Source organism: Flaviramulus multivorans (assembly GCF_021728415.1).
In the GTDB taxonomy this organism is placed as follows: Bacteria; Bacteroidota; Bacteroidia; order Flavobacteriales; family Flavobacteriaceae; genus Sabulilitoribacter; species Sabulilitoribacter multivorans.
In genome coordinates this window covers 230687-340877 of record NZ_JAKKDV010000003.1, presented here as the reverse complement: position 1 = coordinate 340877, position 110191 = coordinate 230687, and the positions used below count along the sequence as shown (strand labels likewise).

Sequence of the window (110191 nt, the reverse complement as noted above, 5' to 3'; positions counted from 1 at the left end):
CTTCTTGTTCTTTCTTTGTTACTCGTTTTTGATGTTTATCATCTTCGTGAAATAGTTTAAAGTATGCTAATAATTCAAGTATTGCTTGTATCATCTAGTTCGTTTCTCAAATGTGCTACAACGATATGATATGAAGTCGTTTTAATGATTTATATCAGTTGATAAGCGAAGTTAGAATTTCCTTACCTAAAAAGCAATACGTAGTGCTACGTATTTTATGTGGTTTTTTAATTCCAAATAGAAAAGGCTGTCTAAAAATTGACAGCCTTTTCTATAATTTATTTAGTTATTATTTTTTAGTTTCCAGCACTTAACGAATAGCTTCCGTCTCCATTAAATGATGTAAGCGTAATTGTAACAGTCCAATTTCCAGGTTCACCAGAGCTTGTAACACCATCAATAGTGTCAGGTTCAGTTCCGCCGTTCAAAGTTCTATCAAGCACAACTGTTCCATTTGCATCTGCGACAACCATTTTAAAAGTTCCATTTGCTGTCGCTGTGATATCAGCATTATAGTCAGCCGTTGCCAAGTTATTTGTCCAGTTAATAATTCGAGAAGTATTTCCCCCGTTTCCAGTAAAATCACCACCAATATCACCAGAAGGTCCTTCGTTAACAGTGATATTTGCAGTTGGACCATCATCATCGGAACAAGACATAAATGTCCCAATAAATAATGTTAATGCGGTTAAAATTGTAAGTAGTTTAAAATTTGGGGTTTTCATAAAATTTAATATTTAATTAATAATTAATTTTTGTTATCTATTCTTATATAAAACAATTAAGTCGATAAAATTCCTAGGCTGTAAAGATAACAATTATTGTTTATTCACTATAAGTAAAAAATATTCTTACAATAAAAGCAATACGTAGAGCTAAGTATTTTATGCGGTCATAAAGAAAAAGGGTTATTTTTTTCTCTTTTTAGGTTTGCTCGCTTTAGCTAACGGGTTAAAAGCTAAACATAAATCTATCCAATACCCCAAATCTTCATCAGTATCAAAACCTTCAGGGGTTACAAAAATATAGCCTTTCATGGGTCTGCCTGTAAAATCCATAGGCAAACACACCGGTTTTTCAAGTGCTTTTAAATAAGCATCTTCACCAATACGTGCCATTAACAAACTATCGCCATATTTTTTATCGATGTGGATACCACAAAGCATTTTGTTGTCTACTTTAAAGCATAAACCACCCATCATGTTCAAAGTTTCAAAATGCGTATGCTTTTCTTTTAACTGTTGTTTAATGCGGTCTGCCAAAAATTCATCAAAAGCCATAGTCTATCTTTTAAAAGTATCTATAATTTTTCGTGCTATACTATACACAATATGATTGGTTTTGGCGTAATGAAACGATAAAAAGCAAACAACAATCATAAATAGCACAACACCCCAAAGCGCTTCACTAGGCTCTAAGGATTTACTAAAATAACGCTTAAGACCATAACCCGTAAAACTTCCGTAAAGAATGATAAAATGAATCACATAAATAGAAAGCGTTTTTTTACCAATATTAGCTACAATGGATTGTTTTAAAAACCGTTCAAACATATAAAACACACCAAATAAAATAAGCACGTTACCAAGTCTTGTAAACAAGTAATTATAGTTAGCACTCATATGTAATAACTCAATATTGGTTAGGTTACTTAACTTAATTAAAAAGGGCGATGACGAGTATATCAACAAAATTCCTACTATAAAAAATGTAATAATGGTAAACACTTTAAATCGGGTTCTGTGTGCATGTCTAAAAAACACTGTAGATAAAAATGCTCCAAAAGCAGAATACCCAAACCATGGTAAAATGGTAAAAACAGACCCATTGGATTTGGTCATATAATTAGCAATAATTTGTGGAACATTATCTAAAGTTATGGTTCTATAAAGTGGTTCGGTAACAAAACATAAACACCCAATGGTAAATAGCACAATAGAATATATATAACTATGTTTTTTAAAAAGCATATGTAGTAAAACAAGCAATATTAAAGACAAGCCAATGCATTGTAACACATCAACTACAAAAATGTAGGAGCTAAAATAGCCATCAAACCAACTTTTAAGATTGATGCGCAAGCTATACCCAATGCCTAGGAGTAATAAGCCTCTAAAAACACCTTTTTTAATTCTGGCTTTGTCATCGCCTTTGGCATAAGCACGTAATAGTAAGTAAGCAAATACCAACCCTGAAATGGTAAAAAACACAGGAGCGGTTATGCCTCTAAAGTACGTCCAAATATTATAAACGGTGTTAGTTTCATCTCTGTAAATGGGGTTTATTAGGGTGTCAATAAAATGCCCTTGTAGCATCATTAAAATAGCAAATGCTCTAACGGCGTCGATAAAATATAAACGATTAGGTTGCAATAGTAGTTAGTTTAGTAAGCATAAATATACTTTTAAATATTAAAACATAATATGAGTAAAGTGATATATTTATAATATTATTGCTAGTAATTAATGTTACTATGAATGAAATTATAAGGGCTTTTTCTAATTATGCATGGGGATTACCGCTGGTTATTCTGTTAATAGGAGGCGGTTTGTATCTATTAATTTTATCAAGATTTTTGCCGTTTCGATTTTTAGGACACGCCATTCAAGTACTTCGTGGGAAGTATGACAATCCTGATGATGCCGGTGAAATTAGCCATTTTAAGGCCTTAACAACCGCTTTGTCATCTACAATTGGAATGGGTAATATTGCTGGTGTTGCAGTAGCAATTTCTGTGGGCGGACCTGGAGCCATGTTTTGGATGTGGGTTAGCGCCATTGTTGGGATGTCTACAAAATTTTTCACCTGTAGTTTAGCAGTTATGTATCGTGGTAAAGATAGCAATGGCGAATTGCAAGGTGGTCCTATGTATTTTATAATGGAAGGCTTAGGAAAATCATGGAAACCGTTGGCTATTATGTTCAGCCTTTTTGGAATGATAGGCGCTTTACCCGTTGTAAATGTTAATCAGTTAACACAGGCTATAAACGATATTGTTTTAACACCTAATGGCGTAGAAGTTGGATTGAAATCAAATTTAATTTTAGCGTTTGTTTTAGTTACAATAACATCCATAATTATTTTAGGAGGATTAAAACGTATAAGTAATGCAGCGTCAAAGTTGGTGCCTAGTATGGTTATTTTATACTTTGCTTTAGTATTATTTATTTTGATTTCTAATTACGACACACTGCCTAAGTATATATTGATGATTTTTACGGATGCCTTTTCTGCAGATAATTATAAAGGTGATGCCTTTTTTGGAGGGGTTTTAGGAGCATTGATTTTATTAGGAATTCGTCGGGGCGCCTTTTCAAACGAAGCGGGAATTGGTACAGCACCCATGGCGCATGGCGCCGCTAAAACGAATGAACCTATTCGAGAAGGATTAGTTGCTATGTTAGGTCCTGCGATAGATACTTTGGTAGTTTGTACTTTAACTGCTTTGGCTATTTTAGTTACGGGCGTTTGGGAAACCACGAGCGATAACGGTGTGAGTTTAACAGCATCGGCATTCAGTCATACTATGCCAGTTTATGGCGACTATTTGCTTATGGTTTGTGTGTTGATTTTTAGTATTTCTTCATTATTTTCATACTCGTATTATGGTACAAAATGTTTATCTTTTATTATAGGAGCAGATAAAAAGCACTATTATAATTATTTTTATATCATCAGTATAGTATTGGCTGCAACAACGCCTTTTAGTATGATGCTCAATTTAATTGATGGCGTTTTTGCACTTATGGCAATACCAACCATGATAGCTACCCTAATAATGGCGCCTAGAGTAGTAAAAGAATTTAAAGCTTATAGAAAAAGAGTTAACCAATAAAACTAACATATGACAAAACGCAACGCTAAAGCCTACTGGAAAGAAAATATAAGGTATGTACTTATTTTATTGGCTATATGGTTTTTAGTGTCCTATGGAGCAAGTATCTTATTTAAAGACGCGTTAAACAATATAAAGGTTGGAGGCTTTAAACTAGGATTTTGGTTTGCACAACAGGGCTCTATGTATGTGTTTGTAATTCTCATCTTTGTGTATGTAAGACTTATGAATAAACTTGATAAAAAATATGGCTATGACGAGTAGTATATTTTTAGTCGAGGCGTTAGACGTTCAAAATTGGACTTACATTTTAGTAGGATTAACCTTTACTTTGTATATAGGTATTGCCATTTGGTCGAGAGCGTCGTCTACCAAAGAGTTTTATGTGGCTGGAGGCGGTGTTTCGCCATTGGCAAACGGTATGGCAACTGCTGCCGATTGGATGAGTGCCGCTTCGTTTATCTCGATGGCAGGTATAATCTCGTTTGCAGGGTATGATGGTGCCGTATATTTAATGGGATGGACAGGTGGTTATGTACTACTCGCATTACTGTTAGCACCTTATTTACGTAAGTTCGGAAAGTTTACTGTGCCCGATTTTATTGGAGACCGTTATTATTCTAAAACAGCACGTTTGGTTGCTGTATTTTGTGCTTTATTAGTTTCGTTTACATATGTAGCAGGACAAATGCGCGGTGTAGGTATTGTGTTTTCACGCTTTTTAGAAGTCGATATTAATACAGGGGTCATCATAGGCATGATTATCGTTTTATTTTACGCGGTATTGGGTGGTATGAAAGGTATTACCTATACGCAAGTGGCACAATATTGTGTGCTCATTTTTGCGTTTATGGTGCCTGCCATTTTTATTTCCATTCAAATGACTGGTAATCCCATTCCACAATTAGGTTTTGGAAGCACTTTGTCTGATGGCTCAGGAACTTATTTGTTAGATAAATTAGACGGATTAAGCACTGAACTTGGATTTTCAGAATATACAGAAGGCTCTAAATCGATGATAGATGTTTTTGCTATTACTTTAGCATTAATGGTTGGTACCGCAGGATTGCCACATGTTATTGTCCGCTTTTTCACAGTAAAACGTGTAAAAGATGCTCGCAAATCTGCAGGAATAGCGCTGTTGTTAATTGTTATTTTATATACCACAGCACCGGCTGTTGCTGTTTTTGCCAGAACCAATATGATAGAAACGGTTTCAAACCAATCGTATAAAGATGTTCCGGAGTGGTTTAAAAAATGGGAGACAACGGGACTTATTACGTTCACTGACAAGAACAATGATGGATTAATTCAATACGTAGCAGACAAAAACAAGAATGAATTGGTAGTCGATAACGACATTATGGTATTGGCAAACCCAGAGATTGCTAAATTACCTAATTGGGTAATTGCGTTAGTAGCAGCTGGTGGTTTAGCTGCCGCTTTATCAACCGCTGCTGGTTTGTTATTAGTCATTTCATCTTCTGTGTCGCACGATCTGATTAAAAAAATAATCAAACCTTCTATTTCTGAAAAAGGTGAACTTATAGCGGCACGCTTATCGGCAGTTGGAGCGGTTTGCGTTGCAGGATATTTTGGAATCAATCCTCCGGGGTTTGTAGCGGCTGTAGTAGCCCTTGCTTTTGGGTTAGCTGCAGCGTCGTTTTTTCCAGCCATTATTTTAGGAATATTCTATAAACGAATGAATAAAGAAGGTGCTATTGCAGGTATGATCGTAGGTATTACTGCTATGTTATTGTATATGATTAAATATAAATTAGGCTGGTTTGATGAGGCATTACCAGATAAAAGTGAATGGTGGTTTGGAATTTCACCTGAAGGATTTGGTACGGTGGCAATGATTTTAAATTTTATAGTGTCCATATTCATTATGAAATTCACACCTGAACCACCTGAAGACGTTCAAGAAATAGTTGAAAACATTAGAATACCAAGCGGAGCCGTTAGTGCAATAGACCATTAGAAAGAACCAATAATTTTAGTAATTTAGAACACGCTTAAGACAACAAAATTACAATGCAAAGATTTCAAATAAACTCATATCATGAATATGAGAAAACTTATAAATATAGTATAGAGAATCCGGAAGCTTTTTGGGACGAAATTGCTTCATCTTTTCAATGGAAAAAAAAGTGGACCAAAACTCTTGAATGGGATTTTAATATTCCTGAAGTAAAATGGTTTGTAGGTGGAAAATTGAATATCACTGAAAACTGTTTGGATCGACATTTAGCAGAGCGTGGTAATCAAACCGCATTAATTTTTGAACCAAATAGTCCTAATGAGCCTGCTCAATATTTTACTTATAAAGCCTTGCATAGTAAAGTTTGTGAGTTTGCTAATGTTCTAAAAGCAAATAATATATCAAAAGGGGATAGAGTTTGTATTTATATGCCCATGGTACCAGAGTTAACAATTGCAGTTTTGGCGTGTGCGCGAATTGGTGCTATTCATTCAGTGGTATTTGCAGGTTTTTCCGCGTCCGCTTTATCAGCAAGAATAAATGATGCACAGTGCAAAATGTTGCTTACAGCTGATGGCGGATTTAGAGGAGATAAAATCACACCGTTAAAAGCAATAGCAGACGATGCATTAAAATCGTGCCCTTCTGTAGAAAAAACTATAGTTTTAAAACGTGTACTATCGGATGTAAACTTAGTTGAAAATCAGGTTTGGTGGCATGACGAACTTAAAAAAGTAGATGATTATTGTCCAGCTGAAGAAATGGATGCGGAGGACATGCTTTTTATTTTATATACATCGGGTTCTACAGGAAAACCCAAAGGGATGGTGCATACTTGCGGAGGTTATATGGTTTATACAGCCTATACTTTTAGAAATGTGTTTCAATACCGTTGTAATAGAACTGTCGATTTGGGAAGAGAAGATACCAGAGCTAGCGTGCAAGATGTGTTTTGGTGTACTGCTGATATTGGTTGGATTACTGGTCATAGTTATATCGTATATGGACCGTTAGCTAATGGTGCAACAACCGTTATGTTTGAAGGTGTTCCTAGTTATCCTGATTACGGACGTTTCTGGGAAATTTGTGAAAAACACCGTGTGAATCAGTTTTATACGGCACCAACAGCTATAAGAGCTTTGGCAAAAAATGCAGTTAATTTAGCGGATAATTACTATTTAAAACATATAAAAACTTTAGGAACTGTTGGAGAACCCATAAATTTAGAAGCTTGGAACTGGTATAATGATTATGTGGGTAAAGGTAAATGCCCCATCGTTGATACATGGTGGCAAACCGAAACAGGCGGGATAATGATATCTTCTTTAGCGGGTGTTACCAATGATAAACCTACTTTTGCCACTTTGCCATTACCTGGAGTTCAACCCGTTTTATTAGATGAAAAAGGAAACGAAATTCAAGGAAATCCTGCCGAAGGTATATTGGCAATAAAATTCCCATGGCCTTCATTGGCTCGCACTATTTATGGCGACCATCAGCGCTATAAAAATGTATATTTCTCAGCGTATAAAGGCATGTATTTTCCAGGTGATGGTGCATTGCGCGATAAATCTGGTAATTATCGTATTACTGGTAGAGTCGATGATGTAATCATTGTATCTGGGCATAATTTAGGAACAGCCCCTATTGAGGATATTATTGACGAGCACCCTTTAGTTGCTGAAAGTGCTATTGTAGGTTTTCCACACGATATAAAAGGTAATGCTTTGTATGGTTATGTTACCCTAAAGGATTCAGGAAAAAATTCAAATTATGACGATTTGCGTAAAGAAATTAATCAACTTATTTCCAATCATATCGGACCCATCGCAAAGTTGGATAAAATTCAGTTTACACAAGGTTTGCCAAAAACTCGTAGCGGAAAAATCATGCGCCGTATTTTACGTAAAATAGCCGAAAAAAACACAGATAATTTAGGGGATATTAGCACACTTCTGAACCCCGAAGTGGTTCAGGATATTATGGATAATGCGCTTTAAAAAGTTGTTAACTATTTTTTCAATAAATACCCCCAATTTAAGCGTTTACGTTTATCCAAACGAGCCAAAATTTTTAAGAATACCAAAGCCGTAATTAAAGCATCACCAGTGGCGGTATGTCTGTCTACCATGGGAACGTTAAGTTCTTTTGCTAAGTCATCTAGCGAATACATTTTTTCGTTTTGTTTGTAAATAATATGTAGCGAACGCTTGAACAAAACTCCAGTGTCAATAAATTTATTTTTTAGTTTACCTAGACCATGTCTTAAAAGCATTTCGTTAATCATAGTTTTATCAAAATGGGCATGATGTGCTATTAAAACATCGTTTTTTATATAAGATAAAAAGGCTTTTATAGCTTCTAACTCACTTATTTTTTCTTGCGAACCAGTTTTCATTAAACCATGAATTTCAACAGTTTCCGGTTTAAAAACGTCTTGTTCTAAATACAGTTCTAAACTATCGTTTACATTTATAGTTTTACCGGTAAATGCTACGGCTCCAATAGATAAAATTCGATCTTCTATTTTATCAAATCCTGTTGTTTCAGTATCAAAAGCAATAAACCGGGTACTGGCTATTGACGAGGCTTTGAGCTTAGTTTTGCTAAAAGCTTCACAGTAATTAGCCCAAAACTCCGGATAATTTTGTTTTTTATTAAATAACCAATTAAAAATCATTTATAAGGTTTGTTTTAATAAGATTACATAAAGTTTTTTAAATCGAACCTTATTTTTAAAGTTTCTTGAATTTCTTGAATGGGCTTAAAACAGCGTCTTAATTTTAGTTTTTCCTCTTTGGTAAGGGTTTCTAGTTCAATAAACTTACCTGTATTGTTATGCAATAACCCTTGCTTGGTTTTAAATTTAGATAGTGCTTTAAATGCATAAGAACAGGACTGATAAAGTTCTTTATTATTAGGTTCTATTTCAGTCAACTTTTCATAACGTTCGGAAGTGTTATTGATGCCTATTATATTGCTATTTAAAATAAGTAATCTGGCAGCATCAATTAAAGGCATTAAGGCTCTACTTTTAATATTGAAAAGGTCTTTTTGGTCGCCATTCTCTTCAACTAAAAACTGTTTAAAAAAGCCTAGGGGTGGCGGGCTTTTTATAGCATCTCTTCCTAAGAATTTAAAAAATAAAGTTGTTTTACTCAGTGATTCATAAATAGAATTAGATAGCTCATTAATTAAATTTTTGTTGCCATAAATACAGCTAAAATCAAAAAAGATTGACGATAGTAAAATGGCCTTGTCATCTGGATTTAAAATCCAGTTATTAAATTGAGCTTTCCATTTTTCAAGCGATTTACACCATTCACTGTTGCTAGCTATCATATCGGCTTCGCAATATTCAAATCCTATTTTATTAAGTGATTTATTAACGTGTTTTGCCAGTTCTAAAAAGTATAATTGAGTTTTTTCATAGTTTTTTTCAGGTACATTTTCAAAAACAATGGCGTTATCTTGGTCGGTGAAAAGTAACTGCTCTTTTCTACCTTGGCTGCCAATAGACATCCATGAAAAAGTAACAGGTGGCGGAGTAGACATTTTTTGTAAGGCAATTTCAATAGCTCTAACCGTAATAGCATCATTAATTTGCGATATAATTTTTAAGATATGAGATATTGGTATGTTTTGCTCTAAATAGCTTTTTAAAAGTGTGTTAGCTTTTAGTCTAGCTGTTCTTAGTTTTTTAGTTCGGTCGGCGCGCTTTATTTCTTTTAAAATCACCGAAGGGTTATTACCTAAAGTAACTAAAACATCATGGTGTGTTAAAACACCAATAAGCTTTGAATTAACGGTGCCATCTTTTGTAATACATAAATGTCCAATGTTATGTTTTATCATCTGTAGCTGTCCGTCTGCTACCGTTAAATTTTTTTTATTGGTTACAACAGGTGAACTCATAATATTGGTAACGGGTGTTTCAATAGGAAATAAGCCTGTAGCAATTTTATTTTTGATGTCACTATTAGTAATAATACCCAATGGATGTTTATTAGAATCAACTACAATAATACATCCAATTTTATGTTTGCTCATTGCTAGGGCCGCTTCTTTTAAAGAAGCATCCACATTGCAACAAATAGGTTTCTTTGAGTAATTTGCAGTTTGAAGACTTACAACATCTTGAGATGTATTTGGTAAGTAATCAGAAAATATTTTGCCTGTTTCTTCAGCAGTAAACGGGTCGTAGGCATTAGTAGCGAACGCTGTTATTAAAAATTTGTAAACACTGGTATTGTTTTGTGTTACGGACTGAAACGTGTTTATAGGTATGGCGTATACAATAGATTCCTCATTAGCAGTAGCGGTAAGTTTGTAATCTTCTTTTGCAATAAGAGGTCTAACCCCAAATATGTCACCGGCATCACTTATATTTACTACTTCTTGTTTGTTTTCAATATTGGTGTGATACGAAGTTATAGCACCGTTTCTTACAATGTAAAAATACTCGTGGAAAGTATCACCTCTTTTAAAAAGGGTATCACCTTTTTCCATATAAATGATAGAAACTTGTTTTGAAATTTCAAGTAAATCATCCGTTTTTAGAATATTAAAAGGCGGGTAATTTTTTAAAAAATCGAAAACACGTTCTGCAATGGAATTTTTCATTCAGATACTTTTCAGTTTATTTTTAGGTTTTAATTAAACCAATTTAAAATCTAAAAGCAATTCACCTTCAACAAAAGCTTGCAAGTGGTCGCCCTTAACGTTCAGTCCAGCACCATTTGCTGGCGTTCCAGTAAATATCAAATCGCCGGGTTCTAAAGTCATAAATTTCGAAACATAGGCTATAATTTCAGCAAAATTATAAATCATAAAATTGGTATTCCCCACTTGTGTTTCTTTACCATTAATGGTCAAACTAAAATTAATATTATATAAGTCTGGAAAGTTAGCAACCGGCTTAAATCCGCTAATTGGAGATGCACCATCAAACCCTTTTGCTAAAGCCCAAGGCCCTTTATTTGCTCGACTTGCCGCCAATACATCTTTGGCAGTATAATCAATACCAATACCCATCTCACTTATATAAGATACTGCATCACGTTCAGCAATATTTTTACCCGTTTTCACAATTTTCGCAACAAGTTCAACCTCGTAAGCCAATTCATTCGTTATCGCTGGAAACTCAATGTTTTTATTATCTGTTACTAGAGTGCTTTCAGCTTTTAAAAAAATAGTTTGTGCACCATTTTTAAGCGCATTAATTTCACTTTTATCGGCAACGTAGTTTTTCCCAATACCTATTATTTTCATGATAAAAAAATTAAAAAATTATAAGTGTAAATGTAGTAAATTAACATACAATTATTTTTAAAGAAATTTAACTAATAATTATCTTAAAAGCATTTAATATTCAGTAGATTTAAAAATTGTAGCTATAATAATATAAAATAGAAAAATATGATAAAAGTTAATGCTTATGCGGCTCAAGAAGCAGGTGAGAAATTACAGAAATTTCAATATGAATTGCCAGAAATCGGTAAAGAAGAAGTTGATATAAAAGTTCATTATTGCGGTTTGTGTCATTCCGATTTAAGTATGGTGAATAATGATTGGGGCATGACACAATATCCAATTGTTCCAGGACACGAAATTGTGGGTGAAGTAACGAAAATAGGTAGTGAAGTAAAAGAGCTTAAAATTGGTGATAGAGTAGGTATGGGGTGGTATGCACAATCGTGTATGCATTGCAACCAGTGTATGGATGGAAAGCAGCATTTATGTGGAACTATTGAAAGTACTATTGTCGGGCGCCATGGTGGATTTGCGGATGCTGTTAGAGGTCATTGGTCGTGGGTAACGCCATTACCAAAAGGATTGGATATGGCAAAAGCAGGACCATTATTTTGTGGAGGCATTACGGTATTTAATCCAATAGTTTTGTCGGGCGTACAACCTACTGATAAAGTTGGTGTAATTGGTGTTGGAGGTTTAGGGCATATGGCTATTAAATTTTTAAAAGCTTGGGGCTGTGAGGTTACTGCTTTTAGTTCGAACCCAAATAAAAAAGAAGCCATTTTAAAAATGGGAGCACACCAAGTTGTTGATTCAACAAAGCCAGAAGATTTAGAAAGAATAGCAGGAACTTTAAATTTTATTTTAAATACCACAAACGTAAGTCTTGATTGGAATTCATTTTTGACTACGCTATCACCACAGGGTAAATTACATACAGTTGGTGCCGTTTTAGAGCCTATGGCTATTCCAGCATTTAGTTTGATAATGGGTGAAAAATCGGTTGGCGGAAGTCCGTTAGGAAGTATTGCCTTAACTCGTAAAATGCTAGAGTTTTGTGTGAGGCACAACATTTATCCAACGGTTGAAGAATTTAAAATGGAAAATGTAAATGATGCGATTAAACATTTGGAAGATGGTAAAGCAAGATTTAGAATTGTACTTAAAGCTTAAATAAATATAAATTAAACACATGTATTATGGCAAAAACTCAAGACGCAAAGAAGAATGTTAAAAAAGAAGCAGTGTTAACTCCCAAAGAAAAGAAAGCTGCAAAATTGGCTAAAAAAGCAAAACGCACTTAAACTATTAAACTGTATTAATCAATGGACATTTTAGTATAAAATACTTTTCATAGTGTCAGTTCGAGTGATTTTTTGATAAAAAAATTGTATCGAGAACTAATTTATATCCTAAATTCTTATTCTCGATACAAATTTCACTCATTTCAATTATGAAATTTACTCGAATTAACAGAGTTTATCTTGGATATTTACAAATTTAAACCACTTTTTTAAGTGGCTTTTTATTTCACATACATTTGTGCTATCCAAATTATAGAATACCTATTTTTACAGTCATAAGTCATTAGAAAATATTTTATAAATGCAGCATTTAAAAAAGTCCACAAAAGATACTTCCACAGAAAAATCAAAAGTAACCATGTTGCAAGCTTTTAAAACCATTATTTGGCCTAGGCGAAATTTGGTTTTTATTGGATTGTTTTTAATAGTACTTAAAAGTTTATCAGGTCTTATTTTACCATGGCAAAGTAAGGTGTTGCTCGACGATGTAGTACCAAATAAAGATTACAACCAACTTTACAACCTTATTTTTATTGTTTTAGGAGCACTTTTAGTACAGTCGGTCACCTCATTTTTGTTGACTCGGATATTAAGTGTACAGGCGCAATATTTAATTTCCGAATTGAGGGCTCAAGTTCAAAAAAAGGTATTGTCATTGCCCATAAGTTTTTTTGATAATGCAAAATCGGGTGCTTTAGTTTCTAGAATCATGTCCGATGTTGAAGGCGTGCGTAATTTAATTGGCACGGGCTTAGTACAATTAGTTGGTGGTTCGTTCACAGCAATAATATCTTTAATTATTTTGATAAAACTGAACCCTTGGATGACTTTATTCGTATTTGTACCGCTGTCAATTTTTGGATACATAGCACTCAGGGCTTTCAAGTATATTCGGCCTATTTTCAGAACGCGGGGAAAAATTAACGCCGAAGTAACAGGAAGACTCACCGAAACTTTAGCAGGCGTTCGAGTAATAAAAGCTTTTAATGCCGAAGATCAAGAAAATATAGTATTTGAAAAAGGGGTTGAAAAATTATACCAAAATGTAAAAAAGAGTTTAACAGCCACTGCTTTTATGACGAGTTCGTCAACCTTTTTAATTGGCGTTGCTACCACTGGCATCATGGGTATTGGTGGTTATTACATGATTATTGGTGAAATGACAACGGGTGACTTTTTATTCTTCACCCTAATTCTAGGTTTTATGATTGCTCCAATTATACAGATGAGTAATATTGGGAGTCAGTTAACCGAAGCATTAGCTGGTTTGGATAGAACCGAAGAACTTATGAATATGACTGCAGAAGAAGATAATCAAGAGCGCAATATAGAAATCCAAAACCTAAATGGTGATATTGAATTTAACGATGTGTCGTTTGCATACGAGGAAGGAAAAGAAGTTTTACACAACGTAAATTTTAAAGCTCCGGCAGGTTCAGTAACAGCTTTAGTTGGTAGTTCGGGTTCTGGAAAATCAACCATTGCAGGATTATCCGCAACATTCTTAAATCCTAAATCAGGTAAAGTAACTATTGATAATCAAGACTTATCAAAAGTAAAATTAAAGAGCTACAGACAATATTTAGGGGTTGTTTTACAAGACGAATTTTTGTTTGAAGGCACTATTCGTGAAAACATTATGTTTCCCCGGCCTAATGCCACAGAAGAAGAATTACAAAAGGCTGTAAAAGCGGCTTACGTTAATGAATTTACCGATAGGTTTGATGATGGTTTAGAAACCTTAATAGGGGAGCGTGGTGTAAAATTATCGGGCGGACAACGTCAGCGTTTAGCCATTGCACGTGCTATTTTAGCAAATCCAAAAATCATAATTTTAGATGAGGCAACCTCCAACTTAGATACCGAAAGTGAGGCGTTGATTCAAAAAGGTTTATCAGAATTAGTTAAAAACAGAACCACCATTGTCATTGCTCACCGTTTAAGCACCATTAGAAAAGCAGACCAAATTTTAGTCATTGAAGCTGGAAACATTGTAGAACGTGGTACACATGATGAACTTATTGCTAAAGAAGGCAGGTATTACGATTTATATACCTATCAGGCTAAGATTTAAGAGGGTTGTAATTTTGTTAATTATAAACTTGATAATTTAGATTTTCGCTTTAAAATTAAAAAAACGATTACAGAGCTTATTCCAAAAATTGAAAATCCAATAAATAAGGGTAGCACCGAATCAATCACAAAACTACCAATATAATTAGCAATTGGCACAGCAATCACCGTGGATAGAAACCCATTAATAGCGGCTCCAATACCTGCTATATGTCCTAAAGGCTGTAATGCGAGCGCTCTTAAATTTCCAAATAAAAAGCCTACAGCGAAGAACTGCAATCCAAAAAAAGTAAGCAACATATAAATACTCGGGTTTTCTGAATTCCAAAAAAGAATAACATATAAAATTGAAATGGCAGCATAAGCGAAACAAGAAAAATAGGCCATATTAAACATACCAAAACGTACTACAAATCGACTATTAAAATATGTGGCTAACCCAACAGAAATAGCTAAACTCGCAAAGATATAAGGAAACATATCAGCTAAATTATACTGCACTTGAAAAATTTGTTGAGATGTACTTAAATATACCAAAAATGAGCCCGTAATAAAGCCAGAAATTGCGGTAAAAGCAACCGCTTCCTTGTATTTAAAAAATTCCTTAACACCATCAAAAAACATATGGCGTGTAAATTTAATGCGGCGTTCTTTAGGTAAGGTTTCAGGTTGTCGTTTTAAAAACCAAAGCATGATTAAAACTCCAATAATTAAATTGAAATAAAATATAGCCTTCCAATTAAAATAATAGAGTAAAAATTGACCAAGTGTAGGTGCAATTACTGGAACCAGAATAAAGAACATCACTACAATTGAAATTATTTTAGCCATATAATCGCCACTAAACTCATCTCGAATCATAGATAAACTAAGGCTTCTGGGTGATGATAATCCCACGCCTTGTAAAACTCTACCCAAAATCATCATCTCAAAACTTTTAGTAAAAAGGCAAATAAAACTTGCTATGATAAAAATTAAAAAACCAATGTATACAAGGGGTTTTCTTCCAAAACTATCAGATAGTGTTCCAAAAACAAGCTGACCTGAACCTAATCCTAAAAAAATCATGGTAATAAATAACTGGTTATCGTTAGAGGTTTCCACACCAACGGCTGCACCAATATCTGGAAGAGCCGGTAATAAAGCGTCGATAGAAAGGGCAACTAACGACATTAAAGAAGCCATTAAGGCCACAAATTCAAATTTAAAGGTTTGGGCTTTCTGCATAATGCAAAAGTAGATTAATTAATTTCAGGAAAATTCTATTTACTATCTAATAACACAATGTTATTATTGTTAAATTTGATACCTACAAAAAATGCATCAATGAAAATAAAACCTCTTTTAGATTACATTAGAAAATATGTTGATTTAACACAAGAGGAAGAGGCTATCTTAACTTCAAAAGTAATTTTCCGAAAATATTTAAAAGGTCAATATATCTTACAACATGGAGACGTATGTAAATATCAATGTTTTGTGATTTCTGGCTGTACTAAAACATTTTTCTTGGATGATGAGGGACAAGAGCATATTATTTTGTTTTCTGTTGAAGATTGGTGGACTTCAGACATGGGGAGTTTTATAACTCAAACACCTGCAGATTTAAATGTCCAGTGTATAGAAAACACAGAATTAATTATGTTTCCTATTGAAACAACTGAAGAATTATATGATAAAATACCCAAGTTAGAGCGTTTTTTTAGAAAAATAATAGAACGCGGATTGGTGGCGACTCAAAAACGATTGATTAGAAATTTTAGCCTCTCTGCAAAGGATAGATATCTGTACTTCAAAAACCAATATCCTGATATTGAGCAACGTATTCCTCAATACATGTTAGCATCTTACCTAGGCATTACTAAAGAGTTTCTTAGTAAAATTAAAAGTCAGTTACTTTTGGAAGACTGAATGTTAAACTAGATTAACATGTTTTAATAAACTACTTCATTTTTTTATAGAATTAAGTTTGCAATATTTGCATCATAATTTATTTAAAAAAAAAACATACTTAAAAATGAAAAACACAATTAAAAATTTAGCAATCATTGCATTTGTAGCTTTGGTTACTGTTTCTTTTACAACGGTTGATAAAGAGAAAAAAGAGGTAAAAACTGAAAGCAGTAAGGTAGTTTGGAAAGGTTATAAGGTAACAGGTTCGCATGAAGGTACCATCGCAATTAAATCTGGAGCATTAGTTTTTGAAGAAGAAACATTAAAGGGTGGCGAATTTGTAATAGATATGACAACTATTAACAGCACAGATTTACAAGGGGAATATAAAGGAAAGTTAGACGGACACTTAAAATCTGATGATTTTTTTGGTGTTGAAGCACACCCAACAGCTACTTTAGTTTTTAAAGATGTTCAAGCTACAGGTAAAAACTCTTATACTGTAACAGGCGATTTAACTATTAAAGGAAAAACAAACCCTGTTACTTTTTCTATTTCTATATATGGGAGTAAAGCCACTGCTACTTTAAAAGTTGACAGATCAAAATACGATGTACGTTATGGCTCTACAAGTTTTTTTGATGGCTTAAAAGATAAAGCCATTTATGATGAGTTTGATTTGGTAGCAGACTTAGAATTCTAGTTAATAGTTGATTAATAGCAATTTAGGGCACTCAATTTTGAGTGCCTTATTTTTTTATACTATTTTATAACTTTGTTAAACCCTTCATAAAGTTTCAATTTTATAGACTATGATGTTTATTTTTATTGACAATTTTAACTACCACCATTTATGAGTTCTAAAAATATCCTATTAATTGTATTCGCTTTTCTTTTTTCAATAAGTGTATCATCCCAAGACATGTCTTTTGAAGATTACAATCCTAAATCCACCTTAGTTGTTCCTGGAAAAGTTATTAAACGTGCTAAATTTCCATTTATTGATGTACATGGACATCAAAGGCGAATGGCAACACAGGATATGACCCCAGTAATAGAGGCTATGGATACACTTAACATGAAGATTATGGTAAACTTAAGTGGTGGTTCGGGTGAAAATTTGCAAAAGGCTGTACAGAATGTAAAAGATAACTTTCCAAATAGATTTGTGGTGTTTTCTAACGTAGATTTTAATAACGCTGGGGCAGAAGGGTGGATTGATAAAGCAGTAAACCAATTAAAAGAAGATGTAAAAAATGGTGCTAAAGGATTGAAGGTTTATAAAAGTTTAGGGATGTATAATAAAGATGTAGATGGAAATAGATTGGCTATTGACGACCCAAGACTAGACCCTATTTGGAAAACTTGTGGCGATTTAGGGATCCCCGTGCTCATTCATGCAGCAGACCCAAAGTCTTTTTGGGATGACTTTGATGGCGATAACGAACGTTGGTTAGAACTTAAAACACACCCGAGAAGAAAACGAGGTGCTGATAATCCTGCACCATGGGAGCAAATTATCAACGAGCAACATAATATGTTTAAAAACCACCCCAAAACCACTTTTATTAATGCACATATGGGTTGGTATGCCAATAATCTTGGAAAGTTAGGCGAACTTTTAGACGAGATGCCAAATATGAATGTTGGTATAGGTGCTATTATTGCCGAATTAGGAAGACAGCCACGTTTTGCCAAAGCATTTTTTATCAAATATCAAGACCGTATTTTGTTTGGAAAAGATAGTTGGGTCCCTGAAGAGTTTCCAACCTATTTCAGAGTACTTGAAAGCGCCGATGAATACTTTCCCTATCACAAAAAATATCATGCCTTTTGGCCAATGTATGGTTTAGATTTACCAGACGAAGTACTTAAAAAAGTGTATTATAAAAATGCACTTCGTATTGTTCCAGGCTTAGATAAAAGCTTGTTTCCTAACTAGGATAAAAATTATTTTAATCTATATGATATTTTGATTGAAATTGGTTTTACATTTGATATAAAATTGTATATTATATCAACATGAAAAAGTTAGTTTTAATTAGTTTAGTTATTGTAGGATTCATTCTAAAAGGCTTTTCTCAAAAAGTTAGCAATGAAGCTATTACTCAACAAATTATTCAATACAAAAAAGATGTACGAGGTCCTTATAAGGATATACGCTGGTTTTGTACCGATGGCAGTATAAGGCAACCCAAAGACCCATGTCCCGATAACATTGGTCCGGGTGTTCAACATGCACGTTATAAAGATGCTGTGGTGTCGCTTGGAAAGACCAATCATATTTATTTAGGACAAATTTTAGCCTACACCGATAAAAATGAGTTTTGGGATGCTGATAATAACCACTCTAGATTAAAGCAATATCAACTTGATAAGTATTTACGCGCCGTAGATAATGGATGGATTAATGAAAAAGGACAATTTTACAGAGGCGCCATTCAATCTGAAGATGAAGCGAATTGGGGAATTGATTTCTATAAATGGTTATTGGCAAAAGATGAAAACATTGAGAAGCACTACTTTTTAATTCGTCAGTCCTTAAAAGATATTCCTCATAATGGTGACGATAATTTGTCTCAACTAATTAGGAGTCAGTCAAAAGTAATTTCAGATGAGTTTATTCAGTTTATGGATTTGCGTGTTAAAATTCATAGTCAACCTGAAGCATCAGATATTGAAAAAGTCATTGCTTTTAAAAGTAAATACGGTACTCAACTTTCCAGCAATCATAAAAATAAAATTGATGAATTGGTAAATACTATGCAAAAGTTTTACAAACCTATAGATATAAAATCATTAGTCAACAAATCCTCATTATTTAAAAATACACCTATAGGTGAAAAAATATCAAGTTATATAGCTACAAATTCATCTGAAACAAAAGCTTCAACACTAATCCCAGAAACAGCGGAACTTTTAATGGCAATCAGAGAATCTATATTGGATGAAAAACGCCCATTAGCCAGATTACAACTTCTTGATTTGTCGCTAAAACTTGAAGAGATTGTCTTTAAAACATCTCCAGAATGGGAACCTGAAAACCTTCAGCAAATGCTCACTAAAATATGTTATTTAGGAATGGCTACCGCGGGTTCTGGTTATATTGAATTATCAGAATGGGATCAAATTAATTTAAAAACTCCTTCTGAAAACGAAGCTAGTTTAAGCTTAGAAGCATTAACTAATGTTTTAGAAAATGCAAGAAGTTTGGTGGAATGGAGTTCATCAATGGTTAAAGCTAATTATCAAAACACTGTCGATTTATACACAGATTTCGAGCCAAAAGCTTATGGTTTTATTGATGATAAAATTAGAGGCTCTATTGCTTTATATCTTGGTGAGAATGTTGGTAAACTTGGTGATTTTATTGCAAAAGAATCAGCATTAACCAATAAAGTTATGGATATACCCAATCAGAGCTCTTTTAGAGGTTTAAATCCAGGGTACGCTTTTGGAGAATTGGTTGTAGTTGATGGTTCTCCAGACGATATTGAAGTAGATTCGGATAATATATATGTTTTTCAACGCCCTCCAGCCGATTTAAAACCTGTTGCTGGTATTGCTACTGTTTCAGAAGGAAATATGGTGTCACATGTACAATTGTTAGCTAGAAATTTAGGAATACCAAATGCCGCATTATCTGATGAGAATTTAAAGAGTTTAAAAAAATATAATGGTCAAAAAGTGTTTTATGCCGTTTCAAATAAAGGCAATGTTATTTTGAAATCAGAGTCAAACATGACCGAAACCGAACGTTTATTATTTGTTAAAAAGGAACGGAATGAAGAGAAGATTGAAGTACCTATTAAGAGCATTAGACTTACGGAAACCAATATTTTAAACCTACGAGACGTAGATGCAAGCGATTCAGGTAAACTTTGCGGACCTAAAGCTGCAAATCTTGGTCAACTTAAAAAAATGTTTCCCGATAAGGTTGTTGAAGGTTTAGTGATTCCTTTTGGAATTTTTAAAGAACACATGAACCAAAATATGCCAAATAACGATATTTCATATTGGACATTTTTAAATGTCATGTTTGCGAAAGCTGAAAGGTTGAGAAATGAAGGCGTTAGCGAAGCAGAAGTTGAAAGCTATCAGTTACAAGAATTGGAAAAACTTAGAGCAGCTATTAAAGAGATTACCTTAAAACCTGAATTTATTGAACAATTAGAATCAGATTTTAAAAATATTCTTGGAAAAGAATTAGGTGAAGTCCCAGTGTTTTTAAGAAGTGATACCAATATGGAAGACCTAAAAGACTTTACAGGTGCTGGATTAAATTTAACGATTTTCAACGTTGCAGATAAAGACAAAATCCTTGACGGAATTAAGGCTGTTTGGGCATCACCTTACACAGAACGAAGCTTTAAATGGCGTCAAAAATATTTATTGAATCCTGAAAATGTATTCCCATCTATTTTAGTTATTCCTAGTGTAGATGTTGATTATTCTGGGGTCTTAATTACCAAAGGTATTAGCAATGGCAATGAAGATGATTTAACGGTGGCAATAAGTCGTGGTGCTGGTGGTGCTGTGGATGGTCAATCAGCTGAAACGTATTTAATTAAATTGAATGGAGGTATGCAGTTTTTAGCACCTGCTAGAGAATCGTTGTATAATAGTTTACCAGCAACTGGTGGCATACAAAAAAAGCAAGCAACCTTTGAAAAGCCAATTTTAAATCAACAAAACATAAACGAGATACGTGCTTTAGCAAAAACCATTCGAAAAACACTTCCTAAGGAAACACATTCTGATTATGAGGGTGCCTATGATGTAGAACTTGGATTTAAGGATAACAAGTTATGGTTGTTTCAAATTCGACCATTTGTAGAAAACAAAAAGGCTCTAAGTTCAGAATATTTAGAATCTATAACACCAATAATTGATAAAAACAAGGTGATATCTCTTTCGAAAAAAATAAATTAAAAATGAAAAAACTAATTTTTATTGTCAGTGTTCTTTTTTTGTGTTCAGCCTTTACAGCGGTGCATTTTTATCCTATTGATGGTTATGAGCATACGGGAATAAAACGTTTAAAACGCTTGGAGCTTATTAAAAGTGGTGAGCTTAAAGACCCTACAAAAATTCCAGATGGCGCATTAAAATCCTATATGGATATTAAGTTAAACTTACTTCCTAAAAAGAATGATAGTGTGCACTGTTACATGAAAGTTGATGAGAACTTTCAAAAGGAAATCAATAATTTATTTAGGGGTTTAGATAAAAGCTATTCCCTTTCTGTTTTAGATATTTCGGACATTAATCATGTACGTTATGCCCATCGTAATGAAACAGCTGGTTACCAACCAGGAAGTGTTGGAAAAATTGCGGTGTTAGTTGGGTTATTCAACCAGTTAGCTAAAATTTATCCCGATGATTTTGAAAAGCGACTAGAGTTACTTCGAAATAAATCTGTAAAAGCTGGAGTTTGGGGATTAACAGACGAACATACAATTCCTATTTTCAATATTGAAACTCAAAAACTAGTAAAACGTCAAGTCATTGCTAGTGATGTTTTCACTCTTTTTGAATGGGCAGATCATATGCTATCCGTAAGTAACAATGGCGCAGCAAGTATTCTTTGGCGCGAAGTACTTTTAATGCAGGCTTTTGGTGATAAATATCCAGATCTTACTGAGGAAGATGCTTTGGCTTATTTTAAAACGACACCAAGAAAAGAATTAACGGATATTGGAAATGATGTTGTCAATCTCCCATTGCGTGAGTTAGGAATTACACATAATGAATGGCGTTTAGGTAGTTTTTTTACTAGAGGTGCCAATACGTATGTTGGAGATAAAGGTGGAAGTATTGGTACTACTCAGGGCTTAATGAAATTTTTAGTGCAATTGGAGCAAGGCAATGTTGTGGATACTGAATCGAGCTTAGAAATGAAGCGATTGATGTATATGACAGACAGACGTATACGCTATGCCCAATCGCCTGTTTTAAAGGAAGCAGCAGTCTATTTTAAATCTGGAAGTTTGTATAAATGTGATAGGAGTAAAGGGGAAGCTTGTGGAAAGTATATGGGAAATGTTCAAAATTTCATGAACTCGGTGGCGATTGTTGAGCATCCTGATAATTGTAATTATATTGTAGTTTTAATGACCAATGTGCTAAGAAAAAACTCGGCAACCGATCATATGATGCTAGCAGCAAGTATTGATAAGGTGATTAGGAAATAATATGATAGTTTGGATCATATTTATTTCGGTTATTTTAATTTTTCTAGCTTTAGATTTAGGGGTCTTTAATAAAACTCCGCACATTATTTCAACTAAAGAAGCTTCTATTTGGACGTTTGTTTGGATAAGTATTGCTTTAAGTTTTTCATTTTTAATTTATGTGATTTTTAAAAATGGTTGGGTAAATAATCCTACTAATTTAGCACCTGTTGACGCATCATTGAAATATGTAACAGGATATCTTATTGAACTATCATTAAGTGTCGATAATATTTTTGTTATTGCTGTTATATTTTCTTCATTCAGAATTCCACAACAATACCAGCACCGAGTACTGTTTTGGGGCATTATGGGCGCTATTGTTTTTAGAGCCGTTTTGATTTTTTTTGGTGTTACAATTTTCACAGAATTTGAATGGATAACCTATGTTTTTGGTGTTTTTTTAATACTTACGGCAATCAAACTATTGTTTTCAAAATCAGAAAATGAATTTAACCCTAAAAAATCATTTGTTTATAGGACTTTAAGAAAAGTTATGCCAATATCTTCTAATGTAGAAAGCGAGTATTTTTTCGTTAGAAAGAAACATTTACTTGTTGCAACTCCGCTATTTTTAGTCTTAATTTTAATTGAATTTACAGATATACTCTTTGCATTTGATAGTATTCCAGCTATTTTGGCAATTACTACAGACCCATTTATAGTTTTTAGTTCTAACATATTAGCTATACTAGGGTTAAGATCAATGTATTTCTTTTTAAGTAATATGACCAGTAAATTCTACTTTATAAAATATAGCTTAGTTGCTATATTAGGATTTGTTGGAATAAAATTGCTTCTCGCTCACGTATATAAGTTTCCAGAATGGTTCTCACTAGGGTTTATTTTGTTAGCCTTATTAGCGGGTATAGTGGCTTCGTTAAAATCTAAAGCTAGTCATTAATTGAATTAAGAAAATTTTTTACCTTAGTTTTTTTCGTTTTTATCAAGCTCGTTCTGTGTTATCTTATCTAAAAGCGAATTAAACTCAGGGTTTTTTGATTGTTCAATAAGATATATTACAGCCAGTTTAAGTTTTGAATCTTTTCGATTTAATAATTCGTTATAACACTCTATTTCGCTTAATATTTTAACGTTTAATTTCTTAATTTTTTCTTCAGTATTTGTTTCATATAAAATAGATTCTGCAACAGGAATAAGTTCCTTTTTAAGTTGTTTATCTAAAATATTATCTAAAAACTCAATAGCATGAAGTCGTTGTTCTTCTTTCCCATTTAATATTGTATTAAAAATGGGGTCAACATCTTGTGGAGGGTATTTAATGCCCAAAAATTTAAACATACGCTGTAATTGGCGGTCTAATCGTTGTTCCAATAAGTTTATTAAAGCTATCCGCGCTTGGTTTTCTTCCGCTTGCAAATTTTGACTGTTCTTTTTGTATTGAATAACAATTTGTGTGTGAATTACAGAAAGTGTATTTTGATACAAGTGGCACTCATCCAAAATCTTGTCTACTATAAGTCGGTCTTTAATTATTAGGTTAGGATGTTTCCATTTTAATCGTTTCAAGCATTCTATAGCTTCAATTTTAATTAAATGCTCCGTGTTTTCTGTTAGTTTTATTAATCTGCTTACGGCTTTTTGAGATGCAAATTTTTCTATAACGGTAAGAGCTAGTTGAGCATCTTCCTGATCTATTTTATCGTTTTTAATTAATTCATATAATGTATCGATGATAGGTTCGCCAAAAAAATATAAAGCTTCAATAGCTTGTTTCCTTGTCTCTTTTGTTGATAAATAGGAAACTATAGGTGTAATAAACTGTCTATCTAATGTTTTTGAAGCGCTATTAATAGCTGTTCTTAAAATTTCAGGGTTTTTAGAATTTAACTCTACCTTTATAACATTATAGTAGCGTTCCAAACGTGCATGCCCAATGGCCTCAAGTATGGCTTGCATACAGTGCTTTTTTTCATTTTCATCAATTAGTTTGTTAAACTCAATTAAAGCTGCTTCAACGTGTTGTTCTAAACTAAATTTATTTTGAAGTACTATATTGTTTCTCAACTCTTGCGATAGACCTATCAGCGCCGCATTTTTTATAGTTTTGTCATCACTTTCTAAGTAGTGGTTAAATAGCTCTACTGTATTCTTTTTATTATGCTTTAACAAATAACGGAAGGCTGATGTGGTTACTTCTTGATTTTCTTCTTTTACCATTAATCCTATGATGTCGCATAAATTCTCGGTTCGTAAAAAATATAGGTTCTCAATAGCCAAAACCTTAACTTTTGGTGAATTGTGAGATAGAAGTTTTTTAAATGTAGAAAAGAAACGTTCATCTTTCACTTCAAGCGTTTTTTGAAGCATGTGAATAATTTGACTTGCTGTACCAGTATTTAGAACACGCTTAACAGTATCTACAATAGAGGTTACTTTTATATCTTCCTTTATGCTTTTTTCTTTTTTAGTTTGAGATTTTTCATCCAATAAACTTTTAAATGCGGTTATGTATTCTAATCTTAGGTGATAAATAAAATATAGCCAAATAGAGATTAAAGCTATAATTATTAAACTTATGTAAGTAGATGAAATGTTTAAACCATTTATAAAAAATATAAGAATAAACCCTGCTAAGCCTGTAGCTATACTATCTATTACAACGTCGGTGAACGTTTTTGTTTTCTTTTTAATTTCAATAGGAATAGGAATTGAAAGTAGTTCTGTAGCTGCTTTATTAACCGACTGTTTTAAACTGCCATCTACAATTTTAATGAATACTACAACCCATAATTGAGGAATGATGAGCAGTAAAACCGAACCAACTAAAATTCCAGAAGGTAACCATAATAAAGACTTACCAACACCAAAAGTACCTACAATGCGTTTAGTTAAGAATAATTGAATTAATAAGGATATAACGCTAAGCGTTGAAAACCAAAAACCAAAAAATGATGTTAACTCATCTTGATCTGAAATAAGTTTTGACGCATAATCACTGTACTGATAATCAACCAATTTGGCTATTAAAACACTAATACCAATAACTAAAGCTATTAAACTTAATAGTTTTGATTGCTTAATAAGTTTTATTGGAGATTCTCCTTTTGGGTTCGTTCTTAACGATACTTGGTAAGGATTCAATTTAATAACCTCGTGTTTCCAAATATATCGAGTGATTGGTATACACCCTAACAATAGTATAGCAGCTACAAACAATAAATCTTCAGTTTCTAAGAAATTGGTTAGTAAAGAAGTTAGGTAACCCCCAAATATACCACCAGCAATAGCTCCAGCACCAATAAAACCAAATACGCGTTTAGCTTCTCTTACGTTATAAACAAGGTTTGCTAAAATCCAAAATTGTGATGCCGTTAATAATCCAAAAATAGCCACCCATATATAAGGAATATACATAAGTATACCATTAGCTAGATTAAAATTAAAAGCGATGGCAAATAATATGAGTGAAATAACAGAACCAATTATGGTTCTGTCAATAATAATATTTAGCGGGTAACGCTCTAAAGCTTTATCGTAAAAGTGATAGCCAATTATTGCTAATAAGGCTGTTAGCACATAACCAAGAGGTAGAGCATTCGAGGTTAGTTCTGAAAGAAATAATGAATTTACAGTTGGTTTTATAATTAGCAGGGTGGTGATAATTATAAATATATTAAGCTGAAGTAAAAGAGTTTTATTTAGCTCTTCTTCTTTCAGGTCAAAAATCTTAAGAATATATAATTTAAAGGTATTAATAATTGACATGGAGTTGTTCAATTTACTTTTAAGCATTTGTGCCGCAGTTACATGATAAGTAATTACGGCACAAAACTAATATATTGTATTTTGATTTTAACCAAAATCACTAATTAAATAAAGAAAATTTAGAACCAACTATTTTAGTTTAATACTACATTATTCGTTGTCTCAACGCTACTTGCTTTAAGAGCTTTTTCAATAGGTTTTACTAAACTTCTTATAATATGTTCACCATCAGCATCATCAATTAAAGCTACCAAAATATAGCGTCTTTCAGGATCGTTACCCCAAACTAAGATGGAATCTGAATGATAACTTCTCCATGAACCAGATTTTCTAAATAATTTGGCGTTCGGTGCAATCTTTTCAACTGTATTAACGAATTTATGATGTAAATCGGGATCCCCCATAATATCTAACATCTGCTTTGAACGTTTTTCATTTACCAGTTTACCATGAGCTAATAAATAATAGTATCGACAAACTTGACTTACTGTTGCAGCGTGACTTAAATTTTTTAATGGCTCTCTGTTGGTGTTGCCACCACCACCATAACGTTTACCAACCCATAGGCCTCCGCCTTTCCCTTCATCATAAAACTTATATTTAGGATCTGTCATTACACTTTCAATCTTAGCATAACCTAATCGATCAATCATTCTTGTAGATGCGCGATTATCCGATTTGCTAATCATTAAACGCATATCTGTTTTAACAATGGCTGTTTCTTTTAATTCACCTTTGTCTATGGCATCCATAGCAGCTAATAAAATGGCTATTTTAGGCAAACTCGCAGCATACATCATATGGTTGCCGTTTATACTAGCATATTTAATTTGTTCAGGGTCACTTAAATCAACAACCCCAATGGCCATTTTCTTGTTAGCCATTAAGCTTTTCCATTTCGGATTTGCATTTAATTCTTTTGTTAATTTATTCTGCAAGTTTTTATCAGCCAAAGAAGTTAAAGGCTGTATTTTGGAATTAGGCACTTGAATAGGTAGTCCTTTTTGACTATGCATTACGAAGCTAATTCCGATAAACATTAATAGGCAATAGACCTTGTTTTTCATTGAAAGAAAATTATTAATTTAAGTTAGGCAAAAGTATTTAAATAATTGTGCGTTAGTATGTTAAAATTTTAAATAATAGAATAATAACAAAACTGAATAAATACGATATAACTACAGTGTTTAGATTTTTATAAGTGTTAAATTTTCATTAAATGACAACATAATATCGACTAAAGCGGAATGTTTCCATGTTTTCGCTTCGGTTTTTCAACGTGCTTGTCTTCGAGCATAGAAAAGGCTTTAATTAATTTACGCCTTGTTTCTTTAGGTAGAATGACTTCATCTATAAAACCACGTTGTGCTGCTTTATATGGGTTAGCAAATTTTTCAGCATATTCAGCTTCTTTTTCAGCTAATTTTCCTTCTGGGTTTTCGGCAGAGGCTATTTCTTTTTTAAAGATAATCTCACTAGCACCTTTAGCGCCCATAACAGCAATTTCTGCTCCAGGCCATGCGAAATTTATATCTGCGCCAATATGTTTTGAGTTCATTACATCATATGCTCCTCCATACGCTTTTCTAGTAATTACTGTAACTCTCGGGACAGTTGCTTCACTTAAAGCGTACAATAATTTTGCACCATGTACTATAATGCCGTTCCACTCTTGGTCAGTTCCAGGTAAAAACCCAGGAACATCTACCAGTACCAATAAGGGTATATTAAAACAATCACAAAAGCGGGTAAAACGTGCCGCTTTTTTGGAGCTGTTAACATCTAAAACCCCAGCTAAAAACATGGGTTGATTGGCAACAATACCAATACTTCTTCCTCCTAAACGTCCAAAACCAACAATGATGTTTTCAGCATAATCTTTATGAATTTCATAAAAGGATTCATCATCAATAATGCCCTTTATAACATGATGCATGTCGTAGGGTTTATTTGGGTTATCAGGCACGATATCAGCCAAAACATCCCTAATTTCATCATTAAGATTAAACTCTAACTTTTGTGGAGTTTCAGTATTGTTTTGAGGTAGATAACTAATTAACTTTTTTACATCTTCTAAACATTCAACATCATTTGCTGATGTTTTATGTGCAACTCCAGATTTAGAAGCGTGGGTAAAAGCACCACCTAAATCTTCGCTAGAAACTTCTTCATTAGTCACGGTTTTTACAACATTAGGTCCTGTAACAAACATATAACTTGTGTTTTCTACCATAATGGTAAAATCTGTCATAGCAGGCGAATATACAGCTCCTCCAGCACAAGGCCCCATAATAGCAGATATTTGTGGAACAACACCTGATGCTTGAACGTTTCTGTAGAATATATCTGCATAACCACCAAGAGATCGAACGCCTTCCTGAATACGAGCACCACCAGAATCATTTAAGCCAATAATAGGAGCTCCTACTTTTACAGCCAAATCCATGATTTTGCATATTTTTTCCGCATGAGTTTCGGATAATGCGCCTCCAAAAACAGTGAAATCTTGGGCATAAACGTATACTAATCTACCGTTTACAGTACCATAACCTGTAACAACACCATCTCCATAATATAGCTCGTTTTCCATTCCAAAATCACTGGTTCTATGGGTTACAAGCATACCAATCTCTTCAAAAGAGCCTTCATCCATTAAATAATTAACTCGCTCTCTGGCGGTTAATTTCTTTTTTTGATGTTGTTTCTCAATGCGTTTTTTTCCACCACCTAAATGGGCTAATGCAATACGCTCATTCAGTTTATTTATTTTATCTTCTTTTGAATTCATAGCTTAGGGGTTAGGTAGTCTTAAAAGTTTTTGATCTTCTATATATTGTTTTAAAGCTATTAAAGCGGCAATTTTAGCTTCATTTTCAGTTTCTGCTTTTAATTTTTCTGGTGAATAATAGTTTTTTACAAAATGGGTGTCGAAATTACCAGAACGAAAAGCTTCATGTTCACAAACATATTTGCCAAAAGGGAGTGTCGTTTGAACGCCTTCAACATGATAATTGTCGATGGCCTGAATCATGAGTTGAATTGCTTCTTCTCGGGTAGTGCCATAGGTAATTAATTTTGAAAGCATCGGATCGTAATAAATAGGAATGTCCATACCTTCTTCAAACCCGTTATCAACTCTTATGTTTTTTCCAAAGGGAATTTTATAAACATCCAAATGCCCAACGCTAGGTAAAAAATCGTTAGTTGGGTCTTCTGCATATACGCGTAACTCGAGCGCATGTCCGTTAATCTTTAAGTCCTCTTGCTTTATTTGAAGTGATTCACCGCGAGCGACTCTAATTTGTAATTCAACCAAGTCTAGATTGGTAATTAACTCGGTTACAGGATGCTCTACTTGTAGGCGTGTATTCATTTCTAAAAAGTAGAAATTGTGATCTGCATCTAATAAAAACTCTACCGTTCCAGCACCTAAATAATCACATGCCTCGGCAACCTTAATGGCCGCTTCTCCCATTTTTTTGCGTAGTTCAGACGATAAAACCGCTGATGGTGCCTCTTCAACTACTTTTTGATGTCTGCGCTGTATACTACATTCACGTTCAAATAAATGCAAAATATGACCATGACTATCTGCCATCACTTGGATTTCGATATGTCTTGGAGATGTTACATATTTTTCAATAAAAACTGAACCATCACCAAAGGCTGAAGTGGCTTCGCTAATGGCTCGATTCATTTGTGACTCTAAATCGTTTTCTTTTTCTACAATACGCATACCTTTTCCGCCGCCACCTGCTGAAGCCTTTATTAAAATAGGAAATCCAATCTCTTTGGCAATTTGTTTCGCTTTTTTAACATCGGTAATAGCTTCATCTATTCCAGGAACCATAGGAATATGGTACTTTTTAACAGCCTCTTTGGCTGCTAATTTACTTCCCATAATTTTGATGGCATTAGAACGTGGACCGATAAAAACGATATTTTTTGCTTCACATAATTCTGAAAAAGAAGCATTTTCGCTTAAAAAACCATAACCAGGGTGAATAGCATCTACATTTAGTTGTTTGGCTACTTCAATAATCTTTTCACCTCTTAAATAGGATTGATTTGAAGGTGGTTCGCCTATACAGACAGCTTCATCAGCAAACTTTACATGTGGAGCGTTTCTATCAGCTGTTGAAAACACTGCAACAGTTTTTATACCCATTTTTTGAGCGGTTTTCATCACTCTTATGGCAATTTCACCCCTATTTGCTATCAGGATTTTTTTCATGGTTTTGAGTTTATTTCTGAAACACGAAACTCTACAATTTTTGTTATCAAATCATAAGGTATCGGTGTTTCTATCGGAAACTTAATTGTGCCTTTTGAAGTGTCGTACTTACTTAATTCTTTTGAAAACTTAACGATTGCAGAAGGCGCAGGGTACAGTGCAAAATGTGCTTTATGAGCAGCAAAATGGACTAGATTTTTATTTCCTAACCTAAAAGTTGGTATGGCATATCGAATAGCTTCATTAGCTTTTGGTGCTGCTTCTTGAATGACTTCTCTTAAATTTTGTAGTGTTGGTTTAAAGGCGTCTGGTTGTGCTTGCATATAATCATCAATCGTTAGGATGTCTTTATTATGTCTCATAAGACATGCATGTTATTCAAATTCAATTAATAATTGGTTTTTTTCAACAGCATCACCTTTTTTAACTAAAACTGTTTTTATTTTACCATCTCTAGGTGAAGTGATAATGTTTTCCATTTTCATAGCTTCTAAAATTAAAAGTGAGTCATTTTCCTTGACTTCTTGACCCGCTTCGGTATTAATTTCAAGAATTAAACCTGGCATTGGTGCATTAATAGTGTTTATATGTTTTGAGGCTCCTAAAGCAAACCCCATTTCATTAATTAAAACATCTAAATCATTGTGTATGTTTATGTTATAAGTATTGTTTTTAACTTTTACTTTATATGATTTGTTGTTGAAGTTTGCCTCTAAAATTTCAGCTTTATACGATTTATTATTTTGTAGAATATGATAGGAATAGTCGGAAGTTTTGAGGGCATCTAGATTCGATATATCACTGTCAGTAAATTCAAATTCAATAGAATTATTTACTGTGGCTTTAAAGACTTTACTCATGGGTATGTCAAAATTTGTTGTTAGTAAATATAAGAATTTTATAGGCTAGGATAAATGAGTTTAAGGATTCAAATATTAAAATGAGAATCATTCTGGTGTTTAATAATTGCTTTTCTAGATAATAAAATTCCAATAAATAAAGAGATAAAGGCTCCAACCCAAATACCAGGTACAAAATCTATAAATAAGAAAAAGTCGTAGGCACCATGAAAAACAATAGCCAACAAAAGGCCAGTTAAATTTAAAACGACTCTATTATTTGAAAACTTAGCTTTTCCCATGTAGTAACCCATTAAAATGCCAAAGGTAGCATGTGCTGGTACCGCCGTAAAGGCCCTAATTAAAGCCGTTTTGTAGCCACCTTCTAGTACGTATAAAATATTTTCGGTTGCAGCAAAACCCATAGAAACCATTACTGCATATACAATCCCATCAAAAGGCTCATTAAAAGAAGTGTTTGGTTGGGCAAAATATCTAACAATAATGTATTTGCTAAACTCTTCAATTAAGCCAACAACAAAGAATGCCTTTATAAACTGTTGCATAACGCTCATGTTGTCTCTTAGTGGTAAAATCACATCAAACACATAGTATAGAATTGTAGTAATTACAATACTTACAAAAGCCCCTAGAAGAAAATTATAAATCAATAAACGCTTGGGTTCCTTTTCGTATTTATCCTTTATGTAAATAAATAAAATGATAATAAAAACAGGTGCAACAGCAGTAAGCAATAACTTCATTTGTAGTAAGCTTTTTTAATGGTTTGAAGTACAAATTCATAATACGCTTTATTTGAAGGGACAAAATGATTGTTGTTGTTTCCAATAGTATCAATAAGCTTTTTAAAATCATTTAATGACACCAATTTTAAAGCCTGAACTTCCTCTTCCTGAGGTTTTAATTGTGATAGAGGAACCTTTAGTTTAGCTATGAATGTATTGTGAAATTCATTATCAATAATACCATTTTCATAAGATTGAAAACACTCAAAAACCCCAACTTTTTTTAAGTCGTTTATTGAAATATTTAAACCAATCTCTTCAAAAGTTTCTCTAATTATAGCTTTCTCAGCACTTTCACCAGCATCAATATGTCCAGCCACAGAGACATCCCACATTAACGGACAAATAGTTTTTTTAGCTGAACGTTGTGATAATAAAACATTACCTTCATCTGTATAAAACCAGGCATGTGCTGTGTGATGATAATATCCTTTTTGATGAATTACGGATTTTAATTCAGACTTTCCAGTCGGTTTACCATCTTTTGTTACAATATCTATCAGTTCATCCATGATTATAAAAAAAAGCCTCAATTATGAGGCTTGAGTTTTATTTAAAATAACTAAACGTTTCCCCCTCTTTTATATTCAAAAGTGTTTCGTATATAAGTTTTATTACATTTTCTACGTCATCTTTATGCACCATTTCAACCGTTGTATGCATATAGCGAAGTGGTAACGAGATTAAAGCTGAGGCCACACCACCGTTGCTGTATGCAAAAGCATCTGTATCTGTTCCCGTTGCTCTTGATAATGCCGAACGCTGAAAAGGTATTTTCTTTTTCTCTGCGGTGCCTGTTATTAAATCACGAAGTTTCTGCTGTACCGCTGGTGCATATGCGACAACAGGTCCTAACCCAATTTCTAAATGACCTTCTTTTTTACGTTCAATCATTGGAGTCGTGGTATCGTGAGTTACATCCGTTACAATAGCCACATTAGGTTTTATAGTTTGAGTAATCATTTCCGCGCCACGTAATCCTATTTCTTCTTGAACGGAATTAGTAACATAAAGACCAAAAGGCAGTGTTTTTTTATTTTCTTTAAGCAAACGAGCAACTTCAGCAATCATAAAACCACCCATACGATTATCGAGCGCACGACAAACAAACTTGTCGCCATTTAAAATGTGGAATTCATCAGGATAAGTAATTACGCAACCCACATGAATGCCCATTTTTTCAACTTCGGCCTTATCTTTTGCACCAACATCAATGGTTATATTGTCTGGTTTTGGTGGTTCTTCTTTTGCTTTGTTTCTGGTATGAATTGCTGGCCATCCAAAAACACCTTTTACAATACCTTTTTTTGTATGGATATTTACAATTTTACTCGGTGCAATTTGATGATCGCTACCTCCATTTCTTATCACGTAAATCAATCCGTTATCCGATATATAATTAACATACCACGAGATTTCATCAGCATGCCCTTCAATCACTACTTTATATTTTGCTTTAGGGTTAATAACACCAACTGCAGTTCCATAAGTATCAGTTATAAACTCATCCACATACGGTTTTAGGTAGTCCATCCACAATTTTTGCCCAGTCCATTCATAACCCGTAGGAGCCGCATTATTCAAATATTTTTCTAAAAAGTCCATCGACTTTTTGTTAAGTATGCTTTTGTTTGCCATTTATAAAAGTTTTGGACTAAAATAATAATATTAATAAGATTTTAAGGTTAATGATTACGTAAATTAGTAATTTTGATGTGTTAAATGCTCCAGTATATTTTAGATGAACTTTTTTAAATATTTATTCATATTACTTCCCATTGGTTTATTTGCTCAAGTGAATGAAATTGTGCAAGATTCTACGTCGATTGAATACCTTATCATTGAAGGCGACTCTATACCAAGAACCGCCATAGATTTGGATGAAGTGATGCTTTTGCATAAACTAAAGTTTGATAGTAAAGAAGATCGCATTAGATATTTAATTTTAAGACGTAAAACCATTAAGGTTTATCCATACGCTAAATTAGCTGCAGAACGCTTAGACTCGATGAATGCTAGAATGTCAACCTTAAAGCGAGCGAGAGATAAAAAAAGATACACGAAACGGGTTCAAAAGTATATTGAAGGCGAGTTCTCAGATGAGTTAAAAAAATTAACAAGAACTGAAGGTCAAATTTTGGTAAAATTAATTCATAGGCAAACGGGGACAACGGCTTTTGATTTGATTAAGGAATTACGAAGTGGTTGGCGCGCCTTTTGGTACAATACAACGGCAAGCATGTTTGATATTTCATTAAAGCGTGAGTTTGACCCTTTTAACGAAAAGGAAGATTATTTAATTGAAGACATATTGCAACGAAACTTTCAAAGTGGTGTGTTAGTTCGCCAAGATTCAGCTATAAAGTTCGACTTTTTTGATTTAACTAATAAATGGATTAACGCCGAAGAACCTAAAGAAAAGTAATGCGTGTTCAAACACCTTTTGAGGAAAAACTAAACGCCATATCACACGCCATTGGTGCTATTTTTGGCGTTGTAGCTTTGGTACTTCTGATTAATTACGACAACAATAAAGCAAATTGGAGCCTCTTTAGTGTTATAATTTATGGTATCTCTATCATTATATTATTTAGTGCCTCTACGTTTTATCATGCTGTAAAAGGGGAGAAGCGTAAGCATTATTTCAGGATTGTTGACCATATTAGCATCTATTTTCTTATTGCGGGTACCTATACACCGGTTTGTTTAATTGCTTTAGAGCAAAGTTTAGGCTGGTCGCTCTTTTGGGCAGTTTGGGTTATAGCCGCTTTTGGTGTTATTTTAAAACTATTTTTTACTGGAAAGTTTGAAGTGTTTTCTACGCTTTTATATCTGGTTATGGGTTGGCTAATTGTGTTCGATTTTTCGAACCTGTCCAATACAATAAGTAATGATGGTGTTTTGTTACTCTTTGCTGGTGGATTAGCTTATACGGTTGGTATTGTTTTTTACGTCTTTCAAAAAATACCTTTTAATCATGTTATTTGGCATTTGTTTGTTTTAGCAGGTGCCGTTTGTCATTTTTTTATGATTTTCTTTTACGTTATTTAATTTTTTCTCTGATAATTTTAGCTATTGTCGTTATCAGAAAAAAAAACTAACTTCGTTTATCTCCCCATTCTAATTATTTAAAAACGAATTATATTCGTTAATGTTGGCATACATTAATTATAACCAACCAATAATAGATGATAAAATTCTTTCGAAAATTTCGCCAAAATTTACTTTTAGAGGGTAAAACTGGCAAGTATTTTAAATACGCTATTGGTGAAATTATTTTAGTAGTTATAGGAATTTTGATTGCTCTGCAAATCAATAATGCTAATGAAAACAGAAAATCTGCTAAACAAGAAAATTTATACTTAAATCGTCTGCTTTCCGAAAATAATGATGATATCATGACATTTAAAAATAATATTGCAGATTTGGAAAAAGGAATAGAAACCATCGAGAATCTTTCAATTGCCCTAAATTCAGCTAATTCTAATGATGAAGCACTTATAGTAGCTGCAAACGATTTTTTTGGTTATGGTAGTATCTATCCAATTTTTTCATCGTCAACTTCAACTTTTGATGACCTCTCGAGTACGGGAAATTTAAAGGTAATCCGCAATTCCGGATTACGAGATGAATTGGTAAAGCATTATGCAAAACATAAGCAAGTTGCGGAATGGATCAGAATTGGAACTGAATGGGCACTACCCAATGACGCACCTTTTACATATAATAATAGCATTATGAGATTTGAACCTGTATCAGCTTTCCTGTTTGGGGAACAAAATTCATCGGAACTTGCAGATCATTTGCGTAATAAAAAAGTTGAATACATTAATAACGCAGCGGTACATTTTTGGATTAATAAAGATGCCATTGACAAACTTGAAAAGTTAATTACTGATACAAAAGGAATTATAAACTTAATCAATAAGGAGTTAGAAAAATAACTTCAATACAGCAAATCTCAAGTTCAAAAGCTACAACTTTTAAAAAATGATAAAATTCTTCCGAAACATACGTAAAAATATACTAAATGAGGGAAAAACGACTAAGTATACTAAATATGCCATTGGTGAAATTGTATTAGTGGTCATCGGCATTTTGATTGCTTTACAAATTAATAATTGGAATGAACGCAGGAAAGAACGTGCGGTTGAAGTAAATTTTCTAAAAAATCTTCGCGCCGATTTGGTTAGCGAAATTGAAAATAACACCCACTTTGCCAACTATCGCTTTCAGAAAGCGCAAGCAAGTTCCGATTTAATAAATGGAGAAGAGCCTCAATCAATTGAAGATGTTCAGCAATATACCGATACGTACGAACGGGTTTTTATATGGAACACCTTTGTGCCTAACAACAATACGTATAAAGAATTATTGAGTTCTGGAAATCTTAGTTTTATAAAAAACGATTCCATTAAAAATAGATTATTAGAATTAGATAAGACTTACGTAGCTATTGCTTCGGGTGAAAATCATATGCGTAGAGAATACGAAGCGTATTTGTACGATCCACATGTTGAAAACATGATATCGCTTGGATTTTTCGATATAACTCAACCAACCTATGGATTACCAAAAAGACTTACTGCTAAGGATATCGACCCATCTTTACATAATAAGTTTATTGAAGATGCGAAATGGCAACATCATAACGAGAAATTTAAAAATGGACTCCGACTCTCCTTTATGAATAATGGCTATTTAGCAGGCATCCACAAAGATTTAGTTCATTATATTGAAAAATTGATTTCATTAATTGATGAGGAAATTGCACGATGATAAAATTCTTTAGAAAAATCCGCCAAAAATTACTTACTGAAAATAAATTTAGCAAGTATTTACTTTATGCTATTGGTGAGATTGTACTTGTAGTGATTGGTATTTTGATTGCATTACAAATTAATAATTGGAATGAGCAAAAAAAAATAAAACAGAATGCTAAGGAAGCTTTGATTGCTCTTAAAAATGACCTTGTTCAAGACACCATTTTAATTAGCAATAGGCTTCCCGAAGTTAACTACCAGTACGAAATCAATGAATCGTTTAGAGAACGTGTGGCAAGTCCTAAAGCAAAAGTTGACACACTATTGAGGATTGCTCAAAAGGAATTCAATCCCACTTGGAATAACCCCATTGTTTATAATACGAATGCCTATACTAGCTTAGTACAAACTGGGCTTATAGAAAAGCTTTCTGATTCACTCAAGGAAAAAATCAAAACATTTTACAATACAAAATCTAACTTTAACGAGATTATCAAAAATGTTACGGTAGATTATAGCAACAAAGTATCTAACTATGTAGATAGCTATACGTTTGGAGCGACACCTTTACACGACCAAGGTCCTCTTATAGATAGTTTGGTGTGGTCTAAGGTAGAAATGGCTCATCTTGCTGCCTCTTTTCAGGGCTTAAGTAATTTTAAACGGATTCTTTTCAAGCTTGTAAATGAGGAGATGCAGTATTCGCAAAAAAATTCAAAAAAACTAATCCACGATATTGAGCAATTTTTAAATAAACAATGATTAAATTCTTCCGAAACATTCGTAAAAATCTACTAAACGAGGGGAAAACCACTAAGTACACTAAATATGCCATTGGTGAAATTATCCTTGTAGTTATTGGTATTTTGATTGCCTTACAGATTAATAATTGGAATGAAGCACGAAAGGAACAAAATTTAGAATTGGCACTGCTTGAAGAAATGCAGGAAAACTTAAAAGCAGACATCGTGGATATGCAGGATAATGTTGGCTACCACGAAAATTCTATTGAGTCTGCAAACATTATTCTTTCTGCTTTTAAAAATAATATCTCTGAGAATGATTCTCTATATAAACATTTTGGCAAAGTTACTTTGGCTCCCAAGTTTTTGGTTACCATGAATGCCTATAATAGTATGAACAAGGAAGGAATGAAACTCATTAAAAATGATTCGCTAAGAAATACTATTACTAGTCATTACCAACGTAATTATGCTTATTTATTGAGTTGGAATGATTCAGAATGGGATATGCTATTTAAAGATCAGCAGGATATTTACCGAAAGTATTTTAAAGAATACAATTATATTGGAGAGGTCATTCCAGAAAATTATGAGGAGTTATCTAAGAATTCATATTATAAAAATTATCTAAAAAATAGGATAGGCTTTAATAAATCATCTATTAAATATTACAAAGTTTTTGGAATTAAAAATGCCAAATCATTAATTGCACAAATTGAAGAAGAACTTAAAAATCGAAATTAAGAAGATATATGATTAAATTTTTTCGAAAAATCCGCGAAAAGCTACTTTCTGAAAACAAATTCAGCAAATATTTCATTTATGCCATTGGAGAAATTATACTTGTTGTTATTGGTATTTTAATAGCATTACAAGTAAATAATGTGAATGAACAGCAAAAATCAAATGATTTTGAAGTTAAAATTCTTAAAGAGTTACGTAGTAATCTAAAAGTAGATTTATTAGAAATAAGAGATGATTTAGGATTGATGGTTGACATAAATAAAGCTTGTTTAGATGTTAAGAAGCATTTAGAGCATTTTAATGAACCAACTGATTCTTTTAACATAAGTACATCTTTACTCAGAGTGACTCCACATTTTAGCCCAATTAATAGTGGGTATGATTTGTTACTATCTCGTGGTGTTGGAATTATTAGAAATGATAGCCTTAGAAAAGATATTTCGTTTCATTATGATATGTTATACCCTTATTATAAAACTTATGAGGAAGAACGTACCAGATTTCATGCACTTCATAGTGAACCAAAGTTATTAGAATATTTCTTTATGAACTTCGATAAGAATCATGAAATTAATTTCCATGGATTTTATTTTAATATAAACAATGAGGATTATCAAACTCTAAAAGGCGATTCAAAGTTTTCAAAGCTCCTATCAGCGATAGCTTTTGAAAATAAAGCGATTCAAAATCGGGGGTTACGAATTGAATCTAGTATTCTTACCTTGATAAATAAAATTGAAACAGAATTAGAAAATTTGGAATAACAAATCCTACTCACTTTTAATAAGCTTAAAGCTTCGGACTTTATTATTTTGCTCAATGTTTAAAATATATATACCAACTGACAATGAACTTCCGTAAAGTGGTATTTGGTAGTTTTCGGTATCAGGAGTTAAGCTTAAACTATTACTCCTAATAGCTCTACCTAAAATATCATACAAGGTGTAGGTAACGGGTTGATTTTCTTCTAGTGTAACTATTCTTAAAGTAATATCGTTTTTAAATGGATTTGGGTAAACCATGGCATTAAACCCATCTTCTTCTTTAACCACAATAAAGGGGTCGGTGATATTAATTTTGAGTTCACTAAAGCCATAGCAGTTGCCACCATAATTAGACTTAGGTGTTATTAAAACGTAGCGGGCTTGGGCTGCATCAAAATCAGGACCTTCAACACCTTCATAAGTAGATAAACCTGAGGCTTGCTCCATTTGAAATTCACCCAAATTTATCCATGTAACTCCATCGAGTGAGTAGTCTACATTAAATTCATTAATACCATAGGTTAAATTTTTAGGCTCATTAGCATTCCAAAGTTTCGTTTCGTTTAGCACATAATCATAACCTAAATCATACATAATCCAATGGCTTTCACCATAGGCAGCAATTGGGTTTTGTGATGGTTCGCAAGACACCCAACCATCATACCAATTAGTACTATGCCTATCTGGATAACATTGTGCACTAACGTTTAATGCTACAAACATTATGATGATGCTTATATGTAAGTTTAAATGTTTCATCATGCCATATTCATAAAACCTATTGGTGGTTGTCCTGAGTTAACATCGTAAAAATTCTCTAAATTGGGTAAAATAGTGCTTAGTTCAGAAGCTGGTACTCCAAACCATAAAGCTAATTCGGCAATATATAAATCTGCCGCCGTGGTAGGTATAATAACCCCATCTTGTAAATCAACACTGCTATTTAGTGCCAAAGTAGGGTAGTCTCCATAAATTTCTTTTCCATTAACAGCGCCACCCATCATAAAAGCATTTCCTCCCCAAGCATGGTCGGTTCCATTTCCATTGGATGTTAGGGTTCTTGCAAAATCAGAAACACTAAATAAGGTTACACAATCACTTATACTTAATTCGGTCATAACATCATTAAAATACTTTAATGCGTCATTTACCACTGCTAATTTGCTTGCTTGACTTAAGAGCAATTCATCATGATGATCCCACCCACCAACTTGAACGAAAAAAGTTTGCCTTGAAAAACCTAAAGTATCTCTACTTGCTATGGTTTTTGCAACCATCCTTAATTGAGCTGCTAAATTATTATATTCAGGCATGATTGTACTAAAATCAGACACTTCGTCAATAGCCGATTGAAATTCTAAGCTTGAGTCGTTTGATGATTTAATAGTGTTTTTATACGTATTCTTAAATATATCTTGATAATCTCGCTCAAGCATAGTGTTTAAAGCTTGTGTACGTAGTTGGTTAAATCTGTTTTGACCGTTATATCCGCTTATGCCAATACTGCCTTGGTTGCTGATGGCGTATGGGATTACTTCATTACCACGCTGAAATAAATTCGTTCCTTTTAAGGAAACATTCATTGATATATTTTGGTTAGAATTCATCGATTGCACTAATTCTGCAATTCGACCACCCCAACCAATATTGGTTCTTTCGTGTGGTCTCCCTGTTTGCCATTGTTGTACTTGATCGGAATGTGAAAATAATCCTAAAGGCGTTTTTACAATGCCGTTTTTTATATCTGTTTTTGTTGATGGCTCTATCAGTGTCCCCACGTTTGAAAGAAATGCTAGATTACCGTTATCAAACAACTGCCGTACATCGGGCATAGATGGGTGCAATCCAAAAGTTCTACCATCTGTAGTATTAGGGTTAATTTGTAATACGTCGTTTTGAGGTATGGCTAAGTTTGAGCGCGTTGTAGCATATTCATTATACTCATTATTCCCTTTTGGAATAAGCATATTAAAAGAATCGTTACCACCTGCGAGCATCAAACATACCAAAGCTTTATAATCGCCACCAGCAGTTACCAACGGCGAATTATCCATGGCTGTGGCGGCAATAGCTTTTAAGTTTATTAATGACGAAAATAATGTAGTATAACCTAGTGCAGAACACGATTGCCCTAAAAACTTCCTTCTTGATATGTGGTTTTTATGTTTAGTCATCTGGTTATTTTAATATGGCATAATCGGGGCTAACAAGTAATAGATAAATCGCCATTTTAACGCGAAAGTCCAAATAGTCTTCTCCAAAGTTTGATGCCGCAATCGGGTCTACGGCGTCTACGATTAATCGTTTTGTTTCTTCAGAAAGTAGCCCGTGAGTAAATAATTTATCTAATTGATTTATTAGTACTTCACTTTCTTTTGCATAATATTTTAAGCTTTCAAAATTTAGTGTTGTCCCTTCAAGTTCTAAGTCCCACGTATTTAAAACGGAATACCATTGTGGGTAAGTCCAATAATCTACTTCATTTACAAAAGATAAACTGGTAACCGAATTATGGATTTCAAATTCTGGTCCTTTTAAATTAGCGGCATCAAAATCCGAATTTGGAACATAATCTGGTAAATAAAAATTAAAGACACTCGACGACCCTAAAGGTGCTTGACCGGTGGCATTAAAAAAGTTAAAACCAACATTCCAGTTTAAACCACTTTTGTTATCTAAATCGAGTTGCCTTGTTACGTTAAAGTAACGAATCATAGGCTCTACTAGTTTACCATTTCGTGGATTATTAATCCAACTACAACTTCTGGCTTCTTCGTCTAGTAATATGGCTTTTATAACCGCTCTCATGTCGCCACGGATACCTTTGGTATTATTGAACGCAGCACTGACTCTTGAGATGTATGCTGGTGAAGGATTTGATTTTACTAATTGTTGAATTAATCTTCGTGCGATAAAAGGACCTACATTTTGATGATTAAATAAATGGTTTACAGCATCTTCTATATCCTTCATTCCTGATTGTCCGCTAGGAATAACATAACCATTTAAGAGTTTTTTTTCACCCGGTTCATGCCATTCATCATACATGGTCATCGGTACATCACGTTTACACCAATATATGTCCACACCAAACCTTGGAGTTATTCCATAAGGATTTTCATTAACCTCAGAAGTTCCTAAACCAGTAAAAACTTTTGCAAACTCTTTAATATCGTCATTATCATAGGTTGGAATTCTTTGTCCGTTACCATCTAAAACATAACTTCCGTCTTGATTCAGTTCATATAAACCAATAGTAAACAATTGCATAATTTCTCTGGCAAAATTTTCATCAGGATGAATGTTCTGTTCTGGAAAACTTTTTGGGTTATTATAATGGCTTAGGTAACCGCCCATCATAGGGTGTAATGCAACATCTAAAAGAATATTTTTATAATTTCCAAACGCATGATCCTTCAGTATATCATAATAATCGCCTAATCCAACACCATAATCACCAATATTAGAGTCCCAAGAAATAACTAAAATTTCACTTAGCGCCAAAGCTATACGCTGTCTTAACAAATCTTGGTTACCAATATTTAATTGCCACCAAGCATATTGAAAATGAGCCCAAAACGGACCAAAATAATCATCCGCGTTACCACCATTGGCAACAAACATATCTCTTGCTTGATTATAAATGCTTTGTGTAAGCACACCCATAGAAGGAGAATTCAAATCAAACTGGGCATCAATCCAATCTTCATAAGGCTGTTCTGCTACCGATTTAATATAATTTAAATCACAACCAAAAGTGGCTTGCGCTAAAAATCGAGACGTTTCTAATAATCGTGCGTCTAAACCTGTTCCATTAATGGTGTTTTCTGCTTTTGCACTTTCATTCCAGTTGCTACGATTTTGCTGATTACTCGATGTTACAGTTATACCATTACTGTGGCCTGCACCCAAATAATCGGAGTAGGATTGAGTGAATGCCATTATTGGCACAAACATGAACATATGGAGTAAAAGTCTCTTCATATAAGATAAAGACGAGTATTTTTTTTAATAGGTTACTCTAACAAGTTATAAATTAACCAAATATAATTTTAAATTAAGACGAAATACAGAAATTTTCGATAAACGGCACATTGTAATTTAATTGATTACTCGTTTAATAGTTTTATTTAAAATATTATCTTCGATATTATATGACGACCATAACTCGAGCAAATAAAACTCAAGACTATTTACTAATAGAACGATTAGCCGATACCATTTGGCGCGAGCATTACATTCCTATAGTTGGGAAACCACAAATAGACTATATGCTTGAAAAATACCAATCGGCGATAGCTATAGAAAACCAAATAGCCGACGGTTTTGAGTACTATATCTTGAATTATAATAGTACATCAGTTGGCTACCTAGCTATAAAACAAGAAGAAAACGCATTATTTTTAAGTAAAATATATGTTTTAAGTAGTTATAGAGGGCAAAAAATAGGTAAAACAGCTATCCAATTTATAGAAACAAAAGCTTTAGAATATGACTTAAAAAACATTAGACTTACAGTAAATATTAACAATACCAATGCTATTAAAGCTTATGAAAAGCTAGGATTTGTAAGCATGGGTCCTCTGATAACTGATATAGGAAATGGATTTATTATGGATGATTACCAGATGGTGAAATCTATGTATCAATAATATCTTTATACTCCTCAAAAAAAGCTTCAAACAAACTCATTTTTTCATTAAAAAACTCCATAACATCGCGCCAAGTGTTTTTGTTATGTATTGATACTTTTTGATTCAAAGACACGTAAATTCTTGATATTTCTTTTTCGTTATCTAAAAAATAAGCTTCCTCAAAAAAAGCATCAGGTAAATAGTCGTCTAAAAGAATCGATTTTAAAGCTTGTAGTTTTTCCCAGTATTTAATCCGGTTTTCTAGGTCGTCTTCTAGATCTAAAGCCACTAAAGCGGATTTGGTATCAAAATGAAATCTAAAACTAAAACCTTTTAGTTTAGTGTTGTATAAAATCCATTTTCTGGGAAAGGATTTCCCAAAGCTTGTCCAAAATTCTTGCCTCAGTATGCGTGATTCTTCTTTTGAAAACATAAAAATAACCTCTTATTACTTCGAGTGATTTCAATTTTTTTCGAAATTGTATCGAGAAATAAAGTTTGTTCTCGATACGCTTCGCAGTCTAACAGACACTTTATTAAATCATATAAGCAATTCCTACACCTAAAATAATAGACACAAATTTCGATAAGTTAAACTTATGTCCTTCACCACTTTCAAATAAAATAGTGGTCGAAATATGAAAAAATATACCAATTACAATGGCATTTATAAAGTGTGCATAATCTACAATGGCTTCACTGGTGTTAGATATAAAGGTTCCAAGAGGTGTCATAAGTGCAAAAACTATTAAAAACGCAGCAACTTGTAGTTTTGTAAAACTCGATTGCAATAAAAATATACTTATAATCATGGCAATCGGTATTTTATGTACAATAACCCCATACACCATATCATTGTGGTCGTGTATAGAAAAGCCTTCTAAAAAGCTATGAATACATAAACTTATAAATAGTAGCCACGGGAAATTAGTTTCATCCTTATGAATATGTACGTGCCCATGCTCCGCACCTTTAGAGAATAACTCCAAAATTATTTGCAACAAAATACCACACATAATAAACAGTCCGGTAAGCTTGGTGTCTAAATGTGAGTACACTTCGGGTAACAGTTCAAAAAGGGTTAAGGCTAATAAAAAAGCACCACTAAAAGAGAGTAGGAGTTTGGTGTTCCACGCCTTTTGTTTTTTAGTAAAAAAAGCTAAAATTACACCTAAAACAACCGCAATAATCGGTAAAAGAAATTTATTCATTTAAAAAATTATTCACAACAGTGATAAATAAATCTAAGTCGATAATCGACTTATTTAAAAATCATTATTAAACGCTCAGAGGTTTTTGCACTAAACTTTCTCAATTTATAATCACCAAAAACATCCAGTAAATAAGCATCAGCTTGTTCAAAAAGGGCATCAAAATCGTTTAAGGTAAACGCTCGTACACGCTCTTGAAAATTATAGTCCTCACCATCAGCCACAAATGTAATATCTTTTATAATATATCCATCTTTCACGTAGCGTTTTAAATGAAACTCAATATCATCCACCGTTTTTACCTCTTCAGGTACCAAATGGTCAATTACATACTCGCTATTCATAAAATCAATCACTCCAAAACCACTCTCGTTCAAGTCCGCTTTAATGGCTTTAATGGTTTTTAAGTTATCTTCATCATGCTCAAAATAGCCAAAACTGGTAAACAAATTAAAAACAGCATCAAATTGTTTATTAAAAGGTTTGCACATATCATGCACCTCAAAGTGTAAACGATGGTTTTCAAACTGTTTAGCAAACGCAATACTATTTTCACTTAAATCGGCACCAGTAACATCATATCCAAGTTTGTTTAAATAGCGTGCATGTCGTCCCTTACCGCAAGCCAAATCCAGAATGGTACCACCCACAGGTAAATTTAAATACTGGGTAAGCGTATCCATAAATTCTTGCGCCTCACGGGCATCTCTATCTTTATATAAAGTATGGTAAAATGGCGTATCAAACCACGATGTAAACCATTTTGTAGTATGTTTTGTCATATATGTTTTCTACCTAGGTAGAAATTTTTAATCTTGATTGAGCGTTTTTCCGAAACATATCGGGGTTTAGACTTTTACCAGTTCTTTTTACTCGTTCTCGATACGATGCTACACATCACTCGAACTGACAAAAAAGAATTTAGTTTACCCTGAGCTTGACGAAGGGCAAAATCCTTAACCCAAATGTCAATAAACTTTAAGGTTTACCACAAAATTACATTATTTTTGCAATCTATTCGACGTATTAAATGGAAGAAAATTTCAACATGGTAGCCAAAACACTTTTTGGCTTCGAAGATTTATTAGCAAACGAACTTACACAACTTGGGGCTCAACAGGTAAAAAAGGGTACACGTAATGTATCCTTTGTAGGCGATAAAGGCTTTATGTACAAATGTAATTTAGCATTGCGTACCGCTATAAAAATCTTAAAACCCATACATTCGTTTACCGTACATAGCGAGAAAGATTTATACGATAAAATATATAAAATGGAGTGGGAGCAGTACTTAAAACCTACAGGAACTCTGGCGGTTGATGCTACCATTCATTCCGATTTATTTACACACTCCTTGTTTATTGCCCAAAAAACCAAAGACGCTATTGTAGATAGGTTTCGTGATAATTCAGGGCAACGTCCTAATGTTGATTTAAAATTCCCCGATTTAAAAATAAATGTACATATCGATAGACGGCAATGTACCATTTCACTAGATTCTTCAGGCGATTCTTTGCATAAACGTGGGTATAAAACTGCCACTAATATTGCGCCTATAAACGAGGTGTTGGCAGCAGGATTAATTATGTTGTCTGGTTGGGACGGACAATCCGATTTTATGGACCCTATGTGTGGTTCGGGCACCATGCTTATTGAAGCGGCTATGATAGCCTGTAATATACCACCAAACCTGATGCGAAAGGAGTTTGCTTTTGAGCGTTGGCAAGATTGGGATGTGGATTTGTTTGAAAAAATTGAAGAATCCTTACTCAGTAAAACCCGCGATTTTCATCATAAAATTATAGGTTACGATAAAGCACCAAGTGCGGTAGCTAAAGCTAAAGAAAACGTAAAAAATGCCCAATTAGAAGATTTTATTGAGGTAAAACACGAAGACTTTTTTAAAACCCAAAAAGGTGGCGACGAGAAGTTGCATATGGTATTTAACCCACCGTACGGCGAGCGTTTAAATTTAGATATGGAAGTGTTTTATAAGAACATTGGCGATACCCTTAAGCAAAACTACCCAGGTACCGATGCTTGGTTTATTACCAGTAATTTAGATGCCTTAAAGCATGTGGGATTGCGCCCTTCGCGGAAAATACAATTGTATAACGCAAAGCTTGAAGCCCGCTTGGTTAAGTATGTAATATACGAAGGCAGTAAAAAGGGAAAATATTTGAAGTAGCATTTAATATAAAAAATTATAATTAAATTGAAACTGACCTATTTTGAACTTTTTGATTCATCATAGAACAAATTAACACATCCTAATTTATCTTTAACTATCAAGCATGTTTCTCTGAAATCATCTCCATAAGGGCATTTTTCAACTTTCAAGCTTTTTACTGTATAGAATTCAATATTGTTAACATCTTCGTCATTTTTAATATTATAATCAGGAATAGTTTTAACAAAATCAAAGTTTAATATGTTATGATTTAAAATAGATTCTCCAGTATAAAAAAGTGAAATTACGTATACTTTATTGACATTTTTAAAAAAGGACTCATGTCTGTTCTTTATTAATTTCCTTATGGTTCTTCCATCATTCACGACATCGGTTATAATTAAAACGTTTCTAAAGTCATTATTCTCATTACTGTAATTTAATTCTTTTTCATATTTATGATGTTCATCATTCCTATAAGAATATGGTAAAAAAGCATATGGTTTATTAAATTTTATAGTTGCTTTAGTGGATATTATGTTTCCTTCATACCCAAGACCAATAATAAGGTCTATTTTATTCACTAGTTTTTTTTTCTCAATAACATCTATTATTGCATTTTTAGTAAAACTTAAATTCTTTTTATTTTCTATTAGCTTAGAGGTGTCAATCCAATTATGGGCTCTTGAGGTTTCACTCCAATGAAAGTGCCCGGAATGGAAAAGATTCAACTTTTTTACTTTGTAGTATAAACCATCTGTGAATACTTCACTGTAATAAACATTAATGTCTTCTTTGATAACATCTTTTTTTATTTCATCTGCCTCATGAAATACTTCGTTAATTTCGGCGCTTGGAATTTCTATTATTTCATTATCTAATTTTGGAGGTGCTTTCTCAAAAAGGATGAATTTTTCTGGCTGATGAAATATGCTATTGGTTCTAATATCCCATTCGTATTCTGAATCATTTCCCTTAGTATTGTGAAGAGAGTAAATCTTGTTAGTTAAAACAATATCATCATTAATTAAAACATTATATACTTTAAATGCAGAATCATGTTTTTTAGAACCTAAACAACCCGAATCACTAGTCGTAATGTCACCTGAAAATACTTTTTTGCAACTATTTGTGTGCTCATTTCCGGTAAAAATAAATTCAATGCCAATATTCAATAATTTATTAAGAAGAGATTGTCTATTCTTTGAATCCCATTGACCGTTATTTTTGTTGTCGTAAGATGAGGTCAAATTATGATGAAAGCAGATAATTTTCTTATAACTATCAACTTTTGGTATTAGTTTTAATTCTTCTTCAAAATTTGATATAGGTACATTTCCTAATTTTTGAGTTAGATTTAATTTTGTACATGAGTTAACACCTAATAATAGAATAGCACCCTCAACCAATAATGTTTCGAAAATAATTTTGTTAGGGTCAAATTTTTTATTTAATAATTTGAAATAAAAATCCGAAAAGTTCTTAAACTTAGAAATATTAATTTCTTCAAGAGAACTATCTTCTTTTTTTTCTAGTAAGTTTTCTATTGAACGCCTATTTATGTCATGATCACCAGGAATCAGTAAAATATTTTCTGTATCAATATCTAATTCTGTAATTATTCTATTAAGAAACTTATAAGCATACTCAAACTCTTTAATTTCACCTCTGTCAGTTGTATCACCTGTTATTAAAAGATATATTTTAGTATCGTTAAAGTCTCTTTTTATTGTTGCAATAAATTTATCAATAAATAAAATTGAAAGTTCTTCATCTTGCGATGTATCTAAATAAGAATCGTGCTGATTTATTTCCCCGCCAATTTTTTTATCCAGAGAAACATGTAAATCAGAAATATGTAGAATTATACTATTCATTAAGCTGTTTTAAATTGGTATATATAAAATAATTCAACTCAACGTTATTCTTATTAGAAATAGAGAAAATTGAGATTGTTCTATCTATATCATCAAGTTGTAAATCATCTCTAGTAAGAGTTTCAATTTTTGCTAAAGAGACATTTCCTAAATATTTACCGCCCGAAAATTCAATTAAATTTTTTGTTATCTTGACTTCAGTACCAAGACAAACTAAATCAGAAACAACAATATATTTTCTGTTTTCAAAGTTATGTTTTTCAAGCTTGTTATAGAGTTTGGTTATTGGCCCTATTTTGTCAAATACAAGAATATCAAGTTTAAGCAATTTTGATAAAATGGAAACAATAAATGTACTGGTTAGGCTTTGTCCAACTAAAATAGGCTTGTTTTCAAGTTCTTCTTGCCACCTATTTTTTATTTTAATTGCTAGTCTGTACAGAGCGTAATAAATAAATGGAGTCTCAATACTCATGAATTTTTTTAAATCAATATAAGAATGTAAATAGACAAAGGAAGATACATGTGGTTTTTTATATTCATCAATGTAGTTTTTTAATCTAATCTTAAAATAATTATAAAAAATATTACTACTTTTTATATTAAGATCGTACAATTCAGATTTTTGTTCTGCAAAAAAATAAAAAACATCATAGCCTTCTTCAGCGTTAAATAAATTTTTAGAGTTTTCAATTGACTTTAATGATAATGGTTGAATAAGGGATTTTGAAACATTGATATAAATTAACCTATAACCTAAATCTCTTATTTCAATAATTTTGTCAAATATGTTGGCTTGAAAATGTTCAATAAATTCAAGATCCAAGACTAATACTTTCTTAGATTTAAAAGATGCATCAACTATATAATTGTAAAGTCTATTTACGGTTTCAAACTGTAAACTTGAGATATAAATACCTTGATTATCGTCATTTAAATAATTTGAAGAAATAACTTCCTCAGCATGTAATTTAAAATAGTTAAACTTCGGATTTTCTATATGTGAAACTATCATAATTAAACAGCTGGTATTTCAACTTCAATATGAACTCCTTTAAACTTTACGCTGTAAAATCTAATTGAAGAATATTTAAAATCATTATTATACTTATCACATAGAATACAATATAGTTGTACAAAATATTCCAATATTTCGTTTTTAATCGAAACCATTTCTTCTTTGAATCTATCATCTTCAATTTCATTTATTATTATTTCCATATAATATTGGAAAAGACGGTCTCTAAGTTTTCTTAACTCTAATAACTCATTTCTCATCCTGCTAGAAATAATTATTTGAGCATTGTCATTATGTAACCTGAAATAACCATTAGTATCTAAAACAACCGAAGCCATTAGATCGAATAAACCTCTTCGGTTTTTTAAGGTAGAAAAATATAATGTCTCCATGATAAAATTTAAATTATTTAAAACTTTATCATTTACTTTTAAAATTTTAATCTTGTCAAGTTTATGTTTTAATTCTGACGGTTTGTAAATGTAACTTTCATTTTTTGATTTTAGAGATTCTTCAAATCCAATACCATTATCTGATATAGAAAATTTTGTAGAATACCTATTTACAAACATTAAAGCAAAAGTGTTTGACTTTGAATGTAAAACACCATTAGTAATCAATTCTGATAAGATTTCAATATAAAAATCAGTATCTTCAGCAGTACTGATATTATCAAATAATAATTCTTGAAAATGTTCTCTTACAGTATAAATATATTCAGAAATGAGAAAGTCTCTTCTTTCATCTTCATCCTTAAAAATTTTGAGTTTTTCTGATAGGTTATTATCATTCAAGGAATAACATCTTACCCTATGCTCTGGTCTTGGGTCTTTCTTTGCGAAATTACCTAAATAAGCTTCGTTAAAGTCAAGTATTTTTCTACCATATGGAAAATATGGGTTTTTATTATTTCCTGATAAATAGAAAAAATCACTCTTATGAAGAAATTTTAAAACATCTTTTGTTGCATGATTATTAAATAATGATAACTCAATTGGTTTTTTATAAAATTTACTCAATTGCTCAATTAAACTCAATAATAAAGGAATTGTAATTGGGTCAATTCTATAATTTGAATCAAAAATTAAATTATCACCGTTTTCAACTAATTTAAATTTAATGTCATTTTTATCTTTAATATATAATGCTACTTGTTTTAAAAAGGAAGAATAAAAACTGAAAGTAGTTAAGGTTTTATTATTTTTTAAAATACTAATCATTTTTTAGAGAAACTATTTCCAGTTATTGTTAATCAAGTAGCTTTAAGCTGATGCAATGTGCTAAGTTAGAATTTTCTTACCAATTAACCAATAGGTAGATGTGCGTAATTATTAACATCTTGTTTGTGCAAGTGTTTTTTAAATGAAATTGTGGTTTACTTTACAAATAAGTACAAAGTAATAAAACAGAATATAAATTAAGCAGGGATCTGTTGACTTAAACAGTGTAGTGTACCAAAGCCCCAAATAAAATCGCTGGCTGCTATTCCAATTATTTCTCTATCAGGAAAACAGGTTGCTATTGTGTTTAAAGCAAGTCGGTCGTTTACATCGTTAAAGGTGGGCACTAAAACAGTTTTGTTAAGTATTAAAAAGTTAGCGTAACTAGCAGGTAATCTAATACCATCAAAATCTAAACGCTTGGGCATAGGTAAGGTTACAATGTTTGGGTGTTTGCCGTTTTCTAAAACCGAGGCTTTTAAACGCTTCAAATTATCTTGTAAGGGTTTGTAGTTGCTATCTTTTGGATTCTCTTCAACCACGGTAATAATAGTATTGTCGTTTACAAAACGTGCTAAATCGTCAATATGCCCGTGCGTATCATCGCCTTCTATACCATTGCCTAACCAAATAACGTTGGTAACACCTAAATACTGTTTAAAAGCGTCTTCGTAATCTTGTTTTGTAAAACCTGCATTCCTAACTTGAATACTAGGATGTAGTAAACATTCTTCTGAGGTTAGTAAAGTGCCTTTACCGTTTACATCAATAGCACCACCTTCTAAAACAAAGGGTTTGCCATTAAATACAGCTTGCTCTAAAGGGATGTTTAAATGATTAGCTACTTGCTGAGGCGTACCTTTATCGAGTAGAAAATTTTTGTATTTAGCCCAACCATTAAAATTGAAATTGATGGCTTTTCTGTTGCTTCCTTTTTTTACAATGATGGGTCCGGAATCGCGCATCCAACTGCGGTTGGTTTTATGAATTATAAAGGACACATTTTTTAGGTTTACTTCCGCCAAATCTAGCATGGTAATTGCCTTGTTTTTTAAAGCATCATCGGCAACCACCAAAAAAACGGTTTCTACAGAGGCTATTTTTTTAATAAATTCTACAAACGCCCATTTAATGGCGCCATATTTCCCTGGCCAGTCGTTGCCATTATGCGGAAAGCATAATAAAATACCTTGTTGTTTTTCCCATTCGGCAGGGAATATCCAGTTAGTGCCTTTCATTAGTCGATGGCTCGTTTAGTAATATCACCGTATTTATCGATACGTCGGTCGCGTAAAAATGGCCAATTTTGGCGTACGTTTTCTTGTAAACTTAAATCGACTTCGGCAATTAAAATTTCTTCTTTATCTACAGAGGCTTGTGCTAAAATTTCACCTTGTGGACCTGCAATAAATGAAGAGCCCCAAAACTCGATCCCGTTGGTATTGGGTAGATATTTTTCTAGTCCTATACGATTCGCAGCTGCAACATAAATACCATTTGCTACGGCATGACCACGCATCACATTCATCCAAGCACCTTGTTGATTTTCGCCATATTCAGCTTTTTCTTGTGGATGCCACCCAATAGCAGTAGGGTAGAACAACACTTCGGCACCTTGTAAAGCGGTTAATCGTGCCGCTTCGGGATACCATTGATCCCAACAAATCAACGTACCAATATTTCCCTTTTTAGTAGGAAACGATTTAAATCCGATATCACCAGGCGTGAAATAAAACTTTTCATAAAAATGAGGGTCGTCTGGAATATGCATTTTTCGGTATAAACCAGCTTCTGTTCCATCTGTATCAATAATGTAAGCACTGTTGTGATATACACCAGCCATTCGTTTTTCAAAAAACGGTACAATAATAACCACACCTAATTCTTTTGCTAACTTACTAAAAGCTTTAAAAGAGGTACTATATAAAGGTTCCGCGAAAGCGAAATTATCAACGTCTTCGCTCTGACAGAAATAATGACTGCTATATAATTCGGGTAACGAAATAACTTCGGCGCCTTTTTGTGCCGCATCTTTTACCCATTTTAAACACTTTTTAAGATTATTTTCGGGTTTATCATTCAAGTTTAATTGAATGACTGCTATTTTATACTTGTTTTGCATTCGTAATATTTGATAATTATTGTAAAGATATAATTTTAAAGGAATTATTTCGCCTTCTTATACAGTGGAATCCTATACGATAAGAAATAACTATAGCCAGCACCAATGCTACTGCTATCATACGTTTTTCCAAAACCAGGGATATACACATTTTGAAAATTATTAGGCTGTGTTTCACTAGCTAATAATTTCAGCTGTACGTTTAAGCCTAAAAATAAGTTGTTTATTAGCTCCACCTTCATTCCTAAAATAATTTCTGCCCAAAATGCCGTTAAACCTTTAAATTCTTGCTTATCGGTAGACGACAACTGTGGTGCCCAATACTGGTTGGTGCTATAAATGGTAAAACTATTTAAATCATGACTGAACGAACTAGCGCCAACGCGAAAACCGAAGTAAATCATGTTATCCATATCCAGCCAGTTCTGATACGAGTTATAGTCTATACCGCCTTTTAGATAACTTCCTTTTGTGGAGATATCGAGATAATCTGTAACATTCTTTTTTTCTTCAAACCCTATCTCACCAGCTATGTATAGTTTCTTTTTGATTCTATAATCGGCCAAAAGTTCAAACCCACTATAGTCATCATCATAAAACGACCTAACCAATTTACTAATATCACCACCAATACGGAGTCCATATTTTTCTTTAATAACTAAAGAATCGTTAGGTTTAATAATGCTATCATTTTGTGCGTTAACAGTCACACAAAAAACTAGTATAATTATACTAATGAAAAATGTTAAAGTGTGCTGTTGTTTCATCTTCTACAGATTGATTTGCATTTAAAGGTTGTTGTGATAGTATCCAGTTATCACCATCAGGTTCAATAGTGATAGTTACATTTTTGAAAATTATTTTATAGCCACATGCTCTAGAGACATAGACTTCCTCGCGACTATAATTAATGGTAATAGTATCGTAGTTGCCATTGTAAAAGTCATCCGAAGTGTCATTAGGTGTACCATTATCATTTATCGATGCACCGCTAATTAAGGTGTATTGTGTGGTATTATCATCTGTTTTTAGTGGTAAAACCAGCTCGTTTGTTGAAACAATATTATAACCAGCTAATACAGATTCATTGTCAACACCAGCCACTACCAATCCAAAAATATTTTTACTGCTTTCTTGATTATCAAAATCATAGGCTTCAATAATTAAGCGTGGGGTAGTAGGGGTGCTTTCTGGACAAATATCATCACGTTCGCAACTAATTGATAGGACAGCTATCAACAGTATGGGAATTATAAGAACTTTAAAGTATTTCATTTTATTAAAATGGATTCCACATTACGTGTGGAATGACAATTTTTGTATTAAATGTTAATTATCGGCGTTCCAAAAGTACAACATTTTCCACATGAAAGGTTTGGGGAAACATATCGACCGCTTGGGTTTTAATTACTTTATAATCGGCATCCATTAATGCTAAATCTCTAGCTTGTGTTGCACTATTACAACTAACATAAACGACACGCTTAGGTGCAATATTTAGTATTTGTTGCACTACATCTTTATGCATTCCGTCTCTCGGCGGATCCGTAATTATAACATCCGGATGTCCGTGGTTTTCTATAAAAGCATTGTTGAAAACTTGTTTCATATCGCCCACAAAGAATTCAACGTTATTAATGTTGTTTAATTGTGCGTTTTCTTTAGCTGCAGAAATCGCATCTGGTACAGACTCTACACCAACCACTTTTTTTGCTTGTTTTGCAACAAATTGTGCTATAGTTCCAGTACCTGTGTATAAATCGTAAACTAATTCATTGCCTGTTAATCCAGCAAAATCTCGGGTTATTTTATAAAGCTCATAGGCTTGCTCTGAGTTGGTCTGGTAAAAGGATTTGGCATTAATTTTAAACTTTAAACCTTCCATTTTCTCAAAAATGTGGTCTTCGCCTTTATAACAAATCACTTCTTGATCGTAAATCGTATCGTTGGCTTTTCCATTTATTACATATTGCAATGAGTTTATTTGTGGAAAGGAATCTACAATAAAATCTAACAATAATTCACGTTTTGTTTTGTCGTCTTTAAAAAACTGAATTAATACCATAATCTCTCCCGTACTAGACGTGCGAATTATCATAGTTCTAAGTAAGCCTGTTTGATTTCTAGTATTAAAAAACTCTAGATTGTTATCAATGGCAAATTGCTTAACGGCATTTCTGATAGCGTTTGAAGGGGCTGCTTGTAAATGACACTTGTTTAGGTCTAAAATTTTATCCCACATTCCTGGAATATGAAAACCTAGCGCATTTCTATCTCCTAAATCTTTGTCAGATTCAATTTCTTCAGGTGTTAACCAACGGCTATCACTAAAAGAAAATTCCATTTTATTTCGGTAGAAATACTGATTTTCAGAACCTAAAATAGGAGTGACTTCGGGTAATTCAATATGCCCGATACGTGTTAAGTTATTGGTTACCTCTTTTTGTTTATAATATAATTGATGCTCATAGCCCATATTTTGCCATTTGCAACCACCACAAATTCCAAAATGTTCGCAAGCAGGCTCTACGCGTTTATCTGATAGTTTATGAAATACCGTTGCCTTACCTTCAAAGTAAGCTTTTCGCTTTTTAAAAGTCTGCACGTCAACCACATCACCAGGTACCGCATTTGGTAAAAAAATAACTTTTCCATCAGGTGCTTTGGCAATGGTCTTTCCTTTGGCAGCAGCATCTAAAACTTCAACATTCTCAAAAACCTGTTTTCTTGCTTTAATTCTTCTAGACATGCTGCAAAAATAATAATCGGATTAAATATATGTTGCTTTATTTCTATTAACTTTAAAGGAATTTTACTTTCTATTAAAATAAAAATGAACCTTTTTAAATTTTCTCCGTCTTTAAAGTATGAAAGTAGTTAATATCCATAAGCGTATTATCAATCAGCCTTTAGTAAAGGTTACAGAACTTTTTAAAACATTAGCCACTTCTAATGATTTGGTTTGGCCTTATGAAAATTGGCCCGCAATTAAATTTAAAAATGGTTTGAATGTGGGAAGCAAAGGTGGTCATGGGCGCATTCGATATACAATTACGGAGTATGAAGCCGGTAAGTATATAAAGTTTAAATTTACTAAACCCGAAGGTTTTAACGGGACACATACATTGAAAATTAATTCTATTCATTCTGATAAAACAGAAATCAGTCACGACATACAAATACGAACGTCCTTTAAAGCAACTTTTTTATGGGTATTTGTTATTAGATGGCTTCATGATGCTTTAATAGAAGAGGCTTTTGATAAAGTGGAGAACTACTTTTTGGTTGAAAAGAAAGTGACTAAATATAATGTATGGGTTAATTATTTAAGAGGCGTTTATAAAAGAAAAGCAGTTAATACTAAAACAGCTTAATTGAAAATAGATCGTGATATAGACGGAGGTTTGGTAAAGGCTTATTTAGCTGATGATAGAAAAGCATTGGCTGTATTGGTCAAGCGCTGGCATAAATCGTTTTGTGAAAAGGCTTATTGGCTTGTAAAAGATGCTGACGTTGCGAAAGATATAGCACAAGATAGTTGGAGAACCATTATTGATAAAATAGATAGATTAAATAATCCTGAAAGCTTTGGTAGTTGGGCTATGCGGATTGTTTATACGAAATCGTTAGATTGGATTAACACTAAAAAACGAAAAGAAAATCATCTTAACACCTACAAGTATGAGCAAGAATTGGAAAGTATTGAAACCGTAGCAGAAGATGAAAATTTAAGGCAAAAGCTTTTATCAACTCTTAAAACGCTACCAGAACACCAACAAGTAGTTATTAAACTGTTTTATGTTCAAGATTATTCGTTAAAAGACATAAGTGGTCTTTTAAACATATCGGTAGGAACAGCAAAATCTAGATTGTTTCATGCCCGAGAAAAATTAAAATTAATATTAAAAAATAGAAATTATGAAAACTAAAATGGAAGATATCGATAAGTTAATTAAAGAAACATTAACCCAAGAAGAAGCCAAATTTTACGATGGGCTAGAGGAGCAAAATGTATTAAACATGTTTACAGGATTGTTTAAGGGAAAAAATGTTTGGATAATTATTTTGATGAATATAGTTAAGCTAGTCTTTTTTGTCTTTTTTGTGTATTGCTTGGTTAAATTCTTTAAAACTGATAATACCAATGAACTATTACAATGGGGCTTTGGCGGAATATCAATGTTAATAGGTATCAGTATTTTAAAAGTATTTGCTTGGATGCAGATGGATAAAAATGCCATTTTAAGAGAGATGAAACGTTTAGAATTGCAAATTTCATCACTATCAGGTAGAATGTCGAAATAGTTTTATAATACAATTTATATTTATTAACTTGCACACCTATTCGGGGATGATTTCTCTCCCACGCTGCTTTTTCGAGATCTTCGAAAGAATAAAGGTACAGTAGGAATGGTTATTTTATAAATTTAAATTCAATTAAAATGGCTGTTTTAGACCAATTAACTTCGCAATTAGCGATCAATTTAGAAAACAAGTATGGAGCCCACAATTATCATCCATTACCTGTGGTATTAACCAAAGGCGATGGTGTGTATGTTTGGGACGTAGAAGGTAAGCAGTATTATGATTTTTTATCAGCGTATTCTGCAGTAAACCAAGGGCATTGTCACCCCAAAATTGTTGATGCTATGGTACAACAAGCACAAACATTAACACTAACTTCCAGAGCATTTCATAACGACATGCTAGGTAAATATGAGAAATTCGCTTGTGAATTTTTCGGGTTTGATAAACTTTTACCCATGAATACGGGTGCTGAAGCTGTAGAAACGGCTTTAAAACTATGTAGAAAATGGGCGTATGAAGTAAAAGGTATTGACGAAAATGAAGCAGATATTATTGTTTGTGAGAATAATTTTCATGGACGCACAACTACAATAATTTCGTTTAGTAACGATCCTGTGGCGCGCAAAAATTTTGGACCTTATACAAAAGGGTTTATAAAAATTGCCTACGACGATTTAAAGGCTTTAGAAGAAACTTTAGCAAATAACCCTAATGTTGCTGGCTTTTTAGTAGAACCTATTCAAGGTGAAGCAGGTGTTTATGTACCAGGTGAAGGGTATTTAGCTAAAGCAAAAGCTTTATGTGAGCAATACAATGTGTTGTTTATAGCAGATGAAGTACAAACAGGAATTGCAAGAACTGGGAGACTTTTAGCCGTTGATTACGAAAATGTAAAACCAGATGTTTTAATTCTTGGAAAAGCTATTAGTGGTGGTGTGTATCCGGTTTCGGCTGTTTTAGCAGATAATAACATAATGAATGTTATTAAACCAGGAAACCATGGCAGTACGTTTGGAGGTAATCCTGTAGCAGCTGCAGTAGCTATTGCAGCCTTAGAAGTGGTGCGCGATGAAGATTTAGCTAAAAACGCTTTTGAACTTGGTGAATTGTTTAGAAGTGAATTAAATAAATACATTCAAACAAGTAAAATAGTTAGTTTAGTTCGTGGTAAAGGGTTGCTGAATGCTATTGTAATTAATGATGATGAAGATAGTGATACAGCTTGGAACATTTGTTTGGCTCTTAGAGATAATGGCTTACTTGCAAAACCTACACATGGTAATATCATTCGTTTTGCACCTCCATTAGTAATGAATAAAGAACAGTTGCTAGATTGTATCAGCATTATTACAAAAACTCTTAGACAATTTGAAAGTAAATAATATGGTAGAAAAATCAGTGTTTGACTCCTTTGAATTAGAAGTGACACAAGAAATAAAAGGATTTTTAAAGGAAACATCGTCATGGAGTTATTTTTTATCAATACTTGGTTTTGTAGGTATAGGTTTTATGGTTTTTGGAGGAATTATTATGGCTTTTGCCAATAGTTTTTCACAATTAGGAGGAAGTTCAGCTTATGGTTTTGGATACTCCGTAGGTATTGGCCTTGTGTATATAGTTTTGGCCTTGATTTATTTTTTTCCTGTGTTCTATTTGTTTAATTTTTCTAAAAACATCAAAAGAGCTTTGAGTGCTAATAATAACACAGATTTTAAAAGGGCATTTTTAAATTTAAAGTCTCACTATAAATTTATGGGCATTTTTACTATTGTTTTTATTTCGTTATACATACTAGCTATAATCGGAGTAGTGGCAGGGGCTTCTATGTTTTAATTTATATAGTATTCAAATAAAAAAGCGACCTCAGGGTCGCTTTTTTATTATTTAAAGTTTTAAATTTTATTGATTTTGCCATTGCTCCATCATCTCTTGAGACTGTTGCATCATTTCGTCCCATCCTACAGTTGAAATCGTATAGATAGCTCTAGCAAAGTATAATATGTTAATTATTAAAATAACTAAGGCTACAATTTTAGCTGTGTTCATAGCTTTAACACTAGCAGGTTCATAATTTTCTGGGTTAAGCTTTGCTTCTTTTAGCTTACTAAGTGCAATAAAAAATGCAATACCAGCAAGTATAAATCCTAAACCGCCAAAGCAGCAACATAAAAGACCTAAAATAGCCAAAACATAAACAATAGTTGGGTTGAGTTTTTGTTGTTCCATGTGTAATTTTTAAATGGTTAATTTTATAATATAGCTAATAACAATGGTAGCAACTGTAATAATAGCAAGTCCACCAATAACCATATTTGATTTTTTAAATTTAAAGAAAATATTTATTCCTATAGCAAGAAACAATGCAATTAAGCTATAAATGGCAGGATACATAAAAAAAGCCTCAACAAATTCGCCTTGAAAAATCAAGCTAATTGCACGCTGAATGCCACAACCCATACAATCAAAACCAAACAGTTTTTTGTTTAAACAAGGTAGCATATAATCTTCCATAAATAAAAAAATAGAAATAATATAAGCTAAAATACTAAAAGCGTATCAAGAAATAAACAGTAGAGTTTAATTATTTTTATTAGTGACAACCACCTTTTTAGTAATTACTTTGTTGTTTGAAGTTTCTACTTTTACAATGTAAATGCCATCAGCATACGATTTAGTTGAATAACTATATTTACGATTTTCTGAGTTTATGGTTTCAATAATAACACGTTTACCTGAAACATCAAACACACTAATATTTTTTAAAGAAAGGCGATTTGGGTTTGCTAACTTTAACTGTGCAGCGTTATTATTTTGAAATATTTTGAAGTTAGTAAAGGTGTTGTCAACAACATTCAATGCGCTTTTTGCAAAGGTAATTTCAAAACGGTCGTTATAAATACCTTCATCTAAAGTAACTTCATAGCTTCCATTTTTTATATCAGTATACGTGTTATTTTTATTATCAGAAACATAAATATTAACATTGTTTGGAACACTATTTAGTTTATGAATATTAACCCGAAACACCATATTATCATTACCAGCTTTTAGACCAAAAGGGATTCTTGTAGTTTCGTCATAATCGATTGATTTAATTGCCAAGGGTTCTCCGCTTGAAATTAAATACGCATCCGAACTTAGCTCATTAATACTTCTACCATCATAAAAACGATTATAAGTATTATTGTCTGGAGTGCTTGCTCTAAAAGCAATCACATTTTCTTTGTAAAATGTATTGTTAATTTGTGTGTGAAGTCTTATTTCTGGAACAATAGCAGGATTTTCGATAATAGTTTTATAATCAACCCCATTATGAGACATGATGGTCACTTTTTTATATTCAATCTCTTTAGTAGTTTTTGAATTTCCATTTTTAGAAAAAACCGATCCGTTTCCAGCAGGTGTTGAATCTTCAGGTAAATATACTCGCATAGAGTTGTCAAAAGTCGCATTGCCACCTAAGCCAAAACTTTGGATTATAAACCCTTGTCCAACGGCTGCATAGCGTCTGGAATTGTTCACACTAAAATCAGTTGTATTACCTGTGGTGGCACCATTAGTACTTCCATCACCATTATAATCTTCAAAAGGTGCTACCGTATATGTACCGTTATCAGCTAAATTTCCTAATGCACCTGGTGTATAAACGCCATATCCGCCTTCATAATCTGCTAGATAATGCGAGCTTTTTTGCTTTTGCTCCCAGAAGTATATTTCGCCACTCAAATTAGTTTGATTTGATACCGAATTAACAAAGAACAACTTTAAATCTAAAGCAGATGGATATGGGTTTCCAGTAAGGGTTTCAGCGGTGTTCGGAACTCCCGAAGCCGGTTGATTGTCAACACCGTCAAAGGCGCAACTTACGGTTATGGTTCCATTATTTGGTCTACCCCGAAAGTCTAAGACATTATTAGTATTCGGACTTCCTTTAAGTGTAAAGCCGTAGCCTGTTCCTAAGGCTGTTGTATTATAAATCTGGTTCCAGCTATAATATCCTTCACCATCTTGTAATGAATACATCCATTCGCTAGATAGCTCGGTGGCTGTTCCATTATATGCAGGTGTAAATGAGTAAGCGTTGGAATTTACATTGGTTAAATCGGTATCATCTTGAGGGTCATGAATATTAGAACCATCAAAATCTACATTGGCTTGTGTAATACCATCAGCGCTAACTCCTACTGGAGAACACCAAAAATTATATTCGTATATGTTTGTTGTTTGATTTTGATATATTGAAAGCTCACCAGCATCAGAGTTTTTAGTATCGGTATTCTGCAATAGTTGTGCATCACCCCTAAAATATAGATTGGATGTTGGTGTTTCCAGCCTAATGTCGTCATTAACAAAAACGACTACATCTCTAGCATAAACATAACTGTTATCTGCCACATATAAGTCTTGGCTAAAAGTTAAATTAGCCAAAAAGAATAATAATAGGGATATAATTTTTTTAGACATATAAGTTTTGGGGCACTTAAATATGACGCAAATGTATAGAATATTCATTGAAAAATCTAAAAAAAATGCATTTTAACGATTTTATAATGTATTTCATCGATTATTTGATTTTTGAAATGTTGTTAACGATTTGAATATTTAATGTAATTTCGTAGGATAAGAATTAATAATGAAATACTTAAACTATATATTAATTTTGGTGGGCGCAATTGTTGCCATATACGCTAAAACAGGAGCTAATCAAAACCAATACATACTCATTGGAGGTATAATTTTATTGATGATAGGGGTGTATAGAATTTCTAGAAACATACCTAGTAAGACGAATGATGATAATGACAATTCTGTAAATGATTCGTTATGACATTTAAAAAAGGAGATTATGTTTTGGTTTTAGATGAAGATTTGTCGGGCGTTGTAAAAAAAGTACTCGGTAATACTATTTCAATTGAAACGGAAGATGGATTTTTATTGGATTTTGACGTCAATGAGCTTGTTAAAAAAGAAGAAAAGCAGTCGTTAAAATCAAACTTATTTGCGCATGATAATTTGAATAAGGTAGTTTTAGAAAAAGAACAGCCAAATAAAAGAAAACAGATTAAAACAAAGGCTAAGGAACGATACGAGCCAACTATGGAAGTTGATTTGCATATAAATCAATTGGTTAAATCTTCAAAAGGAATGACCAACCATGACATGCTTACTCTTCAATTAGATACCGCACGTAGACAATTAGATTTTGCTATAAAAAAACGCATCCAAAAAATTGTGTTTATTCACGGAGTAGGTGAAGGTGTTTTGAAAACAGAGTTAGATTATCTTTTTGGGCGTTATGATAACATAAAGTTTTATGATGCCAGTTATCAAAAATATGGGTTAGGAGCTACTGAGGTTTATATCTATCAAAACAAGCCTGCTAATTAAAATCTGGAGTAACTTTTCTAGATTTAAAACTTGTTGGTATTTCACTGGCGTTTAAAATTCCGAAATCATATTCATCAAGAGATATTATAGTTAAATCAACGTCTGTAACAATTAATGTAACTAAATAGCTTTTAATAATAGTGTGCTCTCTGTAAGCTGTAGCAGAAACTGTAGTATTCACGTCAGGATTTAAATAATCGGCTCCAATTTCACTATTTGTTATGTCATTTGCAGGATTTTTATCCTGTGAATCGTTTTCTTCATCACGTGTTTTAACACCGTCGCCATCATCGTCATCATCTAAATAGTCTGGAGTTCCGTCGCCATCAGTATCTTGTGCATCACTCAAATCGCCATCGCCATTTGGGTCAGGGTTTTCGTTTACCGTTAAAATATTATCGCCATCATCATCGGCATCTATGTAATTTGGAAGTCCGTCGCCATCGGTATCATCATCCGTTAAATCACCGTTTCCATTTAAATCTTCCATAGCGGCAATAATACCATCATTATCATCTTCAGTCAAAACAGTTTTAATCGTAGCTATTCCACTCGTGCTTTCAATATCTTCGGTAAGTTGAACTTCAGAATTGGGAATATCGTTACAAAATAAATCGCTAGGCAATGTAGCATTACTATAGGTTCTATAATTAAAATGATTAGTGCCACTTATTGATATTGTATTCTCGTACTCATTATTGGCATCAACTTCAAGAATATCATCGATGGTAAGTCCAGAAACCACTAAAGATAGAGACTCTGACGGATCACTTTTTGTTTTATAAAACACTAAGCTTGAAACGCCTTCACAGGCTTCAAAAGTTTCATCAAAATCTAATTCAACAGTAATGATGTCACCATCATCACATGAAAATACTGTTAATAAACTTATGGATGAAAGAATAAAAAAAAGCTTTCGCATTGCATTTGGGTTTTGAGCAAAAATAATGGAATTGTTATTTATAACGTAGTTTATTGATAATAATTTTATTTCAAGTATTTTTGAATCGGATAAGCAACTTGAATAAGTTGAATTATATAAAAAACGAAATAATGAAGCCAGTATATTTTGATAATGCAGCAACAACACCCATGCGAGATGAGGTTGTTAACGCTATTACAGAAGTTATGAAAAATAATTTTGGAAATCCTTCATCTTCACATAGTTTTGGTCGTTCATCTAAATCTTTAATTGAACAATCTAGAAAAACTATTGCGGGTTATTTAAATGTGTCTGCGGGTGAAATTATTTTTACATCTGGTGGTACTGAGGCTGATAATTTGATTTTAAAAAGTGCCGTTAAAGATTTAAAAGTAACAAAAATCATTACGTCTAAGATTGAGCATCATGCCGTTTTGCATACTGTTGAAGCGCTTCAAAAAGATTTTAATATAACAGTAAATTATGTGAATATTGATAAAAAAGGACATATTGATTTTTCACATTTAGAGTCTTTATTACAAGGGTCTGAAAAAACACTGGTAAGTTTAATGCACGTTAATAATGAAATTGGGAATATTTTAGATTTAGAACGTGCCGCTACTTTAGCTAAGACTTATAATGCACTTTTTCATACCGACGCGGTACAATCGGTTGGGCATTATAAGATGGATTTACAAGATATTCCAGTTGATTTTTTAGTCGCAGCTGCTCATAAGTTTCATGGTCCAAAAGGTGTTGGTTTTGCTTTTATCAGGAAAAATTCATCTTTAAAGCCATTGGTATTAGGTGGTGAACAGGAGCGAGGGCTTAGAGCTGGTACTGAGAGTATACACAATATTGTAGGCTTAGAAAAAGCACTAAAATTGGCTTTCAATAATTTGACTAGCGAAATGCTTTATGTAAAGGAGTTAAAACAATACTTTATTAATAAAATAAAGACTGAAATTCCAGACGTAAAGTTTAACGGTGATTGTGTGAACGATGAAAAAAGCACATACACACTGGTAAATGTATGTTTACCCGTATTACCAGAAAAAGCATCTATGATGTTGTTTCAGTTAGATTTAAAAGGAATTGCTTGCTCAAAAGGAAGTGCTTGCCAAAGTGGAAGTTCTAAAAGTTCACATGTTTTAGCGGAAATTTTAAGTGAAGAAGATTTGCAAAAACCTTCGATTCGGTTTTCATTCAGTATTTATAACACTAAAGAAGAAATAGATTATGTGGTAGATGTTTTAAAGACATTTATAGAACATTAATTCCCCCTAAAGTTTTGTAATTCACAAGATAAAAATCATATTTTTCGGTTAAAAGGTATTTTTTGAAGTATTTTTTACATATTTTTGCACCATAAGTCTCACCACATATTAAACCCTAAATCCCTAAATCATAAAATGTTATGAGATTTTATAGTATTGCCTTATTGTTCTTTTTTATCTTCCAGACAAATGTAAATTCCCAAATAGGTATAGGTACTACAACACCCCATGCATCTTCAATTTTAGATATTACATCGACAACACAAGGTGTTTTAACCCCTAGAATGACAACTGCACAACGTACAGCCATAGCAACACCAGCGGATGGTCTATTGGTTTATGATACGGATGAGGATTCATTTTATTTTTACGATGGTGTAAGTTGGGTGAGACTTGGTGGAGGAAATAATAGTAATGATTATACAGGTTGGGGTGATTACGTTGATGGAGTTTACACTTCTGCAAGTCCTTTAACTCTTAGTGCGGGTAATAAGATAACTTTACCCAATAATGCAACTACTATAAGGGATAGTCAAAAACCGATCGATGTAACAGAATTTTATAATTCTACGAATTCTACAATAACAGGAAGAGATGGGGATGGTATAAATATAGTAATAGAATTCAAAATAAGACCAACAGCAAATCAGACAACCAAAATAACGGTGGCAATAGATATTGGAGCGCCTGTTGGAGAAATATACATTAGAGACTTTATAACCTCCAAAGGTGTTGGGGTCGAACACTATTACTTAAGTTCTTTTTCAGGCTACACTTTAGGTACTTGGGAAACTAATGGAGGTACGGTTAAAATCGAGTCAGATTATTCTGCCGAAATTTATGATATAAGATATGTAATAACAAGAACCCACAAAGCAAGGTAGTATTACTTATTTTTTAATTTCATTTAAAAGATCTCTTATTTCCTCTAATAAAATATTAGTTTTCTCACTTGTTGAAATAGATTGGCTATTTTCTTTAGAACGAGATTGAATTACTTCTCTTTGATTTAAAACAGCTTCTTTAAATTCTTGAGCATCCACAATTCCAACTAATTTCATATCACTTCCTTTAGGATTGCTTTGTCCCGCAGTTTCAATTTTTAAAATGCGTAAATCAAGATATTTCAACAGGGGATTTTCAATAAAGGTTAAATCTTGTATGTTTTCCAGCGGAATAGTTTTTTCGACTCTAAATAGCACTCCTTTTTTAAATTCCAAATGCCTATTATTTAACTGGCATTCTAAGTTTTCGTAATAGCGTTTACTTATATATTGCCCTAAACCTAAAAACCAGATAATTAAAATAGGAATGCTTATTATGGTAATGAGTAGGAGTAATGAAACTACTATTAAAATATAGGTTTTAATATTTGGGCTAAATACTGCTTTTTTAATTATAGTGGTTTCTAACTTCATTTTATATCTTTTCTAATTCCATTTTAGTGATTTCCCCATTTTTGTTTTTAAAAACAATATTCAAAACATCACTATTCTTAAAAATGGACTTTTTATTAATAAAATTACAAATTTCTTGATTTTGAACATCAATCCCATTTACCTCAATAATTTCATCACCAAATTCAATTTTTTCTTTGAGCAATTCGTCCCAAATAAAGCCAACAACAAGCTTATTGTTTTCAATGGTTGGAGTAAAACCTAAAAGTTTTTCATCCAAATTATCAACAGACTGAAAAGGTTGAAAATAAAAAACCTCTTTGGAGAAATTTAAGGTTACAGTTCCATATTTTAGAATATCGGAACCAATTCTAGAGTTATCATCGTCTCCAGTTGTTGTAACGACATTTTTTAAAATGTGATTATTTACTTTTAGTTGAGGTATTTTTAAAAGATACTGCTCACTTTTATCTGCAATACCAAACATACCAACACTAGAAGACCCATAACTTTTTGAAAGAATTTTAGCTATTTTCTTTTCTTTAAGGACGTTGTAATTTGTTTTACATAGGTCGTAAAAACCACTTGCTCCTGTATCAAATAAAAGACTTTCTGTCCCAGAATCTTCTCCTATTAACTTTATAGAAATATAAGGGCTGCTTTGTTTTCCAACTAGCAGTAATTTTGAAGCGTGTTCTTTTTTTAGGTTTAATTTTTTAGAATCATTTGTAAGAATCAGCAACTTATTTTTAGATTGTATTTGAATAATAGATTTTCTCAATAAGTTGCTACCAATAATACCATCAATATTGAAACATTCAAACACTAGATTGTTTTCACCCTCAAACACTAATGCAGATGAGTTTTTAAATGATAAAGTGCCAATAGTTAATCTTGGTATAGAGGCAAGTTCCATACGTTGCTTTTTCTGATTAGCATCAGTAACCGAAATAATTTTAACTGATTTGGAAGCTATTTTTTTCCAAAGATCTTTTGAAATAAGATTTGGCGCTCCCGTATCAAAAAGAAAACGATAAACGACGCCTTCAATAGTAACTGGAATAATTATTTTTCCATTTACATCTTCATATTTTATTTCAGTATAATAGTTTCTTGTTGATGGAGTCCCAGTTTTAAAATAAAAATTTTGTCCATAAGAAAGGTGAATGAAAATTATTGAAAAACATAAGTTTATGATAATTTTATTCATTATTCAGAAATATAAATTAAAACTTCATTGTAGTTCTCACATTAAACACTCGTGGTGTTAAGTAATTAGGAATGGCGTATTGACGTTTGCTATAAACGTCGCGTACCCAAGTATTAGTAATAGAGTTTTGTACATCAAAAATATTAAAGATTTCAAAACCTAAAGAGAGCTCCTTAAATGGTTTTTTCCACCCCCTTTTAAATTGTTTTTTATCGTCGACTAAAACCAACTGTAATCCTAAATCGGCTCGTTTATAATCCGGCAACCTATTCTGGTATTCGTACGGATCGGCATAACTAGGAGAGCCTCCTGGCAACCCTGTGTTATATACTAAGTTTAAGTATAGTTTTAAGTTAGGAACGTTTGGCACATAATCTTGAAATAAAGCGGCAAACTTTAATCGTTGGTCTGTAGGACGCGAAATATAACCTCTGTTATTAATGTTTTCTTCTGTTTTTAAATACCCAAAGCTAAACCACGATTCTGTACCAGGAACAAATTCTCCATTTAAGCGCAAATCTAAGCCGTATGCATAAGCTTTTGCATTATTAGAAGCTCGATACCTGATTCTGACGTTTTCTAAGGTATAAGGATTAACATCGCTTAGGTTTTTATAATACAATTCTGATGTTAACTTAAAAGGTCTGTCCCACATTTTAAAGCTATAATCGTTTCCTAAAACCACATGAAATGATTTTTGAGCTTTTACATTAGGTTGAACAGTTCCGCTTGAGTCACGTAGTTCTCTATAAAAAGGTGGTTGGTAGTACAAACCTGTCGCAACCCTAAATAACATATCCTTGTCCCAATCTGGTTTTATAGCGAATTGTCCTCGCGGGCTAAACACCATTTGGTTTGAAGATGAAATACCATCACCATTTACTGACCAATTATGAACGCGAACACCAGCATTGTACCAAACATCACTGCTACCAATCATACTGCGTTTACTCCACTGTGCATAAGCTTGCAGTCTATTAATTTGGGTATTATTGGTTGCCCGAACGTTTGTAAAGGGTTCTAATGGACCACTATAAGGAACATAAGGTTGTTCGTTTATTGGTATTGCTCTCGGAGGTCTTATTGAAAAACCTGCCGAATCAATAACTTCCCATTCTATTAAACGATCACGAATATCTTCATTGGTATATTTTACCGACCATTCAATACGGTTATCTTTAATTTTGAAATCACCTTTATGTTCAATGTTGGTGATTAGTGCATCCAAGTCGTTTCTACCGTGATTTAATTGACTACCAATACCTTCGCTAAATTCAACGTCACCTAAATTTTCATCGCCAATATTGGTGTTAACTTCACCAAGTCGGTATTGTGCCAAAATATCAAAATACTCTTCTTCAGTGGTGTGATATGTTGATGCAATTAAATGAAGTGTTAAATCATCATTCGCAAAATAAGATCCTTTAAATGCTCCAAACAATGTCTGATATCTATCTTTTTCTTGACCTTGATAAAAAACCAATAGAGCAACAGGATCGGTAAGCGTTCCAAAATTAGTTTGACGTGTTTGTGGCTCGTAGTTATATTTATTCAGAGAGGCATTTCCTAAAAAACTCAAATGAAATTTATTTGAGAATTTATAAGTAAAATAGCCTTGGATATCGGCAAAAGAAGGTTTAAAATTGGTTTCTGTTTCTTTGGCATTTACTAATAAACTATTATCACGGTAACGAAGACCTACAATACCTGAAAATTTTGAGTCTTTACTGATATTTTCAACCGACAAACTGCCACCAAGTAAACTTAAATCAGCATTCACTTCAAATTGATAAGGGTTTTTGTAAGTGATATCTAAAACAGAAGATAACTTATCACCATACTTGGCCTGAAAACCACCTGCTGAAAAATCAACATTTTGAACCATATCGGTATTTACAAAACTCAAGCCTTCTTGTTGTCCTGAACGTACTAAAAACGGACGATACACTTCAATACCATTCACGTATACCAAGTTTTCATCATAATTTCCACCTCTTACAGAATATTGAGTACTGAGTTCGTTATTGTTGCTCACTCCTGGAAGTGTTAAAAGTAGATTCTCAACACCGGCGTTTGCACCAGGAATTTTTCTTATAGTTTCTGGCTTTAAAGTAATAATACCTTCAACTTCTTTCCGTCTATTATTGGTTACCACCACGGTTCCGATTTGCTCTACAGTCAATTTCATAACAGGATTAAACTCATAGGCTTCACCATTTTTCAAATTAAAAGTAGCAACCACTTTTTTGTGTGAAAGATGCGTGAATTCTATACTGATATCTTTGTTTGCAGTAATATTTAAAATATAAAAACCATTCTCGTTTGTTTGAGTTCCACTAGTTTCGGTTTTTATATTAACGTTTTCAAGAGGTTGATTGTTTTCGTCTAAAATAACACCCTTAACTGTTGCGGTTTGAGAAAAACCAATGGTTATAAAGGCAAGAAGCAGAATGGTGGTTAGTACAAGTTTAGCTCTCAAAAGTTGTAAAGTTTATTTTCGATAAAATAACGCTTCAAAAGTAGAATTATTTCCAACATTATCGGTTACAATTACCTTTAAATTGTTTTTTGTATCAGTTATTACGCCATCATTAAAATCGTGTGTAAGTGTTTTAGTTTTGTAATCGTACTCCATTAAAATCCACTTTCCATTTACAGTAGCTCTATAATTTGAAACTCCTGAACCTTCATCATCAATTTCTACTTTTAAATATCTATAATTACTAAGCCATTGTTCATTTTTAAAATTAACAGGCTTAATAGTTGGATTAATTGTGTCGGTTGCTAGGTTATAAGTACCTAAGACTTTTGAATAAGCGGTTAAAGTGTTTCCATTTCTCTTAGTATAGGTGTAAATAGGATAGTTTTTTCTGTAACCTACCAATCGAGCAATGTAAAGTTTGTTCTTATCCTCATTTGTATAATTGCTAACATCATAATTAATATTGAAACTTTTTCTAGTTGGAACAATATCGTCGTGTAAAATGAGCGTATCGTTATTTACTTCAAAATCCATATAAAAATCTTCATAAAAAGTATCTTTATAGATGTTTACTGTAACATTTCCTTTGTTTAAATTTGTAGTTTGGTCTGCTTTTATAAAGTAAGGTGTTGTTTTTATTTTTACAGGTTCAGAAATGGTATTTGTTGCTCCTTTAATGTTTAATGTTACCCAAGTTTCGTTGTTTTTATAATCGGCTATTCTAATTTTATAAACTGTATTGGTGCTATCGGCAATTGTTAAAAAGCCATCTTTTATAGTTGATTTATACAGACTTAAAGGACTATTTTTAATGAATAATTTTTGAATGCGTTTCTTTTTCTCAGAATAATGTTCGTAATCAATTAACTGATTTATGTGTTTTGTTTCATCAAATGAGAAGCGTTTGAAATCTATTTCAAAATTTCTATTACCATTAACAAAAGTTTGGATATTATAAACACCATTAGAGTTGGCTGCCAAATCTTGTCTATCGTTAGTTTCAATTCCAAAACCTATGGTTCCAATAGCTTCAATTCCTTCTACTGCATAATCACCATTTTTTAAGGGAATTAGCCTTAATTCCTGCTTTTTATTCATTTTGTTTATTGAGGAATTTTCATCTAGTGGATAGGCGTAAATTGATTTTACGATGGGTGTTGTTGTATCTTTTATATCAATACCAAAAAGCATTGGGTTTATAGGGCGTTCTTCCTTGTCTCGAATTTCATAATGCAAATGCGGACCACCAGAACCTCCCGTATTACCACTATATGCTACGATGCTATCTTTTGTAACAGGTAAAACTTCAGGATTTGGGAACATTTCAACTTCATATGATTCTTTATCATATTGCTGTTTTTTAACATACGCTTCAATTTCTGGAGAGAACTTTTGCAAATGAGCATATACGGTAGTGTATCCGTTGGGGTGGGTTATATATAAAGCTTTTCCGTAACCAAAGTGTGATACTTTTATTCTACTTACAAAACCACTAGCAGAAGCTTTAACCTTTAAACCGGTTCGTTGCTGCGTTTTTATATCCAATCCAGAATGAAAATGATTAGACCGCAATTCTGCAAAGGTGCCTGATAAAATTAACGGAATTTCAAGCGGACTGCTAAAATAATCTTGCGGGTAATTATTTTGAGCGCTAGAAAATAATGGTAAAACTAAAAGTAGGGACAGGATTAATCTCATAAAAATCTATCTATGGCTAAAGTATTAATTTGATGTGAATATGCAAAGCTTTATACAAAAATCAAACCAGACTAGTGTTTATGGGTATAAATAAATGATTTTAAAATTTTATGAAAAAACAATTGTAATTTATGGCTAGGTATGTTAACTTTGTGATATAAGTATTGAAATTTGTAAATGAGTAATATTGAAGATATTGTAGATTCATTAGAAAACAAGATTAGTAAGGTATTACACAAGTTAGAGCTTTTAAAGCTTGCCAATTTGAAATTAAATGAAGAATTAGAAGTTTCTCAGCAAGAAATTTTAACTCATAAGGAGCAAATTACAGATTGGGAAGAAAAGTACGAAGCCCTAAAAATGGCAAATACGATACTTGGTAGTGACGATAATAAAAGAGAAACTAAGCTTAAAATAAACGCATTAATTCGGGATATAGATCATTGTATTGGTCAACTTTCAGATTAAGGCAACATAAATTACATGTCAGAAAAGCTTAAAATAAAGCTATCTATAGCTAACAGAGTATATCCTTTAACGATTGAGCCTCATCAAGAAGAAGGATTGCGTAAAGCAGCTAAGAACATAGAATTTATGATAAAGCAATTTGAGCAAAGTTATTCTGTTCGAGATAAACAAGATGTATTAGCCATGTGTGCTTTACAATTTGCTTCTCAAGTTGAACAGAAGTCTATTGATAAAGCAACAGTTAATGAGCATGTTGAAGCTAAAATAAAGGCTTTAAATGAATTATTGCAATCGCATATTTAGTCTCTTGTACGTTCTTTAAAATAAACTAAAAGTTACTGCCTACATTAGTTATTTTTTTTGATAAACTCAACGTTAATTCTTTAAAAAGGGTGAGTTTAAGTTGTAAAAGCAGGCTGCCTTGAGCAGATCCTTGATCAGCTTGTTAGCCCTAAACTTGTTTTTAAGGGGTTTATACAAAACTCTAAACTGATGTAGGCTTTTTTATATACTAAAATCAACTAAATAAGGATGGATAACTCAATTATATTTGCAGTAGGGGGTGTTGTTTTAGGGCTAATTATTGGCTTTATAATAGCAAAAACACTCGAAAAAAATAATGCTTCAAAACTTGTAAAAGAAGCTAAAAAAAGTGCCACATTAATATTAAAACAGGCGAATAGTGAAGGCGAGAGCATAAAAAAAGACAAAATACTTCAGGCCAAAGAAAAATTTTTAGAGCTTAAGGCAGAACACGAAAAGGTAATTTTAGATCGTGATAAAAAAATGTCGGATGCCGAAAAGCGTACACGCGATAAAGAATCTCAAATATCTAATGAACTTTCTAAGAGTAAAAAGCTTAACGATAGCTTAGAAAGTAAAATAAAAGATTATAATCATAGACTAGATGTTATTGAGAAAAAGCAAGAAGAACTTGATAAACTTCATAAAAGTCAGGTACAACAATTAGAAGTAATTTCTAGCCTTTCTGCAGAAGAGGCCAAAGAACAGTTAGTCGAATCTTTAAAAGGTGAGGCTAAAAATGATGCCATGGCTTACATTCAAAGTTCCTTAGAAGAAGCAAAATTAACTGCTGAACAAGATGCTAAAAAGATTATAATAAATACGATTCAACGCATTGGAACAGAAGAGGCGGTAGATAATTGCGTGTCCGTTTTTAATATTGAATCGGATGATGTAAAAGGGCGCATCATTGGTCGTGAAGGTAGAAATATTCGTGCTATAGAAGCCGCAACTGGTGTTGAAATTATAGTTGATGATACGCCTGAAGCCATTATATTATCTTGTTTTGATTCTGTACGACGCGAAATTGCTCGCTTATCATTACATAAACTAGTTACAGATGGTAGAATACATCCTGCTAGAATTGAGGAGGTTGTTGAGAAAACTAAAAAACAAATCGAACAGGAGATTATTGAGGTAGGAAAGAGGACCGTTATTGATTTAGGTATACATAACCTCCATCCGGAGCTTATCAAAATGGTGGGTAGAATGAAATATCGTTCGTCTTACGGACAGAACTTATTACAACACTCACGTGAAGTTGCAAAACTTTGTGGTGTGATGGCAGCTGAATTAGGGTTAAACCCAAAATTAGCAAAACGTGCAGGTTTATTACACGATATAGGTAAAGTACCAGATGCTGAAGCAGATATGGAAACTCCTCATGCAATTCTAGGAATGCAATGGGCAGAAAAGTTTGGTGAAAAGGATGATGTTTGTAACGCTATTGGAGCGCATCACGATGAAATTGAAATGAAGTCATTGTTAGCGCCAATAATCCAAGTTTGCGATGCTATTTCAGGTGCACGTCCTGGTGCGCGTCGTCAAGTTTTAGATAGTTATATTCAACGTTTGAAAGACTTAGAAGATATCGCTTTTGGTTTCACTGGTGTAAAAAAAGCCTATGCTATTCAAGCAGGTAGAGAGTTGCGCGTGATTGTAGAAAGTGAAAAAGTTGATGACCAAAAAGCGGCAGACTTATCGTTTAGTATTTCGCAAAAAGTACAAACGGACATGACCTATCCAGGGCAAGTAAAGGTTACTGTAATTAGAGAAACGCGTGCCGTTAATATTGCTAAATAGGTAGTTAAAAATTCTTGAATTAAAATCCAGCAATCGCTGGATTTTTTATTTTCTTGGATGAAATTGCTCTACCACTTTGGTTAAATGGCTTTTATCTAAATGAACATATATTTCAGTAGTCGTAATACTTTCATGTCCTAACATTAATTGTATAGAACGTAAGTCGGCATTATTTTGAAGAAGATGTGTTGCAAATGAATGTCTGAATGTATGTGGTGATATACTTTTCTTTAATCCTATTTTTTCAGCGAGTTGTTTTATAATAGTAAAAATCATTGCACGAGTTAGTTTCTTGCCTCTACGGTTTAAAAACAGTGTATCTTCATAACCGGCTTGAATATTTAAATGGTTTCTAACTTCATGTCTATAAATGTTGATGTATTTCTGAGTAATTTCTACAATAGGAACAAAGCGTTGTTTATCTCCCTTACCAGTAACTTTTATAAACCCTTCATCAAAAAATAAATCCGATATTTTAAGGTTTATAAGTTCACTAACGCGCAAACCACATCCGTATAAAGTTTCTAGCATCGCCCTATTGCGCTCGCCTTCAGGTTTACTTAAATCTACAGCGCCAATTATTTTATCTATTTCTACTTCTGATAAAGTATCAGGAAGTTTTCTGCCTATTTTAGGAGACTCTATCAAATCTAAAGGATTGTTTTTTATATAGTCTTCAAAAACTAGGTAATTGAAGAAACTTCGTAATCCTGAAATAATGCGAGATTGAGATCTAGCATTAACTTTTTTTGCAATTTCATAAATAAACTCTTGAATGGTTTCTGTTGATATTGAGGTAGGAGACACCACAATATCATTAGTTTCTAAAAACGTAGTCAACTTTTGAACATCATTGGTATAACTGCTTATGGAGTTTTTTGATAATCCACGCTCAATTTGTAAATACAATTGATAATCCTTAAGTGCATTTTGCCATTTCATATGTGTAAAAATAGCATAATTTGGGGTTCAATTTTTTATTAAGAATGTATTTTATTAAAATATTCCAGAGAGGCTTTAGACCTCTATTTTTTTGAACCATATTTTACTAAGTTCTAATTATAAATTTCGTTTAAAAGTAAATATTTGAATCGTTGTTTTTTAATTCAGTTTGTTTTTATCATATTAAAACATTAAATTTATTGATATTAATCAACTAAAAATCAGCTTATTATGAAATGTAAATTTATTGTTTTGATTTTTGCTGCTTTAACTTTATCTAGTTGCTTTTGCACAAAAGGTATTAAAGCAGGTGTGAATTTTTCTTCTTTTTCTGGAGAAAATACTGAAGACTTAAGTTCTAGAACAGGTTTTCATGTTGGAGGTTATGGTAGGTTTTGCATAGATGAAGATGGTAATTTGGCAATCCAGCCAGAGATACTATTTTCTACTCAAGGTGCAAATTACGATGATGGCTTTGATGAAGGTTCATTTAATTTAAATTATTTTAATGTACCTGTATTAGCACAACTTAAATTATCTGATGAGTTTTATGTCGAGGCAGGACCACAATTTGGATTTTTATTGAGTGCTAAAGATAAATATGATTCTGGTGAAGAAGATATAAAAGACGATGTCAATTCATTTGATTTCAGCGGTAATGTCGGGTTAGGTTATCAATTTGATAGTGGATTAAACTTGAATGCTCGTTATAATATGGGGTTCTCTGAGGTTCCAGATATAAACAACTTAAATTGGAAAAATGGTGTATTTCAGGTTTCAATTGCATTTTCTTTTTAAAAAACAATTTTAAATTTAAAAGACCGAAGCTAATCTTCGGTTTTTTTTATTTCATAATAAGATATTTATTAAAAGAATGTAAGAAGAAAATTATTTTCATGCCAGTTTTTCTTTTTAAAAAACTAAATTTTGTTTGGTGTTTGATTAAATAGCACATATAGTTTAATAGAAAAGAAAATTAATTCTAACTATTGCAATTGTAGTTTGTGGACATAAAACGCGGAGATACCACGGAATCATTAGTTTATATAAGAGCAATCAATTTCTCAACATCAGTTGTGTAAATTTTGATAGAGTTTTTTTTAAATCAAATGTTAAAATAATAGTTAAAATTTAATATTTATTAATAAAAATATCATTCATTTGCACAATCAAAAACATTTAATACCTAAAATTATGAAAAAACCATTTTTATTGTTAATTATTACGGTATTTTCAATTACCGTAGGTTATGCGCAAAGCTTTGGGCTAAAAGCTGGAGCAGATTTTGCCTCAGTAAAATTTAAAGCTGAAGGTGAAAATATTTCAACGTCAGAAACTGGCTTCTATATTGGAGCTTTTACCGAAATTGAGGCTTCAGAATCATTTACGTTTCAGCCTGAGTTGCTTTTTGTTTCAGTTGAAGATTTAAATTTTATTGCTATTCCTTTAATGGCTAAATTTCCAGTTGCGGAACAGTTTAACATTCTTGCTGGACCAAGTTTAGGTTTTTTATTAGACACAGAGGAGGGTGAAAAATCTTTTAATTTTGGGGTTGAGGCAGGTGTAGCATATGATATATCTGAAAAGTTCTTTGTTGAGGCCAGATATAATTTAGGGTTAGCTAACTTAATTGAAGACGCTCCAAGTGGATATTCTGTAAAACTTAATGGTTTTTTTGCAGGTTTAGGGTATAAGTTTTAAAATACATCCTGCTTAATTTATAAAAATAGGAGCTTTTATGCTCCTATTTTTATATCTTATTTTTAATATATTTACCAGCATGAAAAAGCTATCCATCATAAACGGTCCTAATTTAAACTTACTTGGTAAACGAGAACCAGCAATTTATGGCAGTTTGTCCTTTACCGAGTTTTTAGAAGAAATTAAAGAGAAGTACCCTAACATTAAAATTGATTACTTCCAATCTAATATTGAAGGTGAAATTATTAACAAATTACATGAAGTAGGATTTAGCTATGATGGTATTATTTTAAATGCTGCGGCGTATACCCATACTTCTGTAGGTATTGGTGATGCAGTAAAAGCCATAGAAACGCCAGTGGTTGAAGTACATATATCTAATACGTTTAATAGAGAAGAATTTAGGCATCAGTCCTTTATTTCTCCTAATGCAAAAGGGGTTATTTTGGGCTTTGGTTTACAGAGTTATGAATTAGCCATACAAAGTTTTATTTAGACTATTAACTCTCGTAAATTTTAAACATAAAAAAAGTTCCAGAAATTTCTGGAACTTTTTGCTTTTATATAGTTGTATAAATATATCTATTATAAGTGGATTACTTCGTCATAAGCATCAGCAACAGCTTCCATAACGGCTTCACTCATTGTTGGATGTGGATGAACTGCTTTTAAAACTTCGTGTCCGGTAGTTTCAAGTTTTCTACCTAAAACGGCTTCGGCAATCATATCTGTTACACCCGCACCAATCATATGGCAACCTAACCACTCTCCATATTTGGCATCAAAAATCACTTTTACAAAGCCATCTTTATTTCCACCTGCACTTGCTTTACCAGAAGCAGAAAACGGAAATTTACCAACTTTTATATCCAAGCCTTTTTCCTTAGCTTGTTTTTCAGTTAAACCAACGCTAGCAATTTCAGGTGAACAATATGTACATCCAGGGATATTACCATAATCCAACGATTCAACATGCATACCAGCAATTTTTTCAACACAAAGTATTCCTTCCGCAGAAGCAACGTGTGCTAATGCTTGGCCTGGAGTTACATCACCAATAGCATAATAACCTGGGATGTTAGTTTGATAAAAATCGTTTACAATTATCTTGTCTCTATCCACAACAATACCAACATCTTCTAAACCAATGTTTTCAATATTTGTTTTAATTCCTACGGCACTTAAAATAATATCAGCTTCTAAAACTTCTTCACCTTTACTTGTCTTTACTGTAGCTTTAACACCTTTTCCAGAAGTATCTACTTTAGTAACTTCTGCAGAAGTCATAATATTAATTCCAGACTTTTTAAATGAACGTTCTAATTGTTTTGATACATCTTCATCCTCAACAGGAACCACATTCGGTAAAAACTCAACAATAGTTACCTCAGTACCCATTGAGTTATAGAAATAAGCAAATTCAACACCAATAGCCCCAGAACCAACAACAATCATTTTCTTTGGCTGCTTTTTTAAACTCATAGCTTCTCTATAACCAATAACTTTTTCACCATCTTGCGGTAAACTAGGTAATTCACGAGAACGTGCACCTGTGGCAATTATAATATTATCAGCGCTATATTCAGTCCCATCAACTTCTACCTTTTTTCCTGGTTTTAGTTTTCCAAAGCCATTAATAACATCAATTTTGTTCTTTTTCATTAGAAATTGAACACCTTTACTCATGCCATCTGCAACACCACGACTACGTTTTACAACAGCGTCAAAATCGTGTTTTGCCTCTTTCACGTTTAAACCGTAATCTTCAGCATGCTTAAGATATTCAAAAACTTGAGCGGACTTTAAGAGTGCTTTTGTTGGAATACAGCCCCAATTTAAACATACACCGCCTAAATTTTCTTTTTCAACAATAGCGGTTTTAAAACCTAATTGTGATGCTCTGATTGCAGTAACATAACCACCAGGACCACTTCCAAGAACAATAATATCGTATTTACTCATGTGTTAAATTTTAGGTTACGAATTTACGAAATCGATTTTTAAAAAAGAATTTAGAATCTGATAAATCGAAAAAAAATATTGATGTTATATTTTTATTTTGACATTCTTGTGAATAATGAAATCTATCTGGGTTTTACTACCTTTGTATGCAAGTATAATTATATGAACATACCAAGAACAAGTTTCCCTAGAGTCGTTATTATTGGAGGCGGTTTTGCAGGTGTTGCCCTAGCAAAAAAATTATCAAAACAAGAAGTGCAAGTTGTACTTTTGGATAAAAACAACTACCACACTTTTCAACCCTTATTATATCAAGTTTCCACAGGTGGTTTAGAACCAGATTCTATTGCTTATCCTATTAGGAAAATATTAAAAGATTTCCCAAATTTTTACTTTCGGTTGGCAAATGTAGATGAAATTGATACTGAAAAAAATAAAGTGGTTACGGACATTGGTAAACTTAAGTTTGATTATTTAGTTGTGGCTTCGGGCTCTGAGACCAATTATTTTGGGAATTCAGAAATAGAAAAGCATAGCATGGCGATGAAAACCATACCTCAATCTTTAAACTTAAGAAGTTTAATACTTGAAAATTTTGAGGATGCTCTGTTGACTTCGGATTTAAATGAACGTAATGCTTTAATGAATTTTGTAATTGTAGGTGGTGGACCAACAGGTGTAGAGTTGGCTGGTGCTTTGGCAGAAATAAAAAAAGGAATTTTACCAAAAGACTATCCTGACTTAGATACTAGATTAGCTCAAATACATATTGTACAGTCTTCAGATTGTATTTTAAAAGGTATGAGTGACAAAGCTTCAAAAAAAGCTGAAGATTTTCTAGAAAAGTTAGGAGTTAACATTTGGAAAAATGTTCGTGTTACCAATTATGATGGAAAAACGGTTACCACCAATACAGATTTAACTTTTGAAACTGCTACAGTGGTTTGGGCTGCTGGTGTTAAAGGAGCAACTATTAAAGGGGTAGATGCTGAAGAATTTATTACTCGAGGAAACCGAATTTTGGTAAATGAATTTAATCAAGTAAAAGGATTCAATCATATTTTTGCCGTAGGAGATATTGCTTGTATGATTAATGATGAATTTCCAAACGGGTTGCCGATGATGGCGCAACCAGCTATTCAGCAAGGGAAACAGTTAGGAGATAATTTATTGCGATTAATTGAAGAAAAACCTATGCATTCTTTTAAATATAAAGACAAGGGAGCCATGGCTACCATTGGTAGAAATAAAGCTGTAGTAGACTTAAAGCGTTTTAAGTTTCAAGGCATTTTTGCTTGGTATGTTTGGATGTTTGTGCATTTGTTTTTCTTGATAGGGTTTAGAAACCGAATGGTGGTTTTTGTAAATTGGGTGTATAATTATGTGCGTTTTGATCGTGAAGCACGTTTAATTATTCGTCCGTTTAAAAAGAGGTTGAAAACATAAATAAAATAATAACTGACTGATAACCAATTATTTTTGTTAAATTGATAGATATTAACCAACCAAAATTAACAAAAATGAAAAAACATGTAACAATTGCGATGATGGCATTTTCCATCATCATGTTTTCACAAAAGAAAAAAAACGGAACTATCTATCTTGAGCATCCGTCAATTACTGCTGTTGAAGCTATGCAGCAAGCATTTATTAAAGGTGATACCACGAAATTATCAACTTATTTAGCGGATAATTTCAGAGCGATTAACGGGATGAACACAAACCCTGAAGCGAAAGGTACTCCGAAAAAAGCGTTTTTAAACCAATCGCTATTCTGGAAGAACAACACTTCTTATTTAAGTATTGAAAGAACTCCAGGTGCTTATCCAGATGCCCTGGAATATGCCGATAGTAAAGGTGAAGTTTGGGTTCAAACATGGGATGATCTAAAAGGAGTACATGATGACACGGGTGTGAAATTAAATATGCCTTTACACCGATTGTTTTTTGTGAATAAAGACAACAAGATAGTCACAATGATTACTTATAATGATGGAACCGTTTTTCAAACCTTACGCGAAGGTTTTTCAGAAAGAAAAAATGGAACACTTTATAACTCGCATAAATATATCAATAAAGTGAGAAGAATGATGGCCGCTTTTGAAAATATGGATTTGGAAAAAGCATATAGTTATTTTGATGAAAAAGCAAGTTTTAATAATTTAGAAATGGCTGTTGGAGAAAGCATGACTTTGGAAGAACTTAAGGCAGCACATCAGGAATTTTATAAGAAATATGAAATTGAAAGTATAGATGTCGTTGGTTATCCCGATGGGTTAGATTACGAGATTGGTGGAGGCGGTATGACTATTCAGTCTTGGTGGAACTTTAGAGTGATAAGAAAGTCTGATAAGAAAAAACTAGTGATGCCAGCAATGTATACTCACGACTTTAATGATGAGGGTATGATAGTCCGATCAATAGGTTATTTCAGCACTAAAGTTTTAGATTCTAAATAACAACTTTTGTTTACAAAAAACACCTTCAATTTAATTGAAGGTGTTTTTATTTACTATAAATTTATAAATCATCTGTGAAATGACGTCTTCCTTTTTCTTTACTGAATTTCTCATTATTATACTTTGAGGAATCTCCTTTGGGAATGGACAAGGATTGCCATTGTTCACCTTTTAAAACTTTTCCTAAGAACACAATTTGTCCAATGTGATACGAGTAATGTGCTAATTGCCTGTTGATGGCTTCGGTAACTGTATGTCCTTGATTTCTAATATATACAATACGTTCTAAATCATCGTTACTTAATGGTTTCAAAGCTTTAAAAAGACAATTCCATCCTTTGTTCCAATTATTTAAAAGCGCTTTTTTTGAGGTATAAGTATCTTCAAACTCTTGGTCTCGATGTCTCCATTCTTTTTCACCATCTTCAATTAAAAAGTTAGTCCACCTACTAAGCATATTCCCAACTAGATGCTTAACAATAATTGAAATTGAGTTAGAATCTTTGGCTATTTCATTTTGTAACTCATCAAACGACAGTATGTTAATTGTTTTATCACCCAGACTCTTGTAATATTCAAATTGCTTAATGACACTTGTTAAGTAACTTTCCATTTAATCAGTACTATTCCTTGGGTATAAATTTTAAAGCGACACCATTTATACAATGTCTTTTTCCAGTAGTTTCTTTTGGACCGTCATTAAAAACATGACCTAAATGGCCTCCACAATTAGCGCAATGCTCCTCAGTTCTTGCATAACCCAAATCATAATCTGTTGAAAAGGCTACATTTCCTTTAATTTCTCTATCAAAGCTAGGCCATCCTGTACCAGAGTCAAACTTGTTTTCGCTTTTAAACAAAGGTGTTTCACAAGCTACACAAATATAAATTCCTTTGTTATAATTTTTGTTTAAAGAACTAGAAAATGGGCGCTCAGTCCCTGCTTTTCTCAGCACATAAAATTCCATATCTGAAAGTTGTCCTTTCCATTCAGCTTCCGTTTTAGAAATTTTATAAGTTTCATTGGATTCGGTTTGTGTATTTCCTTTGCAATTAAATACTAACAAGGTTATTAAAGCAATCAATAAGTTTTTCATGTTTTATTTTTTATTAAAAATAGTCGTTTCAGAATTAAAAACATAACGGGATGTTAAACGAATAAATATTTTTATTATTTACAACTCATAAATTTGAATGTAGAATTAGATTAAAGGTATGATTTTTGTATTTTTATAAACAAATAAAAATTTATAAAAATGAATTTGAAGAAAACAATTTTAACATTAGGAATAGCACTATTAATAATTGCTTGTGCAACAAATCCATTTACAGGAAAAAAAACATTAGCATTAGTGCCTAATTCTCAAATATTTCCTTCTTCGTTTGCTCAGTATAATCAGTTTTTATCTGAAAACAAGGTGGTTACTGGTACTAAAGATGCTGAAATGATTAAACGCGTAGGGCAAAGAATAGCGGTGGCTGCAGAGCGATGGATGAATGCCAACGGACTACAAGGGTATTTAAAAGATTATAAATGGGAATATAATTTGGTAAATGATGCTACAGTGAATGCTTGGTGTATGCCTGGTGGAAAAATAGTATTTTATACTGGTATTTTGCCTATTGCCGAAAATGAAACAGCTATTGCTGCTATTATGGGGCATGAAGTGGCTCATGCGCTAGCTAATCACGGACAACAACGTATGAGTGCAGGAATGCTTCAACAATTAGGTGCGGTTGCGGGAAATGTAGCAATTAAAGATGATCAATCTAGAGAAATGTTTAACCAAGCCTATGGTGTAGGTTCAACAGTAGGAGTGATGTTGCCGTTTAGTAGAGGCCATGAAACGGAAGCAGATAAAATTGGTCTTTATTTAATGGCAGTGGCTGGTTATAATCCTGATGAAGCTGCAGAATTATGGAAACGTATGAAAGCTAATAGTGGAGGACAAGCACCACCCGAATTTTTGAGTACACACCCTTCAAACGATTCGCGTATTGCAGAACTTCAAAAATTAGCACCTTTAGCTAAAACTGAAGCAAAAAAATATGGTATTAATGAATTTAGACCACTAGGAAAATTCTAGTTATATAAAATATTTGATTACTTTAGAAGCTGCTCACAAAAGAGCAGCTTTTTTATTATGGCAACATTAGAAAAAGGGAGTAAAAAACTTCTTAATGCTTGGGCATTTTACGATTGGGCAAATTCGGTTTATACATTAACTATTGCGTCTTCTATATTCCCAATATTTTATTCAGCGCTTTTTTTATCAGAAATAAAAACGGTTCAAGCTTTTGGCTTTGAGTTTAAAAGTACTGCACTCATTACTTTTGTGACGGCTTTTACGTTTTTAGTGGTGGTTTTTACCTCTCCAATCCTTTCAGGAATTGCAGATTATGTTGGAAATAAAAAGAATTTTTTAAAATTCTTTTGCTACGTTGGAAGTGCTGGTTGCATTGGTTTGTATTGGTTCGATATTTCACCTGAAGGTATTCACTTAAGCCTATTATTCTATTTTATGGGATTAATAGGATATTGGGGAAGTTTGGTGTTTTATAATTCCTATTTGCCAGATATTGCTTTTCCAGAACAGCAGGATAGTGTGAGTGCTAAAGGTTTCTCAATGGGCTATTTTGGTAGTGTAATTTTACTTATAGTAAATTTAGCTATGGTGATGAGTCAAGATGATGGTGCTTCTAAAATGCAAATGATGCGTTATTCGTTTATAACAGTCGGTATATGGTGGGCATTATTCAGTCAATATTCATTTTATTGGTTACCAAAGGGCACATCAAATGGACATAAGGTAACCAAAGATGTTGTATTTAATGGTTTTAAAGAGTTACGATTGGTTTGGAAAGACTTAAAGAAAAACCTAAGATTGAAGCGTTATTTATATGCCTTCTTTGTATTTAGTATGGCGGTGCAAACTATTATGCTAGTAGCCGTTTATTTTGGTGAAGAAGAAATAGCTTGGGGAAGTAGTGAAGCCAAAACTACAGGGTTAATTGTTAGTATTTTAGTCATTCAGTTAGTAGCAGTTTTAGGAGCCATTTTAACCTCTAGAGCCTCTTCAAAATTCGGAAATATAAGAACACTTATTGGTGTGAATTTAATTTGGATGAGCTTGTGTTTTTATGCCTATTTTATGGAAACACCCATGCAGTTTTATATTGCGGCAAGTATAGTTGGGTTGGTCATGGGAGGCATTCAATCCTTAGCACGATCTACTTATTCAAAGTTTTTACCAGAAACGGATGATACAACATCATACTTTAGTTTTTATGATGTTGCAGAAAAAATAGGGATTGTAATCGGTATGGTAATTTTTGCATTTATTGACCAAATCACAGGGAGTATGCGTAACGGTATTTTGTTTTTATTCATATTCTTTTTCTTTGGAATAATTCTGTTATTTAGAGTTCCAAAACATAATACATAAAAAAAGCAACAATCTGCATTGTTGCTTTTCAAATTATACTTAAAAATTAATTTGTAATACTGCCAGATCCAGATACTTTTGTATCCATTTTTGGGTTGCCTTTATAAACAATATCTCCAGAACCTGCCACTCGAGCTTTTAAAGTTTCATTGCTAACAACTTTTGCATCTCCAGAACCAGCTATTGAAACATCAGTATTGTTTGATTGTAAATCAAAGCCATGAAAATCTCCTGATCCCGCTACACGAGCTTCTAAATTGGTTGTATTCCCCTTTAAAGATAAATCTCCAGAACCAGCAATGGACGCTTTAACTGATGTTGTATTTATATCTAAAATTATATCTCCCGAACCAGCAAGTGAAACATAAAGGTTTGTTGCGTTTATTTTATCTTCATTCCATAAATCTCCGGAACCAGCTAGTGAAATTTTGTTAATGTCTTTAAAAGGAATAGTGATGACAATTCCATGTTTATTACTTGGGTTTAGACTTACTCCTTTTTTAGTTTTAACCACTAGATTATTTTCCTTTACTTCAACTATAATATATTCAAGTAAATTTTCTTCAGCCTCAATTTTTATTTGCCCTTCGGTACCGCTTACTAATTTGTAGTCAAACGAACCAGCACATTTTATTCCTTCATAGTCGGAAGTTGTTCTAGTTTCTGTGGTCATATTGCCATTGCCTTTAACTTTTTTCCATTGAGCGTTTGATATTGTTGAAACTAATAGAGCAATGATAAATAATACTGTTTGTTTTTTGATTAATGTTTTCATTTTGATTTATTTTATTGTGATTTGATTAATTTTTGAATAATGTTAAACTCCCGTATTCGGATGAGATATTAATTTTGTTTCCTGTAGAATTACTTCCATAGTGTCCTGAATAATATTTATCAAAAGATTTTTCAGTTTTTTTAGAAAACTCTAAGTCATTACCACTATTTAATGATGCATATTGCAAATTAATTTCAAAACTAAAATTGTATTGTGGTGCGTAACCAATTTTAATACCAGTATAGTCAGACTTAATGCTAACATTTCCAGCATTTTCAGTCATTCTATTTATTTTTATAGAACCATAATCTGCCTTTATAGACACATTTTTGTACACATCTCCAATAATGGTGGTTAAATAATCCCCGTTACCAGTTATGTTATTAACCTTGTCAATTTTTATATTTCCGTAGTCACAATTATAATTAACGTCTTCAGCAACCTCTATTTTGGAGTTCGTGTAATCTGCATTAATATCTAGGTTTTTAGTTTTTGAAACCGTGTAATCACTATAGTCTGCATTTATTTTACCACTTTTTATGTATTCAAAATAACACCCCTTTGTGTAGTCAAAATTTAAAACATTACCATCGGCCATAAGTTCTTTGGTAGTAATTTTCCCGTAATCACAATTAATTTCTGCTTTTCCTTCTAACTTTTCTAGGTTAATGTTGCCATAATCATTGTTCAAATTAACTTTACCTGTAATAGGCATTTTAACTACATAATTAATTTTCATATTTACATTGTTCTTGTTGTTCCATTTCCACCAGGATTTTGAGTTGTTCTTGTTAAACTTAGTTTCAGCAGAGACCAAATCTGTTGTTGCTGAAAAGACTACATCAATATCTTTTAGTTTTTCTTCAACTTTTTCTTCGTCATTTCCTGAGGTTGTAATTGTTATTTCAAAAACTATTCGATTTTCATTCCAGGTAACTACATCTAAATTTCCGTAGCTATTATTAACTTTTAAAGTTGCAGTAGAGTTTACTGAAAACTCTTTTTTAATAGTTTTGGTTTTTGAGTGTTTGTCTTTTACTTCATTTGAAGCAGACAGAAATAGAGGAAGTATTAATAATACTAATAAGGTTTTAAGTTGTAATGCTCGTTTCATGTGATCGTTTTTTAGTTATTGATTAATGTCGTTTTTTGACATCTGAATTAATTTGATGATTTTATTTAAATTATAGTTTCAGATGCTTCATAATTTGATGAATTTTTTAACTGTTTTACCTGTTTTATTTGATCCAGTGTGTTTTGCAAGATGTCTATTCTATTTTGAAAGTTTGATATCATGGCATAAATGACTCTATTGTCGTCGCCACTTTCTATCAAATCCTCTTTTAATAATGAATAATCTTCTTCTAATTTTTTTATTTGTGCCAAGGCATCATTGATTAAACCTTGTACCTCTGGAGATGATTCTTGATTTAATTTAGTTAATTCTTCATTGATTGTAAGCGTAAAAAAATCTTGCGTTTCTGCCATTTGTGGAGATACACTTGCTAAATCCCCTATGGCATCCTCTGGTTTAGAACTAATAAATACTGTAAGAAGTAATACTATAGAGGCGGCTACACCAATTAGTGGTTTCCATAAACGACGCCTTTGTTTTGGAGCATTAACTAGTTGTAGCTCGCCATTATTATTTAGTTTGCCTAAAAAGCGTCGTTCATGATTCGCTTTTGGTTCTTCAAAGTCAAAATCATTTTTTAGATGGGTAAATAAATCTTCTATAGTATTTTTTTTCATCTGTTTTAATTTTATCGTTTTTATCGGTCAGATGTAATTCGCCAATAATTATTTTGTTTGGTGTCAACTTCTTATAATGGCTCATTTCATGTTTCTGTAGATTTAATGCAATATTGACGTTTGCAACTTTTGTCTTAAACTTTCCTTAGCTCTTGAAATGGTTGTTCTGCAATTGGCATTGGTTAAATTCATAATATCACAAATCTCCTCATAATCATAACCTTCTATTAAGTTTAATGTTAAGGCAATTCTGTAGTTGTCTTTAAGTGTTTTCATGGTGTTTAAAACTTGCTGTGCTTGTAAATTTGTAAACTCATAATCACTTTCAATTCCGTTAGACTCGTCTTCAACTTTGTAAAGGATATCATCTAAAGCTACCTCTTGATATTTGTTCTTCTTCTTATAATGATAAATGCTTTTATTGATAACTATTCTTTTTAACCAAGCTCCAAAAATTTTTGTGTCATTCAAATCATTTAACTTTGTAAAGGCGACTAATAATGAATCTTGCATAACATCTTCTGCTTCATAACTATTCTTTACAATTCTTAAAGACGTATTGTACATTGCTTTGTAATATCTGTTGTAAATTTCCAATTGCGCAGATTGGTTCCCAGATTTACAGAGCTCGATTAGCTGTTCATTATTTAATTGGGTTGGCGTCAAAAAATTCTAGTTATTAAAATATAGATTAATACTTTTTTAGTTTGTTACAGTTTTATCAAAAAAAAATCCTACCAAGTTTAATTAGTAGGATTTTAATTTATTAAAATAATGATTTATTAAGATTCAGTAGGTTTTTCAGCTTTTTCAATTGAAATACTCAACTCATCCGTTTTCTTATCTAAATCAATTTTAATGCTATCGCCGTCTTGCAAGTGAGAAGCCACAATCTCTTCAGCTAAGGCATCTTCAACATATTTTTGAATCGCTCTTTTTAAAGGACGTGCTCCATATTGTCTGTCAAAACCTTTTTCAGCTATAAAATCTTTTGCAATTTTGGTTAACGTTAGGTTATAACCAAGTCCTTTAATTCTTGCTAAAAGTTTTTGCAATTCGATATCGATGATTTTATTAATATCCTCTTTTTCTAATGGATTAAATACCACAACATCATCAATTCTATTTAGAAATTCAGGAGCAAAAGATTTTTTAAGCGCATTTTCAATAACACTTCTTGCATTGGCATCTTCCTGAGCTTTCTGTGAAGCTGTACCAAAACCAATACCCGTACCAAAATCTTTTAGCTTTCTGGCTCCAATGTTAGATGTCATAATTATGATAGTATTTCTAAAGTCAATTTTTCTTCCTAGACTATCAGTCAAATAGCCATCGTCTAAAACTTGGAGTAACATATTAAATACGTCTGGATGCGCTTTTTCAATTTCATCCAAAAGAATCACTGCGTATGGCTTGCGTCTTACTTTTTCAGTTAATTGCCCACCTTCTTCATAACCAACATAACCTGGAGGTGCCCCAATTAAGCGAGAAATAGCAAATTTTTCCATGTATTCACTCATATCAATTCTAACAAGTGAATCTTCACTATCGAATAATTCGCGGGAAAGTACTTTTGCTAACTGCGTTTTACCAACGCCTGTTTGACCTAAGAATATAAATGAACCAATTGGCTTGTTAGGGTCTTTAAGTCCAGCACGATTACGCTGAATAGCCTTAACCACTTTAGCAACTGCTTCATCTTGACCAATTACTTTACCCTTAATAAGGTTTGGTAGTTCAGCCAATTTATTAATTTCAGTCTGTGCAATTCTATTTACAGGTACACCAGTCATCATTGAAACCACATCCGCAACATTATCTTCTGTAACAATTTCTCGATGCTGTTTAGTGTCTTCTTCCCACTTTTCTTGAGCAATAGCAAGTTCTTTCTCAATGCGTTTTTCATCATCTCTTAGTTTTGCAGCTTCCTCATATTTTTGCTTTCTAACAACAGCATTTTTTGTTTCCTTAATGGCTTCAAGTTGCTTTTCTAACTCTATAATTTGCTGAGGAACATCAATATTGGTAATATGTACACGAGAACCAGCTTCATCTAAAGCATCTATGGCTTTGTCAGGCAGAAACCGTTCTGTCATATATCTGTTTGTTAATTTCACACAAGCTTCAATGGCTTCTGGTGTATAATCAACATTGTGATGTTCTTCGTATTTAGCTTTTATATTGTTAAGAATTTCTATAGTTTCTTCAACCGTAGTAGGCTCAACTATCACCTTCTGAAAACGACGTTCTAAAGCACCATCTTTTTCAATATATTGTCTGTATTCATCAAGTGTTGTAGCACCAATACATTGAATTTCACCTCTAGCTAAAGCTGGTTTAAACATGTTTGATGCGTCCAAACTTCCTGTGGCACCACCAGCACCTACGATTGTATGAATTTCATCAATAAAAAGAATAACGTCATCATTCTTTTCAAGTTCATTCATTACGGCTTTCATACGTTCTTCAAACTGCCCTCTATACTTTGTACCTGCAACTAAACTTGCCAAATCCAAAGTTACTACACGCTTATTAAAAAGAATTCTAGAAACTTTTCTTTTTACAATTCTTAACGCTAATCCTTCTGCAATGGCAGATTTACCGACACCAGGTTCACCAATTAAAAGTGGGTTATTTTTCTTTCTTCTACTTAAAACCTGAGAAACCCGTTGTATTTCTTTTTCTCTACCCACTACTGGGTCTAACTTGCCTTCTTCGGCTAAAGCGGTTAAATCCCTACCAAAATTATCTAAAACGGGCGTTTTAGATTTTTTGTTAGACTTACCAGCTGGTGCATTAAAAATATTATCCTTTGCAGCTTCATCTTCAGCGTTTGCATCATCGTCTTGAAATTCAGCCTTAGGCTCTATATAGTCGTTGTCGTTTGTGATCATAAATTTGAATTGTTCTTTAACATTGTCGTAGTCCACTTTTAATTTATTTAAAAGTTTGGTAGTAGGGTCGTTTTCATTCCTTAAAATACAAAGCAATAAATGCGCTGTATTTATAGATGTACTTTGAAATAATTTTGCTTCTAAAAAGGTTGTTTTTAAAGCGCGTTCTGCTTGTCGTGTAAGGTGTAAGTTCTTTTTTTGATTGGAAGCTACAGCAATATTGGGGTTCGCAGGACTTAAAATTTCAACTTTACGTCGTAAATGATTTAAATCAATATCCAGAGCGTTTAATATATTAATTGCCTTTCCGTTTCCATCACGCAAAAGCCCAAGCATTAAATGCTCAGTGCCAATAAAATCATGGCCTAAGCGTAATGCTTCTTCTTTACTAAAAGCAATAACATCTTTTACTCTTGGGGAAAAATTATCATCCATAAATAGTGTCCTTTCTGCATTAAAAATACTAAAACATTTTACTTAAGGCAAAAACTATACCTAAAAATGTCTGTTTGGTGCTAATTGACGAAAAAATCTTTATAAAATCAAAACTTTTTGGGGGATACTTATTAACTAAAAAGTAGAGTGAAATTGTTAATAAAAAAAACCTAAAAATACGATTAAAAGACCTACCGTAACTATCGAAATACTTATATTAGCATGTTTGGAAATACAGATAAAAATTAAATTAAATTATATATGGCAGAAGGAGAAAAATTGATCCCTATTAACATTGAGGATGAGATGAAATCGGCATACATTGATTATTCAATGTCGGTCATTGTGTCACGTGCTTTACCAGATGTAAGAGATGGTTTAAAACCGGTTCATAGACGTGTACTTTATGGTATGCACGAATTGGGTGTTAGATCGAATACAGCACATAAAAAATCAGCAAGAATAGTTGGAGAAGTTTTAGGAAAATATCACCCACATGGAGATACATCAGTATATGATGCTATGGTACGTATGGCTCAAGAATGGAGTTTGCGTTATATGCTTGTAGATGGTCAAGGAAATTTTGGTTCTATTGATGGTGATAGTCCAGCAGCAATGCGTTATACAGAAGCACGCATGCGAAAGATATCTGAAGATATGTTGGCAGATATTGAAAAGGAAACCGTTGATCATAAATTAAATTTTGATGACACTTTACAAGAACCTACAGTATTACCTACTCGTATTCCAGGACTTTTAGTGAATGGTGCATCAGGTATAGCGGTAGGTATGGCAACCAATATGCCTCCTCATAATTTGACTGAGGTGGTTAATGGTACGATAGCTTATATTGACAACAGTGAGATTGAAATTGATGAATTAATTAAGCATGTAAAAGCGCCAGATTTTCCGACGGGAGGAACAATTTACGGATATGATGGAGTAAAAGAAGCATTCCATACAGGTCGCGGGCGTATTGTTATTCGCGGTAAAGCAATTATTGAAGAAGTTCAAGGACGTGAGTGCATCATTGTAACTGAGATTCCATACCAGATTAACAAAGCTGAAATGATAAAAAAAACGGCAGATTTGGTTAACGATAAGAAGCTGGAAGGTATTGCTACTATTCGTGATGAATCAGATAGAAACGGGATGCGCATCGTTTACGTTTTAAAGCGTGATGCAATACCAAATATTGTATTAAACAAATTATACAAATATACGGCGCTACAATCCTCATTTAGTGTAAATAACATTGCATTAGTTAAAGGGCGTCCACAGCTTTTAAACCTTAAAGAGCTTATTCATTATTTTGTTGAACACAGACACGAAGTTGTAGTAAGGCGAACTACTTATGAATTAAGAAAAGCAGAAGAGCGCGCACATATTTTAGAAGGTTTAATTATTGCTTCCGATAATATCGATGAAGTTATAGCTTTAATTAGAGCCTCTTCAAATGCTGATGAAGCACGAGAGAAATTAATAGAACGTTTCAAGCTTTCAGAAATTCAAGCAAAAGCTATAGTTGAAATGCGATTACGTCAATTAACAGGTTTAGAGCAAGACAAATTACGCTCTGAATATGATGAATTGATGAAAACCATTGAAGATTTAAAAGATATCTTGGATAAGAAAGAGCGCAGAATGGACATCATAAAATCAGAATTAGAAGTAATTCGTGATAAATACGGTGACGAACGTCGTTCTACTATTGAATACGCTGGTGGTGATTTGAGTATTGAAGATATGATTCCAGATGAAAAAGTTGTTATTACTATTTCGCATGCAGGATATATTAAGCGTACATCATTAACAGAATACAAAACGCAGAATAGAGGAGGAGTTGGTCAAAAAGCATCAACTACAAGAAATGAAGATTTCTTAGAGCATTTATTTGTTGGTACAAATCACCAATATATGCTGTTTTTCACTCAAAAAGGAAAATGTTTCTGGATGCGTGTTTATGAAATTCCAGAAGGTAGTAAAACATCCAAAGGGCGTGCTATACAAAACCTTATAAACATCGAGCAAGATGATAAAGTAATGGCATTTATTTGTACTCAAGATTTAAAAGATGAGGATTACATTAATAGTCATTACGTAATTATGGCTACTAAAAACGGCCAAGTTAAAAAGACTTCTTTAGAGCAGTATTCGCGTCCTAGAACTAATGGTATTAATGCTATTACTATTAAAGAAGACGATGTACTTTTAGAGGCTAAATTAACAACGGGTTCTAGCCAAGTTATGTTAGCACTTAAATCTGGTAAAGCCATTCGTTTTGAAGAGGCTAAAACAAGACCAATGGGTAGAAATGCTTCAGGTGTTAGAGGTATTACTTTAGCAAATGCGAAGGATGAAGTTATTGGAATGGTAACGGTTGAAAACCCTTTAGAAGAAACTGTTTTAGTTGTTTCTGAAAACGGTTATGGTAAGCGCACCTATATTGATGACCCTGAAGATGGTGAAGCTGTTTATAGAATTACAAACCGTGGCGGAAAAGGTGTTAAAACTATTTCTATTACCGAAAAAACTGGTAACTTAGTAGCAATTAAAACAGTGACTGATAGCGACGATTTAATGATAATTAATAAATCTGGTATTGCTATTAGGCTTGCAGTTGAGAATTTAAGAACTATGGGTAGAGCAACTCAAGGTGTTAAGCTAATCAATTTAAAAGGTAACGATTCTATTGCAGCAGTTGCAAAAGTAATGCATGATGAAGATGATGTTGAAGGATCTGAAACTGTTGAAAACACTAACGATTTACAAGATGGCACAACTCTTGATAACTCTATAGAAGAAAATAATACTGAAAATTAAACTAAATTTATTACAAAATGAAAAAACGAATTATCATTGCTTTAGCGCTTTCAATTAGTGCATTTTCATTTGCACAAAAAAAGGAATTAAAAGCTGCAGAAAAAGCAATTAAAAATGCTAACTTCTCAGAAGCAAAACAAGCTCTTAAACAAGTGGAGCCTATGTTAGCATCTTTAGACGAGAAATTAAAATCTACTTATTATCTATTAAATGCTGAGGCTTTATTTGCTAAGGGAAATGCAAGCATGCAAGATATAGAACAAGCTTTATCTAGTTTAAAAAACGTAACAGGTAATACGGAAGAAGTTGGTTTACTTCAAAACGATATGCTAAATAGTTTTTTATCTAAAGGAAACAAAGCCTATGAAGAGAAAAATTATAAGATAGCATCTAATTATTTTGAGTCTGCCTACAATGTAAGAAAAACGGACACCGTATTTTTATATTATGCAGCGGCAACATCTGTTAATATTAAAGATTATGATAGGGCTCTTGAGCTTTACGGTAAACTTAAAGATTTAGGCTATACTGGTATTGAAAAAGAATACTATGCTATTGATAAAGAAACCGGAAAAGAGGAGGTTTTAGATAAGAATACCAGAGACATATATGTAAAATCAGGTAGTCACATAAAACCGGGAGAACGTTTAACGGAGTCTAAATTACCAGAAATTGTTAAGAATATTGCTTTAATCTATGTGAGTCAAGGTGATAATGAAAAAGCACTCGCAGCGATGAAAGAAGCAAGAGCCGAAAGTCCTGAGGATATTAATTTGATATTATCTGAAGCTAATGTTTACTATAAAATGGGTAATACAGAGGAGTTTAAAAACTTGTTACAACAAGCAACTAAAATGGACCCTACAAACCCAGAATTACAATATAACTTAGGTGTTATATCTGCTGAATCCAATGAATTTGACGAAGCAAAGGCTTATTATGAAAAGGCGATTGAATTAGATCCTGATTATGTAAACGCATATATTAATATTTCAGCGTTAATATTAAGTCAAGAACAGCCTATTATTGATGAAATGAATGGATTAGGAACTTCAAAAGCTGATGATAAGCGTTATGACGAATTAAGAGAAAAAAGACAAGGCCTATACAGAGATGCTATTCCTTACTTGAAAAAAGCTTTAGACTTAGACAGTGAAAACTTAAGTGCAGCTAAAACTTTAATGAATATTTATAGTATTGTTGGTGAGACCGATAAATATAAAGAAATGAAAGTAAAAGTTGATGCTATTGAAGGTGGACAATAATTCTTAAGAGATCAAAATAAAAAAGCCGCAATTTGCGGCTTTTTTTATATGATTTTTTTAATGACACGTAGTTTATGAGTGTGCGCTCTTTTATCTACATTATATATCCCAGAGTGGTCTAACCTGTCTATTCTTACCTTGCCGTGTGCATGGATAATATAGTTATCGGGCATTATGATACCAACATGGGTTATGATACCTTCATCATTATCAAAAAAAGCTAAATCTCCAGGTTCACTTTCCTCAATAAAACTTAAAGCTTCACCTTGTGTTGCTTGTTGCGATGCATCACGTAATAATTTATAGCCGTTCAACTTATAAACCATTTGGGTGAAACCAGAACAATCTATCCCAAATGGAGTTTTTCCTCCCCAAAGGTAAGGGGTATTTAAATATAGGAATGCCGTTTTTAAAAGATAGTCTTTTGGTTCCTTTTTTATTGTTGTAATGCCATCGTATTTTTGATTTAAAATTGATAGTCCATTCAACGTAGAACCAAGAAGTATGGGTTTTAATTGAACGTTATCGTCCTCAACAAACTCAACTAAGTCTAATGACAATTTAGGAATTTCTGAATTTAAGTCTTTATATTGATCTTGAGATATTTCGAAGTATTGTTTGTTATCAATCCAACCCTCATATTTATCGAAAGCAAGTCTTATTCTAAACCAATTTTTGCGCTGTTCTAATATTTTAAAAATCTCACCATAAAGCACTTGTGATACCAATTCACTTGTGTCTGCAGGTTCATTTCTGAGAGGAACAATGCTTAAATTACAAATTCCGTATTGCATTAAATACCCTTAATTTCGTTCAATAATCATTGCCGAAGCACCACCACCACCATTACAAATAGCTGCAGCACCGATTTTTGCATTATTCTGTTCTAAAACATTTAAAAGCGTAATTAAAATTCTAACACCAGAACAACCAAGCGGATGTCCAAGTGATACAGCGCCACCATTTACATTCACATTACTATCATTTAACCCTAAAATTTTCATATTGGCTAAACCAACTACAGAAAAAGCTTCATTAAACTCAAAAAAATCAACATCATTAATCTTTATACCTGCTTTTTCTAAAGCCTTTGGTAATGCTTTTGCTGGTGCAGTAGTAAACCATTCAGGTTCGTGTGCAGCATCCGCATAACTTTTTAAAGTAGCTAATGGTTTTAAACCCAACTCATCTGCTTTAGATTTGCTCATTAACACCATAGCACCGGCACCATCATTTATAGTAGATGCATTGGCTGCAGTTACGGTACCATCCTTCGTAAAAGCAGGTCGTAATTGAGGAATTTTATCCATTCTAACGTTTGTGAATTCTTCATCTTTAGACACAATAATAGGTTCTCCACGACGTTGAGGCACTTCAACTGGCACCACTTCATTATCAAATTTACCTGCTTCCCAAGCGCTAGCAGAACGTTTATATGACTGAATAGCATAAGCATCCTGTTCTTCTCTTGAGAAATTATATTTTACCGCACATGCATCAGCACAAACTCCCATAGCATTTTGGTTATAAGCATCTACCAATCCATCTTTTTGCATGCCATCAACTAACGTAGACGGACCAAATTTTGTCCCTGTACGAGCGTGTAAATAATGAGGTATTAAACTCATGTTTTCCATACCGCCAGCAACAACAATATTAGTATCACCTAAAGCGATTGATTGTGCTGCTTGCATAACTGCTTTCATACCAGAAGCACATACCTTATTTACTGTCGTACATGGAACTGTATTAGGAATACCAGCATAAATAGCCGCTTGTCTTGCAGGTGCTTGTCCAGTTCCTGCCTGAACAACATTCCCCATTAACACTTCTTCAACTAATTCAGGTTTTAAATTAATTTTATTTAGTGCGCCTTTTATAGCAATGGCACCCAAATTAGGTGCAGGAATAGTTGATAAAGCTCCTAGAAAGCTGCCAATTGGGGTTCTTGCAGCAGAAACGATGACTACTTCGTTATTCATGTATTTAATACTTTAGTTTAGTAGTTGCGAAAATAATGATTTTTTAGTAGAATTTTAAAGTATTCCTTTATTATAAAAAATGGTTAAAGCTTAGAATTTTATTACATTTGATTTCATTATTCTTTTAAATGAAAGACTTTATAAATAGACTATACCGAAACCACTCCTTAATTTATAAAGGTTTACTGTTTATTGCTACTACATTTTTAATTGTTTATTTATTTCCAAAAAGTGGAAAGTTTAAATACAGCTTTGAAAAGGGTAAGCCTTGGCAATCGGAAAACTTATATGCGCCATTTGATTTTGCTATTAAAAAAACCGATGCAGAAATTGACGCCGATAAGAAAGTAATTTCAGAAAATGCACAACTATATTTTGATATAGATAATAGTGTTAAAATCAAGGTTGAAAGTGAGTATGATAAACAGTTTAAAATACAGTTAGCAGATTCTCTACCTACGCGTATTGCAAATAATTTGTATGTTGTTGGTAAATCTATTATTTCAGAATTGTACAAATATGGTGTTTTAGGTGAAAACTATGATTTTTTGGATGATAGAGCAATTACGATTCTTGACGGACGAGAAAAAATTAATGAAGGCTTTTATTCGAATTTAATTAAACAAGACGAATTAACTCCAGCCATTGATAAAGTATTATCAGAAAACAATTACTTAAGCTATAAAACTGACTTTGTTGCTTTGTTTTTTGATATTATTGAGCCTAATGTAACGTTTAACAAATCATTTACTGATAAAGCTTTAGAAGATGAACTAGCTAAAATAGCCTACACAAGAGGGAGTATAGCTAAAGAAACTTTAATAGTTTCAAAAGGCGAAGTTGTTGATTTAGAAAAGTACCAGATTTTAAAGTCTTTGCAATCTGAATATGAGTCGCAAGTTTGGAGTAAATCAAACTATAACTGGGTATTGTTTGCTTATACCTTGCTAGTAGCTTTAGCATTACTCATGTTGCTATTATTTTTGCGAAAATATAGACCAGTTGTTTTTGAAAATAACACCAAAGTTACCTTTATATTTTTCAACCTTTCCTTAATGATATTCATAACTACTTTGGTGGTTAATTATAACTCGAAATACATTTACATTGTGCCTATTTGTATTTTGCCATTAGTGTTTAAAGCCTTTTTTGATGCTAGATTAGGTCTGTTTGCACATGTGCTTACAGTGCTTTTATTGGGTTTTATTGTACCAAATAGTTATGAGTATATGTTTCTTCAAATTATTGCGGGAATAGTAACGATATTAACCGTTTCTGAATTATATAAACGGGCTAATTTATTTATTTCGGTTGGGCAGATAACTCTTATTTACATTATAGCATATTTCGCATTTTTTGTGATTCATGAAGGAAGTATAGATGAGCTTAAATGGGAGACCTTTATTTGGTTTATTTTATGTGGATTAGCAACGCTTTTTGTACAGCCTTTAATTTATGCTTATGAAAAATTATTTGGATTAGTTTCTGATGTATCTCTTTTGGAGTTATCAGATACTAACAGTAAATTACTTAAAGAGCTATCAAACAAAGCACCAGGAACATTTCATCATTCACTTAACGTAGCTAATTTAGCTGAAGCAAGCGCCAATGAAATAGGAGCCAATGCTATGTTGGTTAGAGTAGGTGCATTATATCATGATATTGGTAAAATGAAAAACCCAACATATTTTACTGAGAATCAATCCACAGGAATTAACCCGCATGATGAATTATCCTCAAAAGAAAGTGCTAGTATTATAATAAACCATGTTATTGAAGGTATTGAAATAGCTAAGAAAAATAATTTACCCGATAGAGTTATTGATTTTATAAGAACACATCATGGCACGAGTTTGGTCTATTATTTTTACACGAAAGAATTGAAAGATTTTCCGGAGGTTGATAAAGGTGATTTTAAATACCCAGGACCAAAACCATTTAGTAAAGAAACAGCTATTTTAATGATGTGTGATAGTATTGAAGCAGCATCTAAAAGTTTAAAGGAGCCCACAACAACTAAAATAGAAGCTTTTGTTGAAAATATTATTAATAAACAAATTGAAGAAAACCAATTTTTAAATGCTAATATAACTTTCAAAGAAATTCAGTCTATAAAAAAAGTCCTAAAATACAAACTAGCAAATATTTATCATTTGCGAATAGAATACCCTGAATAAAATTTCTAAAAAAATAAATAAAATAGTTGCGTTCTAGTATAGGATGAATTACATTTGCAACCGCAATTTTATTGCTGAGTTCTTTTAAAAAAGGAGAGGTGCCAGAGTGGTAATGGAGCAGATTGCTAATCTGTCGACGGGTAACTGTCGCCGGGGTTCGAATCCCCGTCTCTCCGCAATTTTTGATAACCAATTCGGGGTGTAGCGTAGCCCGGTTATCGCGCCGCGTTTGGGACGCGGAGGTCGCAGGTTCGAATCCTGCCACCCCGACGAAAAAAAAGCCTGAGAATATTAGTTCTCAGGCTTTTTTTATTGAATTCATTCTAGAACATTAATGAGGTAGTTTATCTTTAATTACTCCATATATATAAGTGCCAACTATCGCAAAGAATATCACTATTAAAATAGGCAAAAAGCCTGCGCCCAATAGAGTGAACATGGGACCTGGACATGCACCTGCTAACGCCCAACCTAGGCCAAAAATTATCCCGCCTGCTAAATACCGAGTAATTCCTTTATCCTTTGGAATGAACTTAATGTCTTCATTGTAAATTGACTTAATTTTAAAACGTTTTATTGCTTGAATAACGATAATTCCTATTACTAAAGCTGAGCCTATGATGCCATACATGTGGAAGGATTGAAATTTAAACATTTCATAAATTCGAAACCAAGATGCAGCTTCAGATTTAAACATGGTTATCCCGAATACAATTCCTATCAATAAATAAATAACTGTTCTTGCCATAGCTTAAAAAATTAAAGGGAAAATAAAATGAATCATCACCAAGCCACCTATAAAAAACCCCATTACAGCAATTAATGATGGTAATTGTAGATTACTTAAACCTGATATAGCATGACCAGAGGTACAACCACCAGCATACCTCGTTCCGAAACCAACTAAAAGACCACCTATTGATAATATAAGTAAGCTTTTAATATCTGTAAACGCATCGGCATCAAACAATTCAATTGGTAAATAAGATTTACCAGCACTTTTAAAGCCTAAGGTGTTTAATTCTGTAATGGTATCAGGATTAATATTGACCGCGAAATCATTAGTTAAGTAATGAGAAGCAATAAAACCACCAATAATGGCACCAAGCACAACCATTAAATTCCATTTTTGAGATTTCCAATCGAACTTAAAAAAATCAGAATGTTTTCCTGCACCGCAGAGAGCACACATGGTTCTTAGGTTAGACGACATTCCAAAATTTTTACCAACCATAATAAGTAAAAACATGATTAATGCTATCATAGGGCCAGAAACATACCATGGCCAAGGTTCAAATATCCAATTCATTATTTTTATATTTAAGTTTGCAAATAAAATTGTTTTTTATAATTCATGCAGTAACATATGTTACACAATAATATTGAATTTTATAGAATAATTACTCCCTATTACATTTTAGTATGGAAAAATATATTAATGCTTTTGTTAATGCTTTTTATGGAACAATAGATTGGACTTGGAAATCTATTGCTTTTGAGGTGCCTTGGTATACTAATTATTTTTGGGGCTTGATTTTGATTTCATTATTCGTTTGGGTTTTAGAAATATTGTTTCCTTGGAGGAAGGAGCAGTCTATTTTTAGAAAAGATTTTTGGCTGGATGGGTTTTATATGTTCTTTAATTTTTTCATTTTTTCAATTGCAATAAGTGGTTTTTATAAAGTATTACAAGAAATTTTTGAAAATATTGGAATAACAAATAAAACCATAGCGCTTTTCGACCCTTCTGAATGGTCTATGTGGATACAATTATTAGTTTTCTTTATTGTGCTCGATTTTGTGCAATGGTTTACACATATACTTTTACATAAGTTTCCGCTTTTTTGGAGATTTCATAAAGTACACCACAGTGTAAAAGAAATGGGTTTTGCTGCTCATTTACGTTACCATTGGATGGAAAATATTTTATACAAGCCATTGAAAACTTTTGGGGTTATGATATTGTTTGGATTCGAACCCGAACAAGCCTATATTATTCATTTTTTAGCCATAGCAATAGGACATTTCAATCATTCCAACATAAAAATAACTTGGGGACCACTTAAATATATTATAAATAATCCTGTGATGCATTTGTATCATCATGCTTATAATTTACCGGAAGGAAAATATGGAGTGAATTTTGGTATCAGTTTAAGCCTATGGGACTATATTTTTAAAACTAATTACATTCCTGAAGACAGTGGAAAAATAGAGTTAGGATTTTCAGGAGACGAGAAGTTTCCAAAAGATTTTTTGAGTCAAAATACGTATGGGTTTTTTAAAAGAAAAAAAGACATTAATTAAATTTTAGTTCCAGTCTAAATACCCACCTTTAAGATCATATATTTTTTTAAACCCAAGACTATCTAATCGTTTTGCTGCTTTTAAGCTTCGTTTTCCAGAACGGCAGTATAAATAAACCGGCTCTTCTTTGTTTAGCTTATTAAAAGACGATACAAATTTTTTAGTGTCATAAAAATTAATATTAATAGCATCTGTTATATGACCAGATTCAAACTCTTTTGGCGTTCTAACATCTACTAAAACAACTTTTCTCTCTTCTATTTCAGATTTAAAAGTGTTTTTGTCAAGTGTGACAATATTATCGGATTGCTGTGTATTACAACTAAACAAGAAAGAGAATATAGACATCATTAAAATATATTTCATCTGTTTAAATTTATAATGTTGATGGACAAACATAATTTGATACCTCAACACCAGCTTCCTTTATAGCTTTAAATCCCCCTTTTATATCAATTAAGTTATGAATACCTCTGCTTTTCAGAATAGATGCAGCTATCATACTTCTATAGCCTCCAGCACAGTGTATAAAAAATGTTTTATTATCTGGAAATTCAGCTAAATAATCATTAATATAATCAAGAGGTGTGTTATTTGCATTAATAACATGCTCAGATAAATATTCACCATTCTTTCTAACATCGAATACAGAAACCTCACCATCATCTTTTGCCTTTTTTAATGCTGATGCAGGAAGAGAACTAACTGTATCATATTCTTTCGAAGTATTTTTCCAAGCTTCAAAACCACCTTTTAAATATCCTATTACATAATCAAAACCAACTCTAGATAAACGTGTTATGGTCTCTTCTTCACGACCTTCTGGTGTTACTAATAAAATAGGTTGTTTTACATCAGCAATTAATGCTCCAACCCACGGTGCAAAACCTCCTTCTAATCCAATAAAAATAGAACGTGGTATGTGGCCTTTGGCAAAATCATCTTGATGGCGAACATCTAATACTACGGCTTCGGTTTCATTTGCAGCAGTTTCAAATGCTTCTGGTGTTAGTGCTTGTGCACTTCGCTGTAATACTTTATCAAAATCATCATAACCTTCCTTGTTCATTTTTACATTTAATGGAAAGTATTGTGGAGGAGGTAACAAACCTTCGGTGACTTCATCTATGAACTCCTCTTTAGTCATATCTGCACGAAGTGCATAGTTGGTTTTCTTTTGGTTTCCTAGAGTATCAACAGTTTCTTTGCTTAAGTTTTTACCACAAGCAGAACCCGCGCCATGAGCCGGATATACAATTACATCGTCTGCCAAAGGCATTATTTTGGTCCTTAAACTATCAAATAGAAATCCAGCCAAATCTTTTTCTGTAAGTTCTCCCATTTTTTGTGCCAAATCTGGACGACCAACATCACCTAAAAACAAGGTGTCACCACTAAAAATAGCATGGTCTTTTCCGTTTTCATCTTTTAATAAAAACACAGAACTTTCCATAGTATGCCCAGGCGTATGAAGTACTTTTATAGTAACATCACCTAGTTTAAATTCTTGATCATCTTTAGCAATAATAGCATCAAAGTTGGTTTCAGCATTTGGACCAAATATAATTGGAGCGCCTGTTTTTTTGGAAAGTGTTACATGACCACTTACAAAATCAGCATGAAAATGAGTCTCAAAAATATATTTAATTTTTGCATCATCTAATTTGGCTCTATTAATATATGGCTTCACTTCTCTTAAAGGATCTATAATAGCAACTTCACCCTTGCTTTCTATATAATAAGCTCCCTGTGCTAAACAACCAGTATATATTTGTTCGATTTTCATAACGATAGTAAAATTTTAGTAAATATAATTTATATATAAAAAATAATCAGTAACAAAAGTTACTATTTATTTTTGCGACACTTCTTTAATAATAATATAAATAGCCATAACTAGTATAAAGAAACCAAACCATTTCTTTAATTCTTTATTTGAAATAAACTTTGAAAAATAGCCACCAACCAATATTCCAAAAATGGTTAAACCTGAAAATGAAAGGAGAAATACCCACTCAATATCCAAGGTATGTAAATCACCAATAAACCCAATAATTGAGTTAATAGCTATTATAACTAAGGAGGTTGCTACTGCTTTTTTCATTGTTAATCCTGCCCAAAGTACTAATGCAGGAACATATAAAAATCCACCACCCGCGCCAATTAAACCTGTTGTTGTTCCTATTATAAGTCCTTGTATAAAAGTTTTGTAATAGGGTTGCTTTGTAAATGGGGTTTCATGTGTTTTATTATTGTTTATCATCGAAGCCGCTGCAACAAGCATGATAATTGCAAAAAACACCATGATAGCCATGTTTTTAGTAAGAGTAAAATCAAATAGCGTAAAAATTTCGTTTGGAATATTAGGAACCAAGTATCTTCTGGAAGCATAAACAGCTAAAAAGGATGGAAATGAAAAGGCTAATCCAGTTTTAAAATCTACTAGTTTTTCACGCTGTTTTTGAATAACTCCAACGACAGAAGATGAGCCGACTACAAATAGTGAATATGAAGTAGCAATTATAGGATTGTAGCTTAATAGATATACCAATAAGGGTACGGTTAAAATGGATCCGCCGCCACCCAAAAGTCCAAGCACCGTACCAATAACGAAGGCACCAATAAAACCTACAATTTCTATAATTTCCATAAAATAAATCTTCTTTATTTATGGCAAAATTAAGTTGTTGGTGTTGTCTGTACAGTAACATAGGTTACAAACAAAAGCTATATATTTTTAATCACAATATGACTTCTGTGCAGTTCGATTTCACCTAAATTTTCCAGTTTTTTAAGTAACCGAGAGATAACAACCCTGGATGTATGTAGTTCGTAAGCTATTTCCTGATGCGTATTATTAATAATGTTATTATCAGAAACTCGGGCTTTTTCATTAAGGTATTTTAAAAGACGTTCATCCATCTTTAAAAAGGCAATACTATCTATAGTTTCAAGCATTTCATTTAGCCTGTTATGATAGCTGTTAAATACAAAATTCCTCCAACTTTTATATTTAGAAGACCATTCTTCCATTTTTTGAATGGGTATCATGATAAGCTTTGTGTCTTTTTCAGCAATAGCTCTTATTTCGCTTTTTGTTTGACCTATACAGCAAGTTAATGTCATGGCGCAAGTATCACCTTTTTCTAAAAAATAGAGTAGGAGTTCATCACCATCATTATCTTCCCTTAAAATTTTTACAGCACCCGACACTAAGAGGGGCATTGCTTTAATATAGTCCCCAATATCCATTAATTTAGAACCTTCACTCACTTCTTTATAAGTACCAACCTGATTAATTTCATTTAAAAGTGCTTCTTCAAATAAATGTCCGTAATTGCTTTTAAGTTCCTGTATCATTATTTAGCGGGCATATTTATAACTATATGTAAATTAGTCATCATAATTTATACGATCTCTGATAGTGCCATCAGCTCTATGTATAACGACATCTGCCTTATGTTTTTTTGCTAAAGTTTTAGCTTTACGTATCGCGGTACTTTGTTTGCGATGTTTTGATGTAATACGCTTATTTCCTTCACGACGAACAGCCCAATCTTCCTCATATGGCACAACATGTTGATGCCATGTGCGTTTTTTATTGATAGTTCTTGAACTCTCAAAAAAAGCTTCTAGCAATTCTATTAATACGCGTAACCAAGATTTTGTTTCAGGCATGAGTTAGTTTGGATTGCTTTCTAAGATACTATTTTTTGATAAAATTTTGTTTAAGTGTAATTATGAAATAAAAAAACCATAACTTTTGTTATGGTTTTTTAGCGGAGAAAGAGGGATTCGAACCCCCGGAGGTGTGACCCTCAACAGTTTTCAAGACTGCCGCATTCGACCACTCTGCCATTTCTCCTTTAAGTGTCTCATCAAGCTATCTGCCTGAATGCGGGTGCAAATATAGAACCCTTTTTTATTTCTTTCAAATAAAAACCAAATTTTTTAATAATAAATTTAATATTTAATAACCCGTCATATTTTGCTAATTTTTTACTTCAAAACGGATGTCAAGTGTTATTTTTGCAAAGTTATTATAAGGTTTTATGAGTATAATTAAACAATTAAAGTGGCGGTATGCTACCAAAAAATTTGATGCTTCAAAAAAGTTATCAAGTAATCAAATAAACATTTTAAAAGAAGCTTTCAATCTTACAGCTACATCTTTTGGATTACAAACAATAAAATTATTAATCATTGAAAATAAAGATATAAGAAGTAGTTTAGTAAAGTATTCATTTAATCAAAAGCAAGTTGTAGATGCGTCACATTTATTGGCTATTTGTATACAAAAGGACATATTAAAGGAGGATGTTGTTACCTATTATAATAATATCAAAGATATACGAAACACCTCAGAAACTATTTTAAAACCTTACAGAGAGAGTTTAATAACAACTATAGAAGAGATGTCAGTTTCAGAGCGCCAGCGGTGGTCTACTAACCAAGCCTACATAGCGCTTGGTAATTTAATGGCAGTATGCGCTGTTGAAGGGATAGATTCGTGTCCGATGGAAGGTTTTCTACCCGATAAGTTTGATGAAATATTAGGTTTAAATACCTTAGGTTTATCCTCGGTTTTGCTTCTTCCAGTTGGATTTAGAGCTAAAGACGATATGTTTTCAGATTTTAAAAAAGTAAGAAAATCATTAAAAGATACGATAATAGAAATATAAAATATTTCGGCGTTACATGGTAACTAGTTCCAACCCTTAACGCAAACAAAAACAAAATAGTTATGCCTGGATTTGAATTATTTGGAGATTTAGAAAGAAAAGAAGTAAACGATGTATTAGACAATGGTGTATTAATGCGTTATGGGTTTGATGGCATGAGAAAAGGGCATTGGAAAGCTAAAGAGCTTGAAGCTGAATTGCAAAATACTTTTCAGTCTAAATACGTGCAACTTGTATCAAGCGGAACAGCAGCTGTGTCGGTAGCTTTGGCATCAGCAGGTGTAGGAGCAGGTGACGAGGTTATTATGCCGACATTCACGTTTGTAGCAAGTTTTGAAGCTATTATGATGCTAGGGGCAATTCCTGTGTTAGTCGATATTGATGATACTTTAGGATTAAATCCAGAAGCCGTGGAACAAGCCATAACATCTAAAACAAAGGCTGTAATGGTAGTGCAAATGTGTGGTAGTATGGCGCATATGGATGCTTTACAGACTGTTTGTAACAAACACAATTTACTTTTGGTAGAAGATGCTTGTCAAGCTATTGGTGGAACATATCAGGACAAGCCATTAGGAAGTATTGGCGATTTGGGTTGTTTTTCTTTCGATTTTGTAAAAACAATTACTTGTGGAGAAGGAGGTGCAGTCATAACAAACAATAAAGATTATTATTTAAATGCTGACCATTATAGCGATCATGGTCACGACCACATTGGTAATGATCGTGGTGCAGAAACCCACCCATTTTTGGGTTATAATTTCAGAATATCGGAATTGCATGCAGCCGTTGGTTTAGGGCAAGTAAGGCGTTTACCAGAGTTCTTAGAAATTCAAAGAAGAAACTTGAACTTATTTAAAGAAGCTTTATCAGAGGTCCCAGAAGTAACATTCAGAACTGTTCCAAAAGGAGGAGAAGAAAGTGGTGCCTTTTTTAATTACTTTTTGCCAGATTTAGAAACCGTCAATAAAGTATTAAAAGGCTTTAGTGAAAATGGAATAGATGCTTGTTGGAATTATTATAATAACAACTGGCATTATATTAAAGAATGGAATCACCTTAAAGATTTAAAGTCGTTGTTTCCAGTTCCTAAAGAAGTAAGAGATGGTTTGGAATATCTAAAAACTAAAGATTTTTCAAAATCTGATTTATATATTTCTAGAAATATTTCTTGTTTAATAAAGTTATCTTGGACAGAGGAACAAGTTAAAGAGCGAGCTTTAAAGATGGCTGAAGTTATAAAAAAGTCCTTAAAATCTTAATATTTTACATATTCCACAATTTCTAAACCATAACCAATAAGTCCTACACGTTTGGTTTGTTCAGTGTTAGAAATTAATCGTAGTTTATGAATATTTAAATCGTGAAGTATTTGAGCACCAATACCGAAATCACGGGCATCCATGTTTATTCTAGGAGCTTTTGAAATTTTACCCTTAGTCTGATTCTCCTTTAAAATAGATAACCGGTTTAATATTCTCATTGACTGTGCTTCTTGATTAATAAAGATGATAGCACCCTTTTCTTCTTTATTAATAACCTCGAACATATTACCTAGTTGCTTATCCACATTGTTTGTAAGTGTTCCTAAAATATCATTGTTAATAAGCGTAGAGTTTATTCGGGTTAAAACCTTTTCATTATCGTTCCAAACGCCTTTTGTCAAAGCTATATGCACTTGATTATTCGTAGTTTGTTTGTAAGCTCTTAATCTATAACTTCCAAAACGAGTTTCTATTTGAAAATCTTCCTTTTTCTCAATTAAAGAGTCGTGTTGCATTCTGTAAGCGACTAAATCTTCAATAGAAACGATTTTTAAATCTTGCCTTTTTGCAACTTTAATAAGTTCCGGCAAGCGTGCCATAGAACCATCTTCGTTCATTATTTCCACTATAACTCCAGCAGGTTTTAAACCCGCTAAACGGGCAAAATCTATAGCAGCTTCAGTATGTCCAGTTCTTCGCAATACTCCACCTTCTTTGGCCACCAATGGAAAAATATGCCCCGGACGTGCTAAGTCAAATGGTTTTATTTCATTATTTATTAGTGCCTTAACTGTTTTTGCACGGTCTTTTGCAGAAATACCTGTAGTAACACCATGACCTCTTAAATCTACCGAAACGGTAAAAGCAGTTTCCATAGGGTCGGTGTTATTATTAACCATCATTCCCAATTCCAACTCTTTGCACCTAGTTTCAGTTAATGGAGTACAAATAAGCCCTCTGCCATGGGTTGCCATAAAGTTTATCATTTCTGGTGTCACCATTTCAGCAGCAGCAACAAAATCGCCTTCATTTTCTCGATTCTCATCGTCTACAACAATGATAACCTTTCCGTTTCTAATATCTTCAATAGCTTCACTTATAGTGTTTAACTTGAATTTTGAAGCTTCTTTTTTTGTCATAGTGTCTGCAATCATTTTACAAAGATATTGCTTATTTTAAAGATTCTAAACAATTTAGTTTTAAGTCTTCCTTTATTTTCTCGTTAAGGAACATATATGTAATCATATAAAGTGGAAAACCTATAATAATTAAAAGGGGGTTTGGCTTTTTTTGTGGCTTACCTATATGGGTGTAAAACTTTAAAGTATTTAGTAAAGATTTAATGTAATAAATAATAAATAGAACTAATGAAATTAAACTTAATTGAATTGAGGCCGATGCTAACGAAGGCATTTTGTTATTTTTAAATATAAAATGGAGAACAAGTAGAGCAATCCCGATAACATATAAGGTAATAGCAAACTTAGAATGTGGTTTATAATCTGATTTTATAATGGTTTCAGATATGTCGTAATTATTACTGATTGTTAATCCCATTTTGCGTAATTCCTTAATGCTATTTCCACGTGTAATCAAAACTTTTAAGGCTTCATAGGTGGTTGCTTCATCGTGTTCTTGGTTCTTATAATTATTAGCTATATTGATTAATTCTTCATTGCTATAAGAAGTTAAAAACCTATAGTCAACGCTATTTTTCTCTTTAATTTTGAGAGCTTTTCTTAAAGGTTCTATGACACCGTCAAAATCAAATAGCCCTTTATCAGCAGTAGCTCTCCTTGTTAAAAAAACACCAAGAGGTAACATAACTAATGTAGAAAACCAACTAGCAAGTACAGGATTAAAGCCGCCTTTTTTAGCACTGTTTGTAGCAAAAATACCTATGAAATGATAGGTTAAGAATAGCAGTATGGCTATTACCATAGGTAAGCCTATTCCACCTTTACGAATTAAAGCACCTAAAGGTGCGCCAACAAAAAATAAGATGATACATGCAAAGCCTAATGCAAATTTTTCATGTAAAGAAATAATATGTCTATTAAGCCACTCTTGTGATATTTTTAAGGAATCCTTTTTTGCAGTTATTACTTGTTTTGAGCTCGACATTCCTCTTGTCGCAGCATCAGTTAACTCAACCTTTTTTTTAGTATTAAAAACATCCAACAGATTGCCTATGAAAATAGAATCATTAACAGGAGGGCTCCCAGAATTAATTGACGTTGGAAAGGAAGAATTTAACAGATGTGAACGTTGATGTAAATTTTTTGCAAATATTTCATGCTCATCTTTATTTTTATCTACTAAAGAGTCTATAGTTTTATTTAGTCCAACAACATTTAGCATATTGTATTTATCTGTCTGAGACTTTTCATCAAAATCTACATTATTAAGTTGAGACAAATCAATATTGATAATCTTCTTTTCGAAGCTACTTTTAGCAAATGGCTTTTTGTTTCTAGCTTTTAAATCTTTTGGAGAAACATCACTATAATAATGACCATCTAATAAAATAAGTTTTAAAACATTAGAGTCTTTTTCGCTTGCAAGTTCTCCCGTTTTAGATTTTATAGTTGTTGCATTGGTTCTACCATCATTCCCTTT

104 protein-coding genes, 3 tRNA genes and 1 other RNA gene (1 of these 108 only partly in view) are annotated in these 110191 nt (G+C 32.7%); 49 read left to right on the top strand and 59 right to left on the bottom strand.

The genetic code is table 11. The annotated features are described in order from the left end of the window. Positions 1-296 precede the first annotated feature (296 nt). From L3X39_RS09925 to L3X39_RS09915, 3 genes are all read right to left on the bottom strand, one after another. Positions 297-725, bottom strand: coding sequence for a hypothetical protein (locus tag L3X39_RS09925; protein WP_237231632.1), 429 nt, complete (start codon positions 723-725; stop codon positions 297-299). A gap of 183 nt (positions 726-908) precedes the next feature. After that, positions 909-1280: a TfoX/Sxy family protein gene (locus tag L3X39_RS09920; RefSeq protein WP_237231631.1), complete on the bottom strand. Its 372-nt coding sequence runs from the start codon at positions 1278-1280 to the stop codon at positions 909-911. 3 nt (positions 1281-1283) lie between these two features. After that, positions 1284-2372 carry a heparan-alpha-glucosaminide N-acetyltransferase domain-containing protein gene (locus tag L3X39_RS09915; protein WP_237231630.1) on the bottom strand — a complete coding sequence of 363 codons (1089 nt, stop codon included), beginning with the start codon at positions 2370-2372 and terminating at the stop codon, positions 1284-1286. 101 nt (positions 2373-2473) lie between these two features. On the opposite strand from L3X39_RS09915, the gene L3X39_RS09910 reads away from it, so the two are divergent. The 4 genes from L3X39_RS09910 to acs are packed head-to-tail and all read left to right on the top strand — an operon-like array spanning position 2474 to position 7819. Next, positions 2474-3835, top strand: a complete 1362-nt coding sequence (locus L3X39_RS09910) for an alanine/glycine:cation symporter family protein (RefSeq protein WP_237231629.1) — start codon at positions 2474-2476, stop codon at positions 3833-3835. Positions 3836-3844: 9 nt separating this feature from the next. Next, positions 3845-4099, top strand: a complete 255-nt coding sequence (locus tag L3X39_RS09905; protein ID WP_237231628.1) for a DUF4212 domain-containing protein — start codon at positions 3845-3847, stop codon at positions 4097-4099. Then, positions 4089-5819 carry a sodium:solute symporter family protein gene (locus L3X39_RS09900; protein WP_237231627.1) on the top strand — a complete coding sequence of 577 codons (1731 nt, stop codon included), beginning with the start codon at positions 4089-4091 and terminating at the stop codon, positions 5817-5819. Before L3X39_RS09905 ends, L3X39_RS09900 begins: the two co-directional genes overlap by 11 nt. A gap of 53 nt (positions 5820-5872) precedes the next feature. Then, a complete protein-coding gene (gene acs, locus L3X39_RS09895) occupies positions 5873-7819 on the top strand; it encodes an acetate--CoA ligase (RefSeq protein ID WP_237231626.1) in 1947 nt (648 codons plus the stop codon). Between the two features lie 11 nt (positions 7820-7830). On the opposite strand, the gene L3X39_RS09890 is transcribed toward acs, so the two are convergent. From L3X39_RS09890 to L3X39_RS09880, 3 genes are read right to left on the bottom strand one after another with little or no spacing between them, the layout of a single operon-like run. Beyond that, positions 7831-8499 carry a 3'-5' exonuclease gene (locus tag L3X39_RS09890; protein WP_237231625.1) on the bottom strand — a complete coding sequence of 223 codons (669 nt, stop codon included), beginning with the start codon at positions 8497-8499 and terminating at the stop codon, positions 7831-7833. A 23-nt stretch (positions 8500-8522) separates the two neighbouring features. Continuing rightward, the gene (locus L3X39_RS09885; protein ID WP_237231624.1) at positions 8523-10442 is read right to left on the bottom strand and encodes a DUF294 nucleotidyltransferase-like domain-containing protein; all 1920 of its coding nucleotides are present in this window, start codon (positions 10440-10442) and stop codon (positions 8523-8525) included. Positions 10443-10475: 33 nt separating this feature from the next. Then, positions 10476-11090, bottom strand: coding sequence for a fumarylacetoacetate hydrolase family protein (locus L3X39_RS09880; protein WP_237231623.1), 615 nt, complete (start codon positions 11088-11090; stop codon positions 10476-10478). Between the two features lie 147 nt (positions 11091-11237). Here L3X39_RS09880 and ahr point away from each other — a divergent pair, with 147 nt between their 5' ends. Then, positions 11238-12245 (top strand): NADPH-dependent aldehyde reductase Ahr, encoded by a 1008-nt coding sequence (gene ahr / locus L3X39_RS09875; RefSeq protein ID WP_237231622.1) that lies wholly within the window; start codon positions 11238-11240, stop codon positions 12243-12245. 432 nt (positions 12246-12677) lie between these two features. Beyond that, a complete protein-coding gene (locus L3X39_RS09870; protein WP_237231621.1) occupies positions 12678-14450 on the top strand; it encodes an ABC transporter ATP-binding protein in 1773 nt (590 codons plus the stop codon). A gap of 20 nt (positions 14451-14470) precedes the next feature. On the opposite strand, the gene L3X39_RS09865 is transcribed toward L3X39_RS09870, so the two are convergent. Next, complete coding sequence (locus tag L3X39_RS09865; protein WP_237231620.1) at positions 14471-15676, bottom strand: multidrug effflux MFS transporter; 1206 nt, start codon at positions 15674-15676, stop codon at positions 14471-14473. 99 nt (positions 15677-15775) lie between these two features. Between L3X39_RS09865 and L3X39_RS09860 the strand changes: the two genes are divergently transcribed. From L3X39_RS09860 to L3X39_RS09835, 6 genes are all read left to right on the top strand, one after another. Next, a complete protein-coding gene (locus L3X39_RS09860) occupies positions 15776-16360 on the top strand; it encodes a Crp/Fnr family transcriptional regulator (protein WP_237231619.1) in 585 nt (194 codons plus the stop codon). A gap of 106 nt (positions 16361-16466) precedes the next feature. Further along, on the top strand, positions 16467-17045 hold the full coding sequence (locus L3X39_RS09855) for a YceI family protein (RefSeq protein ID WP_237231618.1): 579 nt from the start codon (positions 16467-16469) through the stop codon (positions 17043-17045). A gap of 150 nt (positions 17046-17195) precedes the next feature. Beyond that, entirely contained in the window at positions 17196-18284 is a 1089-nt protein-coding gene (locus tag L3X39_RS09850; RefSeq protein ID WP_237231617.1) for an amidohydrolase family protein, read from the top strand. Positions 18285-18364: 80 nt separating this feature from the next. Further along, positions 18365-21274: a PEP/pyruvate-binding domain-containing protein gene (locus L3X39_RS09845; protein ID WP_237231616.1), complete on the top strand. Its 2910-nt coding sequence runs from the start codon at positions 18365-18367 to the stop codon at positions 21272-21274. 2 nt (positions 21275-21276) lie between these two features. Then, a complete protein-coding gene (locus L3X39_RS09840) occupies positions 21277-22536 on the top strand; it encodes a serine hydrolase (protein ID WP_237231615.1) in 1260 nt (419 codons plus the stop codon). A 1-nt stretch (position 22537) separates the two neighbouring features. Next, positions 22538-23479, top strand: coding sequence for a TerC/Alx family metal homeostasis membrane protein (locus tag L3X39_RS09835; protein WP_237231614.1), 942 nt, complete (start codon positions 22538-22540; stop codon positions 23477-23479). A gap of 23 nt (positions 23480-23502) precedes the next feature. On the opposite strand, the gene L3X39_RS09830 is transcribed toward L3X39_RS09835, so the two are convergent. The 9 genes from L3X39_RS09830 to L3X39_RS09790 all read right to left on the bottom strand — a co-directional run bounded on the left by L3X39_RS09830 (position 23503) and on the right by L3X39_RS09790 (position 33821). Further along, on the bottom strand, positions 23503-26331 hold the full coding sequence (locus L3X39_RS09830; RefSeq protein WP_237231613.1) for an Npt1/Npt2 family nucleotide transporter: 2829 nt from the start codon (positions 26329-26331) through the stop codon (positions 23503-23505). 107 nt (positions 26332-26438) lie between these two features. Then, positions 26439-27371: a serine hydrolase gene (locus tag L3X39_RS09825; protein ID WP_237231612.1), complete on the bottom strand. Its 933-nt coding sequence runs from the start codon at positions 27369-27371 to the stop codon at positions 26439-26441. Positions 27372-27541: 170 nt separating this feature from the next. Next, a complete protein-coding gene (locus tag L3X39_RS09820; RefSeq protein WP_237231611.1) occupies positions 27542-29092 on the bottom strand; it encodes an acyl-CoA carboxylase subunit beta in 1551 nt (516 codons plus the stop codon). A 3-nt stretch (positions 29093-29095) separates the two neighbouring features. After that, a complete protein-coding gene (gene accC / locus L3X39_RS09815) occupies positions 29096-30538 on the bottom strand; it encodes an acetyl-CoA carboxylase biotin carboxylase subunit (RefSeq protein ID WP_237231610.1) in 1443 nt (480 codons plus the stop codon). Next, a complete protein-coding gene (locus L3X39_RS09810; RefSeq protein ID WP_237231609.1) occupies positions 30535-30900 on the bottom strand; it encodes an iron chaperone in 366 nt (121 codons plus the stop codon). Before L3X39_RS09810 ends, accC begins: the two co-directional genes overlap by 4 nt. Positions 30901-30912: 12 nt before the next feature. Continuing rightward, the gene (locus L3X39_RS09805) at positions 30913-31398 is read right to left on the bottom strand and encodes an acyl-CoA carboxylase biotin carboxyl carrier protein subunit (protein ID WP_237231608.1); all 486 of its coding nucleotides are present in this window, start codon (positions 31396-31398) and stop codon (positions 30913-30915) included. 68 nt (positions 31399-31466) lie between these two features. After that, positions 31467-32141, bottom strand: a complete 675-nt coding sequence (locus L3X39_RS09800; protein WP_237231607.1) for a PrsW family intramembrane metalloprotease — start codon at positions 32139-32141, stop codon at positions 31467-31469. Next, the gene (locus tag L3X39_RS09795) at positions 32138-32695 is read right to left on the bottom strand and encodes an NUDIX hydrolase (RefSeq protein ID WP_237231606.1); all 558 of its coding nucleotides are present in this window, start codon (positions 32693-32695) and stop codon (positions 32138-32140) included. The genes L3X39_RS09800 and L3X39_RS09795 overlap by 4 nt, the downstream gene beginning before the upstream one ends. A gap of 37 nt (positions 32696-32732) precedes the next feature. Next, entirely contained in the window at positions 32733-33821 is a 1089-nt protein-coding gene (locus tag L3X39_RS09790) for a M42 family metallopeptidase (RefSeq protein ID WP_237231605.1), read from the bottom strand. 103 nt (positions 33822-33924) lie between these two features. Between L3X39_RS09790 and L3X39_RS09785 the strand changes: the two genes are divergently transcribed. The 7 genes from L3X39_RS09785 to L3X39_RS09755 all read left to right on the top strand — a co-directional run bounded on the left by L3X39_RS09785 (position 33925) and on the right by L3X39_RS09755 (position 39197). Then, positions 33925-34608, top strand: coding sequence for a DUF4294 domain-containing protein (locus L3X39_RS09785; RefSeq protein ID WP_237231604.1), 684 nt, complete (start codon positions 33925-33927; stop codon positions 34606-34608). After that, positions 34608-35234 carry a PAQR family membrane homeostasis protein TrhA gene (gene trhA, locus L3X39_RS09780; protein WP_237231603.1) on the top strand — a complete coding sequence of 209 codons (627 nt, stop codon included), beginning with the start codon at positions 34608-34610 and terminating at the stop codon, positions 35232-35234. Before L3X39_RS09785 ends, trhA begins: the two co-directional genes overlap by 1 nt. Positions 35235-35371: 137 nt before the next feature. Beyond that, positions 35372-36127, top strand: a complete 756-nt coding sequence (locus L3X39_RS09775) for a DUF6090 family protein (RefSeq protein WP_237231602.1) — start codon at positions 35372-35374, stop codon at positions 36125-36127. Positions 36128-36173: 46 nt separating this feature from the next. Continuing rightward, positions 36174-36962: a DUF6090 family protein gene (locus L3X39_RS09770; RefSeq protein WP_237231601.1), complete on the top strand. Its 789-nt coding sequence runs from the start codon at positions 36174-36176 to the stop codon at positions 36960-36962. Next, positions 36959-37708 carry a DUF6090 family protein gene (locus tag L3X39_RS09765; RefSeq protein ID WP_237231600.1) on the top strand — a complete coding sequence of 250 codons (750 nt, stop codon included), beginning with the start codon at positions 36959-36961 and terminating at the stop codon, positions 37706-37708. Before L3X39_RS09770 ends, L3X39_RS09765 begins: the two co-directional genes overlap by 4 nt. Further along, on the top strand, positions 37705-38433 hold the full coding sequence (locus L3X39_RS09760) for a DUF6090 family protein (protein WP_237231599.1): 729 nt from the start codon (positions 37705-37707) through the stop codon (positions 38431-38433). Before L3X39_RS09765 ends, L3X39_RS09760 begins: the two co-directional genes overlap by 4 nt. Before the next feature lie 8 nt (positions 38434-38441). After that, positions 38442-39197 (top strand): DUF6090 family protein, encoded by a 756-nt coding sequence (locus tag L3X39_RS09755; RefSeq protein WP_237231598.1) that lies wholly within the window; start codon positions 38442-38444, stop codon positions 39195-39197. Positions 39198-39203: 6 nt separating this feature from the next. On the opposite strand, the gene L3X39_RS09750 is transcribed toward L3X39_RS09755, so the two are convergent. The 3 genes from L3X39_RS09750 to L3X39_RS09740 are packed head-to-tail and all read right to left on the bottom strand — an operon-like array spanning position 39204 to position 43181. Beyond that, on the bottom strand, positions 39204-39956 hold the full coding sequence (locus tag L3X39_RS09750) for a T9SS type A sorting domain-containing protein (protein WP_237231597.1): 753 nt from the start codon (positions 39954-39956) through the stop codon (positions 39204-39206). After that, the gene (locus L3X39_RS09745; RefSeq protein ID WP_237231596.1) at positions 39956-41371 is read right to left on the bottom strand and encodes a DUF1501 domain-containing protein; all 1416 of its coding nucleotides are present in this window, start codon (positions 41369-41371) and stop codon (positions 39956-39958) included. Before L3X39_RS09745 ends, L3X39_RS09750 begins: the two co-directional genes overlap by 1 nt. A gap of 4 nt (positions 41372-41375) precedes the next feature. Further along, positions 41376-43181 carry a DUF1800 domain-containing protein gene (locus L3X39_RS09740; RefSeq protein WP_237231595.1) on the bottom strand — a complete coding sequence of 602 codons (1806 nt, stop codon included), beginning with the start codon at positions 43179-43181 and terminating at the stop codon, positions 41376-41378. Between the two features lie 170 nt (positions 43182-43351). Between L3X39_RS09740 and L3X39_RS09735 the strand changes: the two genes are divergently transcribed. Continuing rightward, positions 43352-43849 carry a GNAT family N-acetyltransferase gene (locus L3X39_RS09735; RefSeq protein WP_237231594.1) on the top strand — a complete coding sequence of 166 codons (498 nt, stop codon included), beginning with the start codon at positions 43352-43354 and terminating at the stop codon, positions 43847-43849. On the opposite strand, the gene L3X39_RS09730 is transcribed toward L3X39_RS09735, so the two are convergent. The 3 genes from L3X39_RS09730 to L3X39_RS09720 all read right to left on the bottom strand — a co-directional run bounded on the left by L3X39_RS09730 (position 43836) and on the right by L3X39_RS09720 (position 45824). Further along, the gene (locus tag L3X39_RS09730) at positions 43836-44264 is read right to left on the bottom strand and encodes a DUF4268 domain-containing protein (protein ID WP_237231593.1); all 429 of its coding nucleotides are present in this window, start codon (positions 44262-44264) and stop codon (positions 43836-43838) included. The two genes, L3X39_RS09735 and L3X39_RS09730, sit on opposite strands and share 14 nt — an antisense overlap. A 103-nt stretch (positions 44265-44367) precedes the next feature. Continuing rightward, a complete protein-coding gene (locus L3X39_RS09725) occupies positions 44368-45042 on the bottom strand; it encodes a ZIP family metal transporter (RefSeq protein ID WP_237231592.1) in 675 nt (224 codons plus the stop codon). A 50-nt stretch (positions 45043-45092) separates the two neighbouring features. Then, a complete protein-coding gene (locus L3X39_RS09720) occupies positions 45093-45824 on the bottom strand; it encodes a class I SAM-dependent methyltransferase (protein WP_237231591.1) in 732 nt (243 codons plus the stop codon). A 248-nt stretch (positions 45825-46072) separates the two neighbouring features. On the opposite strand from L3X39_RS09720, the gene L3X39_RS09715 reads away from it, so the two are divergent. Continuing rightward, positions 46073-47230: a THUMP domain-containing class I SAM-dependent RNA methyltransferase gene (locus L3X39_RS09715; protein ID WP_237231590.1), complete on the top strand. Its 1158-nt coding sequence runs from the start codon at positions 46073-46075 to the stop codon at positions 47228-47230. A 38-nt stretch (positions 47231-47268) separates the two neighbouring features. Here L3X39_RS09715 and L3X39_RS09710 read toward each other — a convergent pair whose 3' ends face one another. From L3X39_RS09710 to rlmD, 8 genes are all read right to left on the bottom strand, one after another. Next, a complete protein-coding gene (locus L3X39_RS09710; RefSeq protein ID WP_237231589.1) occupies positions 47269-49089 on the bottom strand; it encodes a hypothetical protein in 1821 nt (606 codons plus the stop codon). Next, on the bottom strand, positions 49082-50104 hold the full coding sequence (locus L3X39_RS09705) for a hypothetical protein (RefSeq protein ID WP_237231588.1): 1023 nt from the start codon (positions 50102-50104) through the stop codon (positions 49082-49084). Before L3X39_RS09705 ends, L3X39_RS09710 begins: the two co-directional genes overlap by 8 nt. 2 nt (positions 50105-50106) lie before the next feature. After that, complete coding sequence (locus tag L3X39_RS09700; protein WP_237231587.1) at positions 50107-51327, bottom strand: hypothetical protein; 1221 nt, start codon at positions 51325-51327, stop codon at positions 50107-50109. 197 nt (positions 51328-51524) lie between these two features. Then, positions 51525-52565 (bottom strand): agmatine deiminase family protein, encoded by a 1041-nt coding sequence (locus L3X39_RS09695; RefSeq protein WP_237231586.1) that lies wholly within the window; start codon positions 52563-52565, stop codon positions 51525-51527. Then, on the bottom strand, positions 52565-53449 hold the full coding sequence (locus L3X39_RS09690) for a carbon-nitrogen hydrolase (protein WP_237231585.1): 885 nt from the start codon (positions 53447-53449) through the stop codon (positions 52565-52567). Before L3X39_RS09690 ends, L3X39_RS09695 begins: the two co-directional genes overlap by 1 nt. A gap of 44 nt (positions 53450-53493) precedes the next feature. After that, a complete protein-coding gene (locus tag L3X39_RS09685; protein ID WP_237231584.1) occupies positions 53494-54159 on the bottom strand; it encodes a DUF6048 family protein in 666 nt (221 codons plus the stop codon). 22 nt (positions 54160-54181) lie between these two features. Further along, the gene (locus L3X39_RS09680) at positions 54182-54724 is read right to left on the bottom strand and encodes a DUF6452 family protein (RefSeq protein WP_237231583.1); all 543 of its coding nucleotides are present in this window, start codon (positions 54722-54724) and stop codon (positions 54182-54184) included. Positions 54725-54782: 58 nt separating this feature from the next. After that, positions 54783-56198, bottom strand: coding sequence for a 23S rRNA (uracil(1939)-C(5))-methyltransferase RlmD (gene rlmD / locus L3X39_RS09675; protein ID WP_237231582.1), 1416 nt, complete (start codon positions 56196-56198; stop codon positions 54783-54785). 118 nt (positions 56199-56316) lie between these two features. On the opposite strand from rlmD, the gene L3X39_RS09670 reads away from it, so the two are divergent. The 5 genes from L3X39_RS09670 (at position 56317) to L3X39_RS09650 (ending at position 59590) form a co-directional block, all read left to right on the top strand. After that, the gene (locus L3X39_RS09670; protein ID WP_237231581.1) at positions 56317-56823 is read left to right on the top strand and encodes a hypothetical protein; all 507 of its coding nucleotides are present in this window, start codon (positions 56317-56319) and stop codon (positions 56821-56823) included. Beyond that, positions 56824-57378, top strand: coding sequence for an RNA polymerase sigma factor (locus L3X39_RS09665; protein WP_237231580.1), 555 nt, complete (start codon positions 56824-56826; stop codon positions 57376-57378). Then, entirely contained in the window at positions 57368-57754 is a 387-nt protein-coding gene (locus L3X39_RS09660; RefSeq protein WP_237231579.1) for a DUF6768 family protein, read from the top strand. The genes L3X39_RS09665 and L3X39_RS09660 overlap by 11 nt, the downstream gene beginning before the upstream one ends. Positions 57755-57891: 137 nt before the next feature. Then, positions 57892-59139 carry an ornithine--oxo-acid transaminase gene (rocD, locus tag L3X39_RS09655; protein WP_237231578.1) on the top strand — a complete coding sequence of 416 codons (1248 nt, stop codon included), beginning with the start codon at positions 57892-57894 and terminating at the stop codon, positions 59137-59139. 1 nt (position 59140) lies between these two features. Further along, on the top strand, positions 59141-59590 hold the full coding sequence (locus L3X39_RS09650) for a DUF5362 family protein (RefSeq protein ID WP_237231577.1): 450 nt from the start codon (positions 59141-59143) through the stop codon (positions 59588-59590). 66 nt (positions 59591-59656) lie between these two features. Here L3X39_RS09650 and L3X39_RS09645 read toward each other — a convergent pair whose 3' ends face one another. The 3 genes from L3X39_RS09645 to L3X39_RS09635 form a co-directional block, all read right to left on the bottom strand. Further along, complete coding sequence (locus L3X39_RS09645) at positions 59657-59983, bottom strand: CCC motif membrane protein (protein WP_237231576.1); 327 nt, start codon at positions 59981-59983, stop codon at positions 59657-59659. A gap of 9 nt (positions 59984-59992) precedes the next feature. Next, positions 59993-60268: a DUF2752 domain-containing protein gene (locus tag L3X39_RS09640; protein ID WP_237231575.1), complete on the bottom strand. Its 276-nt coding sequence runs from the start codon at positions 60266-60268 to the stop codon at positions 59993-59995. A gap of 66 nt (positions 60269-60334) precedes the next feature. Further along, a complete protein-coding gene (locus tag L3X39_RS09635; protein WP_237231574.1) occupies positions 60335-62221 on the bottom strand; it encodes a T9SS type A sorting domain-containing protein in 1887 nt (628 codons plus the stop codon). A gap of 169 nt (positions 62222-62390) precedes the next feature. Here L3X39_RS09635 and L3X39_RS09630 point away from each other — a divergent pair, with 169 nt between their 5' ends. Then, positions 62391-62585, top strand: a complete 195-nt coding sequence (locus tag L3X39_RS09630; protein ID WP_237231573.1) for an LPXTG cell wall anchor domain-containing protein — start codon at positions 62391-62393, stop codon at positions 62583-62585. Beyond that, entirely contained in the window at positions 62582-63145 is a 564-nt protein-coding gene (locus tag L3X39_RS09625) for a DUF8465 domain-containing protein (RefSeq protein WP_237231572.1), read from the top strand. The genes L3X39_RS09630 and L3X39_RS09625 overlap by 4 nt, the downstream gene beginning before the upstream one ends. Here the strand turns inward: L3X39_RS09625 and L3X39_RS09620 are convergent. Beyond that, complete coding sequence (locus L3X39_RS09620) at positions 63138-64067, bottom strand: hypothetical protein (RefSeq protein WP_237231571.1); 930 nt, start codon at positions 64065-64067, stop codon at positions 63138-63140. The two genes, L3X39_RS09625 and L3X39_RS09620, sit on opposite strands and share 8 nt — an antisense overlap. A 131-nt stretch (positions 64068-64198) precedes the next feature. Here L3X39_RS09620 and L3X39_RS09615 point away from each other — a divergent pair, with 131 nt between their 5' ends. Both L3X39_RS09615 and L3X39_RS09610 read left to right on the top strand, forming a co-directional pair. Continuing rightward, positions 64199-65344: a cysteine desulfurase family protein gene (locus L3X39_RS09615; protein WP_237231570.1), complete on the top strand. Its 1146-nt coding sequence runs from the start codon at positions 64199-64201 to the stop codon at positions 65342-65344. Between the two features lie 140 nt (positions 65345-65484). Beyond that, a complete protein-coding gene (locus tag L3X39_RS09610; protein ID WP_237231569.1) occupies positions 65485-66228 on the top strand; it encodes a phage tail-like protein in 744 nt (247 codons plus the stop codon). 6 nt (positions 66229-66234) lie between these two features. Here L3X39_RS09610 and L3X39_RS09605 read toward each other — a convergent pair whose 3' ends face one another. The 4 genes from L3X39_RS09605 to L3X39_RS09590 are packed head-to-tail and all read right to left on the bottom strand — an operon-like array spanning position 66235 to position 72131. Further along, the gene (locus L3X39_RS09605) at positions 66235-66762 is read right to left on the bottom strand and encodes a PH domain-containing protein (RefSeq protein WP_237231568.1); all 528 of its coding nucleotides are present in this window, start codon (positions 66760-66762) and stop codon (positions 66235-66237) included. A gap of 1 nt (position 66763) precedes the next feature. Continuing rightward, a complete protein-coding gene (locus L3X39_RS09600) occupies positions 66764-67951 on the bottom strand; it encodes a retropepsin-like aspartic protease (protein WP_237231567.1) in 1188 nt (395 codons plus the stop codon). 16 nt (positions 67952-67967) lie between these two features. Beyond that, on the bottom strand, positions 67968-70430 hold the full coding sequence (locus L3X39_RS09595; protein ID WP_237231566.1) for a TonB-dependent receptor: 2463 nt from the start codon (positions 70428-70430) through the stop codon (positions 67968-67970). A 12-nt stretch (positions 70431-70442) separates the two neighbouring features. Then, entirely contained in the window at positions 70443-72131 is a 1689-nt protein-coding gene (locus L3X39_RS09590) for a M23 family metallopeptidase (protein WP_237231565.1), read from the bottom strand. 177 nt (positions 72132-72308) lie between these two features. Here L3X39_RS09590 and L3X39_RS09585 point away from each other — a divergent pair, with 177 nt between their 5' ends. From L3X39_RS09585 to rny, 4 genes are all read left to right on the top strand, one after another. Beyond that, positions 72309-72599: a coiled-coil domain-containing protein gene (locus L3X39_RS09585; protein ID WP_237231564.1), complete on the top strand. Its 291-nt coding sequence runs from the start codon at positions 72309-72311 to the stop codon at positions 72597-72599. A gap of 15 nt (positions 72600-72614) precedes the next feature. Beyond that, positions 72615-72902 (top strand): cell division protein ZapA, encoded by a 288-nt coding sequence (locus L3X39_RS09580; protein WP_237231563.1) that lies wholly within the window; start codon positions 72615-72617, stop codon positions 72900-72902. A 64-nt stretch (positions 72903-72966) separates the two neighbouring features. Continuing rightward, positions 72967-73073: non-coding RNA, 6S RNA (ssrS, locus tag L3X39_RS09575), on the top strand. Positions 73074-73130: 57 nt separating this feature from the next. Next, positions 73131-74705: a ribonuclease Y gene (gene rny / locus L3X39_RS09570; RefSeq protein ID WP_237231562.1), complete on the top strand. Its 1575-nt coding sequence runs from the start codon at positions 73131-73133 to the stop codon at positions 74703-74705. Positions 74706-74750: 45 nt separating this feature from the next. On the opposite strand, the gene xerD is transcribed toward rny, so the two are convergent. Next, positions 74751-75647, bottom strand: a complete 897-nt coding sequence (gene xerD / locus L3X39_RS09565; protein ID WP_237231561.1) for a site-specific tyrosine recombinase XerD — start codon at positions 75645-75647, stop codon at positions 74751-74753. A 231-nt stretch (positions 75648-75878) separates the two neighbouring features. Here xerD and L3X39_RS09560 point away from each other — a divergent pair, with 231 nt between their 5' ends. The 3 genes from L3X39_RS09560 (at position 75879) to aroQ (ending at position 77844) form a co-directional block, all read left to right on the top strand. Then, positions 75879-76445 (top strand): porin family protein, encoded by a 567-nt coding sequence (locus L3X39_RS09560; protein WP_237231560.1) that lies wholly within the window; start codon positions 75879-75881, stop codon positions 76443-76445. 396 nt (positions 76446-76841) lie between these two features. Continuing rightward, the gene (locus L3X39_RS09555) at positions 76842-77348 is read left to right on the top strand and encodes a porin family protein (protein WP_237231559.1); all 507 of its coding nucleotides are present in this window, start codon (positions 76842-76844) and stop codon (positions 77346-77348) included. A gap of 79 nt (positions 77349-77427) precedes the next feature. Continuing rightward, positions 77428-77844 carry a type II 3-dehydroquinate dehydratase gene (aroQ, locus tag L3X39_RS09550; RefSeq protein ID WP_237231558.1) on the top strand — a complete coding sequence of 139 codons (417 nt, stop codon included), beginning with the start codon at positions 77428-77430 and terminating at the stop codon, positions 77842-77844. Positions 77845-77933: 89 nt separating this feature from the next. Here aroQ and lpdA read toward each other — a convergent pair whose 3' ends face one another. Next, the gene (gene lpdA / locus L3X39_RS09545) at positions 77934-79310 is read right to left on the bottom strand and encodes a dihydrolipoyl dehydrogenase (RefSeq protein ID WP_237231557.1); all 1377 of its coding nucleotides are present in this window, start codon (positions 79308-79310) and stop codon (positions 77934-77936) included. A 162-nt stretch (positions 79311-79472) separates the two neighbouring features. Between lpdA and L3X39_RS09540 the strand changes: the two genes are divergently transcribed. Then, the gene (locus tag L3X39_RS09540) at positions 79473-80756 is read left to right on the top strand and encodes an NAD(P)/FAD-dependent oxidoreductase (RefSeq protein WP_237231556.1); all 1284 of its coding nucleotides are present in this window, start codon (positions 79473-79475) and stop codon (positions 80754-80756) included. 74 nt (positions 80757-80830) lie between these two features. Beyond that, the gene (locus L3X39_RS09535; protein ID WP_237231555.1) at positions 80831-81769 is read left to right on the top strand and encodes a nuclear transport factor 2-like protein; all 939 of its coding nucleotides are present in this window, start codon (positions 80831-80833) and stop codon (positions 81767-81769) included. Positions 81770-81830: 61 nt separating this feature from the next. On the opposite strand, the gene L3X39_RS09530 is transcribed toward L3X39_RS09535, so the two are convergent. Both L3X39_RS09530 and msrB read right to left on the bottom strand, forming a co-directional pair. Continuing rightward, the gene (locus L3X39_RS09530) at positions 81831-82382 is read right to left on the bottom strand and encodes a DUF1572 family protein (RefSeq protein ID WP_237231554.1); all 552 of its coding nucleotides are present in this window, start codon (positions 82380-82382) and stop codon (positions 81831-81833) included. Between the two features lie 10 nt (positions 82383-82392). Further along, the gene (gene msrB, locus L3X39_RS09525) at positions 82393-82866 is read right to left on the bottom strand and encodes a peptide-methionine (R)-S-oxide reductase MsrB (protein ID WP_237231553.1); all 474 of its coding nucleotides are present in this window, start codon (positions 82864-82866) and stop codon (positions 82393-82395) included. A 159-nt stretch (positions 82867-83025) separates the two neighbouring features. Between msrB and L3X39_RS09520 the strand changes: the two genes are divergently transcribed. Further along, positions 83026-83856: a M48 family metallopeptidase gene (locus L3X39_RS09520; RefSeq protein ID WP_237231552.1), complete on the top strand. Its 831-nt coding sequence runs from the start codon at positions 83026-83028 to the stop codon at positions 83854-83856. Between the two features lie 57 nt (positions 83857-83913). Further along, positions 83914-85215 carry an MFS transporter gene (locus tag L3X39_RS09515; RefSeq protein WP_237231551.1) on the top strand — a complete coding sequence of 434 codons (1302 nt, stop codon included), beginning with the start codon at positions 83914-83916 and terminating at the stop codon, positions 85213-85215. Positions 85216-85261: 46 nt separating this feature from the next. Here L3X39_RS09515 and L3X39_RS09510 read toward each other — a convergent pair whose 3' ends face one another. From L3X39_RS09510 to L3X39_RS09490, 5 genes are all read right to left on the bottom strand, one after another. After that, complete coding sequence (locus L3X39_RS09510) at positions 85262-85990, bottom strand: head GIN domain-containing protein (RefSeq protein ID WP_237231550.1); 729 nt, start codon at positions 85988-85990, stop codon at positions 85262-85264. A gap of 25 nt (positions 85991-86015) precedes the next feature. Further along, entirely contained in the window at positions 86016-87104 is a 1089-nt protein-coding gene (locus L3X39_RS09505; protein WP_237231549.1) for a DUF4097 domain-containing protein, read from the bottom strand. A gap of 65 nt (positions 87105-87169) precedes the next feature. Then, complete coding sequence (locus tag L3X39_RS09500) at positions 87170-87742, bottom strand: hypothetical protein (RefSeq protein WP_237231548.1); 573 nt, start codon at positions 87740-87742, stop codon at positions 87170-87172. A 102-nt stretch (positions 87743-87844) separates the two neighbouring features. Then, complete coding sequence (locus L3X39_RS09495) at positions 87845-88408, bottom strand: RNA polymerase sigma factor (RefSeq protein WP_237231547.1); 564 nt, start codon at positions 88406-88408, stop codon at positions 87845-87847. A 116-nt stretch (positions 88409-88524) separates the two neighbouring features. Then, complete coding sequence (locus tag L3X39_RS09490) at positions 88525-91071, bottom strand: ATP-dependent Clp protease ATP-binding subunit (RefSeq protein WP_237231546.1); 2547 nt, start codon at positions 91069-91071, stop codon at positions 88525-88527. A 261-nt stretch (positions 91072-91332) separates the two neighbouring features. Here L3X39_RS09490 and gyrA point away from each other — a divergent pair, with 261 nt between their 5' ends. After that, positions 91333-93894, top strand: a complete 2562-nt coding sequence (gyrA, locus tag L3X39_RS09485; RefSeq protein WP_237231545.1) for a DNA gyrase subunit A — start codon at positions 91333-91335, stop codon at positions 93892-93894. A 17-nt stretch (positions 93895-93911) separates the two neighbouring features. Next, positions 93912-95159, top strand: a complete 1248-nt coding sequence (locus L3X39_RS09480) for a tetratricopeptide repeat protein (RefSeq protein WP_237231544.1) — start codon at positions 93912-93914, stop codon at positions 95157-95159. A gap of 44 nt (positions 95160-95203) precedes the next feature. Here L3X39_RS09480 and L3X39_RS09475 read toward each other — a convergent pair whose 3' ends face one another. Continuing rightward, positions 95204-95953 carry a C40 family peptidase gene (locus tag L3X39_RS09475; protein WP_237231543.1) on the bottom strand — a complete coding sequence of 250 codons (750 nt, stop codon included), beginning with the start codon at positions 95951-95953 and terminating at the stop codon, positions 95204-95206. Between the two features lie 9 nt (positions 95954-95962). Beyond that, positions 95963-97141, bottom strand: a complete 1179-nt coding sequence (locus L3X39_RS09470; RefSeq protein WP_237231542.1) for an acetyl-CoA C-acyltransferase — start codon at positions 97139-97141, stop codon at positions 95963-95965. A 128-nt stretch (positions 97142-97269) separates the two neighbouring features. Between L3X39_RS09470 and L3X39_RS09465 the strand changes: the two genes are divergently transcribed. The 3 genes from L3X39_RS09465 to L3X39_RS09455 all read left to right on the top strand — a co-directional run bounded on the left by L3X39_RS09465 (position 97270) and on the right by L3X39_RS09455 (position 99588). After that, positions 97270-99318, top strand: coding sequence for an HD family phosphohydrolase (locus tag L3X39_RS09465; RefSeq protein ID WP_237231541.1), 2049 nt, complete (start codon positions 97270-97272; stop codon positions 99316-99318). 92 nt (positions 99319-99410) lie between these two features. Beyond that, positions 99411-99494: transfer RNA gene (locus tag L3X39_RS09460), tRNA-Ser, on the top strand. Positions 99495-99513: 19 nt separating this feature from the next. Continuing rightward, a tRNA-Pro gene (locus tag L3X39_RS09455) sits at positions 99514-99588 on the top strand. A 61-nt stretch (positions 99589-99649) separates the two neighbouring features. Here L3X39_RS09455 and L3X39_RS09450 read toward each other — a convergent pair. Together L3X39_RS09450 and L3X39_RS09445 are read right to left on the bottom strand one after the other, a co-directional pair. Further along, positions 99650-100066, bottom strand: a complete 417-nt coding sequence (locus tag L3X39_RS09450) for a YeeE/YedE family protein (RefSeq protein WP_237231540.1) — start codon at positions 100064-100066, stop codon at positions 99650-99652. Positions 100067-100069: 3 nt separating this feature from the next. Further along, the gene (locus L3X39_RS09445; RefSeq protein ID WP_237231539.1) at positions 100070-100627 is read right to left on the bottom strand and encodes a YeeE/YedE family protein; all 558 of its coding nucleotides are present in this window, start codon (positions 100625-100627) and stop codon (positions 100070-100072) included. Between the two features lie 113 nt (positions 100628-100740). Here L3X39_RS09445 and L3X39_RS09440 point away from each other — a divergent pair, with 113 nt between their 5' ends. Beyond that, positions 100741-101625: a sterol desaturase family protein gene (locus L3X39_RS09440; RefSeq protein ID WP_237231538.1), complete on the top strand. Its 885-nt coding sequence runs from the start codon at positions 100741-100743 to the stop codon at positions 101623-101625. Positions 101626-101628: 3 nt separating this feature from the next. On the opposite strand, the gene L3X39_RS09435 is transcribed toward L3X39_RS09440, so the two are convergent. The 6 genes from L3X39_RS09435 to L3X39_RS09410 all read right to left on the bottom strand — a co-directional run bounded on the left by L3X39_RS09435 (position 101629) and on the right by L3X39_RS09410 (position 105490). Then, complete coding sequence (locus L3X39_RS09435) at positions 101629-101991, bottom strand: rhodanese-like domain-containing protein (protein WP_237231537.1); 363 nt, start codon at positions 101989-101991, stop codon at positions 101629-101631. 10 nt (positions 101992-102001) lie between these two features. Next, entirely contained in the window at positions 102002-103411 is a 1410-nt protein-coding gene (locus tag L3X39_RS09430) for an MBL fold metallo-hydrolase (protein WP_237231536.1), read from the bottom strand. A gap of 66 nt (positions 103412-103477) precedes the next feature. Beyond that, positions 103478-104275: a sulfite exporter TauE/SafE family protein gene (locus L3X39_RS09425; RefSeq protein WP_237231535.1), complete on the bottom strand. Its 798-nt coding sequence runs from the start codon at positions 104273-104275 to the stop codon at positions 103478-103480. A gap of 77 nt (positions 104276-104352) precedes the next feature. Then, entirely contained in the window at positions 104353-104985 is a 633-nt protein-coding gene (locus tag L3X39_RS09420) for a Crp/Fnr family transcriptional regulator (protein WP_237231534.1), read from the bottom strand. Positions 104986-105018: 33 nt separating this feature from the next. Beyond that, complete coding sequence (locus L3X39_RS09415) at positions 105019-105303, bottom strand: DUF2188 domain-containing protein (RefSeq protein WP_237231533.1); 285 nt, start codon at positions 105301-105303, stop codon at positions 105019-105021. A gap of 102 nt (positions 105304-105405) precedes the next feature. After that, a tRNA-Ser gene (locus L3X39_RS09410) sits at positions 105406-105490 on the bottom strand. A gap of 187 nt (positions 105491-105677) precedes the next feature. On the opposite strand from L3X39_RS09410, the gene L3X39_RS09405 reads away from it, so the two are divergent. Together L3X39_RS09405 and L3X39_RS09400 are read left to right on the top strand one after the other, a co-directional pair. Continuing rightward, positions 105678-106307, top strand: a complete 630-nt coding sequence (locus L3X39_RS09405; protein WP_237231532.1) for an NAD(P)H-dependent oxidoreductase — start codon at positions 105678-105680, stop codon at positions 106305-106307. Positions 106308-106369: 62 nt separating this feature from the next. Next, a complete protein-coding gene (locus tag L3X39_RS09400; protein ID WP_237231531.1) occupies positions 106370-107569 on the top strand; it encodes a DegT/DnrJ/EryC1/StrS family aminotransferase in 1200 nt (399 codons plus the stop codon). Here L3X39_RS09400 and ribB read toward each other — a convergent pair. Both ribB and L3X39_RS09390 read right to left on the bottom strand, forming a co-directional pair. Continuing rightward, a complete protein-coding gene (gene ribB / locus L3X39_RS09395) occupies positions 107566-108711 on the bottom strand; it encodes a 3,4-dihydroxy-2-butanone-4-phosphate synthase (RefSeq protein WP_237231530.1) in 1146 nt (381 codons plus the stop codon). The genes L3X39_RS09400 and ribB overlap by 4 nt on opposite strands. 31 nt (positions 108712-108742) lie before the next feature. After that, positions 108743-110191 carry the 3' portion of an LptF/LptG family permease gene (locus L3X39_RS09390; protein WP_369411637.1) on the bottom strand. The gene runs 534 nt beyond the window's last position, so 1449 of the gene's 1983 nt are visible here — the last part of the coding sequence; the start codon falls outside the window, past its right edge; the stop codon is at positions 108743-108745.

Bases quoted from the DNA above. Each gene is read 5' to 3' on its own strand.
- L3X39_RS09925 (WP_237231632.1), bottom strand. From the start codon at position 725: ATGAAAACCCCAAATTTTAAACTACTTACAATTTTAACCGCATTAACA.
- L3X39_RS09920 (WP_237231631.1), bottom strand. From the start codon at position 1,280: ATGGCTTTTGATGAATTTTTGGCAGACCGCATTAAACAACAGTTAAAA.
- L3X39_RS09910 (WP_237231629.1), top strand. From the start codon at position 2,474: ATGAATGAAATTATAAGGGCTTTTTCTAATTATGCATGGGGATTACCG.
- L3X39_RS09905 (WP_237231628.1), top strand. From the start codon at position 3,845: ATGACAAAACGCAACGCTAAAGCCTACTGGAAAGAAAATATAAGGTAT.
- L3X39_RS09900 (WP_237231627.1), top strand. From the start codon at position 4,089: ATGACGAGTAGTATATTTTTAGTCGAGGCGTTAGACGTTCAAAATTGG.
- acs (WP_237231626.1), top strand. From the start codon at position 5,873: ATGCAAAGATTTCAAATAAACTCATATCATGAATATGAGAAAACTTAT.
- L3X39_RS09890 (WP_237231625.1), bottom strand. From the start codon at position 8,499: ATGATTTTTAATTGGTTATTTAATAAAAAACAAAATTATCCGGAGTTT.
- L3X39_RS09885 (WP_237231624.1), bottom strand. From the start codon at position 10,442: ATGAAAAATTCCATTGCAGAACGTGTTTTCGATTTTTTAAAAAATTAC.
- L3X39_RS09880 (WP_237231623.1), bottom strand. From the start codon at position 11,090: ATGAAAATAATAGGTATTGGGAAAAACTACGTTGCCGATAAAAGTGAA.
- ahr (WP_237231622.1), top strand. From the start codon at position 11,238: ATGATAAAAGTTAATGCTTATGCGGCTCAAGAAGCAGGTGAGAAATTA.
- L3X39_RS09870 (WP_237231621.1), top strand. From the start codon at position 12,678: ATGCAGCATTTAAAAAAGTCCACAAAAGATACTTCCACAGAAAAATCA.
- L3X39_RS09865 (WP_237231620.1), bottom strand. From the start codon at position 15,676: ATGCAGAAAGCCCAAACCTTTAAATTTGAATTTGTGGCCTTAATGGCT.
- L3X39_RS09860 (WP_237231619.1), top strand. From the start codon at position 15,776: ATGAAAATAAAACCTCTTTTAGATTACATTAGAAAATATGTTGATTTA.
- L3X39_RS09855 (WP_237231618.1), top strand. From the start codon at position 16,467: ATGAAAAACACAATTAAAAATTTAGCAATCATTGCATTTGTAGCTTTG.
- L3X39_RS09850 (WP_237231617.1), top strand. From the start codon at position 17,196: ATGAGTTCTAAAAATATCCTATTAATTGTATTCGCTTTTCTTTTTTCA.
- L3X39_RS09845 (WP_237231616.1), top strand. From the start codon at position 18,365: ATGAAAAAGTTAGTTTTAATTAGTTTAGTTATTGTAGGATTCATTCTA.
- L3X39_RS09840 (WP_237231615.1), top strand. From the start codon at position 21,277: ATGAAAAAACTAATTTTTATTGTCAGTGTTCTTTTTTTGTGTTCAGCC.
- L3X39_RS09835 (WP_237231614.1), top strand. From the start codon at position 22,538: ATGATAGTTTGGATCATATTTATTTCGGTTATTTTAATTTTTCTAGCT.
- L3X39_RS09830 (WP_237231613.1), bottom strand. From the start codon at position 26,331: ATGCTTAAAAGTAAATTGAACAACTCCATGTCAATTATTAATACCTTT.
- L3X39_RS09825 (WP_237231612.1), bottom strand. From the start codon at position 27,371: ATGAAAAACAAGGTCTATTGCCTATTAATGTTTATCGGAATTAGCTTC.
- L3X39_RS09820 (WP_237231611.1), bottom strand. From the start codon at position 29,092: ATGAATTCAAAAGAAGATAAAATAAATAAACTGAATGAGCGTATTGCA.
- accC (WP_237231610.1), bottom strand. From the start codon at position 30,538: ATGAAAAAAATCCTGATAGCAAATAGGGGTGAAATTGCCATAAGAGTG.
- L3X39_RS09810 (WP_237231609.1), bottom strand. From the start codon at position 30,900: ATGAGACATAATAAAGACATCCTAACGATTGATGATTATATGCAAGCA.
- L3X39_RS09805 (WP_237231608.1), bottom strand. From the start codon at position 31,398: ATGAGTAAAGTCTTTAAAGCCACAGTAAATAATTCTATTGAATTTGAA.
- L3X39_RS09800 (WP_237231607.1), bottom strand. From the start codon at position 32,141: ATGAAGTTATTGCTTACTGCTGTTGCACCTGTTTTTATTATCATTTTA.
- L3X39_RS09795 (WP_237231606.1), bottom strand. From the start codon at position 32,695: ATGGATGAACTGATAGATATTGTAACAAAAGATGGTAAACCGACTGGA.
- L3X39_RS09790 (WP_237231605.1), bottom strand. From the start codon at position 33,821: ATGGCAAACAAAAGCATACTTAACAAAAAGTCGATGGACTTTTTAGAA.
- L3X39_RS09785 (WP_237231604.1), top strand. From the start codon at position 33,925: ATGAACTTTTTTAAATATTTATTCATATTACTTCCCATTGGTTTATTT.
- trhA (WP_237231603.1), top strand. From the start codon at position 34,608: ATGCGTGTTCAAACACCTTTTGAGGAAAAACTAAACGCCATATCACAC.
- L3X39_RS09775 (WP_237231602.1), top strand. From the start codon at position 35,372: ATGATAAAATTCTTTCGAAAATTTCGCCAAAATTTACTTTTAGAGGGT.
- L3X39_RS09770 (WP_237231601.1), top strand. From the start codon at position 36,174: ATGATAAAATTCTTCCGAAACATACGTAAAAATATACTAAATGAGGGA.
- L3X39_RS09765 (WP_237231600.1), top strand. From the start codon at position 36,959: ATGATAAAATTCTTTAGAAAAATCCGCCAAAAATTACTTACTGAAAAT.
- L3X39_RS09760 (WP_237231599.1), top strand. From the start codon at position 37,705: ATGATTAAATTCTTCCGAAACATTCGTAAAAATCTACTAAACGAGGGG.
- L3X39_RS09755 (WP_237231598.1), top strand. From the start codon at position 38,442: ATGATTAAATTTTTTCGAAAAATCCGCGAAAAGCTACTTTCTGAAAAC.
- L3X39_RS09750 (WP_237231597.1), bottom strand. From the start codon at position 39,956: ATGAAACATTTAAACTTACATATAAGCATCATCATAATGTTTGTAGCA.
- L3X39_RS09745 (WP_237231596.1), bottom strand. From the start codon at position 41,371: ATGACTAAACATAAAAACCACATATCAAGAAGGAAGTTTTTAGGGCAA.
- L3X39_RS09740 (WP_237231595.1), bottom strand. From the start codon at position 43,181: ATGAAGAGACTTTTACTCCATATGTTCATGTTTGTGCCAATAATGGCA.
- L3X39_RS09735 (WP_237231594.1), top strand. From the start codon at position 43,352: ATGACGACCATAACTCGAGCAAATAAAACTCAAGACTATTTACTAATA.
- L3X39_RS09730 (WP_237231593.1), bottom strand. From the start codon at position 44,264: ATGTTTTCAAAAGAAGAATCACGCATACTGAGGCAAGAATTTTGGACA.
- L3X39_RS09725 (WP_237231592.1), bottom strand. From the start codon at position 45,042: ATGAATAAATTTCTTTTACCGATTATTGCGGTTGTTTTAGGTGTAATT.
- L3X39_RS09720 (WP_237231591.1), bottom strand. From the start codon at position 45,824: ATGACAAAACATACTACAAAATGGTTTACATCGTGGTTTGATACGCCA.
- L3X39_RS09715 (WP_237231590.1), top strand. From the start codon at position 46,073: ATGGAAGAAAATTTCAACATGGTAGCCAAAACACTTTTTGGCTTCGAA.
- L3X39_RS09710 (WP_237231589.1), bottom strand. From the start codon at position 49,089: ATGAATAGTATAATTCTACATATTTCTGATTTACATGTTTCTCTGGAT.
- L3X39_RS09705 (WP_237231588.1), bottom strand. From the start codon at position 50,104: ATGATAGTTTCACATATAGAAAATCCGAAGTTTAACTATTTTAAATTA.
- L3X39_RS09700 (WP_237231587.1), bottom strand. From the start codon at position 51,327: ATGATTAGTATTTTAAAAAATAATAAAACCTTAACTACTTTCAGTTTT.
- L3X39_RS09695 (WP_237231586.1), bottom strand. From the start codon at position 52,565: ATGAAAGGCACTAACTGGATATTCCCTGCCGAATGGGAAAAACAACAA.
- L3X39_RS09690 (WP_237231585.1), bottom strand. From the start codon at position 53,449: ATGCAAAACAAGTATAAAATAGCAGTCATTCAATTAAACTTGAATGAT.
- L3X39_RS09680 (WP_237231583.1), bottom strand. From the start codon at position 54,724: ATGAAATACTTTAAAGTTCTTATAATTCCCATACTGTTGATAGCTGTC.
- rlmD (WP_237231582.1), bottom strand. From the start codon at position 56,198: ATGTCTAGAAGAATTAAAGCAAGAAAACAGGTTTTTGAGAATGTTGAA.
- L3X39_RS09670 (WP_237231581.1), top strand. From the start codon at position 56,317: ATGAAAGTAGTTAATATCCATAAGCGTATTATCAATCAGCCTTTAGTA.
- L3X39_RS09660 (WP_237231579.1), top strand. From the start codon at position 57,368: ATGAAAACTAAAATGGAAGATATCGATAAGTTAATTAAAGAAACATTA.
- rocD (WP_237231578.1), top strand. From the start codon at position 57,892: ATGGCTGTTTTAGACCAATTAACTTCGCAATTAGCGATCAATTTAGAA.
- L3X39_RS09650 (WP_237231577.1), top strand. From the start codon at position 59,141: ATGGTAGAAAAATCAGTGTTTGACTCCTTTGAATTAGAAGTGACACAA.
- L3X39_RS09645 (WP_237231576.1), bottom strand. From the start codon at position 59,983: ATGGAACAACAAAAACTCAACCCAACTATTGTTTATGTTTTGGCTATT.
- L3X39_RS09640 (WP_237231575.1), bottom strand. From the start codon at position 60,268: ATGGAAGATTATATGCTACCTTGTTTAAACAAAAAACTGTTTGGTTTT.
- L3X39_RS09635 (WP_237231574.1), bottom strand. From the start codon at position 62,221: ATGTCTAAAAAAATTATATCCCTATTATTATTCTTTTTGGCTAATTTA.
- L3X39_RS09630 (WP_237231573.1), top strand. From the start codon at position 62,391: ATGAAATACTTAAACTATATATTAATTTTGGTGGGCGCAATTGTTGCC.
- L3X39_RS09625 (WP_237231572.1), top strand. From the start codon at position 62,582: ATGACATTTAAAAAAGGAGATTATGTTTTGGTTTTAGATGAAGATTTG.
- L3X39_RS09620 (WP_237231571.1), bottom strand. From the start codon at position 64,067: ATGCGAAAGCTTTTTTTTATTCTTTCATCCATAAGTTTATTAACAGTA.
- L3X39_RS09615 (WP_237231570.1), top strand. From the start codon at position 64,199: ATGAAGCCAGTATATTTTGATAATGCAGCAACAACACCCATGCGAGAT.
- L3X39_RS09610 (WP_237231569.1), top strand. From the start codon at position 65,485: ATGAGATTTTATAGTATTGCCTTATTGTTCTTTTTTATCTTCCAGACA.
- L3X39_RS09605 (WP_237231568.1), bottom strand. From the start codon at position 66,762: ATGAAGTTAGAAACCACTATAATTAAAAAAGCAGTATTTAGCCCAAAT.
- L3X39_RS09600 (WP_237231567.1), bottom strand. From the start codon at position 67,951: ATGAATAAAATTATCATAAACTTATGTTTTTCAATAATTTTCATTCAC.
- L3X39_RS09590 (WP_237231565.1), bottom strand. From the start codon at position 72,131: ATGAGATTAATCCTGTCCCTACTTTTAGTTTTACCATTATTTTCTAGC.
- L3X39_RS09585 (WP_237231564.1), top strand. From the start codon at position 72,309: ATGAGTAATATTGAAGATATTGTAGATTCATTAGAAAACAAGATTAGT.
- L3X39_RS09580 (WP_237231563.1), top strand. From the start codon at position 72,615: ATGTCAGAAAAGCTTAAAATAAAGCTATCTATAGCTAACAGAGTATAT.
- rny (WP_237231562.1), top strand. From the start codon at position 73,131: ATGGATAACTCAATTATATTTGCAGTAGGGGGTGTTGTTTTAGGGCTA.
- xerD (WP_237231561.1), bottom strand. From the start codon at position 75,647: ATGAAATGGCAAAATGCACTTAAGGATTATCAATTGTATTTACAAATT.
- L3X39_RS09560 (WP_237231560.1), top strand. From the start codon at position 75,879: ATGAAATGTAAATTTATTGTTTTGATTTTTGCTGCTTTAACTTTATCT.
- L3X39_RS09555 (WP_237231559.1), top strand. From the start codon at position 76,842: ATGAAAAAACCATTTTTATTGTTAATTATTACGGTATTTTCAATTACC.
- aroQ (WP_237231558.1), top strand. From the start codon at position 77,428: ATGAAAAAGCTATCCATCATAAACGGTCCTAATTTAAACTTACTTGGT.
- lpdA (WP_237231557.1), bottom strand. From the start codon at position 79,310: ATGAGTAAATACGATATTATTGTTCTTGGAAGTGGTCCTGGTGGTTAT.
- L3X39_RS09540 (WP_237231556.1), top strand. From the start codon at position 79,473: ATGAACATACCAAGAACAAGTTTCCCTAGAGTCGTTATTATTGGAGGC.
- L3X39_RS09535 (WP_237231555.1), top strand. From the start codon at position 80,831: ATGAAAAAACATGTAACAATTGCGATGATGGCATTTTCCATCATCATG.
- L3X39_RS09530 (WP_237231554.1), bottom strand. From the start codon at position 82,382: ATGGAAAGTTACTTAACAAGTGTCATTAAGCAATTTGAATATTACAAG.
- msrB (WP_237231553.1), bottom strand. From the start codon at position 82,866: ATGAAAAACTTATTGATTGCTTTAATAACCTTGTTAGTATTTAATTGC.
- L3X39_RS09520 (WP_237231552.1), top strand. From the start codon at position 83,026: ATGAATTTGAAGAAAACAATTTTAACATTAGGAATAGCACTATTAATA.
- L3X39_RS09515 (WP_237231551.1), top strand. From the start codon at position 83,914: ATGGCAACATTAGAAAAAGGGAGTAAAAAACTTCTTAATGCTTGGGCA.
- L3X39_RS09510 (WP_237231550.1), bottom strand. From the start codon at position 85,990: ATGAAAACATTAATCAAAAAACAAACAGTATTATTTATCATTGCTCTA.
- L3X39_RS09505 (WP_237231549.1), bottom strand. From the start codon at position 87,104: ATGAAACGAGCATTACAACTTAAAACCTTATTAGTATTATTAATACTT.
- L3X39_RS09500 (WP_237231548.1), bottom strand. From the start codon at position 87,742: ATGAAAAAAAATACTATAGAAGATTTATTTACCCATCTAAAAAATGAT.
- L3X39_RS09490 (WP_237231546.1), bottom strand. From the start codon at position 91,071: ATGGATGATAATTTTTCCCCAAGAGTAAAAGATGTTATTGCTTTTAGT.
- gyrA (WP_237231545.1), top strand. From the start codon at position 91,333: ATGGCAGAAGGAGAAAAATTGATCCCTATTAACATTGAGGATGAGATG.
- L3X39_RS09480 (WP_237231544.1), top strand. From the start codon at position 93,912: ATGAAAAAACGAATTATCATTGCTTTAGCGCTTTCAATTAGTGCATTT.
- L3X39_RS09475 (WP_237231543.1), bottom strand. From the start codon at position 95,953: ATGCAATACGGAATTTGTAATTTAAGCATTGTTCCTCTCAGAAATGAA.
- L3X39_RS09470 (WP_237231542.1), bottom strand. From the start codon at position 97,141: ATGAATAACGAAGTAGTCATCGTTTCTGCTGCAAGAACCCCAATTGGC.
- L3X39_RS09465 (WP_237231541.1), top strand. From the start codon at position 97,270: ATGAAAGACTTTATAAATAGACTATACCGAAACCACTCCTTAATTTAT.
- L3X39_RS09450 (WP_237231540.1), bottom strand. From the start codon at position 100,066: ATGGCAAGAACAGTTATTTATTTATTGATAGGAATTGTATTCGGGATA.
- L3X39_RS09445 (WP_237231539.1), bottom strand. From the start codon at position 100,627: ATGAATTGGATATTTGAACCTTGGCCATGGTATGTTTCTGGCCCTATG.
- L3X39_RS09440 (WP_237231538.1), top strand. From the start codon at position 100,741: ATGGAAAAATATATTAATGCTTTTGTTAATGCTTTTTATGGAACAATA.
- L3X39_RS09435 (WP_237231537.1), bottom strand. From the start codon at position 101,991: ATGAAATATATTTTAATGATGTCTATATTCTCTTTCTTGTTTAGTTGT.
- L3X39_RS09430 (WP_237231536.1), bottom strand. From the start codon at position 103,411: ATGAAAATCGAACAAATATATACTGGTTGTTTAGCACAGGGAGCTTAT.
- L3X39_RS09425 (WP_237231535.1), bottom strand. From the start codon at position 104,275: ATGGAAATTATAGAAATTGTAGGTTTTATTGGTGCCTTCGTTATTGGT.
- L3X39_RS09420 (WP_237231534.1), bottom strand. From the start codon at position 104,985: ATGATACAGGAACTTAAAAGCAATTACGGACATTTATTTGAAGAAGCA.
- L3X39_RS09415 (WP_237231533.1), bottom strand. From the start codon at position 105,303: ATGCCTGAAACAAAATCTTGGTTACGCGTATTAATAGAATTGCTAGAA.
- L3X39_RS09405 (WP_237231532.1), top strand. From the start codon at position 105,678: ATGAGTATAATTAAACAATTAAAGTGGCGGTATGCTACCAAAAAATTT.
- L3X39_RS09400 (WP_237231531.1), top strand. From the start codon at position 106,370: ATGCCTGGATTTGAATTATTTGGAGATTTAGAAAGAAAAGAAGTAAAC.
- ribB (WP_237231530.1), bottom strand. From the start codon at position 108,711: ATGACAAAAAAAGAAGCTTCAAAATTCAAGTTAAACACTATAAGTGAA.